This window comes from Nocardia sp. NPDC058633 (assembly GCF_042717045.1).
Lineage (GTDB): Bacteria > Actinomycetota > Actinomycetes > Mycobacteriales > Mycobacteriaceae > Nocardia.
In genome coordinates, this window is the sequence record NZ_JBHXRA010000001.1 from 57,672 (window position 1) to 170,293 (window position 112,622).

At 68.1% G+C, this 112,622-nt stretch carries 109 protein-coding genes, 2 tRNA genes and 1 other RNA gene (2 of these 112 cut by a window edge); 52 read left to right on the forward strand and 60 right to left on the reverse strand.

All coding sequences use genetic code 11. The features are described 5' to 3' along the window. Positions 1-1,153: the 5' portion of an S-methyl-5-thioribose-1-phosphate isomerase gene (gene mtnA, locus ACFWUR_RS00230; protein ID WP_378899456.1), read on the reverse strand. 857 nt of this gene lie to the left of the window's left edge; the window shows 1,153 of its 2,010 coding nt (coding positions 1-1,153); the start codon lies at positions 1,151-1,153; its stop codon lies beyond the left edge, outside the window. 169 nt (positions 1,154-1,322) lie between these two features. On the opposite strand from mtnA, the gene ACFWUR_RS00235 reads away from it, so the two are divergent. Continuing rightward, positions 1,323-1,526, forward strand: coding sequence for a hypothetical protein (locus ACFWUR_RS00235; protein ID WP_378899459.1), 204 nt, complete (start codon positions 1,323-1,325; stop codon positions 1,524-1,526). Between the two features lie 48 nt (positions 1,527-1,574). Here ACFWUR_RS00235 and ACFWUR_RS00240 read toward each other — a convergent pair whose 3' ends face one another. The 4 genes from ACFWUR_RS00240 to ACFWUR_RS00255 form a co-directional block, all read right to left on the reverse strand. Further along, a complete protein-coding gene (locus tag ACFWUR_RS00240; RefSeq protein ID WP_378899462.1) occupies positions 1,575-1,730 on the reverse strand; it encodes a hypothetical protein in 156 nt (51 codons plus the stop codon). Between the two features lie 359 nt (positions 1,731-2,089). Next, positions 2,090-3,832 (reverse strand): NTP transferase domain-containing protein, encoded by a 1,743-nt coding sequence (locus tag ACFWUR_RS00245; protein WP_378899465.1) that lies wholly within the window; start codon positions 3,830-3,832, stop codon positions 2,090-2,092. Positions 3,833-4,137: 305 nt separating this feature from the next. Beyond that, a complete protein-coding gene (locus tag ACFWUR_RS00250) occupies positions 4,138-4,428 on the reverse strand; it encodes an MGMT family protein (protein WP_378899468.1) in 291 nt (96 codons plus the stop codon). Between the two features lie 4 nt (positions 4,429-4,432). Further along, the gene (locus ACFWUR_RS00255) at positions 4,433-5,221 is read right to left on the reverse strand and encodes an alpha/beta fold hydrolase (RefSeq protein WP_378899471.1); all 789 of its coding nucleotides are present in this window, start codon (positions 5,219-5,221) and stop codon (positions 4,433-4,435) included. Positions 5,222-5,309: 88 nt separating this feature from the next. Between ACFWUR_RS00255 and ACFWUR_RS00260 the strand changes: the two genes are divergently transcribed. The 4 genes from ACFWUR_RS00260 to nudC all read left to right on the forward strand — a co-directional run bounded on the left by ACFWUR_RS00260 (position 5,310) and on the right by nudC (position 14,879). Beyond that, entirely contained in the window at positions 5,310-9,080 is a 3,771-nt protein-coding gene (locus ACFWUR_RS00260) for an ATP-dependent helicase (RefSeq protein WP_378900532.1), read from the forward strand. After that, the gene (locus tag ACFWUR_RS00265; RefSeq protein WP_378899474.1) at positions 9,011-12,733 is read left to right on the forward strand and encodes an ATP-dependent helicase; all 3,723 of its coding nucleotides are present in this window, start codon (positions 9,011-9,013) and stop codon (positions 12,731-12,733) included. Before ACFWUR_RS00260 ends, ACFWUR_RS00265 begins: the two co-directional genes overlap by 70 nt. Before the next feature lie 117 nt (positions 12,734-12,850). Further along, entirely contained in the window at positions 12,851-13,906 is a 1,056-nt protein-coding gene (locus ACFWUR_RS00270; protein ID WP_378899477.1) for a potassium channel family protein, read from the forward strand. A gap of 70 nt (positions 13,907-13,976) precedes the next feature. Further along, on the forward strand, positions 13,977-14,879 hold the full coding sequence (nudC, locus tag ACFWUR_RS00275) for an NAD(+) diphosphatase (RefSeq protein ID WP_378899480.1): 903 nt from the start codon (positions 13,977-13,979) through the stop codon (positions 14,877-14,879). A gap of 6 nt (positions 14,880-14,885) precedes the next feature. Here nudC and ACFWUR_RS00280 read toward each other — a convergent pair whose 3' ends face one another. Further along, complete coding sequence (locus ACFWUR_RS00280) at positions 14,886-15,119, reverse strand: mycoredoxin (protein ID WP_056812750.1); 234 nt, start codon at positions 15,117-15,119, stop codon at positions 14,886-14,888. Between the two features lie 263 nt (positions 15,120-15,382). On the opposite strand from ACFWUR_RS00280, the gene ACFWUR_RS00285 reads away from it, so the two are divergent. The 3 genes from ACFWUR_RS00285 (at position 15,383) to ACFWUR_RS00295 (ending at position 18,443) form a co-directional block, all read left to right on the forward strand. Continuing rightward, positions 15,383-17,539 (forward strand): ATP-dependent DNA helicase UvrD2, encoded by a 2,157-nt coding sequence (locus ACFWUR_RS00285; protein WP_378899483.1) that lies wholly within the window; start codon positions 15,383-15,385, stop codon positions 17,537-17,539. A 110-nt stretch (positions 17,540-17,649) separates the two neighbouring features. Then, positions 17,650-17,982, forward strand: a complete 333-nt coding sequence (locus ACFWUR_RS00290; protein WP_378899486.1) for a hypothetical protein — start codon at positions 17,650-17,652, stop codon at positions 17,980-17,982. Between the two features lie 137 nt (positions 17,983-18,119). Further along, entirely contained in the window at positions 18,120-18,443 is a 324-nt protein-coding gene (locus ACFWUR_RS00295) for a WhiB family transcriptional regulator (RefSeq protein WP_378899489.1), read from the forward strand. Positions 18,444-18,539: 96 nt separating this feature from the next. On the opposite strand, the gene ACFWUR_RS00300 is transcribed toward ACFWUR_RS00295, so the two are convergent. From ACFWUR_RS00300 to ACFWUR_RS00310, 3 genes are all read right to left on the reverse strand, one after another. After that, a complete protein-coding gene (locus ACFWUR_RS00300; protein WP_378899492.1) occupies positions 18,540-19,889 on the reverse strand; it encodes an ABC1 kinase family protein in 1,350 nt (449 codons plus the stop codon). Between the two features lie 61 nt (positions 19,890-19,950). Beyond that, complete coding sequence (locus ACFWUR_RS00305; RefSeq protein ID WP_378899495.1) at positions 19,951-20,826, reverse strand: TOMM precursor leader peptide-binding protein; 876 nt, start codon at positions 20,824-20,826, stop codon at positions 19,951-19,953. A gap of 211 nt (positions 20,827-21,037) precedes the next feature. After that, a complete protein-coding gene (locus ACFWUR_RS00310) occupies positions 21,038-22,501 on the reverse strand; it encodes a zinc-dependent metalloprotease (protein ID WP_378899498.1) in 1,464 nt (487 codons plus the stop codon). A 193-nt stretch (positions 22,502-22,694) separates the two neighbouring features. Here ACFWUR_RS00310 and ACFWUR_RS00315 point away from each other — a divergent pair, with 193 nt between their 5' ends. Further along, on the forward strand, positions 22,695-23,720 hold the full coding sequence (locus tag ACFWUR_RS00315) for a PDZ domain-containing protein (protein WP_378899501.1): 1,026 nt from the start codon (positions 22,695-22,697) through the stop codon (positions 23,718-23,720). Position 23,721: 1 nt separating this feature from the next. Here the strand turns inward: ACFWUR_RS00315 and ACFWUR_RS00320 are convergent, their stop codons facing one another. Further along, positions 23,722-24,300 carry a PPA1309 family protein gene (locus ACFWUR_RS00320; RefSeq protein ID WP_378899504.1) on the reverse strand — a complete coding sequence of 193 codons (579 nt, stop codon included), beginning with the start codon at positions 24,298-24,300 and terminating at the stop codon, positions 23,722-23,724. 158 nt (positions 24,301-24,458) lie between these two features. On the opposite strand from ACFWUR_RS00320, the gene ACFWUR_RS00325 reads away from it, so the two are divergent. Then, positions 24,459-27,443, forward strand: coding sequence for a UPF0182 family protein (locus ACFWUR_RS00325; RefSeq protein ID WP_378900535.1), 2,985 nt, complete (start codon positions 24,459-24,461; stop codon positions 27,441-27,443). A gap of 67 nt (positions 27,444-27,510) precedes the next feature. Here the strand turns inward: ACFWUR_RS00325 and ACFWUR_RS00330 are convergent, their stop codons facing one another. Next, positions 27,511-28,053, reverse strand: coding sequence for a transglycosylase family protein (locus tag ACFWUR_RS00330; RefSeq protein ID WP_378899506.1), 543 nt, complete (start codon positions 28,051-28,053; stop codon positions 27,511-27,513). Between the two features lie 356 nt (positions 28,054-28,409). On the opposite strand from ACFWUR_RS00330, the gene ACFWUR_RS00335 reads away from it, so the two are divergent. Continuing rightward, positions 28,410-28,483 (forward strand) — tRNA-Met (locus ACFWUR_RS00335). 68 nt (positions 28,484-28,551) lie between these two features. Here ACFWUR_RS00335 and ACFWUR_RS00340 read toward each other — a convergent pair. The 5 genes from ACFWUR_RS00340 to ACFWUR_RS00360 all read right to left on the reverse strand — a co-directional run bounded on the left by ACFWUR_RS00340 (position 28,552) and on the right by ACFWUR_RS00360 (position 33,686). Then, positions 28,552-28,809, reverse strand: a complete 258-nt coding sequence (locus ACFWUR_RS00340; RefSeq protein WP_378899508.1) for an HPr family phosphocarrier protein — start codon at positions 28,807-28,809, stop codon at positions 28,552-28,554. 26 nt (positions 28,810-28,835) lie between these two features. After that, on the reverse strand, positions 28,836-31,037 hold the full coding sequence (locus ACFWUR_RS00345) for a fructose-specific PTS transporter subunit EIIC (protein WP_378899511.1): 2,202 nt from the start codon (positions 31,035-31,037) through the stop codon (positions 28,836-28,838). 154 nt (positions 31,038-31,191) lie between these two features. Then, on the reverse strand, positions 31,192-32,184 hold the full coding sequence (locus tag ACFWUR_RS00350; protein WP_378899514.1) for a 1-phosphofructokinase family hexose kinase: 993 nt from the start codon (positions 32,182-32,184) through the stop codon (positions 31,192-31,194). After that, positions 32,181-32,948 carry a DeoR/GlpR family DNA-binding transcription regulator gene (locus ACFWUR_RS00355; RefSeq protein WP_378899517.1) on the reverse strand — a complete coding sequence of 256 codons (768 nt, stop codon included), beginning with the start codon at positions 32,946-32,948 and terminating at the stop codon, positions 32,181-32,183. Before ACFWUR_RS00355 ends, ACFWUR_RS00350 begins: the two co-directional genes overlap by 4 nt. A 513-nt stretch (positions 32,949-33,461) precedes the next feature. Next, positions 33,462-33,686 (reverse strand): hypothetical protein, encoded by a 225-nt coding sequence (locus ACFWUR_RS00360; protein ID WP_378899520.1) that lies wholly within the window; start codon positions 33,684-33,686, stop codon positions 33,462-33,464. 80 nt (positions 33,687-33,766) lie between these two features. Between ACFWUR_RS00360 and ACFWUR_RS00365 the strand changes: the two genes are divergently transcribed. Both ACFWUR_RS00365 and ACFWUR_RS00370 read left to right on the forward strand, forming a co-directional pair. Beyond that, positions 33,767-34,942, forward strand: a complete 1,176-nt coding sequence (locus ACFWUR_RS00365; protein WP_378899523.1) for an alpha-hydroxy-acid oxidizing protein — start codon at positions 33,767-33,769, stop codon at positions 34,940-34,942. A gap of 148 nt (positions 34,943-35,090) precedes the next feature. Beyond that, on the forward strand, positions 35,091-35,846 hold the full coding sequence (locus ACFWUR_RS00370) for a DUF6319 family protein (RefSeq protein ID WP_378899526.1): 756 nt from the start codon (positions 35,091-35,093) through the stop codon (positions 35,844-35,846). 45 nt (positions 35,847-35,891) lie between these two features. Here ACFWUR_RS00370 and ACFWUR_RS00375 read toward each other — a convergent pair whose 3' ends face one another. After that, entirely contained in the window at positions 35,892-37,397 is a 1,506-nt protein-coding gene (locus ACFWUR_RS00375; protein WP_378899529.1) for a diguanylate cyclase domain-containing protein, read from the reverse strand. Between the two features lie 256 nt (positions 37,398-37,653). Between ACFWUR_RS00375 and galK the strand changes: the two genes are divergently transcribed. Further along, positions 37,654-38,796 (forward strand): galactokinase, encoded by a 1,143-nt coding sequence (galK, locus tag ACFWUR_RS00380; protein ID WP_378899532.1) that lies wholly within the window; start codon positions 37,654-37,656, stop codon positions 38,794-38,796. Between the two features lie 243 nt (positions 38,797-39,039). On the opposite strand, the gene ACFWUR_RS00385 is transcribed toward galK, so the two are convergent. The 10 genes from ACFWUR_RS00385 to ACFWUR_RS00430 form a co-directional block, all read right to left on the reverse strand. Beyond that, positions 39,040-40,620, reverse strand: a complete 1,581-nt coding sequence (locus ACFWUR_RS00385; protein WP_378899535.1) for an alkaline phosphatase D family protein — start codon at positions 40,618-40,620, stop codon at positions 39,040-39,042. 37 nt (positions 40,621-40,657) lie between these two features. Next, positions 40,658-40,990: a hypothetical protein gene (locus ACFWUR_RS00390; RefSeq protein ID WP_378899538.1), complete on the reverse strand. Its 333-nt coding sequence runs from the start codon at positions 40,988-40,990 to the stop codon at positions 40,658-40,660. Positions 40,991-41,055: 65 nt separating this feature from the next. Continuing rightward, positions 41,056-42,519, reverse strand: coding sequence for a PepSY-associated TM helix domain-containing protein (locus ACFWUR_RS00395; RefSeq protein WP_378899541.1), 1,464 nt, complete (start codon positions 42,517-42,519; stop codon positions 41,056-41,058). 224 nt (positions 42,520-42,743) lie between these two features. Next, a complete protein-coding gene (locus tag ACFWUR_RS00400; protein ID WP_378899544.1) occupies positions 42,744-43,304 on the reverse strand; it encodes a hypothetical protein in 561 nt (186 codons plus the stop codon). Between the two features lie 108 nt (positions 43,305-43,412). Further along, a complete protein-coding gene (locus tag ACFWUR_RS00405) occupies positions 43,413-45,071 on the reverse strand; it encodes an acyl-CoA synthetase (protein ID WP_378899547.1) in 1,659 nt (552 codons plus the stop codon). Between the two features lie 129 nt (positions 45,072-45,200). Continuing rightward, entirely contained in the window at positions 45,201-46,826 is a 1,626-nt protein-coding gene (locus ACFWUR_RS00410; protein WP_378899549.1) for an acyl-CoA synthetase, read from the reverse strand. Between the two features lie 113 nt (positions 46,827-46,939). Next, on the reverse strand, positions 46,940-47,434 hold the full coding sequence (locus ACFWUR_RS00415; RefSeq protein ID WP_378899552.1) for a helix-turn-helix domain-containing protein: 495 nt from the start codon (positions 47,432-47,434) through the stop codon (positions 46,940-46,942). Positions 47,435-47,534: 100 nt separating this feature from the next. Continuing rightward, the gene (locus ACFWUR_RS00420) at positions 47,535-48,167 is read right to left on the reverse strand and encodes a hypothetical protein (protein WP_378899555.1); all 633 of its coding nucleotides are present in this window, start codon (positions 48,165-48,167) and stop codon (positions 47,535-47,537) included. Positions 48,168-48,336: 169 nt separating this feature from the next. Continuing rightward, the gene (locus ACFWUR_RS00425; RefSeq protein WP_378899558.1) at positions 48,337-48,714 is read right to left on the reverse strand and encodes a hypothetical protein; all 378 of its coding nucleotides are present in this window, start codon (positions 48,712-48,714) and stop codon (positions 48,337-48,339) included. Next, the gene (locus tag ACFWUR_RS00430; RefSeq protein ID WP_378899561.1) at positions 48,711-49,013 is read right to left on the reverse strand and encodes a type II toxin-antitoxin system Phd/YefM family antitoxin; all 303 of its coding nucleotides are present in this window, start codon (positions 49,011-49,013) and stop codon (positions 48,711-48,713) included. Before ACFWUR_RS00430 ends, ACFWUR_RS00425 begins: the two co-directional genes overlap by 4 nt. A gap of 191 nt (positions 49,014-49,204) precedes the next feature. On the opposite strand from ACFWUR_RS00430, the gene ACFWUR_RS00435 reads away from it, so the two are divergent. Beyond that, positions 49,205-50,083 (forward strand): tyrosine-protein phosphatase, encoded by an 879-nt coding sequence (locus tag ACFWUR_RS00435; protein ID WP_378899564.1) that lies wholly within the window; start codon positions 49,205-49,207, stop codon positions 50,081-50,083. 54 nt (positions 50,084-50,137) lie between these two features. Here ACFWUR_RS00435 and ACFWUR_RS00440 read toward each other — a convergent pair whose 3' ends face one another. Continuing rightward, positions 50,138-51,121 (reverse strand): diiron oxygenase, encoded by a 984-nt coding sequence (locus ACFWUR_RS00440; protein WP_378899567.1) that lies wholly within the window; start codon positions 51,119-51,121, stop codon positions 50,138-50,140. A gap of 158 nt (positions 51,122-51,279) precedes the next feature. Here ACFWUR_RS00440 and ACFWUR_RS00445 point away from each other — a divergent pair, with 158 nt between their 5' ends. Beyond that, on the forward strand, positions 51,280-52,242 hold the full coding sequence (locus ACFWUR_RS00445; protein WP_378899570.1) for a DUF5996 family protein: 963 nt from the start codon (positions 51,280-51,282) through the stop codon (positions 52,240-52,242). Between the two features lie 25 nt (positions 52,243-52,267). Here ACFWUR_RS00445 and ACFWUR_RS00450 read toward each other — a convergent pair whose 3' ends face one another. The 5 genes from ACFWUR_RS00450 to ACFWUR_RS00470 all read right to left on the reverse strand — a co-directional run bounded on the left by ACFWUR_RS00450 (position 52,268) and on the right by ACFWUR_RS00470 (position 58,279). After that, entirely contained in the window at positions 52,268-53,281 is a 1,014-nt protein-coding gene (locus ACFWUR_RS00450) for a TIGR03617 family F420-dependent LLM class oxidoreductase (RefSeq protein WP_378899573.1), read from the reverse strand. Between the two features lie 149 nt (positions 53,282-53,430). Next, a complete protein-coding gene (locus ACFWUR_RS00455) occupies positions 53,431-54,207 on the reverse strand; it encodes a DUF1206 domain-containing protein (protein ID WP_378899575.1) in 777 nt (258 codons plus the stop codon). 327 nt (positions 54,208-54,534) lie between these two features. Beyond that, the gene (locus ACFWUR_RS00460) at positions 54,535-55,749 is read right to left on the reverse strand and encodes an acyl-CoA dehydrogenase family protein (RefSeq protein ID WP_378899578.1); all 1,215 of its coding nucleotides are present in this window, start codon (positions 55,747-55,749) and stop codon (positions 54,535-54,537) included. Positions 55,750-55,778: 29 nt separating this feature from the next. Then, the gene (locus ACFWUR_RS00465) at positions 55,779-57,176 is read right to left on the reverse strand and encodes an acyl-CoA dehydrogenase family protein (RefSeq protein WP_378899581.1); all 1,398 of its coding nucleotides are present in this window, start codon (positions 57,174-57,176) and stop codon (positions 55,779-55,781) included. A gap of 341 nt (positions 57,177-57,517) precedes the next feature. Beyond that, the gene (locus tag ACFWUR_RS00470; RefSeq protein ID WP_378899584.1) at positions 57,518-58,279 is read right to left on the reverse strand and encodes an alpha/beta fold hydrolase; all 762 of its coding nucleotides are present in this window, start codon (positions 58,277-58,279) and stop codon (positions 57,518-57,520) included. A gap of 59 nt (positions 58,280-58,338) precedes the next feature. Between ACFWUR_RS00470 and ACFWUR_RS00475 the strand changes: the two genes are divergently transcribed. Continuing rightward, the gene (locus ACFWUR_RS00475) at positions 58,339-58,722 is read left to right on the forward strand and encodes a MerR family transcriptional regulator (protein ID WP_378899587.1); all 384 of its coding nucleotides are present in this window, start codon (positions 58,339-58,341) and stop codon (positions 58,720-58,722) included. A gap of 61 nt (positions 58,723-58,783) precedes the next feature. Here the strand turns inward: ACFWUR_RS00475 and ftsX are convergent, their stop codons facing one another. From ftsX to ACFWUR_RS00505, 6 genes are all read right to left on the reverse strand, one after another. After that, positions 58,784-59,686 carry a permease-like cell division protein FtsX gene (gene ftsX, locus ACFWUR_RS00480; protein ID WP_378899590.1) on the reverse strand — a complete coding sequence of 301 codons (903 nt, stop codon included), beginning with the start codon at positions 59,684-59,686 and terminating at the stop codon, positions 58,784-58,786. After that, complete coding sequence (gene ftsE, locus ACFWUR_RS00485) at positions 59,686-60,375, reverse strand: cell division ATP-binding protein FtsE (RefSeq protein ID WP_101466171.1); 690 nt, start codon at positions 60,373-60,375, stop codon at positions 59,686-59,688. The genes ftsX and ftsE overlap by 1 nt, the downstream gene beginning before the upstream one ends. 54 nt (positions 60,376-60,429) lie before the next feature. Beyond that, entirely contained in the window at positions 60,430-60,585 is a 156-nt protein-coding gene (locus ACFWUR_RS00490) for a hypothetical protein (protein ID WP_378899593.1), read from the reverse strand. Continuing rightward, positions 60,572-61,429, reverse strand: coding sequence for a mechanosensitive ion channel family protein (locus ACFWUR_RS00495; RefSeq protein ID WP_378899596.1), 858 nt, complete (start codon positions 61,427-61,429; stop codon positions 60,572-60,574). The genes ACFWUR_RS00490 and ACFWUR_RS00495 overlap by 14 nt, the downstream gene beginning before the upstream one ends. 128 nt (positions 61,430-61,557) lie before the next feature. Further along, positions 61,558-62,676: a peptide chain release factor 2 gene (gene prfB / locus ACFWUR_RS00500; RefSeq protein ID WP_301902662.1), complete on the reverse strand. Its 1,119-nt coding sequence runs from the start codon at positions 62,674-62,676 to the stop codon at positions 61,558-61,560. 45 nt (positions 62,677-62,721) lie between these two features. Continuing rightward, the gene (locus ACFWUR_RS00505; RefSeq protein ID WP_378899599.1) at positions 62,722-63,579 is read right to left on the reverse strand and encodes a helix-turn-helix transcriptional regulator; all 858 of its coding nucleotides are present in this window, start codon (positions 63,577-63,579) and stop codon (positions 62,722-62,724) included. A gap of 140 nt (positions 63,580-63,719) precedes the next feature. Here ACFWUR_RS00505 and ACFWUR_RS00510 point away from each other — a divergent pair, with 140 nt between their 5' ends. The 8 genes from ACFWUR_RS00510 to ACFWUR_RS00545 all read left to right on the forward strand — a co-directional run bounded on the left by ACFWUR_RS00510 (position 63,720) and on the right by ACFWUR_RS00545 (position 70,936). After that, positions 63,720-64,304 (forward strand): NADPH-dependent FMN reductase, encoded by a 585-nt coding sequence (locus ACFWUR_RS00510; protein ID WP_378899602.1) that lies wholly within the window; start codon positions 63,720-63,722, stop codon positions 64,302-64,304. 75 nt (positions 64,305-64,379) lie between these two features. Continuing rightward, on the forward strand, positions 64,380-65,165 hold the full coding sequence (gene hisN, locus ACFWUR_RS00515; RefSeq protein WP_378899604.1) for a histidinol-phosphatase: 786 nt from the start codon (positions 64,380-64,382) through the stop codon (positions 65,163-65,165). A 94-nt stretch (positions 65,166-65,259) separates the two neighbouring features. Next, complete coding sequence (recQ, locus tag ACFWUR_RS00520) at positions 65,260-67,251, forward strand: DNA helicase RecQ (protein WP_378899606.1); 1,992 nt, start codon at positions 65,260-65,262, stop codon at positions 67,249-67,251. A 96-nt stretch (positions 67,252-67,347) separates the two neighbouring features. Then, positions 67,348-67,581 (forward strand): hypothetical protein, encoded by a 234-nt coding sequence (locus tag ACFWUR_RS00525; RefSeq protein ID WP_378899609.1) that lies wholly within the window; start codon positions 67,348-67,350, stop codon positions 67,579-67,581. Positions 67,582-67,836: 255 nt separating this feature from the next. Continuing rightward, positions 67,837-68,451 (forward strand): YdcF family protein, encoded by a 615-nt coding sequence (locus ACFWUR_RS00530; protein WP_378899611.1) that lies wholly within the window; start codon positions 67,837-67,839, stop codon positions 68,449-68,451. A 161-nt stretch (positions 68,452-68,612) separates the two neighbouring features. Continuing rightward, a complete protein-coding gene (locus tag ACFWUR_RS00535) occupies positions 68,613-69,551 on the forward strand; it encodes an acyl-ACP desaturase (protein WP_378899614.1) in 939 nt (312 codons plus the stop codon). Positions 69,552-69,599: 48 nt separating this feature from the next. Next, entirely contained in the window at positions 69,600-70,073 is a 474-nt protein-coding gene (gene smpB, locus ACFWUR_RS00540) for an SsrA-binding protein SmpB (RefSeq protein WP_056812582.1), read from the forward strand. Further along, positions 70,073-70,936: an EamA family transporter gene (locus ACFWUR_RS00545; protein ID WP_378899617.1), complete on the forward strand. Its 864-nt coding sequence runs from the start codon at positions 70,073-70,075 to the stop codon at positions 70,934-70,936. The genes smpB and ACFWUR_RS00545 overlap by 1 nt, the downstream gene beginning before the upstream one ends. A gap of 3 nt (positions 70,937-70,939) precedes the next feature. On the opposite strand, the gene ACFWUR_RS00550 is transcribed toward ACFWUR_RS00545, so the two are convergent. Then, positions 70,940-72,238, reverse strand: coding sequence for an ABC transporter substrate-binding protein (locus ACFWUR_RS00550; RefSeq protein ID WP_378899620.1), 1,299 nt, complete (start codon positions 72,236-72,238; stop codon positions 70,940-70,942). A 226-nt stretch (positions 72,239-72,464) separates the two neighbouring features. On the opposite strand from ACFWUR_RS00550, the gene ssrA reads away from it, so the two are divergent. The 4 genes from ssrA (at position 72,465) to ACFWUR_RS00570 (ending at position 75,177) form a co-directional block, all read left to right on the forward strand. After that, positions 72,465-72,837: a transfer-messenger RNA gene (gene ssrA / locus ACFWUR_RS00555) on the forward strand. 105 nt (positions 72,838-72,942) lie between these two features. Further along, a complete protein-coding gene (locus ACFWUR_RS00560) occupies positions 72,943-73,272 on the forward strand; it encodes an ArsR/SmtB family transcription factor (protein WP_378899623.1) in 330 nt (109 codons plus the stop codon). Next, complete coding sequence (locus ACFWUR_RS00565) at positions 73,272-73,964, forward strand: cation transporter (protein WP_378899626.1); 693 nt, start codon at positions 73,272-73,274, stop codon at positions 73,962-73,964. The genes ACFWUR_RS00560 and ACFWUR_RS00565 overlap by 1 nt, the downstream gene beginning before the upstream one ends. Before the next feature lie 154 nt (positions 73,965-74,118). Then, positions 74,119-75,177, forward strand: coding sequence for a hypothetical protein (locus tag ACFWUR_RS00570; RefSeq protein WP_378899629.1), 1,059 nt, complete (start codon positions 74,119-74,121; stop codon positions 75,175-75,177). Between the two features lie 90 nt (positions 75,178-75,267). Here ACFWUR_RS00570 and ACFWUR_RS00575 read toward each other — a convergent pair whose 3' ends face one another. Further along, complete coding sequence (locus ACFWUR_RS00575; RefSeq protein WP_378899631.1) at positions 75,268-75,477, reverse strand: DUF5302 domain-containing protein; 210 nt, start codon at positions 75,475-75,477, stop codon at positions 75,268-75,270. A gap of 123 nt (positions 75,478-75,600) precedes the next feature. Here ACFWUR_RS00575 and ACFWUR_RS00580 point away from each other — a divergent pair, with 123 nt between their 5' ends. Beyond that, positions 75,601-76,482, forward strand: coding sequence for a hypothetical protein (locus tag ACFWUR_RS00580; RefSeq protein WP_378899634.1), 882 nt, complete (start codon positions 75,601-75,603; stop codon positions 76,480-76,482). Here ACFWUR_RS00580 and ACFWUR_RS00585 read toward each other — a convergent pair. Further along, a complete protein-coding gene (locus tag ACFWUR_RS00585) occupies positions 76,460-77,284 on the reverse strand; it encodes a DUF1266 domain-containing protein (RefSeq protein ID WP_378899637.1) in 825 nt (274 codons plus the stop codon). The two genes, ACFWUR_RS00580 and ACFWUR_RS00585, sit on opposite strands and share 23 nt — an antisense overlap. A 195-nt stretch (positions 77,285-77,479) precedes the next feature. Between ACFWUR_RS00585 and ACFWUR_RS00590 the strand changes: the two genes are divergently transcribed. Beyond that, on the forward strand, positions 77,480-78,175 hold the full coding sequence (locus ACFWUR_RS00590; RefSeq protein WP_378899640.1) for a helix-turn-helix domain-containing protein: 696 nt from the start codon (positions 77,480-77,482) through the stop codon (positions 78,173-78,175). Positions 78,176-78,294: 119 nt separating this feature from the next. Next, entirely contained in the window at positions 78,295-78,783 is a 489-nt protein-coding gene (locus ACFWUR_RS00595) for an NUDIX hydrolase (protein WP_378899643.1), read from the forward strand. Here ACFWUR_RS00595 and ACFWUR_RS00600 read toward each other — a convergent pair. From ACFWUR_RS00600 to ACFWUR_RS00615, 4 genes are all read right to left on the reverse strand, one after another. Beyond that, the gene (locus ACFWUR_RS00600) at positions 78,759-79,157 is read right to left on the reverse strand and encodes a VOC family protein (protein ID WP_378899646.1); all 399 of its coding nucleotides are present in this window, start codon (positions 79,155-79,157) and stop codon (positions 78,759-78,761) included. The genes ACFWUR_RS00595 and ACFWUR_RS00600 overlap by 25 nt on opposite strands. Positions 79,158-79,207: 50 nt before the next feature. Next, positions 79,208-79,621 (reverse strand): arsenate reductase ArsC, encoded by a 414-nt coding sequence (locus tag ACFWUR_RS00605; RefSeq protein ID WP_378899649.1) that lies wholly within the window; start codon positions 79,619-79,621, stop codon positions 79,208-79,210. 141 nt (positions 79,622-79,762) lie between these two features. Beyond that, positions 79,763-81,064 carry a D-arabinono-1,4-lactone oxidase gene (locus ACFWUR_RS00610; RefSeq protein WP_378899652.1) on the reverse strand — a complete coding sequence of 434 codons (1,302 nt, stop codon included), beginning with the start codon at positions 81,062-81,064 and terminating at the stop codon, positions 79,763-79,765. Between the two features lie 57 nt (positions 81,065-81,121). After that, positions 81,122-81,799 (reverse strand): TetR/AcrR family transcriptional regulator, encoded by a 678-nt coding sequence (locus tag ACFWUR_RS00615; protein ID WP_378899655.1) that lies wholly within the window; start codon positions 81,797-81,799, stop codon positions 81,122-81,124. Positions 81,800-81,929: 130 nt separating this feature from the next. On the opposite strand from ACFWUR_RS00615, the gene ACFWUR_RS00620 reads away from it, so the two are divergent. From ACFWUR_RS00620 to ACFWUR_RS00650, 7 genes are all read left to right on the forward strand, one after another. Then, complete coding sequence (locus tag ACFWUR_RS00620; protein WP_378899658.1) at positions 81,930-83,423, forward strand: MFS transporter; 1,494 nt, start codon at positions 81,930-81,932, stop codon at positions 83,421-83,423. A gap of 173 nt (positions 83,424-83,596) precedes the next feature. Beyond that, positions 83,597-84,013, forward strand: coding sequence for a fluoride efflux transporter CrcB (gene crcB, locus ACFWUR_RS00625; protein ID WP_378899661.1), 417 nt, complete (start codon positions 83,597-83,599; stop codon positions 84,011-84,013). Between the two features lie 64 nt (positions 84,014-84,077). Beyond that, positions 84,078-84,440, forward strand: a complete 363-nt coding sequence (crcB, locus tag ACFWUR_RS00630) for a fluoride efflux transporter CrcB (protein ID WP_378899664.1) — start codon at positions 84,078-84,080, stop codon at positions 84,438-84,440. 47 nt (positions 84,441-84,487) lie between these two features. Continuing rightward, a complete protein-coding gene (pgm, locus tag ACFWUR_RS00635; protein WP_378899668.1) occupies positions 84,488-86,125 on the forward strand; it encodes a phosphoglucomutase (alpha-D-glucose-1,6-bisphosphate-dependent) in 1,638 nt (545 codons plus the stop codon). Next, positions 86,122-87,453 carry an MFS transporter gene (locus ACFWUR_RS00640; protein ID WP_378899671.1) on the forward strand — a complete coding sequence of 444 codons (1,332 nt, stop codon included), beginning with the start codon at positions 86,122-86,124 and terminating at the stop codon, positions 87,451-87,453. Before pgm ends, ACFWUR_RS00640 begins: the two co-directional genes overlap by 4 nt. Positions 87,454-87,518: 65 nt before the next feature. Beyond that, positions 87,519-88,259, forward strand: a complete 741-nt coding sequence (locus tag ACFWUR_RS00645; RefSeq protein WP_378899673.1) for a DsbA family protein — start codon at positions 87,519-87,521, stop codon at positions 88,257-88,259. Positions 88,260-88,438: 179 nt separating this feature from the next. Beyond that, a tRNA-Ala gene (locus ACFWUR_RS00650) sits at positions 88,439-88,511 on the forward strand. A 471-nt stretch (positions 88,512-88,982) separates the two neighbouring features. Here ACFWUR_RS00650 and ACFWUR_RS00655 read toward each other — a convergent pair. Next, positions 88,983-89,204: a hypothetical protein gene (locus tag ACFWUR_RS00655; RefSeq protein ID WP_378899676.1), complete on the reverse strand. Its 222-nt coding sequence runs from the start codon at positions 89,202-89,204 to the stop codon at positions 88,983-88,985. A gap of 337 nt (positions 89,205-89,541) precedes the next feature. Here ACFWUR_RS00655 and ACFWUR_RS00660 point away from each other — a divergent pair, with 337 nt between their 5' ends. Genes ACFWUR_RS00660 through ACFWUR_RS00670 form a run of 3 tightly spaced genes read left to right on the forward strand, consistent with a single transcriptional unit; the run spans position 89,542 to position 91,194 of the window. Beyond that, positions 89,542-89,880 (forward strand): hypothetical protein, encoded by a 339-nt coding sequence (locus tag ACFWUR_RS00660; RefSeq protein ID WP_378899679.1) that lies wholly within the window; start codon positions 89,542-89,544, stop codon positions 89,878-89,880. After that, a complete protein-coding gene (locus ACFWUR_RS00665; protein WP_378899681.1) occupies positions 89,852-90,367 on the forward strand; it encodes a DUF6879 family protein in 516 nt (171 codons plus the stop codon). The genes ACFWUR_RS00660 and ACFWUR_RS00665 overlap by 29 nt, the downstream gene beginning before the upstream one ends. Beyond that, on the forward strand, positions 90,364-91,194 hold the full coding sequence (locus ACFWUR_RS00670) for a helix-turn-helix domain-containing protein (protein WP_378899684.1): 831 nt from the start codon (positions 90,364-90,366) through the stop codon (positions 91,192-91,194). Before ACFWUR_RS00665 ends, ACFWUR_RS00670 begins: the two co-directional genes overlap by 4 nt. Positions 91,195-91,437: 243 nt before the next feature. On the opposite strand, the gene ACFWUR_RS00675 is transcribed toward ACFWUR_RS00670, so the two are convergent. The 5 genes from ACFWUR_RS00675 to ACFWUR_RS00695 all read right to left on the reverse strand — a co-directional run bounded on the left by ACFWUR_RS00675 (position 91,438) and on the right by ACFWUR_RS00695 (position 97,847). Further along, complete coding sequence (locus tag ACFWUR_RS00675; protein ID WP_378899687.1) at positions 91,438-92,298, reverse strand: TIGR03619 family F420-dependent LLM class oxidoreductase; 861 nt, start codon at positions 92,296-92,298, stop codon at positions 91,438-91,440. A 2-nt stretch (positions 92,299-92,300) separates the two neighbouring features. Continuing rightward, entirely contained in the window at positions 92,301-93,269 is a 969-nt protein-coding gene (locus ACFWUR_RS00680; RefSeq protein WP_378899690.1) for an oxidoreductase, read from the reverse strand. Between the two features lie 38 nt (positions 93,270-93,307). Next, positions 93,308-93,877 (reverse strand): nuclear transport factor 2 family protein, encoded by a 570-nt coding sequence (locus ACFWUR_RS00685; protein WP_378899693.1) that lies wholly within the window; start codon positions 93,875-93,877, stop codon positions 93,308-93,310. A gap of 78 nt (positions 93,878-93,955) precedes the next feature. Beyond that, complete coding sequence (locus ACFWUR_RS00690; protein ID WP_378899695.1) at positions 93,956-94,471, reverse strand: TetR/AcrR family transcriptional regulator; 516 nt, start codon at positions 94,469-94,471, stop codon at positions 93,956-93,958. A gap of 214 nt (positions 94,472-94,685) precedes the next feature. Continuing rightward, positions 94,686-97,847, reverse strand: a complete 3,162-nt coding sequence (locus tag ACFWUR_RS00695) for a BTAD domain-containing putative transcriptional regulator (protein WP_378899697.1) — start codon at positions 97,845-97,847, stop codon at positions 94,686-94,688. Between the two features lie 113 nt (positions 97,848-97,960). Here ACFWUR_RS00695 and ACFWUR_RS00700 point away from each other — a divergent pair, with 113 nt between their 5' ends. The 5 genes from ACFWUR_RS00700 to ACFWUR_RS00720 are packed head-to-tail and all read left to right on the forward strand — an operon-like array spanning position 97,961 to position 102,085. Beyond that, positions 97,961-98,533 carry an NADPH-dependent FMN reductase gene (locus ACFWUR_RS00700; RefSeq protein WP_378899699.1) on the forward strand — a complete coding sequence of 191 codons (573 nt, stop codon included), beginning with the start codon at positions 97,961-97,963 and terminating at the stop codon, positions 98,531-98,533. 14 nt (positions 98,534-98,547) lie between these two features. Further along, complete coding sequence (locus ACFWUR_RS00705) at positions 98,548-99,966, forward strand: MFS transporter (protein ID WP_378899701.1); 1,419 nt, start codon at positions 98,548-98,550, stop codon at positions 99,964-99,966. A 39-nt stretch (positions 99,967-100,005) separates the two neighbouring features. Beyond that, entirely contained in the window at positions 100,006-100,878 is an 873-nt protein-coding gene (locus ACFWUR_RS00710) for an NAD(P)-dependent oxidoreductase (RefSeq protein ID WP_378899703.1), read from the forward strand. After that, positions 100,875-101,726: an arylamine N-acetyltransferase gene (locus tag ACFWUR_RS00715; RefSeq protein ID WP_378899705.1), complete on the forward strand. Its 852-nt coding sequence runs from the start codon at positions 100,875-100,877 to the stop codon at positions 101,724-101,726. The genes ACFWUR_RS00710 and ACFWUR_RS00715 overlap by 4 nt, the downstream gene beginning before the upstream one ends. Beyond that, on the forward strand, positions 101,723-102,085 hold the full coding sequence (locus ACFWUR_RS00720; protein ID WP_378899707.1) for a hypothetical protein: 363 nt from the start codon (positions 101,723-101,725) through the stop codon (positions 102,083-102,085). Before ACFWUR_RS00715 ends, ACFWUR_RS00720 begins: the two co-directional genes overlap by 4 nt. A 788-nt stretch (positions 102,086-102,873) precedes the next feature. On the opposite strand, the gene ACFWUR_RS00725 is transcribed toward ACFWUR_RS00720, so the two are convergent. After that, complete coding sequence (locus tag ACFWUR_RS00725) at positions 102,874-103,032, reverse strand: hypothetical protein (protein ID WP_378899709.1); 159 nt, start codon at positions 103,030-103,032, stop codon at positions 102,874-102,876. After that, positions 103,032-103,262, reverse strand: coding sequence for a hypothetical protein (locus tag ACFWUR_RS00730; RefSeq protein WP_378899711.1), 231 nt, complete (start codon positions 103,260-103,262; stop codon positions 103,032-103,034). Before ACFWUR_RS00730 ends, ACFWUR_RS00725 begins: the two co-directional genes overlap by 1 nt. A gap of 165 nt (positions 103,263-103,427) precedes the next feature. On the opposite strand from ACFWUR_RS00730, the gene ACFWUR_RS00735 reads away from it, so the two are divergent. Further along, on the forward strand, positions 103,428-104,633 hold the full coding sequence (locus ACFWUR_RS00735; protein ID WP_378899712.1) for a helix-turn-helix domain-containing protein: 1,206 nt from the start codon (positions 103,428-103,430) through the stop codon (positions 104,631-104,633). A 180-nt stretch (positions 104,634-104,813) separates the two neighbouring features. Here ACFWUR_RS00735 and ACFWUR_RS00740 read toward each other — a convergent pair whose 3' ends face one another. Genes ACFWUR_RS00740 through ACFWUR_RS00755 form a run of 4 tightly spaced genes read right to left on the reverse strand, consistent with a single transcriptional unit; the run spans position 104,814 to position 109,110 of the window. Then, on the reverse strand, positions 104,814-105,593 hold the full coding sequence (locus ACFWUR_RS00740) for an acetoacetate decarboxylase family protein (protein ID WP_378899715.1): 780 nt from the start codon (positions 105,591-105,593) through the stop codon (positions 104,814-104,816). A gap of 1 nt (position 105,594) precedes the next feature. Beyond that, positions 105,595-106,395: an SDR family NAD(P)-dependent oxidoreductase gene (locus ACFWUR_RS00745; protein WP_378899718.1), complete on the reverse strand. Its 801-nt coding sequence runs from the start codon at positions 106,393-106,395 to the stop codon at positions 105,595-105,597. A 17-nt stretch (positions 106,396-106,412) separates the two neighbouring features. Then, positions 106,413-107,657 carry an NADH:flavin oxidoreductase/NADH oxidase family protein gene (locus ACFWUR_RS00750; RefSeq protein ID WP_378899721.1) on the reverse strand — a complete coding sequence of 415 codons (1,245 nt, stop codon included), beginning with the start codon at positions 107,655-107,657 and terminating at the stop codon, positions 106,413-106,415. Between the two features lie 34 nt (positions 107,658-107,691). After that, positions 107,692-109,110, reverse strand: a complete 1,419-nt coding sequence (locus ACFWUR_RS00755) for a flavin-containing monooxygenase (RefSeq protein ID WP_378899724.1) — start codon at positions 109,108-109,110, stop codon at positions 107,692-107,694. Between the two features lie 109 nt (positions 109,111-109,219). Here ACFWUR_RS00755 and ACFWUR_RS00760 point away from each other — a divergent pair, with 109 nt between their 5' ends. Further along, entirely contained in the window at positions 109,220-109,567 is a 348-nt protein-coding gene (locus tag ACFWUR_RS00760; RefSeq protein ID WP_378899727.1) for a TetR/AcrR family transcriptional regulator, read from the forward strand. Here ACFWUR_RS00760 and ACFWUR_RS00765 read toward each other — a convergent pair. Further along, positions 109,540-110,007: a nuclear transport factor 2 family protein gene (locus tag ACFWUR_RS00765; protein ID WP_378899730.1), complete on the reverse strand. Its 468-nt coding sequence runs from the start codon at positions 110,005-110,007 to the stop codon at positions 109,540-109,542. The two genes, ACFWUR_RS00760 and ACFWUR_RS00765, sit on opposite strands and share 28 nt — an antisense overlap. A gap of 236 nt (positions 110,008-110,243) precedes the next feature. On the opposite strand from ACFWUR_RS00765, the gene ACFWUR_RS00770 reads away from it, so the two are divergent. From ACFWUR_RS00770 to ACFWUR_RS00780, 3 genes are all read left to right on the forward strand, one after another. Continuing rightward, the gene (locus ACFWUR_RS00770; protein WP_378899733.1) at positions 110,244-110,693 is read left to right on the forward strand and encodes a PaaI family thioesterase; all 450 of its coding nucleotides are present in this window, start codon (positions 110,244-110,246) and stop codon (positions 110,691-110,693) included. A gap of 20 nt (positions 110,694-110,713) precedes the next feature. Next, entirely contained in the window at positions 110,714-111,310 is a 597-nt protein-coding gene (locus ACFWUR_RS00775; protein WP_378899736.1) for a TetR/AcrR family transcriptional regulator, read from the forward strand. Positions 111,311-111,411: 101 nt separating this feature from the next. Continuing rightward, the gene (locus ACFWUR_RS00780) at positions 111,412-112,428 is read left to right on the forward strand and encodes a fatty acid desaturase family protein (protein ID WP_378899739.1); all 1,017 of its coding nucleotides are present in this window, start codon (positions 111,412-111,414) and stop codon (positions 112,426-112,428) included. A 3-nt stretch (positions 112,429-112,431) separates the two neighbouring features. On the opposite strand, the gene ACFWUR_RS00785 is transcribed toward ACFWUR_RS00780, so the two are convergent. Then, positions 112,432-112,622, reverse strand: partial view of a winged helix-turn-helix transcriptional regulator gene (locus ACFWUR_RS00785; protein WP_378899742.1) — the 3' portion only. The gene runs 328 nt beyond the window's last position; only the last 191 of its 519 coding nucleotides appear in the window; its start codon lies off the right edge, out of view; the stop codon is at positions 112,432-112,434.

Consider the following 112,622-nt stretch of genomic DNA (forward strand, 5'->3'; position numbering starts at 1 on the left):
CCCCGCCGAATCCGGTGACCTCGGCGGCGGCCCGCTGCTCCACCACGATCTGCGCGCCGGTCGCCATCGCGGTGTCGCGGGTGGATTCCGGGGCCACCACGATGAACGGAATGCCGTGATGGCGGGCGGCCAGCGCCAGGGCGAAGGTGCCGATCTTGTTCGCGACATCGCCGTTGGCGGTGATCCGGTCCGCGCCCACGAGCACGGCGTCGACCTGGCCGGTCGCCATCGCCCAAGCGGCAGCGGAATCGATGGTCAGCCGGTGCGGGATGCCCGCCTCGGCCAGTTCCCACGCGGTGAGTCGGGCGCCCTGCAACAACGGGCGGGTCTCGTCGACGATCACGTCCGCCACGGCGCCGCGCTCGTGCAGCACCCGCAACGCGCCGATCGCGGTGCCCACCGCGCTGGTGGCCAGGCGGCCGGTATTGCAGTGGGTGAGCAGTCGTAGCGGCTGCCGACCGCACAGCTGTTGCACCAGGTCGGCGGCATGGGTGGCGGCGGCGAGGTTGACTCGCCCGTCCTCGGCGAGCATGTCCAGGGTTTCGGCCAGCACCGCGTCGGCGCCGTCGGCGATCCGGCCACGCACCCGATCGACCGCCCATGCCAGATTGACGGCCGTCGGTCGCGCCGCGGCGATACGGTCTGCCTCGGCCTGCGCAGCGGCCACGTCGACCACGGCGGCAGCACGGGCGTGTGCCGCACTGTCGCCGACGACGCTTGTCGCACCGGGTGTGCTGTGGGCCGGGGTTCTTGTCACGTTAGGCGCGCTGTGGGCCAGGGTGCTTGTCGTGCCGGGTGCGCTGTGGGTCGGACTGCTCGGCGCACCGGGTGTGGTGTGGGCTGGCGTTGTTGTGTCGGGCGAGCTGTGGGCTGGGCCGCTTGGTGCCCCGGGTGCGCTGCTCGGCGCGCCGAGCGTGGTATCGGCCGGGGCGCCCGGCTCTGCGGGAGCGCGCGTGTGTGCCCTGGTGGCGATGACCACGCCGAACGCCCCCGCGATCCCGATCGCCGGAGCGCCGCGGATGGCGAGAGTGGTGATCGCTTCGATGATCTCGTCGACGGTGCGCAGGCGCAGTTCGCGTACCTCGTGCGGCAGTCCGCGCTGGTCGATGGTGACGAGCGCACCGTCGTCCCAGATCAGGGAACTGTCGTCCATGGGTCTGTCCTCGCTGCGCGGTAGATCTGGCTACGCAACGGTATCCGACCTGGACCGGAGCCGGAATGCTGGGCCCCGCGCCGGGCGCACACTATTCGCCCGAACGGTCGAGAATGCGACGGTGAGTCCGACTTGTGAACGCTCAGCGCGGTTCAGTCACGATCCGGTCGTGGCATACCTGGCCGTCGACCGGGCTCGGGCGCCGTATCCGGGCCGGATCGGCGAAACCGGCGCGGAGCGCGCGGCATTCGCCGCACCGGCTCCGGAGTGCAACCGCCGCCAGTTCGACGCGGTGCCCGTTCCCGATCCGTCGACGGTTCGGCGTGGGCGGGGCGAATCCGCGGGAGGCGCGCTACCGAGAGTGGGGGCATGACGTGGACGAGCCGCCGGTAGCGATACCGGCGGCTCGTCGACACATCTATCAGTGATGGCCGGGGCGGCGCTGCTCACGCCGATCGTCCTGGCCTGCTCGCGGCATCCCTTGCGAGTCCTGCCCCTGCTCCTGCCGCTGCTCCTGCTGCTGGCGCGGCATCTGCTTGGGCATCTTCTTCGGCGCTTTCCTAGACTTGTCAGCCATCTCCACACGGTCCTTTCCGAGGGATAAAGGATAAAGCCTTCAACGCACTGTCCGACGCAATCCACCTCGCGTGCGGGGCGTCCCACGCCTGACCCGACCAACAATAAGCACCATTACGGCGTGGCGGTAGACCTGCGGCGAAAATAGGTTTCCTACCGGCGCAAATGCGGCGTGTCAGTCCCGTGAACGGCGGCTGCCGATCGGAAAATGCCTGGTCGGAGAGCTTTCGGCGGAACAATCGGTGGATTTCGCCGTCGACTGCGCATCGCCGCCCGTATTCCAGATTTCGCCATTCTGTGCCGACGCGTGAATTGCGGCGGGATCTCGACCGTTTTCGAAAGTCTCGGAATGGCCTTCGGTCAGCAAGGGAGCGGGAGGAATTCGACGGTTGAACCGTCGGTGGCTCCGGGCGGGACTATGACCAAGCCGTCGCGGTCTATCAGGCCGGCCAGGTGAGCGGTGCGGACTGTGGGATCGCCCAGCCAGCCGCCGTCGGGGGCGTAGCGGGCGGGGGTGATGCGTTGCACCGGTGCGGTGATCTCGGCGGCGTTGTGGAGGGGGCCGAGGATCTTTCTGGGCAGGGCGGCGCCGGTGCGGGCGGCGACGATCGCCGGCGTCAGGGCGAGGAGAACGGCGATGGCCGCGAACGGGTTGCCGGGCAGGCCGAGGACGGTCGGTCCGGTGGGTAGTTCGGCGACGACAGTGGAACCGCCTGGGCGCAGGGCGAGTCGGGGGACCAGGATGCGCGCTCCGGCGCGGGCGATGGCGGTGCGAAGCTGGTCGGCCGCGCCGCCGCCGGTGGCACCGACAACGACGAGCAGGTCGAAATCGGAGGTATCGGTGAGCATCTCGTCGAAGCTGTGCGCGGTGTCGCGCAGGTGGACACGGTCGACGACGCGAACACCGCAGCCGGCGAGCAGATCTGGCAGGACGGGGCCGATCGAGTCGCGGGTCTGGCCGGTCTGGAGGGGGCCGGTGCTGCGAATTTCGTCGCCGGTCATGACAATTCGTGCGCGGACCGGTCCGCGCACCGTGCCTGTGGTGACCTCGACCGAGGCGGCGGCCGAGCGTAGGGCGGCGGTGACCCGAGTGCCCGCGGGGGCGACGAGGTCGCCGATCTTTCTGTCCTCGCCGCTGTTTCGGACATCGCCGCGGACCGGGGTGTCGGGCAGGCGGGTCAGCTCGTCGGCGGTGACAGCGGCGAATTCGTCGCGCAGCACCGACGTGGTGCCGTCGGGGACGTGGGCGCCGGTGGCGATGCGGACCGCTTCGCCGGGCCGCAGGCCCTGCGGCCGAGCACCGCCCGCGAAGCCGACGTCGCGGCGTAACTGCCACGGACCGTCGCCGCAGACGGCGTAACCATCCATGGCGGAGACGTCGAAGCGGGGCAGTGGGCCCGCGGCGGTGATCGGCGCGGCCAGCGCGGCACCGGGGACTTCGCTCAGTGCGGCCTCATAGGCGACCAGGGGAGTCAGGCCGGCGCCGAGACGTTCGCGCGCTTCGGTGAGGTCGAGACGAGCCGACGCCCGGTCGGTGGCCACGGCTTCGCGGGCGCGGCGCACCTCGTCCTCGGTGTCGCAGTCGGCGATATCGGGCAGTTCCACCAGGATGGTCTCGGCGGGCACGATGGCCTTCATCGGCTGGTTGACCAGCGAATCCAACCCGGCCAGCGCTTCCGCGAGCGCACTGCGCCGCCAAACGCCGACGAGATATTGCGGTCGGCCGGACGCGTCGATGGCGAACACCGCATCAGCGGTGGATTCGGTTGCGCTGCGGAGCAATTGGTGGACGGTCTCGTCGGTGAGGAAGGGCATGTCGGCCGCGAGCACCACGACCAGGGGCGCGGCGGAGTCGAGCGCGGTGAGGCCGGTGCCGATCGCGGCGACCGGTCCGGAACCCGGCGGCACCTCACGAACCTGCCCGAATCGGTCATCGAGTTCGCGACGATGCGGTCCGACCACGACGACCTCGGCGCAGTCGCGCACCGCGTCCAACGCCGCGTCGAGCATCGAGCGGCCACCGATCACGATCGCCGGTTTGTCGACCCCGCCCATCCGGCTGGCTCGCCCACCCGCGAGCACAATGGCGTCGGCGGCGGTCATCGGCTGATCCTGGATCGGGTAATCGGCACGAAAGTCATGCTAGTAGGCGTGATGCCGGGGCTAGAGCCGCCCGCGCAGCCGAGCGCGGCGGTGGATCAGCGGTGACGACCTTCGTCGGCTCGGCGCGGACGGAACCTGTCCTCTCGCGATGCTCGGACGCCCGCCGCGGACCCGCACCACCGACGTAGGGGTTCATCGACCTCGACACCTTCGGAACCCTCGTTGAAGACCGAAGCATGCGAACCCGTTCAGTTGGGCCGGCGATCCGGCGGGAGCCGGTATATGCGCGGTCGCGAGCTCGCCGTTCAGAGTCGCGCCGTGCGCAGGACGACCCGGCCGTCGACGATCGCAACGCCCTCCTCGGTGAGCAGTCGCAGCTGGCGGGTGGCGAGGTGCGCGGCGGGGCGTCCGCTGGAGCCGATGACACGATGCCAGGGGAGATCGGCGGAGTCGGTGCGCATGATCCAGCCGACCGTGCGCGCCGAGGACAGCCCGGCCGCGGCGGCGATATCGCCGTAGGTGGCGACGCGGCCCGGCGGGATCGCGGCGACGAGTTCGCGGACCCTCTCGACCTGTTCCTCCGTGGTGACGGCCATCGGGCTACAGGACCGCGGCGATCAGCGCGGCCGTGTCGGCGGGGCGGGCCTGGGCGACCATGTGGTCGCAGTCCCAGACCTCGGCGGTGAAGCTGGTGAGGTGGGCGGTGAGGGCGGCCAGGAACTGCGCGCCGACATACGGCGGTTGCACCTTGGCGGCGCGGACCAGCACCGTCGGCACATCGGCGGGCGGCAGCACGAACGGACGCGCCAGCTGACTCCAGTACGAGGTGATCGCGGGCTGGAAGACGCGCCAGCCGACCCGGCCTGCCTCGGTCGGCACGAGGTGTTCGGCCAACTCCCGTTCGAGCACCTCGGGGTCTACTTCGTCGGGTCCCCACGCGCTGACCTGCTTGTCGGAACGGGCTTCGGCGAGGTCGGTGTAATCGGGCGAGGCGAGGTTGGCCAGAGCGACCTGTTCGATCAGCTTCGCGTCGATGCCGATCGCGGGATCGAGCAGGACGAGGGCGCGCACCAGATCGGGGTGCTGCCGGGCCAGGTGAATGCCCGCGGCGCCGCCGAAGGAGTGGCCGACCACGACGACCGGGCCGTCGGTCTCGGCGCGCAGCAATTGCGCGAGATCGGCGACGATCGTTTCGAGATCCCACGGCGGCAGCGAGGTGGAACGGCCGTGTCCGCGCAGGTCGGGGGCGATGATCCGGGCTTGTGGCAGGTGCTCGGTGGCGAGGGTTTCCCACCGGTTGCCATGGCCGGTGAGACCGTGCAGGGCGAGGACGACGGGACCGTCGGCGGGGCCGAATCGGTACACATGAAGCGACGACACAGCTGCCATTCTGGCCGGTCGCGCGCGGTCTCGCAGGAGGTCCCCCCGGGACGGGTGCGCCGGTGTGTCGGACTGGTCTGTTGCAATAGCCGATGTGGTGCGATCGGATAGCTCGGTGCGACTCGTGCGCCGGACAACGCGGGCGCCCCGGCCGCGGGCCTGGGGCGCGTCCGTTCGCGCGCTGTTCGCCGAGCAGGCACAGCCGGCGCCGCCGCGGCCGGGATGGCGGCCGTGGCAGGTGATGGGTGGGCCGGGCACGGGCAAGACCGCGCTGCTGGTGGACCTGGTGACCGCGCGGATCGTCGACGGCGCCGACCCGGCCTCGGTGCTGGTGCTCACCCACACCAAGCACGCGGCGGCCGCGTTGCGCGATGCGATCACCCACCAGTTGGGGCCAGGCGCGGGGGGTATTCCGGGCGCGAGCCGGGAACCGATGGTGCGGACGCTGCACTCCTACGCGTTCTCGGTGCTGCGTCGGCATGCGGAGCTACACGGCAATCCGCCGCCGCGACTGCTCACCGGCGCGGAACAGGACGCGGTACTGCGGGAGATGCTGCGCGGAGATCTCGCCGATATCGAAGACGGGGCGGGTGGATTGTGGCCGCCGCGGTTGCAGCCCGCACTGGCACTGGGCGGGTTCGCCGAGCAACTGCGCGACCTGATGCTGCGCGCGACCGAGCGCGGACTCGGGCCGGAGGACCTGATGGCACTCGGTCGCGAACACGACAACGACGCGTGGGTGGCGGCCGGGCGGTTCTTCCAGCGCTACGAGCAGGCGTCGATGCTGCGCTGGTCGGTCGGTGTCGCCGCACCGGAAGCCACCGCGCCCGCCCTCGATGCCGCCGAACTGGTCGGCGCCGCGCTGGACGCGCTGGCCGGTGATCGGAATCTGCTTGCCGGCGAACGAGATCGGATCCGATACCTGTTCGTCGACGACGCACAGCATCTCGACCCGCAGGCCGCGACACTCGTGCGGGCCATCGGCAGCGGGAGCGCGAGCACCGTCGTCACCGGCGACCCGGACCAGGCGGTCTTCACCTTCCGCGGCGCGGATTCGCACTTCCTCACCAACCTCGACACCGTCGCGCAGCGGCGCATCGTGCTGCGCCACAACCATCGCAGTGGTGCGCCGATTCGATTGGCGAACGCGCGCATCGCGGCGAGGCTGCCGGGGAGTGCGCGACACCGTGTCCTGCCCGGGCAGGAGAACGAACCACCCGAGAAGCCGGTAGTGGCTTCGGCCCTCGATGTGGACAGCGAACTGTTCGCCCACCTCGACCCGCGCGCCGAATCCGGCGCGACGCAGACCGCCGTACCTGGCGCCGAATCAGACGGATGGCCGGAACCTGCGCCACCCGAGGAGCAACCGCCACCCGAGGACCTACCTCCCGTCGACGAGTCGAGTGTGCGAGTGCGGGTGTTGTCGACTCCCGCCAAGGAGGCGGCGCTGATCGCCGACCATCTGCGTCGTGCGCATCTCACCGACGGTGTTGCGTGGTCGGCGATGGCGGTGATCGTGCGATCGGTGCCGTTGTCGCTGGCGCCGTTGCGGCGGGCACTGCTGGCCGCGGGCGTGCCGGTGCGCAGGCCCGCGGTGGCCGAGCCGTTGGCGCGTCGGCGCGGGGCGGCGTGGATGGTGCTCGCGCTGCGGGTGTTGCTGGCGGGGGATTCGTCGCGGCCGGGTTCACGGCGGGCGATCGACGCGATGTTCACCCCGGACGACGCGATGGATCTGCTGTCCGGGCCGCTCGGCGGTGCCGACCAGATCGCGCTGCGCCGGTTGCGTCGTGGTGTGCGGCGCAGCGTGCTCGACCTCGAACGCACAGGTGCCCTCGCCACACCCAGTGTGGACGGCGCCGACCAGTTCCTGCTCTGGGACGAGGCCGTACTCGCCCCGAGAATGCTTGAAACCGAACCGGATCCGGTCGACGACGAGTGGTCGCCGCCACCGGACCCGCTGCGCCCGGAACCCGAACCGGACTGGGATGTCGCCGAGCGGCTGCCCGACGACATCGATCTGCTCGATGTGGAGAACCCGCCTGCCGCGAACACTGTGGTGGAAGCCGTGCGTCCACCACCACCGGCGGTCCCGCTGATCGATCAGTCCTCGGCCGAGGTGTTGCGCGACCTGATCGTCGGCGTCGGCGAGCAACGACTGCTCGACGGGCTCACCGAAGTCGAAGCGGCACCGCTGCGTCGGGTGTTGCGCGCGGTGGCGAAGGCGAAGGAAACCCAGGCCAGGGGGCAGGGTCTCGAAGACGTCCTGTGGACGCTGTGGACGAATTCGAAGCTGGAACGCCGGTGGTTCCGGCAGTCGCGGCGCGGCGGAGCCTCGGGCATGCAAGCCGATCGCGACCTCGACGCGGCCGTCGAATTGTTCGATGCCGCCGCCGCCTACGTCGACCGGCTGCCGAAGGCCGGCATCGACGGGTTCGTCGAATACCTGCTGCACCAGCAACTCCCGCAGCAGGGTCGGCCGCTGACCGCCGAAGGTGACGCCGTGACCCTGCTCAGCGCGCACGCCGCGGTGGGCCGGGAATGGGACGTGGTGGCGGTGGCGGCCGTGCAGGAGGGCATCTGGCCCAACCCGCGGTCGAGGGGCACGCTGTTGCACACCGAAGACCTCATCGACCTGGTCGGCGGCGTGGATCCGAGCGCGACGGTGAGCAGGGCAGCGCCGATCCTGGCCGAAGAACGCAGGCTGCTGCTCGTGGCGTGCAGCCGCGCGCGGCGGTCGCTGCTGGTCACCGCGGTCGAATCCGCGGCGGGAGACCAGGATCTGGTGCCGTCACGGTTTCTCGCCGAACTCGTCGGCGACGACGACAACGGCGAACCGGGCGCGCTACCGGTCGCCGATCCGGGGCGCGCGCTGGTGATGCACGCGCTGGTCGCCGAATTGCGCGGAGTGGTGTGTGATCCCGGGGCCGACGCCGAGCGACGCGACCGGGCCGCCCGCCAACTGGCGCGGCTGGCCGACGCCGGCGTGCCGGGCACCGACCCCGACGACTGGTACGGCACCGCCGAACTGAGCTCACAGCGCGAACTCTGGGACGACGACGATTCGCCGATCGGGTTGTCGCCCTCGACCGTGGAACTGCTGCGCACCTGTCCGCTGCGGTGGGCGTTGGAACGACACGGCGGCACCGACGGCGACAACCCGCACGCGGTGAAGGGCAATCTCGTGCACACCCTCGTGCAGGCGCTGGCCGGCGATGTCCCCGAGGCGCAGGTGCGCGCGGCGTTGGACCAGGCGTGGCGAACGATCGACCCCGCCGACGGCTGGCATTCGCGTCAGGAACTGCGCCGCACCGAGACGATGCTGGAGACCTTCCTCGCCTGGGTGCGCACCACGCGCGGCGAGCTCACCCAGGCCGGGATCGAGGTGCCGGTGGACTGCGTGTTGCCCCCGCGTGCGGAAGGCGCACGGGCCGTGCGGATTCGGGGACGAATCGATCGGCTCGAACGGGATGGGCAAGGGCGTTTCGTCATCGTCGACGTGAAGACGGGCAAGACGCCGGTCAGTGAGAAAGCGGTGGCCGATCACGCGCAGCTGGCGACCTATCAGGTGGCGGCCGCGCACGGCGCACTGGACGAGGAGGACTCCGACGAGCCCGCGCCCGCGGTCGACCCGGGTGGCGCGCGGCTGGTCTACGTCGCCAAGCCGAACCGCAAGACCGGCGCGGCCGAGCGGACGCAGAGCGCGCTCGACAGCGAGGGACTCGACCAGTGGCGCACCACCATTCACGATGCGGCCGATGCGACGCGCGGGCCCGGCTATCTGGCGGTGCGTAACGACGGATGTCGGCACTGCCCCGTCGCGGGCAGTTGCCCGGTGCAGGACACCGGACGGCAGGTGACCGACGAGTGAGCGGCGTGCGCGTCACCCCGCGGCAGCTGGCCGACGCGCTCGGCCTGCCACCCCCGACCGAGGAGCAGTCGGCGGTCATCGCCGCGCCACCCGGACCCACGTTGGTCGTCGCGGGCGCGGGCGCGGGTAAGACCGAGACGATGGCCGCGCGCGTGGTGTGGATGGTGGCCAATCAACTGGTCGCGCCCGACGAGGTACTCGGGCTCACATTCACCCGAAAAGCCGCCCAGCAGTTGACGTCTCGTATCCGTACGCGGCTGGCGCGGTTGGCCGGCGCGCCGCTGCTGCGCGAGATCGACCCCAGCGGCGCGTTGCGCGCGATCGTCGCCGGGGCCGAGCCGGAGATCAGCACCTACCACTCCTACGCGGGCAGGCTGCTCACCGCGCACGGGTTGTTGCTGCCGGTGGAGCCCTCGGCGGCGTTGCTCACCCAGACCCAGCTGTGGCAGCTCGCGCACGAGGTGGTGCGGTCCTGGGACGGTGACCTCGACACCGACCGCACGCCGGTCTCGGTGACCGAGGCGGTGCTGGCGCTGTCCGGGCAGCTGGCCGAACACCTGGTGGAACCGGAGCAGTTGGCCGCGGCGCACGCGGAGCTGGAGAAGCTCGTGTACACGTTGCCCGCCGGTCCACGTCAACGCGGGGGACCGAGTCAGGCGCTGCTCGGCGTGGTGTCCGCGCAGCGTGAACGGGTAGCCCTGCTGCCCCTGGTTCGCCAGCTGGCCGAGGCCTTGAACCGCCGTGGCGCCCTGGATTTCGGATCGCAGATGTCGCTGGCCGCGCGGCTCGCCGTGGACCACCCGGAAGTCGCCGCCGCCGAACGCGGTCGATTCAAGCTGGTCCTGCTCGACGAGTACCAGGACACCGGCCACGCCCAACGGGTACTGCTGTCGGCACTGTTCGGCAATGCCGAAGCGGTGCAACAGGATCGGCCGAGAACGCCGGTGCGGATCCGTGGCGACGCGCGGCTGCCGCGTCCCGACGACGACGCCCTGTTCGCGATGGGTGAGCAGGATCCGGACCGGCTGGATCACGATGCTGCCACCGACAGCGCGGGGGGTGGTCGGGCGTCGGCCGGTCATCCTGGGAACGGCGCAGTGCGCGACCACGGTGATGACCGGGTAATGCGCAGTGCTGCAGAGAAATCCATGGCGCCTGTGCGGGCACTGGCCGTCACGGCGGTGGGTGACCCGATGCAATCCATCTATGGGTGGCGGGGCGCATCGGCGGCCAACCTGCCGAGGTTCGCCACCGACTTCCCCGCTGCGCCGGGGGTTCCCGCGCCGGTGCTGCCGCTGCTGACCAGTTGGCGGAATCCGCCCGAAGCGCTGGCCTTGGCGAATCTCGTGGCCGATCCGTTGCGGATGGTGGCGCGAGCCGCCGGTGGAGCGACGGTGGACGCGTTGCGGGCCAAACCGGCGGCGCAGGCAGGGGTGGTGGAGTTCGCGCTCACCGAAACCATCGCCCAGGAGCGCGAGTGGATCGCCGAGCGGATCGCGCGGGAATGGGGGACCGCGCGGGAGAACGAAGAGCCGCCGCCTACCTCGGCGGTGTTGATACGACGCAATGCCGATGCGGCGCCACTGGCCGAGGCGCTGCGTGAGCAGGGCCTGCCGGTCGAGATCGTCGGGCTCGGTGGGTTGTTGGCGACACCGGAGGTCGCCGATATCGTCGCCACACTGCGGTTGATCGCCGAGCCGGGGACCGGGAGTGCGGCGATTCGGATTCTCACCGGCGCGCGGTGGCGGATCGGGGTGGCCGATCTGGCCGCGCTGGCCCGGCGCGCGCGCATGCTGTCCATCGGCAGTCTGTCCGGCGACACCGCGAACGCGATCACCGATGCCGCCGGGCTGGCGACAGCGCTGCGCGAGGTGGCGCCCGAACCGACCGAACAGGCCGGACTGGCCGATGCCATCGCCGACCCCGGGGCGGCGGACCAGTATTCCGAGGCCGGATTCGCGCGGATCGCCGCGTTGAGCGAGGAGCTGGCCGCACTCCGGGAGCGCAGTGGGCAACCGCTGGTCGAGCTGGTGGCCGATGTCGAACGCACCATCGGGGTCGGCGTCGAGACGCAGACCAGGCGCGCTATCGCGGGTGGGGGCGCGGGCCGCGAACATCTCGACGCCTTCGCCGAGGTGGTCGCCGGGTACGCCGCCGACTCCCGAGCATCGCTGAGCGGCCTGCTGGCCTTCTTCACCGCGGCCGAATCGGTCGAAAACGGTTTGGAGCCGGGCGAAGTGGAGGTCGCTCGCGACCGCGTGCAGGTTCTCACCGTGCACGCCGCCAAGGGACTCGAGTGGGAAGTCGTCGCGGTGCCGCACGTGAGCGCCACCGTGTTCCCGTCGACCACGGCGCTGAGCACCTGGCTCGGGGCGCTCACCGAACTCCCCACCACCTTGCGCGGTGACCGCGCCCAGCCGGACGCCTCCGACGGTGTCCCCGTGCTCGACCTCGGCGCGGTAGGGGACCGCTCCGAACTCGAGCACGCGATCGCCGACCACAAGAACGCGCTCAAGAGCCGACGGCTCGACGAAGAACGCCGCCTGTTCTACGTCGCTCTCACCAGAACCGAACGGGTGCTGCTGGTTTCGTCCTACTACTGGCCGGAGACGGGCAGCTCGCAGAAGGGCCCGTCGGAGTTCTTGCTCGAACTCAAAGAAGCGAACGACAACCCGGACAGCGCGGCATACGGCGTCGCCACCATCGCCCGCTGGGACGACAAGCCGGCGCCGGACGCGGTGAACCCCTTCGCCGACAACCCGCCGACCGCACCGTGGCCCCGTGACCCACTCGGCAACCGCCGTGACCCCATCGAACAAGGCGCCGCGCTGGTCCGCGACGCTCTCGACGTACTGCGCAGCGGCACAACGGTGTCCGAGGACGGGCTCGACTCGGCGGACATCGTCGACGACGACCCCGAGGGCTGGATCAACGACGTCGACGCCCTCCTCGCCGAGTTCACCGCCGCCGAACTCGCCGAACAACGCGTGGAACTGCCCGGCCAACTCCCCGCCACCGCCCTGGTCGAACTACGCGCCGACCCCACCCGCCTGGCCGCCCGGCTGCGCCGCCCGCTCCCGTACCCCCCGAACCCGATGGCGCGGCGCGGCACCGCTTTTCACGCCTGGGTGCAGTCCTGGTTCGGCACCGAACAGTTGCTCGGCCTCGACGAATTGCCCGGCGCCGCCGACAGCGCAGGCGAAATGGGCCGCGCCGACCAGGAACTCGCCGCCATGCAGTCGGCCTTCCGGCGCTCACCGTGGGCGCACCGCAACCCCGTCGACGTGGAAGTGCCGTTCGAAACCAGTATCGCCGGCACGGTGATCCGCGGCCGCATGGACGCCGTGTTCGCCGAACCCGGTGGCCGGTGGATCGTGGTCGACTGGAAGACCGGCGCCGAACCCGGCCCCGCCGACGAGCCCACCGTCGCGATGCAGCTGGCCGTGTACCGACTCGCCTGGGCCCGGCTGATGGCCGCCCGCACCGGCGAGACCGAGGACCGGATGCTCCAACGCGTCGGCGCCGCATTCCATTACATCCGCTCCGGCCGCACCATCGCCCCCGAGCGGCTGGCGGGCCCCGCCGAACTGGAGCGCCTCATCCGCGACGCCGCACCGGCAAACATCGACGCCGATCCACACCAGGCCCACTGAGCCGATAGTGTTGCGGTCGCCGAGGAAAGCTCGAGGCGAACAAGGCCGGTCACCCGGCGGCGCAAGCCGCCAGGCCGAAAACACGCGGCGCCAGCCGCCGGAAATACAGGAGCAGGCATGTTCGGTGACCCGCGCAACCCGATCGGGTTGAGCAGTAGTCCCGACTACGCCCTGGTCGGCCTGTTGCGGATCCCGGCGGCGCAGTCCAGCCCGTGGGTTTCGCTCAGCCGTCGCGTGTTGTTCGCGATCGGACTGCTGTTCACCGCCGCGACCGTGGTCTACATCGGTCGCCACGGCTATCGCGACAGCACCGGTGACGAACTGTCGTTCCTGGACGCGATGTACTACGCGACGGTGTCGCTGTCGACCACCGGTTATGGCGATATCGCGCCGGTGACCGCCTCGGCACGGCTGATGAACATCATCGTCATCACCCCACTGCGCGTGCTGTTCCTGATCGTGTTGGTCGGTACCACTCTCGGCGTGCTGACCGAACGGTCGAGGCAGGCATTCAAGATTCAGCGATGGAGGCACACCGTGCGTAATCACACCGTCGTCGTCGGTTACGGCACCAAGGGCCGGACCGCGATCGATGCGATGGTCGGTGACGGGGTGCAGGTGTCCGACATCGTGGTGGTCGACACCGACGCCGTCGCACTGGAGGCCGCCGCCGCGGCAGGTCTGGTCACCGTGCACGGTTCGGCGACCAAATCCGACGTGCTGCGACTGACCGGCGTGCAGCGTGCCGCCGCGGTCGTTGTCGCGACCAATCGCGACGACACCGCCGTGCTGGTGACGTTGACCGCGCGCGAATTGAACAAGACGGCCAAGATCTCCGTGGCCATCCGCGAAGCGGAGAACACCCACCTGGTGCGCCAATCCGGTGCGGACTCGGTGGTGGTGTCCTCGGAGACCGCGGGTCGGTTGCTCGGTATCGCCACCACCACCCCGACGGTCGTGGAGATGATGGAGGACCTGCTCACGCCCGAGCAGGGCTTCGCCGTCGCCGAACGTGAGGTGGAGCCGAGCGAAGTGGGCGGATCACCGCGCCATCTCAGCGACATCGTGCTCGGCGTGGTGCGCAACGGCGCGCTGATCCGGGTCGGTGAACCCGAGGTCGACGCGCTCGACGCGGGCGACAAACTGCTCTACATCCGCCGCGTCGCGAAGTAGTCGACCGACCGAGGCGGGCGTCGCTGCGCCTTCGCTGCGGTGCGAGGAACGCCGCGCGTCGGCGCCCGTTATGCTCGGCAGCGTGTCGTTCCGGCTGAAAGACGTTCCGCTGCTGTCACGTTCCACCATCGACCGGGCCGAGCAGGCCCGGCTCGATCCCGGCGCCCTGCGCGAAGGGTGGGGCAAAGCGAAGGTTCTGCGAATCGACCCGCGCGGCAAAGTACGGGTGGAGGGCGACAAGATCGTCCTCGACGCGGCCGTATCGGTGGCCGACGCACCCGAGGAGGGCGCGGTCTTCCTCGGTGCCGTCGACGGCGCCCACCTCTGGGCGGTGCGTGCGCACGACCTCGACGGCACGCTGAAGGACCTGCGAACCCTCGGTGCCGTCGACGACTTCACCGCCGAGGTGCTGTCCACCGCCTACGCGCTGCTCAACTGGCACGACCGGTCCGCGTTTCACGGTGGCGACGGCACGGCGACCACGGCGGCGCGTGGCGGTTGGTCGCGGCTGACCGCCTCGGGGGAAGAGGAATTCCCGCGCATCGACCCCGCCGTGATCTGCCTGGTCCACGACGGTGCCGACCGCGTGCTGCTCGCCCGTCAGCAGAGCTGGCCGGAGACGATGTTCTCGCTGCTGGCCGGCTTCGTCGAAGTGGGCGAATCGCTGGAGCACTGCGTGGAACGCGAGGTCCGCGAGGAGGTCGGCGTCGACTTGCGTGACATCTACTACCTGGGCAGCCAGCCGTGGCCGTTCCCGCGCTCGCTGATGGTCGGCTTCGCCGCGGTCGGCGACCCCGCCCAGGAGTTGGTGTTCTCCGACGGCGAGATCGCCGAAGCGCACTGGTTCACCCGCGACGAGGTCCGCGCCGCCCTGCAGGCCGGCGACTGGTCGGCCAGGGAACCCGGCGTACGACTGCTCGTTCCCGGATCCATCTCGATCGCGCGATCGATCATCGAGGCTTGGGCGGACTGACCGCGATCACGCCTGCTGGGCGGCCAATGCCTGCTTGACCGCGGCCAGCGACGGGTTGGTCGCGGTGGAGCCGTCGCGGTACTTGATCGTGGGCACGACGTGGTTGCCGTTGTTGACGCTGCCGACGAACTCGGCCGAAGCGGGATCGTCTTCGATATCGATCACCGTGTAGGTGATGCCTGCCTCGTCGAGCTGGGTCCGCAGGCGTCGGCAATAGCCGCACCATGTGGTCGAGTACATCGTCAGATCTGGGTTTGCTTCAGTCACGCGATGTGCAACGTCGAAAAGCGCCGCCGTGTTCCTTGCCGCGCGGGCACCGGCGATGTGGAGCGGTGGTGAATCGGTGCGAACCGGCCGTGGGGACTGTGACCGGCGGTTCTTCGGGCCGCTCGGACCGGCGGCACGCGGCTGCGGGACAGAGCAGCGCTCGTTCGAGCACGGATGCGCCGGATCGTCGCCGCGGGATCGGCGGGCGTCGCGGTTTGTTGTCGGGGGGCGCTGTCATGATGGTGCGCGTGCCAGCACTCGATCTCACCGCCCTCGACCCGGAACAGGCCGCCGCGGTGCGGGCGCCGCGAGGCCCGGTTTGCGTACTCGCCGGTGCGGGCACCGGTAAGACCAGGACGATCACGCATCGGATCGCGCACCTGATCTCGGGTGGACATGTGAAAGCCGACCAGGTGCTGGCGGTGACCTTCACGGCGCGGGCGGCCGGGGAGATGCGCAATCGGTTGCGCACGATGGGGCTCGGGGGCGATGCCGGGCAGGTGCAGGCGCGCACCTTCCACGCCGCGGCGCTGCGTCAGTTGCGGTACTTCTGGCCGCAAGTGGTGGGCGATGTGCCGTGGCGGCTGCTCGACAGCAAGTTTCCGGTGGTCTCCCAGGCGGCGCAACGGGCGGGGCTGCGAGCCTCCACCGAAATGGTGCGCGATCTGCTCAGCGAGATCGAATGGGCCAAGGCCTCGCTGATCGCGCCGGAGGACTACCCGGCCGCTGCCGCCAGGCACCATCGTGACGCGCCGGTCGATGTCGCCAAGGTCGCCGAGGTCTACACGGGCTACGAATCCGCGAAAGCCTCCGCCGACGGCCTGCTGCTCGACTTCGACGACCTACTCCTGCACACCGCGGCCGCGCTCGAGGACTACCCGGCCGTGGCCGACGAGTTCCGCGGTCGCTACCGCAGTTTCGTCGTCGACGAATACCAGGACGTCACGCCCTTGCAGCAGCGGGTGCTCGACGCGTGGCTCGGCGAACGCGACGACCTCACCGTCGTCGGCGACGCGAACCAGACCATCTACTCGTTCACCGGCGCCACCCCGTCCTACCTGCTCGATTTCTCCCGGCGCTTCCCCGACGCCACCGTGGTCCGGCTCGAACGCGACTACCGGTCCACACCCCAGGTGGTGTCGCTGGCCAATCGGGTCATCGGTGCCGCGCGCGGGCGCATCGCGGGTACCCGCCTGGCGCTGATCGGCCAGCGCCCGGACGGCCCCGAACCGGAATTCGCCGAGTACGCCGACGCGCAGGCCGAGGCCGTCGCCGTCGCCGGGCAGATCCAGAAACTGATCGCCGCCGGGACCCCCGCCTCCGAGATCGCGGTGCTGTACCGGACCAACGCCCTGTCGGAACCGTTCGAGCAGGTGCTGGGTGCGCGGGCCATCCCGTTCCAGGTGCGTGGAGGCGAGGGGTTCTTCCAGCGTCAGGAGGTGCGCCAAGCCGTGTCGGCGTTGCGTCAGGTCGACGCGCGCGACGACCTGCCCGACGAGGCACGCAGCGGATCGTCGCTGATCACGCTGGTGCGCGCCGCGCTGGCACCGGTCGGGCTCACCGCGGAGGAACCGGCGGGCGCGCAGGCGAAGGAACGATGGTCCTCGCTGCTGGCGCTGGTGCAGCTCACCGAGGAACTGGTGAGCCACGACGACGAGATGGACCTGACGGCGCTGCTGCGCGAACTCGCGACCCGCGCCGAGGCCAAACACCCACCGACCGTCGACGGCGTCACGCTGGCCTCGCTGCACGCGGCCAAGGGGCTGGAATGGGACGCGGTGTTCCTGGCCGGACTCACCGACGGCTCGCTGCCGATCTTCCATGTGCTCGGCAGGAAGAACGCGCCCATCGACGAAGCGGGCTTGGAGGAGGAGCGGCGTCTGCTCTACGTCGGCGTCACGCGGGCGCGCGAACATCTGAGCCTGTCGTGGACACAGCGGCGGCTGCAGGCAGGCGGCGACTACCGGCCGGTGACCAGGTCGCGGTTCCTCAACGGACTGATCCCGGACAGCTCCGCCGCCTCGCGGATCGCCGTCGAGGTCCCGGCCAAGGCCGAGGCACCCCGGCCGCTGTGTCGGGTGTGCCTCAAGCCGTTGATCGGCACCTATGCCACCATGCTCGGTCGCTGCAGGCGCTGCCCGGGCGAAGTCGACCCGCAACTGCTCGAGGCGCTGAAGGAATGGCGGGCCGAGAAGGCCGAGGCCCTGCAGCGGCGCGACTTCGTGGTCTTCACCGACACCACTCTCACCGCCATCGCCGAACAGTTGCCCGCCGACGACGCCGCGCTGGCGGCGATCGCGGGCATCGGCGCGAAGAAGATCGAACAGTACGGTGCCGACGTGCTCGCCATCGTCGCGTCACGTTTGCGAGCGACGGCACAAAACCCCAGGTAGAAAATAAGTTGTTCGGTTCTCGATCATTGCCTATGGTGGAGAACACGCACCGAGAGTGATCTCGGTGCGCGGTAATTGTTCACACACGAGTTCAGGAGGGAGGCAGACACATGAACACAAACACGAACACCACGTTCGATGCGGTGAGTAATCGCGTCCTGGTGAACGCATTTGTCATGTCCGCCTCCCGGGGGGTCCTCGCTTTGCAGGGGACCGGCCTGTCCGGCGGCGATGTCAAAGCTGTGCCGATGACTGTCATCCATCAGCACACTCCGATTCGTCTCCAGGACAAGCCCAGCGTGGGTTGGCAGCCGGCCGCCGTCTCGGCACCGGCAGCACCCGCCGATGAAGCCGGTTACGCACCGGAGTTCATCGGCGCAATCCGCCTCCGCGTCCACCCAGCGACCGTGATCAGGTCTCGACAGAAATGTCGAACTAGGTAGGGAACACCTCCCAGACCTCCTGGCCACGGATCGCGAGAAGCGAAATCCGTGGCCATATTTTTTCGGCTCCTCAGCCGTTGGCACCGGGTTCGCACACCGAACATTCGACCGCTGCAAACGAGCTGAAGGAGAACGACGTGTTCACCGCCCAGGACTGGCCGACGGCCACTGCTGACGTGACATGCCGAACCGTGGCGCAGAGCCCTCGCGTCCGTGAGGTCACCAAGACTCTGCCCTGTAGGGGCGGAAACCCTGATCTGTGGTTCGCCGAGAGCCCCACCGATCTCGAGCAGGCCAAGGAACTGTGTGCGGCCTGCCCGATCCGCAAGGGCTGCCTGACCGCGGCCATCGATCGTGCCGAGCCGTGGGGTGTGTGGGGCGGTGAGATCTTCGACCAGGGTGTCGTGATCGCCCGCAAGCGCCCCCGTGGTCGTCCGCGCAAGGTCGCGATCATGGCATGAACCTGGGAAAAGGGTTGTACCGCAAGCGAACCGCTCACCTGGTCATGGTGAGCGGTTCGTTTTGCGTTGTGGGTCGACCGGCGCGGCGAGCGTCGGCTAGGAAGCTTGTTCGGCGCGGAAACCCGGCACCCAGGTGCGCACCAGGCTCATGAAGCCGAGCTCGGCATCGAGTTGGGCCAGGATGCCGACGGAGCCACCGAGGACCCGGAAGACGGTCAAGTATTCGGCCGGAAGTTGCAGGGCGCGCGCGGTTTTCATCTCCGGGCTGGAGAACTCCGAGGCCTTGCCCGCCACTTGCTGCATCCACGCGCGGGTGAAGTGGAAGGTATCGGTGCGGATGGGGTCGCTGAACGGGCGCAGGTACGCCTCGATCTCCTCGTGGGTCACCACGCGGCCCGGAATGACCCAGCCGTGCTCGTACAGCAGTTCGGTGAGCTCGGCGTGGCGGTCCTCGACGGCCAGTGCGAGCATCCGGCCGAGGATCTCCGGGAAGCCGTCGGGCATCGGCGCGCAGGCACCGAAGTCGAGCACGGCCAGGGTGCCGTCGGGGCGGATCAAGAAATTGCCGGGGTGCGGGTCGCCGTGCAGCAGGCCGACCAATTCGGGCGAGCTGAAGTGGAACGAGCCCATCAGTTCGGCGATGCGATTGCGCTGGGCCAGGGTGCCCTCGGGATCCTCGGCGCCCGCCTTGATCAACGCCGACACCGGGGTGCCGTCGAGCCATTCGGTGACGATCACCTTCGGCGCGCCCGCCACCACTTTGGGGACCGTGATCGTCGGGTGCCCGTCGAAGGCGGCGGCGAAGCGGCGCTGGTTGGCGGCCTCGATCCGGTAGTCGAGTTCTTCCTCGGTGCGTTCGGTGATCTCGGCGAGCAACGGCTTCACATCGGCGCCGGGGATCACCGACGAGAGCAGGCCGGTCATCCGGGACAGCGTTTTGAGGTCGGCGCGCAGCGCGTCGTCGGCACCGGGGTACTGCACCTTCACCGCCACCGGGCGCCCGTCCGACCACACCGCGCGGTGTACCTGGCCGATGCTGGCCGAGGCCGCCGGGGTGTCGTCGAAGGACTCGAAGCGCTCCCGCCATTTGGTGCCAAGCTGTTGATCGAGCACGCGATGCACCGTCTCGGCGGGCATCGGCGGTGCGGCGGCCTGCAGCTTGGTGAGCGCTTCGCGATAGTGCTCGCCGAATTCCTCCGGAACGGCGGCCTCCATCACGCTCAGCGCCTGCCCGAACTTCATCGCGCCGCCCTTGAGCTCACCGAGCACGGTGAACAGCTGCTCGGCGGCTTTCTGGTTCAGGTTCGCGTTGATTTGCTGCTTGTCACCGCCGACGAGCTTTTTGCCGAACCCGACAGCGGCTCGTCCGGCGATGCCGAGCGGAATCTTGGCCAACTTGGCATTGCGGCTGGAACTGCGGCGCACGATCTCGGACACGGTACCCATCATGGCTGAACCCGAGGGGTATGTGCCATGGGAATGCTCACACCGGCCGGTGCGGCGCTCGTCACCGCGACGTTTCCCGCGCGCGAGCCGCCATGTTCCGACAGCCGCAGTCCTGGTGCGGCAGCCATGGTCGACGCTGGATCTCGTGGGTATCGAGGTCGAGTTCCACGGTGGCGTCGAGCGTGCGCGGTTCCCGCCGCGGTGAGCAGGCGACGATCGCCTCGAGTTCGCCGAGCGCCAGCGCGGTCGTCGCCGCGAGGCCCGCGGGGGAAGCGTGCCCGGTGCGGCCGAGCAGCTGGGCGGCCAGATGCGGCCAGTCGGTATCGAAGCCTGCCCGGGTCAGATCCGCACAGCGCAGACAGCTGGTCTCGCCGGGCAGCACGAGCGGGCCGACCACGCCGACCCCGTCGCGGACTCGCACCTGCAGGTGCGGCACTCGGCGCAACACCAGATCCACCGACAGCGCCGGGTCGATCATCAACGCGTCGGTGAGCACCACCAGATCGCCCGCGGCGGCGCCGAGCGGCACGCCCGGTCGGTAGGTGCGCGAGCGGGTCGGGCGAAAACCCATGCGCCGCAATCCGATCGTCACAGCATCCGAGAGCGGGCCGAGGCCGTGCACCGTGACACCGCGGATCCTGGCGAGTTTGGTTTCGGGTTCCAGCAGCAGGCCGGCCCGCTCGATCGCGGTGAGCATGCCCAGGGTCCGATCCGGGCTGATACCGAATTCGCCCGCCCGCCAGATGATCTGGGGACGCGATTGCAAGCCGTCGAGCAGGCGCAGGAAGGCCAGCACGGTTGCGGTGTCGTGATCGGTGGTTTCGAGCAGCAGCGCGCGTTCGGGATCCCAGCCGAGCTGGACCGTGCCGGACGGGCGAACCAGGGTGGTCACTCGCGGGTGGAGCATCGGGCCGCGCAGTGGGGAGGTGGTGGTCATGGCTGAAGTATCGGCACCGAGCCGGGACGCACCGTGTGCCGAAAGCCAGGTTATCCACAGGCTATCGGCGTGTCGGCTTGAGGATTTCGAACTGTGAACAGCCTGTGTACGGCCGGTCGTCGCCGCATTTTCCGGCGAACGCCTGCCACGCAACCGTGTCGCGCCACCGAGATCGGAAGTTTTCTCACCGACCTCGGTGGCGCGGTACGGATCAGGACTTGCCGGTGCCGGAATCCGGGTCGGCGTCGTTCTCGTCACGCGGGGTTTCGTCGGAATCGGCCGCATCGGTCTCGGCTTTGCGGAGACCGGCCGCGTCGCGTTCGCGCGCCTCGGTCTCGGCGAGCTGGGCCAGCGGATCGTCGAAAGCGCCTGTGCCGCCGCCGATGACGGAGTCGATGAAACCGGCGGGCGAGTCGAGATCGGTGGAGTCGGGCAGCAGATCGGGGTGCTCCCACACCTTGTCGCGACGCTCCATCCCCGCATCGGTGGTCAGCCGTCGCCACAGCGCCGACGCCTCACGGACCTTGCGCGGCCGCAACTCCAGCCCGACCAGGGTGGCGAAGGTCTGCTCGGCGGGTCCGCCCGTGGCCCGGCGGCGACGCAGCGTCTCCGACAACGCGCTCGCGCCCGGCAGGCGCTCACCCACCGCGTCGCCGACCACGACGTCGACCCAACCCTCGATCAGCGCCAGCAGCGTCTCCAGACGCTCGAGCGCCTGCTTCTGCTCGGGTGTGGTCTGTGGCTCGAAGGTGCCCTGGGAGAGCAGTTCCTCCAGCTTGGCGGGGTCGCTCAGCGACATCGGGTCGATGCCCTGCGCGGCTTCCTCGATCGCGGAGAAGTCCATCTTGATGCCCCGCGCGTAGTCCTCGACAGCGCCGAGCACCTGCTGCCGCAACCATGGCACATGCGCGAAAAGTCGCTGGTGGGCGGCCTCGCGGGCCGCCAGGAACACCATGATCTCGCTCTCGGGCTGTTCGAGGCCCTCGCTGAACGCCGAGATCGCGGTGGGCAGCAGCGCCGCGGTACCGGCCGGGCCGAGCGGCAGGCCGATATCGGTGGAGGTCAGCACCTCCTTGGCCAGCTGGCCCAGTGCCTGTCCGAGCTGCGAACCGAACGCCAGCCCGCCCATCTGGCCGAGCATGCCGACCATCGGTCCGGCGAACTGCTTGGCCTCCTCGGGCAACTGCGCGGTCCACATGCCCGAGATCTGCTCGGCCACCGGATCGCACAGGCGCTTCCAGGTGGGCACCGTCTCCTCGATCCAGTCGTTCGGAGTCCACGCGACCGTCTTGGTGGCGCCCGCGGGCAGCACGGTGGCGCCGTCGAGCCACAGCTCGGCCAGGTGCGCCGCGTCGGTCACCGCGGTGGTCGTGCCCGCGGCGATCGGGGCGATCGTGGCGCCGAGTTGCTGGCGGGCCAGTCGCTTGGCGACGTCGTAGTTGACCGGGCCGGACTGCGAGCCGCCGGGACCCATGCCCTGGCCCATGCCGCTGATCATCTGCCCGAGCTGGCTCAGCATCTGGCCCAGCTGCGACGGATCGAACCCGCCCGCACCGCCGACGCCACCCGCTCCGAATCCGAACGGATCGTTTCCGCCGGGTCCGTTGCCCTCGTCGCGACGTTTGCCGGAATCGTCGTCGTCGCCGGTCGAGAAGCCGAAGGGGAGATCACTCATACCCTTTACGTTACGCGGGACCCCTGGCCCTTCGGTGTTCGCGCATCGCGAAATCGCGGCGACATCGCCTGGTGGGCACAGTCGCGACAGCGTTCCTCTGCCGCGCGTGGTCGACGCGAGGGCGCAGGTGTGCCCGCGCGTCACAGCGTGCCACTGCCGTACGTCACGGTCGCCGATCACTACTGTGGTCCGAGTGAATCGTCGGATCCTCACCCTGATCGTCGCCCTCGTCCCCGTCCTCGTGCTCGGCGTGGCCGGCAGTGTGGTCACCGTGCCCTTCGTCGCACTCGGTCCCGGCCCCACCTTCGACACCCTCGGCCAGGTCGAGGGCAAGCCGGTGGTCGATGTCACCGGCGCCCCACTGGATCCCACGAGCGGGCACCTCAATATGACCACCGTTTCCGTGCGCGACGGGTTGAACCTGTTCGAGGCGTTCGGGTTCTGGGTCAGCGGTGAGCACGGCCTCGTGCCACGTGCCGAGGTGTATCCGCCCGGTGTGTCGCGCGAGGAGGTCGACAAGTCCAATCAGCAGGACTTCAAGGATTCCGAGAGCGATGCCGAGGTCGCCGCCCTGCACTACCTGAAGATGCCGACCGTCGTGCTGGTCCGCGGCCTCGGTGACGAAGGCCCGGCCAAGGGCGTGCTCGAACCCGGCGACGAGCTGATCACCATCGACGGCACCCCGATCGCCACCCCGAAAGATGTGATCGACCTCGTCGGCACCAAGGCTCCCGGCGACACCATCACCGTCGTCTACCGCCGCAGCGACGCGGAGCGGACCAGCCAGATCACCCTCGCGCCACGCCCCGGCGACGAGGCCAAGGGATACCTCGGCATCACCCCGGGTGAAGGTGGACGTCCGCCGCTGCAGGTCGAGTTCAACCTCGCCGATATCGGCGGTCCGTCGGCCGGGCTGATGTTCAGCCTCGCGCTGATCGACAAGCTCTCGCCGGGCGAACTCAACGGCGGCACGTTCGTCGCGGGCACCGGCACCATCGACCAGGACGGCAAGGTCGGCCCGATCGGTGGCATCCAGTACAAGATGATCGCCGCCCGTGAGGCGGGCGCGCAGACATTCCTCGTACCCGCCGACAACTGCAACGAGGCCGTTCAGCGGGCGCCCGAAGGCCTTCGCCTGGTGAAGGTCGACACCCTCGACAGCGCGATCGCCGGCTTGGCCGACATCAACGCCGGCAGCGAGGCGATCAGCTGCGGGTAGGTCACTCCAGCGTGTGGTGCAGGGCCTCGACCAGGCCCGGAGCCAGATCGGGGTAGGTGCGCAGATCGAGATCGCCGAAGCCGTCGTCGTCTTCGGGACGGATCTGCAGCAGGCACAGCGTGGCGCCCTGGCGCAACACGCCCGCGATGAGGCGGGCATCGCGACGACCCGGATGCGCGAGGGCGGCGGCGCGCCCGGCCGCGTCGGCGGCCTCGTCGTCGGCGAGTAGCGGAATCAGCGCCTCGTCGAGATCGCTCTCGGCGTCGGGTGGCAGGACCACGATCTCCTGCACCAGCACGCAGCCTTCGACCGCGGGCGGCCAGGTGGTGGTGGCCAGGAACTCGTCCAGTGCCATCGACCCGCCGGTGATGTCGTCGGGGAAGGCTTCCTGGGCGACGGGGGTCAGCTCGCTGCCGTCGTCGAGCTGGTCCTGCAGATCGGGTTCGGCCGCGGCCAGGTCGGCGGTCGGCACCAACGCGAACATCTGCGGCGGGTTTCCCCAGCCCTCGGCGTCGGCGAACTCGACGACCTCGCGCACACAGCGGGCGAGGAGAACTTCGGCGTGCTCGTCTTCGGTCACCCGCACATCCAATCATTTTCGGCCCAGACGCTTGCACGGTGTCCGATTTCCGTAGAGTGGGCGCCAACGGTCCGGCAACGGATCACCCCCGCAACATTCGGATTGCGGTGACTGCGCCGATCACGGTGTGGAGCCGCCGGAGCATGGAGAGTGGCACCGTGGGCATGCGGCCCCCCACCGGCTTACCTTCGTTGTCCCGACGCAGCCGTGTGCTGCTGGTGACGGCAGTCGTCCTCGCGGCGCTGCTGCTGCTCGGGCCCCGCCTCACCGACGCCTATACCAATTGGTTGTGGTTCGGCGAGGTCGGTTATCGCAGTGTGTATCTCGGCGTGTTGCGTACGCGCCTGATCCTGTTCGTCGTCGTCTCGCTGTTGGTCGGCCTCGTGGTCTGGGCGGCGCTGCTGCTCGCCTATCGGTCGCGCCCGGTCTTCGTGCCGGTCGCCGGGCCCAACGATCCGATCGCGCGCTACCGCACGACCGTGATGAGCAAGTTGCGGCTGTTCGGCGTCGGCATCCCGGTGCTGCTCGGCGTGCTGTCGGGACTGGTCGCGCAATCGAACTGGGCGACCGTGCAGCTGTTCCTGCACGGTGGCGAGTTCGGTCAGCAGGACCCGCAGTTCGGACTCGACATCGGTTTCTACACCTTCGACCTGCCGTTCTACCGGATGGTGCTGAACTGGCTGTTCGTCGCGGTGGTGATCGCGTTCTTCGCGAATCTGGTGACCCACTACGTGTTCGGTGGCCTTCGGCTGGCCGGGCGCGAGGGCACTCTCACCAGGGCCGCGCGCGTACAGCTCGCGGTGATCGCGGGAATCTTCGTGCTGCTCAAGGCGGTGGCGTACTGGTTCGACCGGTACGACCTGTTGTCGAGTACCCGCAAAGAGCCGACGTTCGGCGGTCCGTCGTTCACCGACATCAACGCGGTGCTGCCTGCCAAGCTGATCCTGCTGTCGATCGCGGTGATCTGCGCGTTGGCGTTCTTCGCGGGAATCGTGCTGCGCGATCTGCGGGTTCCCGCGATGGCGGCGGCGCTGCTGGTGCTGTCGTCGATCCTGGTCGGTGCGGTGTGGCCGATGGTGGTCGAGCAGTTCTCGGTGCGTCCCAACGCCGCCGAGAAGGAGAGTCCGTACATCGAGCGCAACATCATGGCGACTCGAGAGGCGTACGGGATCACCGACGACAAGGTCGAGTATCAGAACTACCGAGGTAGTTCCACGAAGAGCCCGCTCGAGGTGCCCGCCGACGCGGCGACCATCGGCAACGCCCGCCTGCTCGACCCGAACATCCTCTCGGCCACCTTCACGCAGCTGCAGCAGCGCAAGAACTTCTACGGCTTCCCCGAGTCGCTCGACATCGACCGCTACAACCTCAACGGCGATCTGCAGGATTACATCGTCGCCGCCCGTGAGCTGCATCCCCAAGCACTGTCGGGCAACCAGAAGGACTGGATCAACCAGCACACCGTCTACACCCACGGCAACGGTTTCGTCGCCGCGCCCGCCAACCGGGTGAACAAGCCGCAGTCCGACGCGCAGAGCGCCGCGGGCGGCAGCGATTCGGGTTATCCGCTGTTCATGGTGAGCGACCTGTTCACCAAGGTCGAGGATCAGCAGATCAAGGTCGACCAGCCGCGCATCTACTACGGCGAGCTGATCGCCCAGACCGACCCCGACTACGCCATCGTCGGTACCGCCGAGGGTCAGGCTCCGCGCGAATACGACTCCGACGAGGCGCAGTTCACCTACGACGGCAGCGGTGGCGTCGCGATCGGTAACTGGTTCAACCGGCTCGCCTTCGCGGCCAAGTACGCCGAGCGCAATATCTTGTTCTCCTCCGCGATCAGCGAGGACTCCAAGATCTTGTTCAATCGTGGTCCGCGCGACCGGGTGCAGAAGGTCGCCCCGTGGTTGACCACCGACGGCAATGCCTACCCGGCGGTGATCGATGGCCGCGTCAAGTGGATCGTCGATGCCTACACCACGCTCGACAAGTACCCCTACGCCCAGCCGACCTCGCTCGACGGCGCGGTCGAGGACAGCATCGACAAGAAGACCGGGCGCGTGATCCCGCGCAAGGAGGTCAGCTACATCCGTAACTCGGTGAAGGCCACCGTCGACGCCTACGACGGCACCGTCACCCTGTACGAAACCGATACCGCCGACCCGGTGCTCAAGGCGTGGCAGGGCGTGTTCCCGGACGCGGTGAAGCCGGAGAGCGAGATCTCGCCCGAGCTGCGCGCGCACTTCCGTTACCCGGAGGACCTGTTCAAGGTCCAGCGCGACATGCTCACGAAGTACCACGTGGACAACCCGCGCGAGTTCTTCACCAACAACGCGTTCTGGTCGGTGCCCAGTGATCCGACGATCGAGGGCGGCACGTTCAACCAGCCGCCGTACTACGTGCTGCTGGGTGATCCGAAGACCACCAAACCGGTGTTCAACCTGACCTCGGCGATGGTCGGCTACAACCGGCAGTTCCTCTCGGCCTACATCTCGGTGCGGTCGGATCCCGACAACTACGGCAAGTTCACCGTGCTGCAGCTGCCGACCGACAGCCAGACCCAGGGTCCGCAGCAGACACAGAACTCGATGACCACCGCCGACGCGGTGTCACGAGAGAAAACGCTGCTGTCGAACTCGAACAAGATTCGCTACGGCAACCTGCTCACTCTGCCGGTGGCCGATGGCGGCATTCTCTACGTCGAACCGTTCTACAACGAACGCAACACCGGTTCGTCCACCTTCCCGCAGCTGCTGCGCGTGCTGGTGAGTTATCGCGACGCGGCGGGCAGCGTGAAGGTCGGCTACGCGCCGACGCTGGCCGAGGCGCTGAACCAGGTGATGCCGGGTGCGGGCTCGCTGGCGACACCGTTCGGCGGTGATCCGTCGGTGAAGCCGAAACCGGGGGCGACCCCACCGGTCGACCAGGGCACGGTCACTCCGCCAGGCGACGGCACGACGCCGCAGCCGGGGACGACGCCGCCCGCGGGTTCGTCGACTCAGGAGGCCGCGGCCGCCGAGCTCAACCGCAAGATCGAGGCGGTGCGCACGGCGATGCGGTCCGGCGACTTCTCCGATTACGGTAAGGCGCTGGAGGAACTGGACGTCGCGATGAAGGCGTACCAGGACGCTGCAGGCCGGTAACCACCACCGGCACCGAGAAAGGCCCCGTCGCGAGACGGGGCCTTTCTCGTGCAGGGGGAACGGTGGATCAGCCGCCGATCGAGGCGATCAGCGGAGCGTTGGCGGTGAGCAGGTCCTGGTACCGGCCCGCGACACCGTACTGGTCGGCCAGCGCCTGACCTGCGGCCTTGGCCTGGTCGACGGCGACCTGGACATCGGTCTTCGCCTGGGCGGGCAGCTCGACCGGCAGTTCGACGGCGGGCTCCTCGACCACCTCGGGCTCGGACGCGCCCGACTGGAGGAACTGGCCGCAGTGCGGCCACGCGCCGACGCCCTGGCTGGCGAGCACGTTCTCCGCGACGCGGATCTGCTCTTCCTTGCTGGCGTTGTGCGCCGAACCCTGGCCGCCGTTGGCCGCCCAGGTGCTCTGCGAGAACTGCAGGCCGCCGTAGTAGCCGTTGCCGGTGTTGATACCCCAGTTGCCGCCGCTCTCGCACTGCGCGACGCCGTCCCAGTTGTAGGCGGCGGCGGAGGCGGTGCCGGTGGCGACACCGAACGGAACGGCAACAAGGGCGCCGGCGATGGCGGCGACGCCAAGGGCGCGGGTGCTGAATTTCCGGGTCTCGGTCATGGAAGAGACGCTAACCAATGAATCGATGCCGATCACATCTTGATAACGGGCCGTTTCTATGATTGGAACAGGCGTCTTTTCAAGGTTTACACTGCATAACCAGTGGGAATACCTGGATTCTGATCGGTCTGTTATTGGACCGTTATGTGTTCGGGATCACGGGGTGATAGTGATGCCGCTCACCGAAATGCGACCCCCGTGCTTGCCATTCACGGAAAGTGTGATGACTGCCACACTGAATGGCGCCGGTGTGCGGTAGTGGCCGGTATAGGTCGTGGCGATCAGGCAGAAAACCGGGCCTGACCTCACGATTTGGCACCTGAGCGCACCTGTGTGTAATGTTGTGTTCACACCGACGCGGGGTGGAGCAGCTCGGTAGCTCGCTGGGCTCATAACCCAGAGGTCGCAGGTTCAAATCCTGTCCCCGCTACAAAACGAAGGCCCGGAACCACTGGTTCCGGGCCTTTCGCGTTGTGCGAGGTAAAGACGTTCTTCGAGCTAAGCGTCGAGGTCGCTGGCGACGAGTTCGGCGATCTTGGCCAGGGTCGGCTGATCGTCGCTGGTGATCACCACTTCGGCGCCCTGGCCCGCGCCGAGGGTCATGATCATCAGCGCGGAACCGGCGTCTACCGGTTCGCCGCCCGTCACCGCGATGGTGACAGGAACGCCGGCCGCGCCGACAGCCTCGGCGATCAGGGCCGCGGGGCGGGCGTGCAGGCCGACGGAGGAGCCGACGGTGACGGTGGTGCTTGCCATGGGATTTCTCCTTGTGTGCGAACGGATTACGCGGTGGTGAGGACAGGGGCGACGGGCTGCTTGCGGGTGAGTTCCTTGGCGAGGGTGACACAGGCCGCGGCGACGACGGTGCCCACGACCAGCGCTACCAGGAACCACATCAGTTGCCCGATCGCGAAGAACACGAAGATGCCGCCGTGCGGTGCGCTCAGGGTGACGTCGGTGGCCATGATCAGCCCTCCGGTCACCGCGCCGCCGATCATCATCGACGGCAGCACCCGCAGCGGGTCGGCGGCGGCGAACGGAATAGCACCCTCGGAGATGAACGAGGCGCCCAGCAGCCAGGCGGCCTTACCGTTCTCGCGTTCGGCCTCGGTGTAGAGGCGTGGGCGCAGCAGGGTCGACAGTGCCATCGCCAGCGGCGGCACCATGCCCGCGGCCATCACCGCGGCCATGATCCGCAGGGTCGCGGTGTCGGTGACCGACAGGCCGGCGGCGGCGAACGAATACGCCGCCTTGTTGACCGGACCGCCGAGGTCGAAGCACATCATCACGCCCAGGATGACACCCAGTGCGATGGCGGAGGTGCCGGACAGGCCGTTGAGCCAGTCGGTGAGTCCGTTGGTCACGGCGGCCAACGGCTTGCCGAGCAGCACGAACATCAAGAGGCCGACGATCGCCGAGGCGAGCAGGGGGATGACCACCACCGGCATCAGCCCGCGGGCCCACGTCGGCACCGGCAGTCTGCTCACCCACAGTGCCGCGAATCCGGCCACCAGGCCGCCGACCAGGCCGCCGAGGAATCCCGCGCCGACGAACACCGCGATCGCGCCCGCGGTGAAGCCCGGCGCCAGCCCGGGACGATCGGCGATCGCGAAGGCGATGTATCCGGCCAGGGCCGGGACCAGGAAGCTGAAGGCGAGGGAGCCGATCTGGAAGAGCACCGCACCGAAGTAGGTGGCCAGGCCGCCGTCGGGCAGGTCGGTGATCGAGTTGTCGAGCACGATCGTTTTCGCGCTGTCGGAGATCTCGTATCCGCCGAGCAGGAAGCTCAGCGCGATCAGCAGACCACCCGCGGCCACGAACGGAATCATGTAGCTCACGCCGGTGAGCAGGATCTGGCGCAGGCGGGTGCCCCAGCCGATGCCCTTGGTCGCCGTCTGCGCGGGCGTGGGCGCGGCGCCGCCGACTGTGGCAGCGCCCGCGGTGGTGCTCGCCGCGACGGCCTCCGCGATCATCGTGTCGGGCTCGTTGATGGCGCGCTTGACGCCGGATTCGATCACGGGCTTTCCCGCGAACCTGCCGCGGTCCTTCACCCCGACATCGGTGGCGAAGATGACGGCGTCGGCGTCGGCGATCGTGGACGGATCGAGGGTGTCGCCACCGCTCGAGCCCTGGGTTTCCACCGCGACGTCGACTCCGGCGCGTTCGGCCGCGGCGACCAGGGAGTCGGCGGCCATGTAGGTGTGGGCGATACCGGTGGGGCAGGCGGTCACGGCGACGATCTTCGTTCGCGCTCCGGACGTCGACGCGGTGACGGTCGGCGAACCGCCGGCGGTGGCACTGCCGGTCGACGCCGGACTGCCCTTTGCGTCCGTGCCGGAAACAGCGACGCCCGTCGCGGTACCGGCGAGGGCACCCGCACCGCCGCCGCCATGGTCGGCGGACGACTCGGCGACGCGGGCCGCATCGGGCTCGCCTGCGTCTGCGGGCGAACGCGCCCCGCCTGCGTCCGCGGGCGAACCAGGCACCGCCGCCGATCCGGTCGCGGCGGGAGAGCCGGTCGCAACCGGTGGAGGAGCGATGACGCCGTCGACGAGGGCGACCACGTCGGCGGGTGTCGCGGCGGCGCGCAGGTCGGCGACGAAGGCGGGTCGGACCAGCGCACGAGCCAGGGCGGACAGCAGTTTCATGTGCTCGGCCCCCGCGCCCTCCGGTGCGGCGATCAGGAAGACCAGGTCGGCAGGCCCGTCGGGGGCGCCGAAGTCGACGGCCGGGGCGAGACGGGCAAAGGCCAGCGACGCCGTCGTCACCGCCGACGCACGGCAGTGGGGGATCGCGATGCCACCGGGCAGGCCGGTCGCCGATTGCGACTCCCTGGTGAGGGCGGCCTCGGCAACTCCGGCCGCGTCAGCCGCCCGGCCGGCGGCGGCGAGCGTGCGCGCGAGTGCGGTGATCACCGCACTCTTGTCGGCGCCGAGGTCGGCGTCCAGTGCGATCAGGTCTGGGGTGATGATCGAAGCGGCCATCGTCGTGTCTTTCCGGAGTGGGGGTGGAGCAGGGCGAACGAGTGCGAAAGCGCCGGTCGGGACGCGTTTCGGCGGCATCGAAAGGCGAGCTCGGCAGCGGGGGAAGTGGGTCGAGTTCGGCGGGGCGTACCCCGGGCGGGATCGGGTGCGGCGCTCATGCGGGAGCCGGTGGTCGGTCGACGATCACGAGGCGATGGGCGGTGACGGCGTCGAGCGAGATGTCGGCGGGACCCGGAAGTTCGGTTCCGGGGAGCGCGGTGGCGGCGCTGCCATAGGCGACCGCGGTGCGGAGGCGGTCGGCGGGCGCGGCTCCCGCGAGATCGGCGAGGAGGTACCCGGCCAGGGCCGAGTCGCCCGCGCCGACGGTGCTGCGGGCTCGGATCGGTGGAGCCGCGGCGAACCATGCGCCGTCGGCGGTGACCAGTACCGCGCCCGCCGCACCGAGGGTGGCCAGGACCGCGCCGACACCGCGGTCGATCAGGGTGGCGGCGGCTTCGGCGGCAGCCGCGGGATCTTCGAGGGCGACGGCGTCGAGGCCGGTGATCTGGCCCAGTTCCGCGGAGTTCGGTTTTATGAGATCCGGTGCGGCACCTGAGTGTTCGGCGAAGAGGGCGTGCAGTGGGGCGTCCGAGGTGTCGACGGCGACGCGGAGTCGGTGGGTTCCGTTCGGCGACGAGCGCGGTGTGGACAAGGTCGCGACGAGCCGGCAGTACCAGTCGACGGGCACGCCCGGCGGCAGCGACCCGGACAGCACGATCCACTCGGCCCCGGCGGCCAGCTCGACGAGCAGCGCCGTGAGCTCGGCCAGATCACCCGCCCGCAACGGATGACCGGGTTCGTTGATCTTGGTCGTGGTGCCGTCGGTTTCGGCGATGGTCAGGTTCACCCTTGGCCCGCCCACTACCGGGACTGTGCGGAATTCGATTCCGGCCGTGCGCAATCCGTGCACCACGGGATCGTCCTCGGTCGCCGGTAGAACGGCCAGGACTCGTGCCCCGCTGCCGGACACCACCCGCGCGACGTTGACCCCCTTGCCGCCGGGGTGCGAGGTGACGCTCGCGGCCCGATGCACCTGTCCGCGCCGCAACGGCTCGGTGAGGGTGACCGTGCGGTCGACACTCGGATTGGCGGTCAGTGTGACGATCATGCGAGTACCACCTCGATACCTTCGGTGACCAGTTCCGTGTGCGCGGTGGCCGCGATATCGGTATCGGTCACCAGAACGTCGAGATCGGCGGCGCTGCCGAAGCGCACGAAGTCCTCGCGCCCGATCTTGCTCGCGTCGGCGACCACGACGACTCGATCGGCGGCGGCGATCATCGCGCGCTTCACAGCGGCTTCCTCCAGGTCGGGGGTGGACAGCCCGTGGCGCACGGTCAGCGCGTTGGTGCCGAGGAACGCGACATCGACGCGCAACTCGCCGAGTAGTCGCAAGGTCTCGGCGCCGACGGCGGCCTGGGTGATGCCGCGGACCCGCCCGCCGAGCAGGTGCAGCCGCACGCCGACGAACCCGGTGAGGCGCGCGGCCACCGGCAGCGAGTTGGTGACGGCGACCAGATCCACGTCGATCGGCATGGCCGCGGCTACCCGTGCGGTCGTCGTGCCCGCGTCGAACAGCACGCTGCCGCCGGGGCTCGGCAGATACCGCTGCGCGAGTTCGGCGATCCGGTCCTTCTCCGCGGCGCGGGTGCTGTCGCGCTCGGCGGTGCCCGGTTCGAAAGTGGTGAGCGCGCCGGAACCGACCGCGCCGCCGTGTACTCGCCGGATCACTCCGAGTCGATCCAACACCGCGAGGTCGCGGCGCACGGTTTCGGTGGTGACCCCGTATCGGTCGGCGAGCTCGGCGACGGAGACGCGCCCGCGATTCCCGATGAGGGTCGCGATGGCCTGTTGCCGTTCCTCGGCGTACATGGTTCCTCCGGTCGCAGCGAATCTTTACTCATGTTGTTTTATGCCCATTTGTGTGGGGTTGTCAATGGGTTTTAGTGAGACGAGTCACAAACGTTGCCTTCGCCTATCGCACCGGAGATGCCCGAAGTCGGACGCGAAGGGCAGGAGTTCTGGGCTGACTCAGGCGGAAGTGATTGCAGTGCAGATGCTTTCGGATCGCCTCTTCGGCGATGGACACGAAGGCCGCTGATCGGCGGGCGGCGATGTCGTGGATGCGACCCGCGTTGCTCGGGTGCGCGGCCGGCGGACCGCGGTGGTGCGCAGGCCCGACGCCTGGCTACGCAGCCGGCAGCTGCCTCGGCGTGCGCATCAACGCACATCAGTGGTGCGTGGACTACGAAGGCCTGCTGGAAACGGCGCGCGACGACCCATCGACAGGAGTCGGGCCCCGGAACAACCGGCTATGCCCGCGCGTTTCCCCCGCGCGCACGACTCGCCGATTCGCCAGCACTCACCGTGCGGCGGCGGCGCGGTTCAGTCGAAGCCGAGATCGCTGGTGAGTGGATCGCGCAGGGCGCCCTCGGCGGCCCGCAGCCGATCGGTGACCGAGGTCAGTAGATCCATCGAGTCCTGGGAGAGCCCGAGCGCGAGGCGGGTCAGGTGACGGGTGGCATCGCAATGGAAGCGGTCGGCGAGTAAGGCGTCCGGATCGGCGGGCGCAGCCGAGTGTTCGACGACGGTCACGGCAGGGGCACTCACAATCTCGTATTTTCGAGTATGACGCACCTTACATCCCCCCTGCGCTCCGTGAACCCCGGTCGGCATGCGAAAGTGCAGCAATGAGTCAGTTCGCCGACTATCAGAACGAGATCTACCTGGCCGCACTCGGTGGGATCCAGCCCGAATTTCCCATGGATTACGCGACACTCGAGCGCAAAGCCACTGCAGCACTGCCGGATTCGTTGCTGAACTACATCGCTGGTGGGGCGGGCGACGAGCTCACCCAGCGTCGCAACGCCGAAGCCTTCGCGGACTGGGGTCTGGTGCCGCGGATGTTGGTCGGTGCCACCGAGCGCGACCTGGCGGTCACCGCGTTCGGCCATACCTTCGCCAGTCCGCTGTTCCTCGCGCCGGTCGGGGTGATCGGTCTGGTCGGCGAGAAGGGGCACGGGGATATCGCGGTGGCCGAGGCGTCGGCGCAGACCGGCGTCCCAGCGATGTACTCGACGCTGATGGAGGATCCGCTCGAGGATGTGCGCCCGCACGCGGGCGACACGCCCTCGTTCTTCCAGCTCTACACGCCGAAGAACCGTGAGCTCGCCGAGAGCCTGGTGCACCGCGCCGAAGCCGCGGGCTACGCGGGCATCACGGTCACTCTCGACACCTGGGTGCCGGGCTGGCGGCCGCGCGACCTGGCCACCGGCAACTTCCCGCAGTTGCGTGGGCATGTGCTGAAGAACTACACCAGCGACCCGGTCTTCCAGAAGATGGTCGGCTCCGACGACCCCAAAATGATTGTCCTGCACTGGATCGCGACCTTCGGCAACTCGCTGACCTGGGACGACCTCGGCTGGCTGCGTTCGATCACCGATCTGCCGCTGATCCTCAAGGGCATCTCCCACCCCGAGGACGCGCGCAAGGCGATCGACTTCGGTGCCGACGGCATCTACTGCTCCAATCACGGTGGGCGTCAGGCCAACGGCGGTCTCAGTGCGCTGGAAACGCTGCCCGCCGTGGTGGCCGCCTGTGATGACCGGGTGCCGGTGCTGTTCGACTCCGGGGTGCGCTCGGGCGCCGACGTGGTCAAGGCGCTCGGACTCGGCGCGACGATGGTCGGGCTCGGTCGGCCGTATGTGTACGCGCTCGCGCTCGGCGGAGTGCGTGGGCTGGTGCACCTGCTGCGCAGCTACGCGGCCGAAGCGGACCTGTTGATGGCGGTCAACGGCTATCGCGATGTGGCCGCGGTGCGCGAGAACATTCGGCCGACGACGCGCGGTAACGTCACTCGCGGCTGAGCGAGCGGGGCCCGGAATCACCGGGCAAGAGCGGTTTTCGGGCCGTGTGGGCGGCTCGGGGGAGAACTTGTCGGTGCCGTGGGGCATCATCGGTGCCAAGCACGAAGCGCCACAGACCACGCTGTAGCACCAACCCCCGGAGTCCACGATGTCCTCGCCGAGCACCAAGTCCGCATCCCGCCGATCAGCACCGCCGGTTCTGTCCGACGCCGAGCTCGCGCGTATCGCGGACGAGCTCGCCGAGGGCAAACCGCCGATGGTGTGGTTCACCGCCGCCGCGGTGGGCATCGCCGAGGGGAAGTCGGGCAAGGTTGTCGCGCTCGACGACCCGTCCGCCGGCGACTTCCTGCAGGTACGGCCGACCGGTTCCAAAGATGTGCTCTCGTTCGGCCCGAGCGAGGTGACTCTGACCAAGCCGGCCCGCGGGACTACCGTTGCGCCGGGCGGATCCGCACGGACCCGCCCGGACAGTGCCCCCGCGCCGAGCAACCGAAAGGACAACACTGTGACCCAGCCGTCGACTCTGCCGAGCGCTGCTACGCCCGCGCCGAGGTCGCTCGCCCCGGTATCCGAGGACGCCCCCAAGCCCGCTCCCGTGCCGCCGCGACCGGCGAAAGCCCCTGCGGTGCGCAAGGCGAAGACCGCCGAGGTGACTGTCACGCTCACCGGTACCGCCGATGGGGAGTGGACCGTCGATGTGGTCAACGGCAAGAAACGCAGTGTGAAGGGCATGGCCGTGAGCAGCGCGGCCGTGGCACAGGCCGCGAAGATCTTGCATCCCGAGGTCGAGGAAGTGGTGGCGGGGATCTTGGAGGCCGCACGGGGCGCTCAGCAGGCGAAGGTCGCGCAGTTGCAGGCCGAGTTGGAGGCTGCTCGGAAGCTGTTGGAGGAGTTGGGGGATTGAGGGGTTCGGGGCAGGGGTGAGCTGGGCCGGTAGTTCTGGGTAGAGCTACCGGGCGACTCGCTGAACCAGTGGGGTGGCCGAACTCAGGCGATGGAGTGTGGGCTTTCGCAGTTCGTCGTGGAAGCTGAGGCCGAGGCGGTACTCCTTGGCGTGGTACATCGCGGCGTCGGCGGTGCGGATCAGGTCGTAGATCGTTGTCTCGGTGGGGTCAGTGGTGAGGCAGGCGACGCCGATGCTGGCGGTGATCGGAATTTCGCCGCAGCTCAGTTCGAAGGGGCGGAGGAAGGCTCCCAGGATGTGCTCGGCCAGGACGGCGGCTTCGGAGCGGGTGCGGGGGGCCAGGACCACGAATTCGTCGCCGCCGTAGCGGGCGGTGAGGTCGGCGCTGGTGGTGATGCGGCGGATGCGGGCGGCGGCGTTGGCGATGAGTTCGTCGCCGACGGCGTGGCCGTAGCTGTCGTTGACCATTTTGAAGCCGTCGAGGTCGATGAACAGCAGGCACAGTGGTTTTCCGGCCCACCGGGCGTGGTAGCGCAGCGGTGCGCGGAGCAGGGCCGCCCGGTTGAACAGGCCGGTGAGCAGGTCGTGGTCGGCCTGATACTGGGCTCGGCGTTCGCTGCGCGTGCTGCGGGCGATGGCGCGTTCGCTGCGCACGAGTACCCCGACCAGCAGCAAGGTGAGCAGCGAACAGATCACCGCGCGGTCGACGACACCGAGGTCGGCACCGACCACGCTGACCAGCGAGGCCGCCACCAGGGCCACCGCGATCATCCCTGCTCGCTGCCGGGAGCGATGCGGTCCCACCTCCTCGGCTTCGCGCAGCGCGCCCATCGTCGGCTGCACCGCGGCCAGTCCGGCCAGCAGGTAGGCCCACTGCTGCGGAACCAGCACCAGCTCGGCGTCAACGGCGATTGTTCCTGCGGCAGTGAGGCTTTCGACCAAACCACCGATCAGCACGGTGATCAGTGCCGCCTGCAACAACCGTAGCGACGTCTCCGAGCGAACCACCGTCGCCAGCGAGTGCGCGAGCACGGTGGCCAGCAAGGCGTGGATCACCGGATAGCTCGCGATCAGCGCGGTGTCGACGAACCCGGTGCCGTGCCGCACAATCGGCGAGATCAGGAATGTCCACGAGGCCAACAGCGCGCTGAGCCCGATGAGCGTGGAATCCAACCACAGGTCACGGCCGTGGCGGAGTCGGCGCGGCTGTAGCCAGCCGACGGCGGCGAGGCCCAGGCACAGATAGGCCGCCAACGTGCACAGATCGTCGATCGGGTGCCAGCTCGAGTGCATTCCGAGCGCGCGTATCGCGGTGCCGGCGGCGAACAGCGGAACCGAGGCGGCCAGCAGGTACCAGGGCAACCGGTGCGCGGGTCGGTGCAGGTACACGCCGTACCCGATCATCGCCAGCGATCCCGCGACGATCGCGACGAGCAGCAGAAACGGCAGCGCCCGGCCACCCGCCAGCGGCGCGATCAGCACGGCCCCCGCCGCGCAGAGCAGGACCGCACACCATCGCATGCCCCCGTGCTGTGTCTCGCTGACGGTCATCAGCCCCCCTCGATCTTGCTGCGCACGCGACGAGCGCCGATCGAAGGTGAGGCCGGTGAATCACTCGAAGTATCGGCCGAGAGCACCGAGTGTTGTTGTCCGAGCACTATCCCCAGCCGGCAGCGCCGACGCTCAAAACCTTGACAACTCAGTCGATGATGACACGTCCACGGGCCCGCTGTCGATGCGTTGACAGCATTGCCGGATATCGATCCGGCACCCGGTGTCCCACGGTTGCCCGACGCGGTGTTCGGTGGTGACATCGTCGCACGCAGCGGAAAGGGAACTACGGGTGGAGAAGTGGATCGCGCCGGGCCGAGTCAACATCATCGGCGAGCACACCGACTACAACGAAGGGTTCGTGCTGCCCATCGCGCTGTCGCTCGGCGTCGTCTGCGCGGCCGGACCGCGTGGTGACGGGCTGGTGCGGCTCACCTCGGCGCAGCGGCCCGGCGAGGTCGTCGAGGCGAAGGTGAAAGACCTTGTGGCGCAGCGCGAACGGCTTCCGGGCTGGGCGCGTTATCCGCTCGGTGTCGTCGACGAGTTCGTGCGCGGCGGTCATGGAATCGTGGGGGTGGATCTCGAACTCGACGGTGCGGTACCGATCGGTGCGGGACTGTCCTCGTCGGCCGCCCTGTGCTGCGCGGTGACGATCGCGCTGCGTGATCTGTTCGCGCCCGAGCTCACCGACCGGGACATGGTCGAGATCGCCAGGGCGGCGGAGAACGGTTTCGCCGGGGTGCCGACCGGCATCCTCGACCAGTCCGCCTCGATCCTGTGTACCGAGGGCCACGCGCTGTTCCTCGATATCCGCGCGTTCACCGACAGGGAATCCGGTGCTGCCGAACAGATTCCGTTCGATCTGCATGCTGCCGGGCTGGCGCTGATCGTCGCCGACACCGGCTCACCGCACGACCTGGCCGATGGCGGATACGCCGAGCGCAGATCGCAATGCGACGCCGCCGCCGTCGCGCTGGAGCTGCCCGCTCTCCGCGATGCCGTCTCCGAAGACCTTGTACGCCTGCGGGATCCACTGTTGCGGTGTCGCGCGAAGCACGTGATCACCGAGAACGCGCGAGTACTCGCGGTCGTCGACCAGTTGCGCGCCGGTGCGGTCCCCCAGGGGATCGGCGCGCTGCTCACGGCCTCGCATCGATCGCTGCGAGACGACTTCGAGGTCTCCGCGCCCGCTCTGGATCTGGCTGTCGAGGCGGCGCTCGACGCGGGCGCCCACGGCGCGCGAATGGTCGGTGGCGGCTTCGGCGGCAGCGTCATCGCCCTGGTCGACCGTGCCGACCTCGTCGCCGACAACATCGTGAACCGTTTCGCCACCGCGGGTTTCACCGCGCCACGGGTCTTCACTGTCGAGCCGGCAGCAGGCGCGCGCAGACTGGATTGAAAAGTCGTCCCTATTTGTTCAGCACGATGTCGCTGTGGGCTCTGGCTCCGATGCGCACAGTGAAAGCACCCGAACCAGTTCGACGGACGACGCGTTGCGCGCCGTGTGAACGACGCTCGCGTGTGGTCCGGCTCCAGGGCGCGAGGGATACGCTGTGCTGCTTGCTCTTTCGTCTGTCACGCGGCAAGCCTCATCTGGTACCGAGACTCGATCCCGCCCGTCGACGGATCCGTGGGCGGTGACTCACGCTCGGCTCGCGCCGGGAACTCGGTCCTCGACAACGAAACTCGCGCGCGTGCTGATCGGAGCGCCGGGTCGGCTCACATAGGGGACCACGCGGAAGTCGTTGCGCCACTGGCGATGATCGAGGTCGACGCGGACGTAGCCGCGTTGGCGGTTGTAGAACTTCATGTCCGGGTTGGCGGCCAGCAGGGCGCGGCCGGTGTCGGTGAGGTCGGCGCCGTCGCTGCCGGTGCTGATCGAGGTTCCGGTGAATTCGGTGGCGACGACAGGGGATTCGGGATCGGCGTAGTCGCCGCGGAGGTCGGCCACGTAGTTCTCGTGGCGGTCGCCGGTGATCACCACCAGGTTGTCGACGGCATGGTCGGCGGCCGCGGCCAACACCGTATTGCGGTCGGCGACATAGCCGTCCCACGCGTCGGTGCCGACCAGCAGGCCGGGGCCAGGGTCGTAGTTGGACTGGGCCATGGCGACCTGGTTGCCGAGTACCTGCCAGCGCGCGCTCGAGGAGGCGAAACCGTCGATGAGCCAGTCACGTTGGGCCGCACCGAGAATGGTGCGGCCAGTGGCGAAACGGTCGGCGCATCCGACCACCGCGGAGCCGTCGCCGCAGGCCTGGGCGGTGCGGTACTGCCTGGTGTCGATCATGGTGAACTCGGCCAGATCGCCGAAGCGGTAGCGGCGGTGCAGGTGCATCGACGGGCCGGCGGGGAGCTGGGTCAGCCGCATCGGCTGGTGTTCGTACATGGCCTGGAAGGCAGCGGCTTTGCGGCGTCGGAACAGCGGCGGGATGCGATACACGTCGATTCCGAGTCCGGGGTTCTCACCGGCCCAGTTGTTGTCGAGTTCGTGGTCGTCGAGGGTGACCAGCCAGGGGAAGGCCGCGTGGGCGGCCTGCAGCGGCGGTTCGGCTTTGGCCTGGGCGTAGCGCAACCGGTAGTCGGCCAGATTCACTGCCTCGTCGACGAATTGCGGCGCCATGTGCGCGCCGCGGCGGGCGAGGACCCAGAACGATTCGTAGATGTAGTCGCCGAGGTGGACGACGAGGTCGAGATCTTCGGCGCTGAGATGTTCGTAGGCGGTGTAGTAGCCCGAACTCCACGATTGGCACGACGCGAAGGCGAACCGTAGCCGCTCGGTCGGGCTGTTCGGCGGTGGCGCCGTGCGGGTGCGGCCGACCGGTGAGATCGACGAGCCGGCCCGGAATCGGTAGTAGTACCAGCGATCCGGTGCCAGCCCGTTGACCTCGGGGTGCACGCTGTGGCCGAGTGCGCGGGTGGCCACGGCCGAACCCCTCGCCACGACTTTGCTGAACCGTTCGTCCTCGGCGACCTCGTAGTCGACGGTCACCGCGTCGATCGTCATCCCGCCGTACCCGTCGGGTGCGAACGGATCCGGGGCCAGGCGCGTCCACAACACGACCCCGTCCGAGGTCGGTTCGCCGGAAGCGACACCGAGCGAGAACGGTTCGCCGAGTCGGCGGGGCGCGGCGAACTTTGCACTGCTCACCGCCGACACTCCTACCAACGCCGCGACCGAACCGGTCATGCCGGTGCGCAGGAGTTGTCGACGGGACAGCGACATCATCGGATCCTAAGCTGCCCTTCCGCGTAGCGCGGTGTCAGAGCCGGAAGATTCGTGAACCCACGGCCCAGCCGGCGCTGGACCAGTTCGGTCCGAAGCAGGACACCGTGCCCGCCTGCCCGACAGGCAGGTCCTGACGGATCGTGAACGGTCCCACGGCGAAGGGCGCGACGTTGTATCCGATGCAGTCGACTTCGAGCCGGTAGGTGCCCTCGCCGCCATAACATCCACCGTTGAACGCCCACGGGCCGTTCATCGATCCCTGGCAGCCGGGATCAGCGGCGGCTGTACCCGCGCCGACACCGGTCAGGGCGATCGCCATCACCGGTGCGGCCAGGCACATCGCAACTGCGCGAGCTGAGGTTCTCATCGAGAGGCTCCGATCATCGAGTGTCATAGGTTACATGGGATGTTTCCTCGATAGTTAGCCATGCGTTACACCCCATCGGTGCGCGCGGCGAGTCCCAGCGCGACGTCGACGATCAGGAAGACGAGCAAACTCACCCCGATCAGCGGGATGAACCAGCCGAAGGTGAGCGCCGCGGCGATCAGCGCGACGGTGATCCACGGCGACGTGCGGCGCAGTACGCCCCGTCGTGGCGGGACGGGCAGGGCCGCGCGCCGGGTGGGTCGACGTTGCCACCACATGCGGTAACCGAGCACGATCACGGTGAGGAGGCCCCCCATGATCGCGAGCAACAGCAGCTGGTTGGCCGGTCCGAACAGCAGGCCCATATGGAAGGCGATGCCCCAGTTGGTGAGCTTGGCCATCAGCGGCCAATCGGCGTACGCCAGCTGGTCGGTGACCGCGCCGGTCGACCCGTCGACGGCGACCGAATCGACGGTGTAGGTGCCGGGCAGGCGCAGTTCCTTGACGCCGAACGCCTTCTCCGGCGTTGCGGGAACGGCGATTTCGGCGCCCTGGGTGATGCCGTTGGCGCGCGCCACCTCGTAGACGCGGTCGAGTCGGGCGATCTGGGCCGCGGGGTCGACCGGTGTGGGCGCGGTGGCGCCCGCGCTGTGGTGATCGCTCGGCGCGGATGCCTCACCCGCGGACCCGGCACCCGGCAGGGCGACGCTCACCGCCGGAGTGGTCCAGCCGAGTTCCTCGCGCAGCGTCGTGACGTTCTCGCCCGCGTAGGTCGACCAGGTCAGGCCGGTGGCCGACAGCAGCAGCACCACAGGCAGGATCCAGATGCCGATCGCACCGTGCCAGTTCATCTTTCGGCGCCTGGCCTGGGACAGGTCCGGCTGGATCAGCCACCGCGCGGACCGGCGGTCTCGGCGTTGACGTACCCGATGCACCCACAGCACCAGCCCGAACAGGGCGATCACCCACAGCCAGGACGCGGCGAGTTCGCTGTAGAGCCTGCCGAGGTCGCCCAGGTGCAGGCTGCGATGGAACTCGCTGAGCCAGGTGCGCAGCGGCAGCGCGCCACCACTTCCGTAGACCACCGACTCGCCGACCGGCTGGGCGGTGTGCGGGTCGACGAACACCGACAGCCGCTCGGAATCGCCGAGTGTCGGATCGTTGAACAGGACGCGGGTGGTGTCGCCGTCGTTCGGCGCGGGAGCGACGGCGACCAGCGTCAGGTCGGGACGGGCGGCGGTGGCCGCGCCCACCTGGGCCGACAGGGGCTGATCGGGGCCGGTGGTGTCGACCTGGAGCAGGTCGCGGGAGACGAACCCCTCGATCGTCGGCGCGATCGCGTACAGCGCGCCGGTGAGCGCGGCGATCAGGATGAAGGGAGCGACGAAGATCCCGGCGTAGAAGTGCAGGCGCAGGGCCAGCGGATAGAAGTGTCCACTTCGGCGGCGGGAACCGGAGCGCTTGTCCTCGGTGGGCGGTGGTGCCGAAGCCGGGCTGTCCTCGGCCGGACGGGTATCCGTGATGCTCATGATGATTCGTTTCTGGAGTGCTGGAACCCGGTGGACAGACGGATCGGCGTGCGGGCGGCCGAACGCAGGCGCATCGTGGATCGGCTGTGCGCTGTGTCGATCGAGACCGAACGCGCGCGAAAGACCGACGTCGCGCCACGGCGAGCCACGGCACAGGCGACAGGGTCACCTGTGTGGGCACGTCGACAGCGCACGACGAGTCCGTGCACCGGGTGAAGGAGAGTTCAGAAAGGAATCGCGAGCGGGGGAGCGCGGGTTCGCAGCGACCGGGCGGCGAAGACGCGCAGGATGACGCGGTCGCGGTGGACCAGGCGCAACGGCGCCGGTTCGGGGATACGAGGTGGCCGGTAGCGCAGCGGAAGGATTCGCGCGAGGGCGCCGCTGCCCCTGCGGTACGCGGCTTCGGCGCCGACGATCACCACGGCCGCGAGCAGCGCCGCGATGGTGTGCGCGGTCAGCATGCCGAGTCCGAGGGAATCCCCGGCACCGTGTGCGTGCCCGGACCAGCTCATCGCGGTGTGGCCGAGCAGCTGACCACCCAGCAGCACCGCCGCCAGACCGGACGCACCGTCGCGCAGCGGGCCGACACCGGCGACGATCGCGCCGACCATCGCCGAAGCGCCCGCCAGCAGCACGATCGCGGTGCTACCCGGCAGCGCGCCACCGGCGGCCAGTCCGTGCGCGGCCAACGACAGCGCGCCCGACATCGAGCTCGCGCAGGCGCCACGCAGCCGCGCGCCGACAGCACGCGACGGCGCGGACGCCTGCTCGAACCCGATGATCACGGCCTGATGATAGACGACGGGCATCGACCGCCCTGGTCAGACGGTCGAATGAGCTCGCTCCGCATCGACCGTCGGGTATCGGCGATACGAAAAGTCGGCCGGTCGAACTCAGTCCGCGTCGATCGCCATCTCGATCAGCGGCTTGCGCAACAGCTTGCCCGTCGCGTTGCGGGGCAGTTCGTCGACGAAGATCACTTCGCGCGGCACCTTGTAGCGGGCCAGGTTCTCGCGCACGAATTCCTTGATCTCCTTGGCGTCGCGCTTGGAATCCGGGCCGGGGACGACGATCGCGCGCAGCCGCTTGCCGTAGTCGTGGTCGTCGACACCGACCACCGCCGCTTCGAACACGTCGGCACGGCCCGCGATCAGGTTCTCCACCTCGAGGGGGAAGACGTTCTCGCCGCCGGAGACGATCATGTCGTCGTCGCGGCCGTCGATGTAGAGCAGGCCGTCGGCATCGAAATGGCCGACGTCGCCGCTGGACATCATCCCGTCGACCATCTCCTTGGTGCGCCCGTCGGTGTAGCCGGTGAACGCGAAACCGTTGTCCACGAAGATCGTGCCGGTGACATTCGGCTCGGTGATCGGCTTGCGGTTCTCGTCGAGCAGCACGATCCGGATACCGACCGGCGCCTTGCCCGCGGTCGTCGGTGCCTTGCGCAGATCCTCCGGCGTGGCCACGGTCATCACCGCGCATTCGGTGGAGCCGTAGAGGTTGTAGAGCGAATCACCGAAGTAGTCGAGGGTGCGGGTCACCACATCGGGGGCGATCGCCGAGCCCGCCGCGAAGATGACCTTCATCGTCGACGGGTCGTACTTCGCCAGCACCTGCTCGTCCAGATCGAGGATGCGCTGCAACATCGTCGGCACCACGACCAGCGAATCCGCTTGGTACTTCACCACATTGGCCAGGGTCTGCTCCGGATCGAACCGGCGCTGCTGGAAGATGACCCGGTTGCCGAGTGCGAGCCCGAGGGTGAACTGCGACAGGCCGGTGCCGTGGAAGATCGGCGCCGCCATGATCATGGTGCCGTTGTTGGGCAGCGGCACCCGGTCCACGAACTGCGCCGAGGCGAACGGGCTCACCTTGTCGCGCGGCGCGCCCTTGGGGGTGCCGGTGGTGCCGCTGGTCAGGATCACCATGCCGCCGGGCTTACTCGGTGCGGTGACCGGCGTGGTCGCACGGTCCGCCGACAGCGACGCCACGGTCGGGATCGACGGATCCACCCCGTGCGCTTCGTCGACCCAGGTGAGCACCCGCGGGATCTCGGCGGGAATGGCGCTCATCAGGTCCATGAACTCGCTGTCGTGCAGCACCGCCTTGACCTTCTCGCGGGCGGCCACATCGGCGAACTGCGGCTTGGCGAAGCCGGTGTTCATCAGCACCGCACGCACGCCGAGTTTGCCCGCGGCGAGCAGGCTCAGCACCATGCCGCGGTGGTCACGGGCCAGTACCGCGATGACGTCGCCCTCGTTGATCCCGCTGGCCCGCAGGCCGCGGGCGAAGGCGCTGGACTGCGCGTCGAGTTCGCCGAAGGTGATCTCACCCAGTTCGTCGACGATCGCGCCCGCCTGCGGCCTGCTCTGCGCGGCATGCATGACAACGCCGGCGAACGGGCCGAACTTGGAGACATTGCGGAACGAGCGGGCAGCGTGGTCGAGGCGCAGCGGGTTGAACAGCTTGCGATCGACCATGACCTTGACGCCGAGCGCGAAGTCGCCGGCACGTCGGGCGGAGGAACCTAGCGCGGGCAGAGACAGAGACATCGAACAGCCTTCCGGCAGACCGTGCCTACGCGGAACCGCAGGCCGGACCGCGTCTTCGAGATCCAGTGCAGGTGCTAACACTAGCAAGCGATCCGGCCGAGCTGTGTATTCCGTCTCAGTGCGGACCGATCACTGTGAGACCTCATAGTCGATCAGTGTGCGGCGCACGATCTTGCCGGTGGCATTGCGGGGCAGCTCGTCGAGGAACACCACCTCGCGCGGCACCTTGAACCTGGCCAGGTTCGCCTTCACGTGGGCTTGCAGTTCGGCGGCCTCGACGGTCTGACCTTCCTCGAGAACGACGAAGGCGCGCAGGCGTTTGCCGAATTCGGGATCGTCGACGCCGATCACCGCCACGTCGAAGACCTCGGGGCGCTCGACCAGCAGGTTCTCGACTTCCTGCGGATACACGTTCTCGCCGCCGGAGATGATCATGTCGTCGTCGCGTCCGTCGACCATGAGCAGCCCGGTGTCGGTGAAATGGCCCATGTCGCCGCTGGACATGAAACCGTCGATGATCTGCTTGTGCCTGCCGTCGGTGTAGCCCTCGAACGGCGCGCCACTGCGCACGAAGATCCGGCCCCTGGCGCCCGGCGTCTGGACCCGCTGGTCCTGCTCGTCGTAGAGGCGGACCTCGCAGGTGATCGGCGACCGGCCGACCGTTCCCGGCGCTTCCGCCAGCTCGGCGGGGTTCGCGATGGTCGCGATGGCCACCTCGGTCGACCCGTAGAGGTTGTAGAGCACCGGTCCGAAGGCCTCGGTGGCGCGGATGCACAGCTCGGGGGTGAGCGCGGAACCGGCGAACAGGATGACCTTCAGCGAGGACAGGTCGTACTTCGCGCGGACCTCCGCGGGCAGCTCGGTCATCCGGTGCAGCATCGTCGGCACGCACACGAGCATCTCGACCTTGTGCTCGGCGATCGCGGCGAGGGTGGCCTCGGCGTCGAATCGACGCCGCATGACGATCTTGTTCGACAAGATCGTGTTGACCAGCCAGGTGCCCAGACCCGTGCTGTGGAAGATCGGCGACACGATCATCGCCGTGCCCCGCCTCGGGAACGGCACCCGGTCGACGAACTGCGCGGTGGCCATCGGCGTCACCTTGGTGCGCGGTGCGCCCTTCGGCAGGCCGGTGGTGCCGCTGGTGAGGATGATGAAGCCGCCCGGCTTGCTGGGCGCGGGCAGGTCCTCGGTGGGGTTGTTCGCGATGAGGTCGTCGAATGTCGTTGCGCCGGAAGGAAGCTCGGTGCCCTCGTCGACCCAGGTGAGGTAGCGCGGCAGGTCGGCGGGCAGCGCGTCGAGCAGGCCGAGGAATTCGCTGTCGTGCAGGACCGCGCGCACGTTCTCGCGCTGGCAGACCTCGGCGAACTGCGGCTTGGCGAAGCCGGTGTTCATCAGCGCGATCCGCGCGCCCAGTTTACCCGCCGCGATCATCGACATGATCAGGCCGCGGTGATCGCGGGCCAGCACAGCGATGACGGTGCCCTCGCCGATGCCCGCTTCGCCCAGGCCGCGGGCGATCGCGGTGGACTGCTCGTCGAGCTCGCGGTAGGTCAGCTCACCGCGCTCGTCCACGAGAGCCACCTGATCGGGGGCGACACGGGCCGAATGGCGCACGAGGGTGGCCTGCGGGCCGTAGATCTTGGATTCCTTCATCGTCCGCAGGGTTTCGAGCGGCGTTTTGGGGTCGGAGACCCCGCGCGCTCGCAGCACGCCGATCGCCTTCACGCTTTCCAGCAGATGTGACAGGTTCACTCGACTACCTCCGCAGCATTGATCACTCGACGCTCACCGTAGCAGTCGATGTGCCTTGCATCACAGTAGCCTATGCGGACAATTAGGACATCTTATGACGAACGCCGCCCAGGTCAGCGTTGTGCGGCGGCCAAAACAGCGAGCAGCGGGACGAGCCTGCCCTCCGGTACCTCGAATCGACCAAGGCCCGCGGTCTGCAACCAGCCCACCGCGGCGAGCTGGCGCAGATGCTGGTAGATGTCGGCCGAGGTGCCGAGCTCCTCGATGGCGGCGAGGTCGGCGGCGGTCCTTCGTCCGTAGACGATCTCCTGCAACAAACGCAGACGCACCGGATTCGCCAGTGCGGCGAGGCAATTAGCGGCCTCGATGGTCCAGACGTCACCCACGATGGCATCGGTGGCGTACTGGGCCTGCCAATCGAATCGCTCCCCGGTGGGCAGTTGCAGTGCGCCGGCGAGCAGCACGCCGCCGGTGCGTTGCCCGGCATCGGCGAACTCCTGGCGCAACCGCGCCACCGCCCACGGCAACTGCGTGTCCTCGGGTTGCGCGCTCTCCAGGGCGGCAACACGGCGTTCCAGTTCTTCGAGTCGGTCGACCAGATCCTCCACGCCGGTCAACCTACGCCACACCGAAGCTGTTGCGCTGCAGCATCGAAACGACAACGCACCCCGGGACCGTGTGGACCCGGGGCGCGCGGTGGGTGAGAACTCAGCGGGTGACAGCGCCGAACGAGGGCTGCGCGATCGTGCCGAGCTGGTAGGCGAACCCGTCCGGGTGCGCCTCGTCGACCGGGACGGACCAACGGTGCCACAGGCTGCCGTAGACCGCGGCCACGATCAGCCCGCCGCCGGTGTTCAGCGGTGCGGTGCGGATGGTGGTGTCGACCGGCACGTCCTGGTGTTCGGAGAGGATCGCGGTGCCGCTCTGCCCGTTGGACAGATTCAGCCACATGACCTCGAGCTTGGCGCCGCCCTGATTGGGCGAGATGGTGCCCGGCCCGCCGAAGAAGCCGAAGCGGAAGCCGTCGATATCGAGGGCGATGCCCGAGCCGTACACCCCGGGTCCGCCGCCGTTCTGGCCGATATCGGAGGTCGCGGGGATCTGGAACGGCTGCGCGGGCAGCGCGACGTCGACCGTGCCGTCGGCGGCGAGCCGGTCGAGGGCGGCGAGTGCGCCCGGGTTGTCGGCCACCGAGGTGCGCAGCTGCGAGACAGCCGAGGCCACATCGACAGTCTGTGGCGTCGGATCCGCGACCGCGGGACCCGCGAAGACGATGGCGACGGCGGCCGAGGTGACGGCAACCGCGGTGGTGAAGCGACGCATGAAACTCAGATGATGCATAACCAGCTCTCCTCGAGTGTTTCCTGGTACTGCTTTCCCTGGTGATTCGTCCGCTGTGCTTGTCGGTCGGGAACGGGTTGACTGCCGACCGCCTGTGCACCGTACCTACACCGGATGTGGGATCGATCACTACCCCGGGGGAAGCTGGGATCAGGACCTCGAGGGTCGGCTACGGCATGTTCGCGATCTCTACCTTGTAGCCGCGATAGAGCTCGGGTTTGGCGGTGAGGACCGGCATGTCCAGATTCTGGGCGGTGAACACTACGGGCGCGATCAGCGGCCAGTCGAGGTGGTCGTCGACGATCGGCACCGTGGTGCCGATGCGGATGGCGGTGGGCGCGTCGAGTCCGGCCCAGCGCACGGCGACACGATTGTCGAGCAGACGCCCGAGTTCGTCGACGTTGTCGACGGCGCGCATCGCGGCCATCAGGCTCACGGTGGGCACCACCAGGATTCGGCGCTGCTGGGTGAACTGGCGCATGATCACCTGCCCGAACAGCGGCGACAATGCCAGTGAGGTGAGCGCGGTGTGGTCGGCGACGCTCACTGGCGACTGTCCAGCGCGCCCATCAGCTTGCTCAGTTTGGCTTCGGCCTCGGCGATGTCTTCGGCGCAATGTTGGGTGATCCTGGCGTCGAGCCTGCCCAGGATCTGTTCACGGAGATCGTCGTTGAAGTACGCGGGGGGCAACGCCCCGTGCCGCAACACCTCAGCGGGTACCACCGCGACCAATTCTTTCCCCTCCCGCGTCACGATCACCGGCCGTCCGCTCGCGGACACCCCGTCCAGAACGCTACCCAGCTGACCACGTAACTCGGTCAGCGGCACACTGTCGTAATCGGCCATAGTCAACTGTACATCGTTGTGTACAGTCCTGCCTTCCGATGAGCGGGAGAAACTTCTTCGGAGTTCTGCCGCAGGTCAGCGCATAAAAACCTGGCTTCGATGCTACACGTCGATTCGGTCGCCGAATCGGTGTCCGGGGTGCTGCACTGGGCGCGTCAAACAAGCATTCGCTTGGTAGCGAAGGAGTATCGATGTCCCTGTCCACTCGCCGTGCCGCGGCCGTCCTCGCGCTGGGTGGTGGTCTGCTGATCAGCCCGCTGTCCGGTGCCGCCGTGGCCGCACCCGGCCCCGTACTCGCCGGCCCCGCCCGGATCGCCGACGCCCCACGCCTGGCCTCCGCCGACAATTTTCGCGATATCGCCGGGACCGGCGCCGGATATCCAGCGCAGGGGAGCCATCGCCTGAACAAAGGCGTGATCTACCGGTCCAACGCCCTGACGCTCAGCGACGCCGATCTGGCCACGCTCGACGGCTTACGGCCGGCCGAGGTGATCGACATGCGCAACGACGACGAGATCGCCGCCGCGCCGGACCGGGTCCCGGCCGGCGCCTCCTACGTCAACATCCAGATCCTGGCCGGCGATCTCGCCGAGCAGGCGGGCAAGCTCCGCAGCCCGGAGGAGGCGAGGCAATTGCTGTGTTCGTTCAACCGCGAGTTCGTGACCTCCCCCGACGCTCGCGACGGGATGGCGCGGACGCTCACCCGGATCGCCGACCAGCCTGGCCCGGTGGTGTTCCATTGCACCGCGGGCAAGGATCGCACCGGCTGGGCGACCTACTTGCTGCAGAGCATCGTCGGCGTCGACTCCGACACGATCATGCGCGACTACCTGCTCACCAACGAGTATTCGGCGGCCTCGATCGAGGCGACGGTCGCCCACATCGCCGCGACCAGAGGACCTGAGGCGGCTGTGGTCATCCGCCCGCTGCTCGGGGTGGACCGCAGCTACCTCGAGGCCGGGATCACCCAGCTGACCTCGGACTACGGCACGGTCGACAAGTACCTGCGCGACGGTCTCGGCCTGCGCCCGCAGGTCGTCAGCGCGCTGCGGGCCAAGCTCATCAAGTAGAACGTCGACGGCCCGCCGGAGCAGTCCGGCGGGCCGTCGCGCTCATTCGTTCGCTCAGGCGACCTTGCGAGCCGGTTCGCTGCGGTAGCGGGTGACCGGGCCGTCGATGCCGAGCAGGCGCCAGGTGAGCTTGGCGACCGGGTTCATCAGGCCGCTGTTGGTGGCGAGCGCGCGCACGTCACCGAAGATGTTGCGCATGGTGGTCTGCGATTCCTCGCTGCCCCAGTAGGCCTCACGCATGACCTCGGCCGGAATGTCGAACTTCTCGACGAATTCCTTCGGCGGCGTCATGATCATGTCGAGCATCACTCGCATCGCGATCGGGAAGGCCACGGACAGAACCGATTTCGTGATCGGGTTCATGCCGGGCACGTTCCGTCGCAGGTATTCGTGGGCGAACGAGATGTGCCGGGCTTCCTCGGCCACGTGGATCTGCATGACCCGCTGCACCATCGGATGGAGATCGACACCGGCGCGCAGCAGCGACTTCTGCAGGTGATCGATCGGCTCCTCGCCGCCGAGGATCATCGTGAAGAACAGCTCGGGGAAGTACTTCACCGAGGGCCAGATGGCCATCGTGAGCTTGCGATCGATGGTGCCCATGCCGATCACGTCGCGGTAGCCGATGCGGTTGATCATTTCCTGGAACATCATCGTGTGGTTGCACTCTTCGGCAGCCTCGTGGGTGATGTAGCGGAATTCCGGGTCACCGTTGGGCACCGACACCAGGTACTGCATCAGCCCACGGATCAGCAGCTGCTCGAAATCCAGGCCCACCTTGGCGATGCCGGCCTGGCGCCACATGCCGATGGCGATCTGCTTCTCGATCGGCTGGGCCTTGTACCAGGGGTGACGACCGAGCGGGTCCTCCTCGGGCATGATCCAGCGCGGGTCGTCGCTGTGTACGGCGAATTCCGGGGATTCCCAGTCGATGTCCACGTAGGGGTCGAAGTGTCGGTTGACCGAACCTTCGGACAGGTTGCGCAGGATCTCGTGGTACTCGGGATCGGTGGCGGTGTTCTTGGTTGTCGACAGCATCGGTGATGTCTCCTTCGTAGGACGCGGACTCCACTTTATATGAGACTCGAAGTCCCACACAACCCTGCCCGGGGGCCTCCTCGGGATTGCGGCGTGATCTACCTGCGCCGACGTACGATGAGGCGTCTCATCCAGCAGCTCTGGGAGCGAGGAAACCGATGCCACCTCTGACACCGGCCGGGGCCGTCTGGCCCAGCTTGCGAGTCGATTCCTGGTCCGACACCCGCGACACCGTGCACATGTGGTCCCAAGTCGTCGGGAAGCTGAAGATGGCGGGTACACCGCTGGTCAACCACTGGTGGAATGTCTCGTTCGCGATCAGCGCGCGCGGGCTGGCCACCGGCGCCATCCCTGTCCACGGCGGCATCCTCGATGCCGAGTTCGATTTCGTCGACCACGAATTGGTCCTGCGCACCAGCGGGGGCCGCCGGGCCACCGTGGCCCTGCGCCCGCGCTCGGTCGCCGATTTCTACGCCGAGTTGAACTCTGTGCTCGACAGCCTCGACATCGTGGTCGATATCGAGGCCTCACCCAACGAGGTCGACCCGGCCATCCCCTTCGCCGAGGACACCACCCACCATTCCTACGACGCCGACGCCGTCCATCGGTTCTGGCTCCAGCTCGTGCAGATCGACCGGGTGTTCCAGCTCTGGCGGGCCGGTTTCGCCGGAAAATCCAGTCCGGTGCACTTCTTCTGGGGGTCGTTCGACCTGGCCTGTACCCGTTTCTCGGGCCGCCCCGCACCCGTACACCCCGGCGGCGCCCCGAACTGCGCCGACTGGGTGATGGAAGAGGGCTACTCCCGGGAATGCGCCAGTGCCGGCTTCTGGCCCGGCGGCGCCGAGGGCATGTTCTACGCCTACGCCTATCCCACTCCCGACGGCTACTCCGCCCGTCCCGCGGGCCCCGAGGGCGCCTACTGGGACTCCGCTCTCGGCGAATTCGTCCTGCCCTACGAAACGGTTCGCAATGCCGAGGACCCCGACAGCACACTGCTGCACTTCCTCGACACCACCTACGCCGCCGCCGCGGATCTGGCCCAATGGGACCGTCGGCTACTGGAAGTCGACCCGCACCGCCTCGACCGCCGACTCCGCCTCGACAACACGACCGAGCTCTGACACTTTCCGGCCCCGTCGGCGCGAATCACAACTCCCGCAACAATTCGGTCAGCAGGGTGGGGTCCGCCCGATAGGGCGTGTTGAAGCCGAGCCGCCCGACGATTCCGTCGTAGCGCCCGTGCAATTGCGCCGCCGCGCGGGCGGGGTCGGTGGCCGTGATCGCGACGGCGTCGAGGAAATCGTCGTCGATCAGGTCGGCCATCCGATCCCATTGCCCGCTCTTGGACATCTCGGTGAGCCGGGGTCCGAGTTCGGCCCGATCGTGGAGCTCGAGAATCGGCCAGTAGGCCGGTGTCGATCCGTAGAAGGCCAGCTGCTTGCGGATGGCCTGTCTCGCCGCGGCCAGTTCGCTCGCCGATCCTCCCACCGCGACCATCGCCGAATGGTGGATCACGATGTCGTCCACGGGTTTTTGCGCGCGCGCCGCGCCCTGTGCCAGGGCAGGCAGGGTCACCTCGCGCAGAAATCGCGGAGTGCAGAACGGGTGCGACATGAATCCGTCGGCGACCTCTCCCGCGACGGCGGTCATCCCCGGCCCCACACCCGCGAGATGGATCGGCGGGGGCCCGAACTCGGCCACCTCGGCGGCCGCGGGGCGAAACAGCGGCGGCATCAGGGTGTGCTGATAGAACTCACCCTGATAGTCGAGCCGCCCGCCCTGCTCCCAGCTCGCCCAGATAGCGCGCACCGCCAGCACCATGTCGCGCATCCGGTCGGCCGGTCGGCTCCACGGCATCGAGTAGCGCCGGGTGATGTGCGCGCGGATCTGACTACCCAAACCGAGCACGAACCGGCCGCGCGAGTAGGCCTGCAGATCCCAGGCGATGGTGGCCAGCGACAGGGGATTTCGGGCGAACGCCACCGCGATCGAGGTACCCAGCTCGACCCGCTCGGTGTGCTCTGCGGCGAGCAGTAGCGGCAGGAACGGGTCGTGCGCCCCTTCGAACGTCCAGATGCCCGCGTACCCCGCGGCCTCCGCGGCGGCGGCGTCCTTGCCCATCGTGGCGAGCCCGCCGGTCAGCGTCGTGTCGATCTTCAAAACGCACGAATCCCATCACCGTCGTCTGCCGTTCGTCCAGCGGTGTCGGTGACAGCGCGGAACAATTCGACCGTTACCGTATCGCCGCACGGAGCGGATCCGGGGTGATCCGGGCAAAGTCGATGACACCGACTCGACCGGTTCGCTGATCAGACCGGGACGCCGCCGTAGGTCCTGCGGTGCTTGGCCTCCAGGAAGGACAGCGCACCGAATGCCATCAGGCCGACCGCGATCAGCATGAGCAGCCAAGGGCCGAAAGGTTTTCCGGCGAAATCGTGCAGCACCGCATCGACACCCTTGGCGGCCGCGGCGTCATAGTTCACCGCTGCCACCACCGCGGCGATACCGATACCGATCACGACCGCGCCCCGGGCGAGATAGCCGGCCCGGCCCAGCCAGATCGCGGCCTGCCGCATACCGTGCGTCATCCAGCCCATCCGCAGGTCTTCGGCGAAGTCCAGGCGCAGACCGCGCACCGTCTGCCAGACGCCGAAGGCCAGGATGGCGATCCCGATCAGCCCCACGACCACCTGCCCGCCCTCCCAGCTCAGGATGCGACCGGTCAGATCGCGCGCGACCGCGTCGCTGGGCGCAGGCGTGCGCCCGTGCATCACGAACCGCAGGGTGCTCCAAAAGGCAAGGGCGTACACGATTCCCGAGATCACGGCGTAGGCGCGATGTCCGCCCGAATAGGTCCGCCGCGCACCGGCCACCTGCACCACGCGCCACACGACCAGCGCGGCGAAGCCGAACACGAGGATCCACAGCAACAGATAGCCCAGCGGCTTCGCGGCGATCGCGGCCAGCGCTCCGCCGCCGTCCGGTGCGTGCTCGGCCGTACCGATCGCCAGCAGGAAAGCGAGAATGCCGATCACGATGTAGGCGATGCCACGCGCCACGAAACCGAAACGAGCGACCGCCTCCACTCCACCGGAACCGGCCGACCTACGCGGCGCCCGTTCATAGGACCGGCGCCCCCAGCCCCCGTTTCGGCCGGACCGCCACTGCCTGCGCCGTGGGGTGCGGACTCGATCCCGTCGCCGATATCGGTTCGCACTGCGAAATATGCTCATGGTGTTCCCTATCTCTTCCCCGCGGGAATGCCCGCCCCCCGGGGTTCAAACACCATGAAGAGAATTTCGAGGCGACGAGATCTGCTGCCGGGCAAGCGAATGCACGGGCAGGCGTCGAAAACAAGAAATCCGGTGCGAGTCAGCAGTCGACTCGCACCGGATTTTCTGTTGTCTACCAGCTCACTTCAGCTCGGCGCTGGTCTTTCCGAGCACGCGGCGAGCCACGATCAGCTGCTGGATCTGCTGGGTGCCCTCGAAGATGTCGAGAATCTTCGAGTCGCGGGCCCACTTTTCGAGCAGGGTGCGCTGGGAGAAGCCGATGGTGCCGGCGAGCTCCACCGCCTTGAGGGTGACGTCGGTGCCGGTGCGACCCGCCTTGGCCTTGGACATCGAAGCCTCGAGGGAGTTCGGCTTCTTGTTGTCGGCCATCCAGGCGGCGCGCAGCGAGAGCAGGTAGGCCGATTCGTAATCGGCTTCCATGCGCAGGAATTCGGCGGCCGCGGCGGACTGGTTCATCGCGGGGGTGTCGTAGGAGATCTCGACGCCCGCCTCGGTGAGCACGGTACGCAGTTCCTCGAGCGCGGCACGAGTGACACCGACGGCCATGGCCGCCACCAGCGGACGGGTGTTGTCGAAGGTCTGCATGACCCCGGCAAAACCCTTCTCCACGTTGACTTCCGGCGAGCCGAGGATGTTGTCGGCGGGGATACGGCAGTCCTGCAGCAGCAGCACCGCGGTGTCGGAGGCCTTGATGCCGAGCTTGTGCTCGAGCCGTGCCACCGACAGGCCCGGAGCGTCACGCGGGACGACGAAGGACTTGATCGCGGCACGACCCAGGCTCTTGTCGACCGAGGCCCACACCACGATGTGGGTGGCGCGCTCACCGCAGGTGACGAAGATCTTCTCGCCGTTGAGCACCCACTCGTCGCCGTCGAGGGTGGCCGTGGTGGTGACGGCGGCGGAGTCGGAACCGAAGGACGGCTCGGTGATCGCCATCGCGGCCCACACCTTGCCGAACCGCGACAGCTGCTCGTCGGTGGCGACCGCGGCGATCGCGGCATTGCCCAGTCCCTGGTAGGGGATGGTGAGCATCAGGCCGACATCGCCCCACGAGGTCTCGAGGGCGTTGAGCAGCGCGGACATGTTGCCGCCGTTGGCATTCGCGGTCAGGTCGACGGCGGCCTCGTCGTTACGGCCGCCCGCGGCGCCGCCGATCTTCTGGGTGCCGGAGTCGGCGAGCCCTTCGATCATGGCGGCCATCGTGTCGAGCTCGACCGGGTAGTCGTGCTCGGCGAGGTCGTACTTACGGGAAATGGGGCGGAAGATCTGCGAGGCGACCTGGTGGGCCTGGTTGGCGCTCGCCTTCAGCTTCTTGGGGAGTTCGAGATTGATCATGAGGGGGCTCCTGGAAGTGAGAAACGGGCCTAGACCAGCACGATGCCTTCGGCGACACCGACGGAACGAAGGTCGCGGTACCACCGCTCGACCGGGTGTTCCTTGGTGAAGCCGTGACCGCCGAGCAGCTGCACGCCGTCCAGGCCGATCTGCATGCCCTTGTCGGTGGCCAGCTTGCGGGCCAGCGCCGCCTCACGGGCGAACGACAGACCCTGCTCCGCGCGCGAGGCACCACGCAGGGTGACCAGGCGCAGACCGTCGAGTTCGATCGCCATGTTGGCGACCATGAACGCCACCGCCTGACGATGCGAAATCGGCTCGCCGAACGCTTCGCGCTCGTTCACATACGGAATCACGTAGTCGAGCACGGCCTGGCCGGTGCCGATGGCCAGCGAGGCCCAACCCAGCCGGGCGAGCTGCACCGCGTCGCCGTACTCGGCGGCGCGGGTCTTGGCGTCGGTGTCGCCGAGGATGGCGTCGGCGCCGACTGCCACGTTGTCCAGGATCAGTCGACCCAGGCCCGCGGCGCGCAGACCCATGCTCGGATCGGCTTCCACGGACAGCCCGGCGGTGTCGGACTCGACGATGAACAGCGCGGGGCGCCCGTCGAGTTCGGCTGCCACGATGAACAGTTCGGCATCGGCGGCGGCCGGGACCAGGCTCTTCACGCCGGTGAGCTTGTAGCCGCTGGGGGAGCGAACGGCCTTGGTCTGCAGGGCGAAGGGGTCGAACAGGGCACGCGGCTCGTTGATCACCACGGACGCCTGCGGCACCGCGTCGCCGGTGAAGGCGGGCAGGTAGGTCTGCTGCTGCGCGTCGGTGCCCCACTGCGACAGCGCGACGGTGACACCGCTCGGTGCCAGAATCGGCAACGCCAGTCCCATGTCGCCGTGCGCCAGCGCCTCGGCCACCAGGGCATTGGTGACAGCGCCGCGCTCGGAAGCCGCGCCTTCCAGCTCCTCGGGCACGTTGATCAGGGTGATGCCGAGTTCGGCGGCGCGCTCGAGCAGATCGCGCGGGGCCTTGGCGGCATTGTCGGCGTCGTAGGCCGCGGGACGCAGGATCTCGCCCGCGAAATCGCGCACCGTCTCCACGATCATCTGCTGCTCGTCGGAGGGTGTGAGGTCGAAGTAGTCCTTGGTCTTGGACTCGTTGTCGACCAGACGCTTGGGCTCACCGCCGCCCGCGACCTTCGCGAAGGTACGAGTGGCCGCGCCCAGGGTGCGGAACCCGGTCTTGGTTCCCTCGTAGGTGACTCGCTCGATCGGCTTGCGGAGGTTGTACTTGCCCGCGAGCTCCGACCCGGTAATGGTCGTCAAAGCACGCATCGCGGCGCCCATCCAGTCCCGTTTGGGCTGGCTCAGACCGACCGCGGACGTGTCGTTCGGACGTCGCTTCGTCGCGCTGTCTCGAGTGCTCATCATCACCTGATTTCCTCGGCTGTCGGGGTACCTTCGACCCCATATATCTTACTCTTCGGTAAGACTATCTTACTCTGGAGTAAGAAGTGTGCCGACCCCGTGGGGAAATCACCGGTTTCCGTCACCCTGGCCGGGTGCCCGGCATCGTCGGTTCCGCGCTCGTCCTGCCGGCGACCTCGGGCAGGCACGGCCGCCACCGCGACGAGCTGCACTTCTTGCCTCCCGTCGGCGGCTGGACTGGTCTTACCCCGATCGACCGCCGTTGTCGCCGTTATTGGCCGGATTCATGGCTGCGGTCGATCCCGATTCGTTATGTGTCATGAAACAGGGCTCGGCCGCAACCGGGGTCAGAGTCCGTGGCGGTCGAGGAAGTCGGTCAGCAGCTTCTGCCACTCGTCGGGCCGCTCGACCATGACCACATGGCCTGCTTCGATCTCGGTGTATTCGGCGCCGGGTATCGCCGCGGCCAGCGCCCGCGAGTTGGCCGGATCGACCAGCAGGTCGGCGGTGGTGGCCACGACGAGCGTCGGTACCGCGATGTCGGCCAGGTCGGCCGTGGTGTCGACCGATTCGACCAGCGCCGCCTGTTGACGAGTGCCGCCCGGAATCGAGGCGGCGGTCTGCCCGACGAGATCGTCGAGGGTGGCCACGGGCAGATCGTTGACGAAGCCGGTGGAGAAGCCGGTGAGCAGCACGAGACGGGCGAACGATTCGTGGTCGCCTCGATCGAGAAGGTCCTGCCACGCCCGCACGACCAGCCGCACGCGAATGTCCGGGGTCGCCATGCCCGCGGTGAGCAGCAGACCGGTGACGCGGTCGGGGTGGCGGGCGGCGGCGCGCACGGCCACCGCGGTGCCGAGCGAGAAAGCGACGATGGTGAAGGTCTCGACGCCGGCGTCGACGGCTGCCGCGACCAGGGCATCGGCGAGGCCGTCGAGGTCCAACGGGGTGTCGTCGCCCGGGTAGTCCGAGGCGACCACGGTATGACCGTCGGCGAGCGAGGGAATCACGGTGCCGAAATTGCTCTCGATCCCGCCGCCCGCGCCGTGCGCGAGGACGATCCCGGGGCCGGAGCCATGGACGGTGGTGCGCAGGGGAATCGTGTTCACGGCGTCGACGTTAGGGATTGACATGGGTGTGAAGGTCAAGTCGACAGGGCAGGGGTCGCATGCTGATCGGTGAATTGGCGCGTCGCACCGGGGTTGCCACCCGGCTGCTGCGCTACTACGAGGAGCAGGGCCTGCTGCATCCGCACCGCGACCCCAACGGGTATCGCAGCTATCCCGAATCCGCGCCCGCCACGGTCGCCCGGATCAGGGATCTGCTCGCCGCGGGCCTGAACACCGACGACATCGCGCAGCTCATGCCGTGTGCGGAAGGCGACGGACCGGTCCAGGCCTGCCAGATGTCGGTGCGGATCATGGCCGACCGAACCGTCGAACTGGACCGCCGCATCGCCGATCTCGATCGCCAGCGGTCCCACCTCGCCGCGCAGCTCGACGCGAGCCTCGCCAACCCAGCGGCGGCGACCACGCCGGATCGGGGCGTCTAGCGGATCAGCTCGGGCACCCGGCGGGTACCCGAGCCGGGCCGGGCTCCGTTCGTGCCCATTCCTATTCGCGCACGTAATAACGCAAGGTGAGGTAGGCGGTGACGGCCGCGAAGACGATGCCGACGGGGGCGATCGTCAGGGCCACCACCGCGATGTCGTCACCGGTGATACGCGGGAAGACATTGCTGTCGAACAGGGGGCCCAGTGCCCGGTCGATCACCAGCGGACGGGCGATCACCAGCCCCAGGACCGCCAGTACCGAACCGACGAAGGCGGCCGCGACCGCTTCCAGGAGGAACGGTAGTTGGGTATACCAGCGGGTCGCGCCGACCAGTCGCATGATGCCGACTTCCGTGCGCCGCGTGAACGCGGCGATCTGCACCATGTTCAACACCAGCAGCATCGCGGCCAGCGCCATCACCAGCGCCAAACCGAACGCGGCATTGCGTAGCCCGTCGAACAGGCTGGTCAGCCGGTCGACGAACTCCTTGTCGTTGGCCACGATCCGCACCCCGGGCCGCGTAGCGAAGCTGTCGTAGATGTGCTGATACTGGTCGGCGTCGGTCATCTTCACCCGCAGCGAGGCAGGCAGGGGGGAGTCGGCGATGTACTGCACCATCTCCGGCTGATCGGCGAACAGTTCCTTGGCCTCTTCCAGCGCGTCGGCGCGGTTGAGGAACTGCACGCTCTCCACGCCCGAGGTCTGCTTGAGGTCGGCGAGCAGTGACTTGCACGGGTCGGCGGCGCAGTCGGGATCGGTGTCGGAGACCGCGTCGTCGAGGTAGAAACGCACCTCGAGGCGGCCGATGAAGAAGTTCTCGGTCTTGTCGGCCATCCGCACCGACAGCATGCCGCCGCCGAGCATCATCAGCGACACCGCCGTGGTCAGGATCATCGCGATGGTCATCGTGAGATTGCGGCGCAGGCCGTCGACGACCTCGGTGAACAGGAAACTCAGTCGCATTATCGACCCACCCCGTAGACGCCGGTCGCTTCGTCGCGCACGAGTCTGCCGTGGTCGAGTTCGACCACCCGCCTTCGCATGGCGTCGACGATGTGGTTGTCGTGCGTGGCCATCAGCACCGTGGTGCCGACGCGGTTGATTCGTTCCAGCAGAGCCATGATGTCGGCGCTGGTATCAGGGTCGAGGTTGCCCGTCGGTTCGTCGGCGAGCAGGACCAGCGGCCGGTTCACGAACGCGCGCGCGATCGCGACCCGCTGCTGTTCACCACCGGACAACTCCGAGGGCAACCGCTGTCCCTTACCGCCGAGCCCGACCATGTCGAGCACCTCGGGCACCGTCCGTTCGATGAACTGGCGCCGCTTGCCGATCACCTCGAGCGCGAACGCGACGTTCTGTTCCACGGTCTTCTGCTGCAACAGCCGGAAGTCCTGGAACACGCAGCCGATCCGCTGCCGCAACTTGGGCACCTTCCGGCCCGGCAACCGGTCGACGCGGAAATCCGCGACCCGGATCTCGCCCGACGTCGGCGCCTCTTCCTTGAGCAGAAGTCGCATGAACGTCGACTTGCCCGAACCGGACGGGCCGATGATGAAGACGAACTCGCCTTTTTCCACATCGACGGAAACGTTGTCCAGCGCCGGTCGCGTCGAGGTCTCGTACGACTTGGTCACGTTGCGCATGGTGATCACGGGGAGCCAGTGTAGCCAGCGAACCGACCGTCTCAGCGGGACGTGGCGCGCCGATCAGCGGTCGGGTTTGTCACTCACCCAGGTCGGGACGGCATTGAGGAACGTCGACGGGCCCTCGGCCGCGGTATCGACGGGTTTGACGAACAGGTACACGACAAACGTCGACAGCCACGCCGCCATCAGGATCGCTGTGGACTTACGTGGTTTCACTGATTCCCTCTCTACGCAGGGCCGCGGCGACCCGCACCCGCAGTTCGCGACCCACTTCGAATTGTTTGCCTGGCAATGTGCGGGCGACCATCCGGATGTTCATCACGTCGAGCGAGAGACCTTCGACACCCATCACCGACGGCTCGTCGAGCAGCAGTGGTTTGAGGCGGTGATCCTCGTAGGCCCTGGTGCACACTGCGTGCAGGATCTCGTTGATCTTGGTGATGTCGGCCTGAGCGGAAACCGGTACGTCGATCGCGGCGCGCGCCCAGTCCTTGGACAAGTTGGTGACCTTCACGATCTGCCCGTTGGGGACGATGATCACCTCGCCGTCGGAGTTGCGCAGCGTGGTGATGCGCAGGGTCACGTCCTCGACGGTGCCCTCGGCCGGATCGGCGGAGCCGGTGACCGCGATCTGTACCACGTCACCGAAGCCGTACTGGCGCTCGGTGATCAGGAAGAACCCGGCCAGAATGTCCTGGACGATGCGCTGCGCGCCGAAACCGAGTGCCGCGCCGAGCACGGCCGCCGGCGCGACCAGTCCCGTCACCGCGAAGCCGAGCCGACGCAGCACCTCCATGCCGACCAGCACGTACACGATGGTCAACACCACCCACGTCACCACTTGCGCCAGCGCGTGGCGGTGCTTGGCCGCTTCGGTGCGAACCAGGGCATCGCTCGTCTGAAAGCCCGAGTCGATCTTGGTGGTCACGCGATCGCGGAGGAACGAGGCGAAGCGGCCGAACAACATCGCGCCAACGATCAGCAGGACGATTTCGAGCCCGCTGGAACGCATCCAGGCGGTGATCTCGGATCCGCTGTTGGCCGCGAGGACGTCGGTCATCGCGTCTCCTTCATGGGCCCGCACAGGCACAGTTTCGGTTCGGTCGAACGCACACCAGAAAGGTTACAGGTCGGTCACGGCGTCCAGTCAAACGTGCGCAAGCACACGATTTGCGAGCGAACAGCTGGCTACGCGTCGTCCTGATCGCGCATCCGCCAACGGATTCCGGATTCGATGAACCCGTCGATGTCACCGTCGAGCACCGCGGTCGGATTGTTGACCTCGTGGTTGGTGCGTAGGTCCTTGACCATCTGGTACGGGTGCAGCACGTAGGAGCGCATCTGGTTGCCCCACGAGGCGCCCTCGTTGGTCTTGAGCGCGTCCATCGTGGCGCGCTCCTCCTGGCGCTTGCGCTCGAGCAGCTTGGCCTGGAGCACGCGCATGGCCGAGATCTTGTTCTGCAGCTGCGACTTCTCGTTCTGGCAGGTCACGACGATGCCGGTGGGGATGTGGGTCAGGCGCACCGCCGAGTCGGTGGTGTTCACCGACTGGCCACCGGGGCCCGACGAGCGGTACACGTCGACCCGGATCTCGCCCTCGGGGATCTCGATGTGGTCGGTCGTCTCCACCACGGGCAACACCTCGACCTCGGCGAACGAGGTCTGGCGGCGGCCCTGGTTGTCGAACGGGCTGATCCGGACCAGGCGATGGGTGCCCATCTCCACCGACAGCGTGCCGTAGGCGTAGGGCGCCTTCACCGCGAAGGTGGCGCTCTTGAGGCCCGCTTCCTCGGCGTAGGAGGTGTCGTAGACCTCGACGGGGAACTTGTGCCGCTCGGCCCAGCGGATGTACATGCGCATCAGCATCATCGCCCAGTCGGCGGCGTCGACCCCACCGGCGCCGGAGCGGATGTTGACCAGCGCGTCACGCTTGTCGTACTCGCCGGAGAGCAGGGTGCGCACCTCCATCGCCTCGACGTCGACGCGCAGTGCGGCGCGCTCGGCATCGGCGTCGGCGGTGGCTTCGGCGGCGGCCGCGTCTTCTTCGGCTTCGGCCAGTTCGTAGAGCACAGGCAGGTCCTCGAGCCGCTGGCGCAGCTCCTCGACCCGGCGCAGTTCGCTCTGCGCGTGCGAGAGCTCGCTGGTCACCTGCTGGGCGTGCTCCTGGTTGTTCCACAGCTCGGGATCGGCGGCCTGGTGCTCGAGTTCGTCGATGCGGCGGCGTAGCTCCTCGACATCGAGGACCGACTCGACCGTCTTGAGCGTGGTGTCGAGTTCGGCGAGGTCGGCGATAACGTCAGGATGCACGATTTCCTAGGCTACCGGTCCCCACCGACACCGCGCGTATTCGCCTCAGCTTGCGATCGCGCGCAGCCCGCCCGGGCGGCGTCCGACCAGTCGGTCGAGGGCGGTCGCGCTGGACTCGTCGGCGGGGAGCAGGACGTAGAGCGACTGGTCGTCGTCGATGGACAGATCCAGTGATTCGTAAGCCAGCCGCAGCGTGCCCGCCTCGGGGTGACCGATGCGGTTGATCCCGCCCGAAGGAGGCAGGCCGGGCAGGGTGGCGAGGCGATCGGTGAAGGAACCGCCCGCGGTGACGGTGAGCTCGTCGACCAGGGCAGCGACCATCGGATCGGCGCGGAACGGTCCCTGTTTGACCGAAGCGACCACGGTGTCGGCGGCGGCGTCCCACTCCGGATACAGCGCGCGGGCGCCAGGATGGGTGAAGACGAACCGGGCGAGGTTGGCGGGTTCGCCCTGATCGAACAGCCCGCTCGGTGCCATCAGCTTTCGATATCCCTCGGTGCAGGCCAGTATCTCCGTGCAGCGATTGGTGATCGCGGCGGGCGCGGGCTCGAGCTGGGCGAGCACGGCCAGGATGGTCGGACGCACCGTGCGGTTGAGCCCGTTCTCGGCTGCCCCGCAACTGAAACCGGACACGCCTTTGCTGAGCTGGTGCAGGTGGACACGTTCACGAGGACTCAACCGCAACGTCTCGGCCAGCGCGGACAACACCTGAGCCGAGGGATGGCTGTCGCGACCCTGCTCGAGCCGGATCAGGTATTCGACGCTGACGCCGGCCAACATCGCGACCTCGGCGCGGCGCAGGCCCGGCGTGCGCCTGCGTTGTCCGGCGGGCAGGCCGACCTCGGCGGGGGATACCGCTTCGCGGCGGGTCCGCAGAAACAGCCCGAGTTCGTTGTCGCTCACCTCATCGACGGTACCCAGCTCGGCCCGGTCGAGAGTGGCCGTGCCACTACCACTCTCAGCGTGGTCTCCCTGCGAAGCGCGCGATCCGCGACATTTGGTCGCACCGGCTGATCGGTCGGCGCTACGAACAGGAGAACATCGTGTCCACACTGAAGCTCGCGATCATCATCGGCAGCGTCCGCGAAGGCCGATTCGGCCCCGTGGTCGCGAACTGGTTCGCCCAGCAGGTCGACGACCGCTTCGAGGTCGACATCATCGACCTCGCCGAGGCCGAAGTACCCGCCGCTCTGCCCGCGGTGCCGCCCCTGCTCGACCCCGACCCCGTGCGTCCCGCCGGCATGCACGACCTCACCGACCGTCTGGCCGCCGCCGACGCCTACGTCATCGTCACCCCCGACTACAACCGCAGCTACCCCGCCGCCCTCAAAGCCGCCATCGACTGGCACTTCACCCAGTGGGACGCCAAGGCGATCGGCTTCGTCGGCTACAGCGGCGGCTCCGGCGGCCTGATGGCCATCGAACACCTGCGCCAGGTCTTCAACGAACTCAACGCCCACACCGTCCGCAACTACGTCTCGTTCCCGCGCTACTACCTGCTCTTCGACGACAACGGCCAGCCGCACAACCCCGAGCAGCCCGAAGCGGACGCCACCGCCTTGCTCGACCAGTTGCATTGGTGGACAAGCGCTCTGGTCGCAGCGAAGTCAGCCCAGCTCACAGCCTGACCCACCCACACCGCACACCCCGACTCCCGCCCCCCGCGAATCCGAGCGCTCGGCTTCCCCGAATACACTCCCGACGTGGCCACCTACTCCGCTGACCTGGACCTCGCCCGCCGACTGGCCGACGAGGCCGATGCGATCTCGAGCGTGCGCTTCGGCGCCGTAGACCTCGAAGTCGACGCGAAGCCCGACCTCACCCCGGTCTCGGACGCCGACCTCGCGGTCGAGCAGATGATCCGCCGGATACTCGCGCAGGAACGCCCCGGCGACGCCGTGCTGGGCGAGGAATTCGGTGGCGACGCCGAGTTCACCGGCAGGCAGTGGGTCGTCGACCCGATCGACGGCACCAAGAACTTCGTCCGCGGGGTGCCCGTGTGGGCCAGCCTGATCTCCCTGCTCGAAGACGGAGTTCCGGTGGTCGGCGTGGTGAGCGCGCCCGCACTGGGCAGGCGCTGGTGGGCCGCCGAGGGTTCGGGTGCGTGGGTGCAGGTCCACCCCGGTGCGCCCAAGCCGATCTCGGTGTCCGCGGTCGCCGACCTCGACGACGCGAGCCTGGCCTTCTCCAGCCTGTCGGGCTGGCGGGAGCGCGGGCTGCGCGAGAAGCTCATCGACCTCACCGATGCGGTGTGGCGGGTCCGCGGCTACGGTGATTTCTTCAACTATTGCCTGGTCGCGGAGGGTGCGGTGGACATCGCCGCTGAGCCGGAGGTCTCGCTGTGGGACCTGGCCGCCCTCGACATCCTGGTTCGCGAAGCGGGCGGCGCGTTCACCTCCCTGGACGGACGCTCCGGCCCGCACGGCGGCGACGCCGTGGCGACGAATGGGCTGCTCCACGACGAGGTCCTGGCCCGTTTGCGCGGGTGAATCGAGTTATCCACAGGTGTGCAACTTCGGCATCCGCCGCCGTCGGCTTCGGTCGACGGGCTGCGGGCCCGGCGCTCGCTCGTAGGATGGCCCGGTGAGCAATTCCGGCGCCACGGCCCCCGATGTCGAAGACTTCCCACCCGAGGACTTCCCACCCGACGACGCGTACCCGTCCGACGGCGGTTACGTCTCCGAGCACGACTTCGCAGACACCGGCGACTTCCACTTCGACGATCTGGTCCCGGCCACCCCGGGCCGGGTCGCCGCTCCCGATCGCGCCGAGACGGCCGACGAAGTCCTCCGTCGCGTCTTCGGTTACGACAGCTTCCGCGGCGACCAGGCGGCCATCGTCGAGCAGGTCGTCGGTGGTGGCGACGCGCTGGTGCTGATGCCGACCGGTGGCGGTAAATCCCTCTGCTACCAGGTCCCTTCGCTGGTCCGCGATGGTGTCGGCGTGGTCGTCTCGCCGCTGATCGCGCTCATGCAGGACCAGGTCGACGCGCTGAGCGCTCTCGGCGTGCGGGCCGGGTTCCTCAACTCCACCCAGTCGCCGGATCAGCGGCGCACGGTCGAGGCACAGTTCGTCTCAGGCGATCTCGACCTGCTGTACCTGGCGCCGGAACGCCTACGGCTGGAAGCCACGCTGCGGCTGCTCGACCGCGGCAAGATCGCCCTGTTCGCGATCGACGAGGCGCACTGCGTATCCCAGTGGGGCCACGACTTCCGGCCCGACTATCTCGCGCTGTCGCTGGTGCACGAGCGCTGGCCCGATGTCCCGCGCATCGCCCTCACCGCGACCGCCACCGAGAAGACCGCCGCCGAGATCGTCGAGCGGCTCGACCTCGGCGCCGCGAAGCAGTTCATCTCCAGCTTCGACCGACCCAACATCCAATACCGGATCGAGTCGAAGAATCGCGCCGACCGCCAGCTGCTCGACTTCATCCGCGCCGAGCACCCCGGCGACGCGGGCATCGTCTACTGCCTCTCGCGTAATTCGGTGGAGAAGACAGCGGCGATGCTCAACGAGAACGGCATCCGCGCGGTGCCCTATCACGCCGGGTTGGATTTCCGGACCCGCGCCGAGAACCAGTCCAGGTTCCTGCGCGAGGACGGCCTGATCGTGGTCGCCACCATCGCCTTCGGCATGGGTATCGACAAGCCCGACGTGCGGTTCGTCGCCCACCTGGACCTGCCCAAATCGGTCGAGGGCTATTACCAGGAGACCGGCCGCGCGGGCCGCGACGGGCTGCCGTCGACGGCCTGGATGGTCTACGGCCTCAATGATGTTGTGCAGCAGCGCAAGATGATCGATTCCAGTGAGGGTGACGCCGCGCATCGCAGGCAACTGCAACTGCATCTCGACGCCATGCTCGCGCTGTGCGAGACGGTCGGTTGCCGTCGCGCGCGACTGCTCAACTACTTCGGTCAGACCGGTGGCACCTGCGGCAACTGCGATGTGTGCCTGAACCCACCCGAAACCTGGGACGGCACGGTGGCCGCCCAGAAGTTGCTGTCCACGGTGCTGCGGCTCAAACGCGAACGCGGACAGTCCTTCGGCGCCGGCCACCTCGTCGACATCCTGCTCGGCAAGACCAACCAGAAGATCACCCAGCATCGCCACAACGAGCTCTCGGTGTTCGGCATCGGCACCGATCTGCGCGATACCGAATGGCGCGGTGTGGTCCGGCAGTTGCTCGCGGGTGGCCTGCTCGCGGTGCAGGGCGAATACGGTGTCCTCGCCCTGACCGACGAGAGCAACGAGGTGCTGTTCGAGGGCAGGAAGGTGCCGATGCGGCGTGAGCCCGAACGCCCGGCCCGCCCCGCGCGCTCCTCGAAATCGACCAAGGCGGCCGTCGACCTGCCCGCGGGCGACGTCGGATTGTTCGAGCGCCTGCGGGCCTGGCGGGCGGCCACTGCCAAGGAACAGGGCGTGCCCGCCTACGTGGTGTTCCACGACGCCACCTTGCGTGAGATCGCCGCGCGCAAGCCCGCCGACCTCGCCGCACTCGGCACCGTCGCCGGAGTCGGCGAGAACAAGCTGGCCCGCTACGGCGAGGGGGTGCTCACCACTCTGGGCGAGGAATAGGCGCACCATCGCCTACGCATCCGCGCCCAGCCGGGTGTACACGCGCGGCGGAAAGGAACCCGCACCGAATCGCACGGGTCGAGTTACTGTCGAGTCATGGCGAATGGTGATGGCTCGGAGGGCGAGACGTCGGGCAGCAGCCCGACCGCGGGAGCCGATGCCCCGACACCCCCGATGCCGCACCGCCACATCGACCCCGTCGTCGCGCCTACCCTGCTCGGCACACACCACACGGTGATTCACCGTGGTAGGCCACGCTGGTCGACCATCGCGCTGATCGCCGTCTTCGCCGCCGCCCTGGTTCTCTACCTCGTTCTGAGTCCGGGCTGAGGTCGCGCTCCGCGTCCGTCAGCTGATCGTCGACGCTGGCATACCCGCCCGCGCACCAGTTCTCACCGAGGGTCGTGCGCGACCCGATGTCCGATTCCGGAAATTTTGCGATGCCCCGCACCAGCGTCGGCGGACATACGCATGTGAATTGTCGTAGCCGCAGGTCAATGGGACACCGGCCGTCGTCGACCGGGCGCACGGTTGCCGAGCGGGACCGATCACGGAGATCGGCCCGGGCTCGAGGAGGCGGCGGCAATGGTGCGGTGGACTTGGAGTACGCGAGTGATGTGCGCCGCGATAGCGGTGACCGGATTGGCTTGCGTGCCGGCACCGGCCGCTGCCGATCTCTCCGCCCCGCCCGGTCTCGACTTCGCGCGGGCGCTCGGCACGCCCGCGCTCCCGGGGATCTACGGCCCCGAGACCGCGGTGGTGGTCCTCGGTTACGGCCTGACCCCGGAGGGCACGATGCGCGAAGAACTGGTACGAAGGCTGCGCGCGGGCCTGGCCCAAGCGGTCTTCGCGCCGTGGTCGCCGATCATCGTCACCGGCGGCAACCCTCGAGCCGGGCTGTCCGAAGCCGATGTGATGGCCGACTGGCTGGTGGCCGCGGGCGTCGACGAGAGCCGGGTCCTGCGGGAATCCGAGGCCGACTCGACGGTGGCCAACGCCCGCAATACCGCGACGATGCTGGCCGAACGGGACCTCAGCTCGGTCGTCCTTGTCACCTCGGAGGACCACATCGCCCGAGCCAGAGGCGCCTTCGCCGACGCGGGCGTGCTCGTGGTCGGCGACCTCACCCCCGACCGCGCCCAGTGGGACGGGGTGCCGCTGCACATCGGCGACTTCGGGCCTGCCGCTTCGGCCGGATGAGGCGCACCGTCGACCGAGCGCGAAGGTCCGCGCAACGCCACGCCTGTCCCGACGCTGGGGGCTGTGACCGATCATCGCCGCTGGTCCACCCCGTGATGAGTAGTCGCGGAAATCTCGGCAATCACGCGGAGAACTCACCCCCGCACTCGTAACGTCGACGCATGACGCTCCACCTGTCCGACAGCGACATCCTCGCCGAGCTCGAGCCCACTGCCGAGGCGAACCTCAACGACCACCTGTCCAAGGCCAAATCCTGGCATCCCCACGACTACGTGCCGTGGGACGAAGGCCGCAACTTCGCGGCCATGGGCGGCATCGACTGGGACCCCGAGCAGTCGCAGCTGAGTGAGGTCGCCAAGGCGGCGATGATCACCAACCTGCTCACCGAGGACAACTTGCCCTCGTATCACCGCGAACTCGCCGACACCTTCGGCTTCGACAACGCCTGGGGCACCTGGGTCGGTCGATGGACCGCGGAGGAGAACCGCCACGGCATCGTGCTGCGCGACTACCTGGTCGTGACCCGCGCCGTCGACCCGGTCGCGCTCGAAGAGGCCAGGATGGCGCACATGACCGCGGGCATCGCCAAGCCCGAGAAGGGTTCGCAGTTCCTCAAGGGCGTCGCCTACGTCACCTTGCAGGAACTCGCGACAAGGATCAGCCACCGCAACACCGGCGCCCTGTGCAACGACGCGGTCGCCGACCGCATGCTGGCCCGCATCGCCGCCGACGAGAACCTGCACATGATCTTCTACCGCAAACTCTGCGCCGCCGCCCTCGACCTCACCCCCGACGCGGCCATGCAGGCCATCACCGACGTGATCCTGCGCTTCCAGATGCCCGGCCTCAACCAGCCCAACTTCCGCCGCAACGCGGTCCTGCTCGCCAAGCACGGCGTCTACGACCTGCGCCAGCACCTCGATGTCGTCCTGCGCCCGACCCTGCGCACCTGGCAGATCTTCGAGCGCACCGATTTCGGTCCCGAGGGCGAAATCGCCCGCGACGAACTGCACACCTACCTGCTCGATCTGGAGGTCAAGGCGGCTCGTTTCGAGGAGCAGCGAGACCGCGCACTGGCCAGGGCGGCCGCCCGGGTCTGAGTCGGCCATGGAATAAAGCGCTGGCGTCGTCACTTACAGTTGACCGTTATGAGGGAAAAGGGGCGCAAGGTCATCGCGACCAACCGCCGGGCGCGGCACAACTACACGATCCTCGACGTCTATGAGGCGGGGATCGCGCTGGTCGGCACCGAAGTGAAGAGCCTGCGCGAAGGCAAGGCCTCCCTGGTCGACGCCTTCGCGACCGTCGACCACGGTGAGGTGTGGCTGCGAGGCCTGCACATTCCGGAGTTCAGCCACGGCACCTGGACCAACCATTCGCCGCGCCGCACCCGCAAGCTGCTGCTGCACAAGCGCGAGATCGAGCACCTGGTCGGCAAGTCGCGCGAGGGCAACCAGACATTGGTGCCGCTGTCGATGTATTTCTCCGACGGCAAGGTGAAGGTGGAGCTCGCGCTCGCCAAGGGCAAGCAGGACTACGACAAACGTCAGGACCTGGCTCGCAAGCAGGCCGAGCGCGAGGTCACCCGTGAGGTAGGTCGGCGGGTCAAGGGCATGCGTTAGTGCTCTCCGTCGCGCTCGCCCTCGTCGCGGCGGCGGGCTACGGAGTCAGTGACTTCTTCGGCGGGATCGCGGCACGCAGGGTCACCGCGCTGCGCGTGGTCGTGGTGTCGTACCCGTTCTCGGTACTGCTGGTCTTGTTGATCGCGCCGCTGGTCGGGGGGCACGCCGACACCGCGTCGATGATGTGGGGCCTGGCCGCCGGTGTGGCCAGCGGCTTGGCGGTGTGGTGGTTCTACGCCGCACTCGCCGACGGACCCATGTCGGTGGTGTCGCCGCTGACCGCGGTGCTGGTCGCGGGCATCCCGGTGATCGCCGGGTTCTTCCTCGGCGAACGACCGGGCGCGATCGCGATCGCGGGCATCGCCGTCGCCCTGGTCGCGGTGATACTCGTCAGCCGGGAGGCCCCCGACGAGACCACCGAGGAGATCATCGGCGGCAGGCCACTGCGCTTCACCCGCCGGGTCGCGTTGCTCACCATCGGCTCGGGTGCGGCCTTCGGTTTCGCGTTCTACTTCCTGCACGAAACCAGCGCGAGCGCGGGCCTGTGGCCCCTGCTCGCTCAGCGCGTCGCGGCCACAGCGGTCGTGTGGACCTCGGCGTTGGCGGCGGGAGAATTCCGCGGCCTGCACGGCGAGCCGTTGCGCCTGGCCCTGGCAGTCGGGGTGCTCGACGTGATCGCCAATGCCGCGCTGCTGTACGCCTTCCACGGCGGCATGCTGTCGGTGGTCAGCGTGATCGGCTCGCTGTATCCGGCGGCGACCGTGCTGCTGGCGATGGTCCTGCTCGGCGAACGCGTCAGCGCCACCCAGAAGGTGGGCATGGCGCTGGCGCTCGCGGCGGTCGCCATGATCGCCGCGAACTGATTCCTACAGCCGGGTGCAGGGCTCGTGCAGGTCCAGGCGACCCAGCGTCGTGCCCTGATAGCCGATGCGCACCGCCCTGGCGCCCATGGGTGCCTCGTCGTCCGGTTCGAACACCGCCGACCATTCCGCGTCCAGATCCGGTTCGGCCGCACCCGCCGGATGGATCACCACCATGCCCTCGCCGTCGGGTTTCATCGAACCGACGCTGCGTCGCAAACCCGCGCGAGTGAGGTCGCCGTTCGCCGCCGCTGTCGTGAGCAGGGCTTTGAGTGGATAGGTGATCGCCCAGCCCAGCGAATAGCCGAAGTTGGCCGGCTCGCCGGTGATGGCGTCGCGGGCGTGCTTGGCGCCCACGCTGTCACCGGCCCAGCTGTCGACCGGGGTCGTGTAGTTGTAGAGCGCGGTCAGCGCGGGGGCGGCGGCCGATTGCAGCAATGCCGCGTTCCAAGTGGGCAACGAGCCGAGGAACCGGCCGGTGAAGCCCGATTTCACGAGCTTGCCCACGATCTCCGCGGTTTCGGCGGGCCCGGTGGCCAGCATCACCAGATCGGGTTCGGCCGCCAGGATCTCCGAGACCGGGCCGTCCTGGTTGCCGACCTCGGCGTTGGGCCCGGTGTCGATGCGATCGGCGATGGTCGCGTTGTTGGCCAGCGCCCACTTCAGCGCGCCGCTGGCGTAGTCGCCGCCGTAGTTCCCGCGATAGGCGACGACGGCGATATTGCGTGGTGCGTAGTGGGTTTCGGCGAACCAGTCGAGGCCAGTCACCGCTTCGGTGCAGTAGGAGTAGCCGGCACTGAGCACCAGATTGCGATCGGCGCTGCGATAGTTCCAGCCCGACCACTGGGTGGCCGCGGTGCTCACCATGTCGTCGGCGTCCATCTGATTCAGCATCGCGACGGTCTGCGCGGTCCCGAAACTCATCGACAGCGCGAGCACATGCGGCTCGATCTCCTGGTAGGCGGTGCGGTGGGTGCGCGGGTCGTAGGAGGTGTTGCGGGTGTAGGTGCTGATGTCGATGTCGTAACCGCCGATGCCGCCCGCCGCGTTCACCTGCTTCCAGAACGCCGCCTGACCGTCGTTCATCGAGGCGCCGAGCGGGGTGAACGGCCCGTTCGCCAGATCGGCGAGTACCCCGAGGTAGATGCAGCCGCGATCGGTGTTCGCCGAGCCGGGACAGGGCGTGCTGGTGACGCCGGGCGCGGCGGTGGGCTCGCCCGACGAGCAGGCCGCGGCCAACACGAGACTCGCGACAGCAGGAATCGCCGCGAGCCGGCGCAGTCCACGCTGACCGGTGAATGCCATGGGATAACTCCTCGCTCCAGTCGCCCAGTACATTCCACAGTTCCGGCGCGGCCGAACGAGAACGATACCCGCCACTACCGGCGGCGCCACCCCGATTCGTCGACACGGTCCGACACGGTTCGCCACAAGATCACGGCGGCGCCACCGCGAGCTGGCAGAAAATAATGGGATGATCTGGTGCCGCTCCGGTGTTAATATGACTAGCCCGCACGGTGCGGGCACGTACGGGGCTGAACGGTTTCGACTGCGTACGTTGATTCAGGGGAAGCGTGTCGGTGCAGGCAAGAGACCACCGTAAGCGTCGCTGCAACCAATTAAGCGCCGATTCCAATCAGCGCGAGTACGCCCTCGCTGCCTAAGTAGCCAGGTCGTCTCTGTCAGTCCGGGTTCGTCCCTCGACCCGGGTACTGGCATCAGCTAGAGGGAATTACCGTTCGGCTCGGTCGCGGAGTCGGAGGGGACATCTAACAGCGACTGGGATCGTCATCCAGGCTTGTTCGCGAGACTTGGAGATCCAAGCAGAGACACAGCGAACTGCACACGGAGAAGCCCTGAAGACGCGGCGGAGGACCCGGGTTCGATTCCCGGCAGCTCCACTCGAGGCCCCCCACCTGTACACGCAGGTGGGGGGCTTTTTCGTGTTCCCGCATCCAACTACCAAGTACATCATTTTCTGAATACAGATTTAGTTGTACTATTCGAAGATGCAATCCACGGTGCAGACAGACGCACTCTCCCGATTCGGCTACGCCCTCTCCGACTCGACGCGCACCAAGATCCTGCTGAGCCTGCGCAAGGAACCTGGGTATCCGTCGGAGTTGGCGGCGGCGATCGGCGTCTCGCGCCAGATCCTGTCCAACCACCTGGCCTGTCTGCGTGGATGCGGGTTGGTCGTCGCGGTCCCGGAGGGCAGGCGCAGCCGTTATGAGCTGGCCGATGCGCGGATCGGCCAGGCCTTGGACGATCTGGTCGGGCTGGTCCTGGCTGTCGACCCGGCCTGCTGCCCGGCCGCGGAATCGGACGGCTGCTGCTGATGGACGCACTGGGGATGCCATCGCCGCTCGCGCCGACTTCGGCACGCAAGGCGGTGCTCGCTACGCGGATCCGCTGGTTCGTCGCGGCGACGATCAGCTACAACGTGATCGAGGCCGCCATCGCGCTGACCGAAGGCGCGCGGGTGTCCTCCTCCGCGCTGATCGGGTTCGGGCTCGACTCGGTCATCGAGGTCTCCTCGGCGGCCGCGGTGGCGTGGCAGTTCGCCGGTCGCGACCCGCAGGCGCGGGAGAAGGTGGCGTTGCGGGTCATCGCCTTCTCGTTCTTCGCGCTGGCCGCCTATGTCGGCGTCGACGCCGTCCGCTCGTTGCTCGGCGACGGGCAACCCCGGCATTCGGCCGTCGGGATCGGACTGGCCGCCGCGAGCCTGGTGATCATGCCCGTGCTGTCCGTCGCCCAGCGGCGGGCCGGACGCGAACTGGGCTCGGCGTCCGCGGTCGCCGACTCGAAACAGACCTTGCTGTGCACCTACCTCTCGGCGGTGCTGCTGGTCGGTCTGCTGCTCAACAGCCTGTTCGGCTGGTCGTGGGCCGACCCGCTCGCGGCGCTGGTGATCGCGGTGATCGCGGTCAAAGAGGGGCTCGACGCCTGGAAGGGCGAAACCTGCTGCGCGACACCACCGACGGTCACCACGTCGGACGACTGCTGCGCTGGTGGAGATCGGTGCTCGTGACGGCGATCCGGGCACGTCGCCCTCGGCTCGACCTGCCCAGCGGGATCGCCGACACCGCCCGGAGATAGCTCCTACACCGCGTCGATCGGACTCCGGCCGGACAGGCGAGACCCTGGTGCGGCCCGGTGCGGACCGGCCACGTAAAACTGACCGAATGACGCGGTATGCATACGACTCGGGTGCGGGAACGCTGGTCGCCACCTGGGGGACCGGTCGGGGTGACGTCGCCGAGACGATCGCCGAACTGCCGGGCCCGGAGCACGGGGTGGAACTGGCCGCGGCGTTGGCGAGTCTGGCTCGGTTCCAGTGGCGGACCTACACCCACCCGGCGACCGCGGCCGGGGACCCCGATGTCGAGAACGGGGAGGCGTGGCGGCGGGCGGAGGAGCGTGGGCGGTTCGCGAAGGTGGAGGCCGCGTTGCGCACGCCCAACCTGCCCGACGACGAGGGGTGCATGCTGGTCTTCTACAGCCCCATCGAGGAATCGGCGCATCACTTGGGCCGCGTGCTCCATACGGTCGGTGACGCGGGCCTGATCGACCGTGTGGTGAACGAGGTACTGACCGAGCAGGCGGCGATCACGGCCGCGGAGCTGGGCGATCTGGGAGGCCGGGCGCGACAAGCTGTCGAACTGACCCGCCCGGAGATCTCCCCGGTCCAGGTCCATGCCGCCGACACGCTGCTGCGCGGCAATCCCCTGGGCACGATCGACCTGTTCACCGAACTGGACCCCGCTGCCGCATCGGTCGCGGCCGCGCATTGGCTGCGGGCCGCGGCAACCGTGGCCGGTGAGATCACGGGCCTCGAGCCGGTCGATGTCGTCGCCGAGGCGGACGACATCGAAGCACTCCAGGTCGAGACGCCGACGGTGGTCTTGGAACGGCTCGGTGCGGGGGAGACGCCCACCCAGGTGGTCGTCGACCTCATCGCCGATGCCATCGCCGTGTCCGAAGGCAAAGTGCGCGACCTGGACGCAATCATCGAGGCCGCGCAGGAAGTCGAGGAGCGCGACGAGGACGACGATCCCGACGCGTGGTCCGACGGCTACCGCATCTGCCGCCTAGACCCCACCCGCCCCGCGATCGACCTGCTCGAGGACCTGCTCGGCGCCATTCGGGGATGCTGGCTGGTTTTCAGCGAAGCGGACAGCGGCACCACGTTCGAGAACGCCGTTCGCACCGAAGCGGACGCCGATACCTCCCGGCTGCAATAACTGCCTGCCCCACCGAACAGCCCTGCGCCGCACGGCGATTACCGGCGGTGGCAGGGCTGCTCACGGAACTGCGAGGCTGCGGGCGCCTACCTAGCCGCCCGCGCGACGGCGAAAGGTGCGCTTCCCGCCGGCCTGAGCGTGGGTGCCACGCACTTTCGCCGAATTCTGGGCCGCGCCACCGGCTGAGGAGTGGCCGTTCTTCCGCTCGAGCGCCTCGCGGAACTTTCGCTTGGTCGCCTCTTCCGGGGTTTCGTTCGCGTCACCGGTCAGTTCGGCGGAGACTTCCTGTTCATCGGGCATGCGTACAGCCTGCCACCTCGGCACGCATTCGAACCAACTCACCTTCGACAGGACCATCGCCTGCCCCTCGGCGCCCCCTCGGTAGGATCCACCGATGCGAGGCAGGCCAGGAGGGATGTGGCTGTGATCGAAGTATGGGGCGAGCGAGTCGCGGTCCGCTATGCGGACGGACGGCTGGTGACGACGCCGCTGCGCGCAGACCACGAAATCGCGCTGGACGTCGGTGTCGCCGAGTTGGGCAGGATCGCGCTCGCCACCACCGAGGACGGGCAGATGGCGTTGCTGCTGTTCTTCCGGTCGGCACAGTTCGTGGTCAACGGCGCGCCGACCGACCGGCATCCGGTGCCGGTGTTCCTCGAGACCGGCTTACGCGAGCAGGCGCAGGCGCTGATCAGGGCCGTGGAACGCGACCTCGTCAGCTTGCGCAGGGTGTTCCCGCCGAGGCCGAATCTGGTTCCGCCGCAACCCGTTCAGGGTTCGAACGGTCGACAGCGCCCCGACGTCACGGCCGCAGCGCGGCGAATGCGGCACGCGGGCAACTCCTTACGCGAGATCGACATCCTGCACGGCTGTGCCCGCGCCGACGAGTACGTCCTCGAACTGGCCCAGGCGGGCCACGAAGGCGCTCCGGGCCTGGTCGCGATCACCACGCTGCGCCTGCTGTTCGTCTCCGCGTGGGCGGTCTACGAATTCCCGGTCTCGGTGCTCACCGATGCCGAAGTCCGCACGCCGCCCGGGCAGCTCGCGACCCTGCGGATTTCGGGTGCGGGCACCGACCTCGACTTCGTCGACTGGGAGCCCGCCGACTTCATCCGCGTCACCGAGGCCGTGCGTCTCGCCTGCGAGATCGAGCACGTCGACGGATCCATCACCCAGTCCACGCCCAACTCCGCCGACCTCTTCGGCGAATGGCAACTGCTGGTGGAACGTCGCAAACTCGGAATGGTCGACGACGAACCGTTCCGCCGTCAAGCCGTCGGCATCATGCTGACGATGCCGGGCTGAACACCGGCGCACCCGGATGCAGGGCCACCCGCCGCCACGGGCTCGACGGCCGAAGGTGCAGCCCCGCGATCATCCGCCTGCGTTCGGCCACTTGGCTTTTCGCGGCCGACAGGTCCTGGGTGGCCGCCCAGAAGATCGCCCCCGTGAGGAACCCGTCGCCGAACTGCCGCCAGTTGCGATAGTGCTGACGCGCCCGGTCCAGCCCGGTCAGCATGTGGTCCCATGCCTCGTCCTCGGTCAGATAGCCCGCCGTGCACGCGGCGCGAGCGATGAACACCAACCGCGCCAGATCCCATGCCGTGGCATCGATCTGCAACGGCGTCGGCAGGCTGTCGGTGATGCCGAGCTTGATGGCTTGCAGCCACGCGTCGTAGTCGCGATCGATCCCGGCGGGCCCGCGGTAGCCGCGGAAACCCGAGAGCGTGTGCAGGAATTCGCGATGCTCATCGGCCAACCCGGACCGGTCGACCCGCCCGGTATCGGTCGCGGCCATGACGGCGAGCGGATGGACGAGTTCGAACAGCGGCGCGTGCATCCCGGCCAGCAGTCGTCGCACGGTGTCGTGCGCGTCCTCGGCATTGTCGACACCCCACGACTCGTGCAGTCCCTCGATCGCGGTCTCGCGCCGCGTCGACGAGCTGTCGGGCTCCTCCGGCACAAACGCGACCCCATCGCACTGCGCACCCCAACTGCGCCCGTAATACGCGCCGACGGCCAGCGCCCGGATCCGGTCGTCGTCGACGGCCGCGCCCGACCAGACGTCGGGCTCGATATCGATGTCCGCGCCGGGAAACCCCGCCACCCGCGGCCGCCCATCCCGCACTGATGCTGTCGATTGCATATGGCACCCCTCCGCCGAGCGAACGTCGTGCCGCCAGATCTTACGGTGGGTCGGTATTCGGATCCGTTCGCGGTGGGTGGGGTGGACGGGTCGGCTCGGACCGCCGGGTCCAGCCCATCAGGGTCGTCTGTCGGTGGGCAGGGCTACCGTCGAAGTGTGGCGGAATATCGGGAGCGCGAATCGCAGCTGGGCCGAGCGGTGGTCTGGGCGCGGACCATGCCCGCTCGATCGGGGCCCGTCACGGTGTTTCCCGACGGCTGCATGGACCTGATCTGGACCGAGGGCGCCCTGATGGTGGCGGGCCCGGACAATCGCGCGTTCTCGGCTGCGGCGGCGCGTGCGCGCGAATACGTCGGCATCAGGTTCGCGCCCGGAACCGCGCCGACCTTGCTCGGGATTCCGGCGGTCGAGTTGCTGAACCAGCGCGTCGATTTGGCCGAGATAGCACCGTCGCGCACCGCCCGCGAACTCGTCGACCGCATCGACAACGCGCCCGACCGCGTGGCGGCCTTGGAAGCGGTCGCATTACGATTCGCCGCCGACAGCGGCCCCGCCGATCCGGCGCTCACCGCGGTCGTCGACTCCCTGGCTGCGGGCGCCACGATCGCCCGAACCGCCGCCCAGACGGGCATGTCGGCTCGGATGCTGCACCGACGCTCCCTGTTCGCCTTCGGCTACGGACCCAAGATGTTGGCCCGTATTCTGCGTTTTCAACGTGCGTTGGCGGCGCTTCGCACGGGAATTCCCGCCGCGCAGATCGCTGCGGTGACCGGTTACGCCGACCAGGCGCACCTGTCGCGGGAGGTTCGTGACCTGGCCGGATGTTCGGTACGCACCCTGCAGAAACCCTGATCGGGCGGCTGCCCGCCCGGAAAGTCTCATTCGGCACAGCGGGACGGAAGGTTTAGGCTCACTAGTGCACGCCCCGTCGCAAGTGCTCGATCCGAACACCGACGAGAGGATGTGACCCGATGATCGACGAAACCGTGTACTCCACGCTCCGTATCGAGGCAGAACGAGACGAAATCCGCCGGCTTGTCGTCGGCGCGGTCATCGTCAGCCATCATCGAGTGCTCATCCTGCGCCGTCGACGATCGGACTTCCTCGGCGGCCGGTGGGAGTTGCCCAGCGGCGTCGTCGAGCCGGGTGAGGCACTCGACGAAGCGCTGGCCCGTGAAGTCGCGGAGGAAACCGGACTGCAGGTCACCGGAATCAGCGACTACCTCGGCGATTTCGACTACCTCACCGGCGAAGGCGCCCGCACCAGGCAGTTCACCTTCGTCGCCGATGTGGACGCGACAGGACCGGTGACGCTCACCGACCACGACGCGCACCTGTGGACCAGGCTCAGCGGAGAACCCCCGGTCAGCGACGAGGTCCGCGAGTTGCTCGGTCGCTACGAGCAGCGACAGCGCAACCCGCACGACTGGTCGGCCTACTCGGGCGACAACGGCGCGTAGAGGTCGATCCCGTGCCCGTCGGGGTCGGCGAGCGAGGCGTAACGCTGACCCCAGAAGGCATCCCACGGCGGGAGTTCGCCGTGATGGCCGGCGTCGACGAGTTCGGCGTAGAGCTTGTCGACCTCGGCCGGATCGGCACAGCGGAACGCGAGACTGCTGCGCCCGGGTCCGCTCGGCGGCTGCCAGTCGGTGGTGAAGGAGGCGATCGTCGCCTCGGTGTCCAGCGCCAGCCGCATGCCACCGCCGATCACGGCCTCGGCGTGGCCCTCGGATTCGGAGCCGTCCGGGAAGACCAGGCCCAACCTGCGGTAGAAGGCCAACGAAGCGGCCATATCGGAAACAACAACGGACACGACATCGAGCTGTGGAGTCATATTCGCAGCGTAAACACCCCGGCGCTGTGCGTCTTGAACGAATCGGACGTTCAGCGCGCGGGCACCGGCACCAGTTCCGCGATCAGATTGCCGATCAGGATCTGCAGGTGGTCGCGAATACTGCGGACCACCTCGATCGGCTGCCCGGCCGGATCCGAGAGCACCCAGTCGCGGTAGCTGATCCCGGGGAAGTACGGACACGCCTCGCCGCACCCCATCGTGACCACCACATCGGAGAGCCCGACCACATCATCGGTGAGCGACTTGGGCCGCTCGCCGGAAATATCTATCCCGATCTCGGCCATGGCCAGCACGGCGGTGGGGTTCAACGCTGCCGCGGGTTCGCTGCCCGCGGTGCGTACCTCGATCCGGTCACCGGCCATGGCACGCAGGAATCCCGCCGCCATCTGTGATCGGCCCGCATTGTGGACGCAGACGAACAGCACGGTGGGTGTGTGGGCCATGGTCGCCCTTTCGGCGCAGGGGCGAAGTGCTTGTGGCGCTTCGGATATCACCCGCCATCATTCCATCAGGGCGCGGTGTCGGGGGCGGTGCGGGTGAACCGGCGACTTTGTTGTCCGAGCAGTGTCCGCCCCGCCGCGGCTTCAGTCGAGTGCGCCGAGCACCCGGTGCACGTAGTCGTTGGCGAACACACCGGTGGGGTCGAAGCGTCGTCGGACCGCGGTGAAGCGGTCCCATTCGGGGTAGCGCGAACGCAGTGTCTCGGCGGTCTGGAAGTGGCGTTTGCCCCAGTGTGGCCTGCCGTCGTAGGCGTCGAACACCGCTTCGCACGCGCGGAAGTACGCCTCCCAGGCCATGCCCTGATACTGGTGCACCGCGATGTAGCAGGTGTCGCGACCGCTCGCGGGGGACAGGAAGGCGTCATCGGCGGCGACCCAGCGCACCTCGATCGGCATCGGCGTACCGAATCGTTGTCCCAGTGCCAGGATCGCGCGAATCGCCTCGGCCGCGTGCGCGCGCGGGATCGCGTATTCCATCTCGTTGAACTTCACCAGCCGGGGGGTGGCGAACACGCGGTAGGAACGGTCGACCTGCCGGTTGTAGCTGCCGGCCAGGGTGGCGGCGCGGTGAATCATGGGGATGGCGGCCGGAATTCGGCGGCCCAGCCTGCACATGCCGTCGTAGACGTGGTTGGCGATCAGGATGTCGTTGAGCCACTCGCTCGCCTTGCCACGCGGTTGTTCCGGCGCCTCGGTGCGATTGATGGCCTTGGTCATCGCCGTGTTGCTGTGCGGGAAGGCGAAGAACTCGAAATGATCACTGCCGTCGGCGAATTCGTCGATGTCGGCAAGCACCTCGTCCAGTGTCATCGGGCGCTCGACGCACTCGAGCACGAACGACGGCTCGAGCTGCAGGGTGGCCGCGGTGACGATGCCGAGCGCGCCGATGCTGACCCGGGCCGCCTTCCAGCCGTCGGGATCGGTCTGCTCGTCGAGCTCCACCAGGCTGCCGTCGGCGCGGAGTACCTCCACCGCGTGCAATGCCGCGGAGATATTGCGCAGCCGGGCACCGGTTCCGTGGGTGGCGGTGGCGGTCGCGCCCGCGAGGGATTGCGTATCGATGTCACCGAGATTGGGAAAGGCCAGTCCGTGCGCGTGCAGTAGCGGGCTCGCCGCGTGCAGCGAGATCCCGGCTTCCACCCGCACGCGCCCGGTGTCGGTATCGACGTCGAGAACCTTGTCCAGGCCACTGAGATCGACCAGCGTGCCGTCGGTGAGCACGGCGTCGGTGAACGAGTGCCCCGCCCCGGCGACACGCACGGTCCGTCCCGCGGCGGCGGCATCGGCCACGATCGTGGCCAGTTCCTCGACGTCACGCGGCGCGGCGACGATGGCGGGTGTGCAGCGCTGCTCGCCTGCCCAGTTCACCCAGGTGCTCTTGGTCATGTGTCCAACTGTAGAGGATGCGCTGTGACGCGCGCTACTTCTCGGACAGGTTTCGGCTCAGCGACGACGGCCGAGGCAGCCTGCGGCCTTGGCCTGCTCGACCTGCTCGTCCGACATCGGCGCGACCAGCAGCGGCCTGCGCGGCACCGCGTCGGTGCGGACCCCGTTGAGCGCGATGGCCATATAACGCTGCCACACTTCGGAATTCACGGGTGCGGCGAACTCGGCGATGGAATTGACCATGTGGATCAGCGCGAAGAAGTCGGAGGTGGCGACATCGGGGTCCACCGCGCCCGCCTCGCGCGCGCGATCGATGATCCCCGTGACCGACGGGTGGATCCGATCGCGCAGCTCGGCGAAACGGGCCGGATCTTCCTCCAGCTCGAGCATCACCTCGCCGAACCCGCGGTTGGTCGCCAGGTGTTTGCACGCGCTCTCGAAGAATTCGACGAGCCCGAGCCAGGCGTCCGGATTGCCCATTGCCTCCTCGGCGGCGTCGGCGAAGTCCTTCACGTGCTGATCGAAGACCTCGGCGATGAGTTCCTTCTTGTTCGCGAAGCGTCGGTACACGGTGCCGACGCCGACACCGGCGCGCTCGGCGACATCGTCGAGGGTGATCTCGAGGCCGTGATCGGCGAACAGTTCACGGGCGGCCGCGACGATGCGTTGCTGATTGCGCGCGGCGTCGGCGCGCAGTCTGCGAGGGGGTGTGGCAGTCGTCGTGGCGTGATTCACAGGGGCATCCTAACAATCCGGGGATTAAGTGGAGGTCGTTTCTCCGTTAATCTGGTAGCTTCGAATGAAGTGGAGGCGGTATCTCCGATTATGCCACCCAGAAACCACACGCAGCCTTTCAAGGGGAGTTATGACCACCACACTCGACACCGGGCCGAAGAGCTCGGCGGATAGCGGGCGTCGCGGCTCGCACGCGCTGCGCTGGTGGGTGCTCGCCGTGCTCGGCATCGCCCAGCTGATGGTCGTGCTCGATGCGACGATCGTGAACATCGCCCTGCCCGCCGCGCAGGCCGACCTCGGGTTCGGTGACGGTGACCGGCAGTGGGTCATCACCGGTTACGCCCTCGCCTTCGGCAGCCTCCTGCTGCTCGGCGGCAGGCTCAGCGACCTGTTCGGTCGGCGCAACACCTTCATCGTCGGCCTGGTCGGCTTCGCGGTGGCCTCGGCCGTCGGCGGCGCGGCCACCAGCTTCGAGATGCTGGTCGCGGCCCGCGTCGGCCAGGGCGTGTTCGGTGCGCTGCTCGCGCCCGCCGCGCTCTCGCTGCTCACGGTCACCTTCACCGAACCCAAGGAACGGGCGAAGGCATTCGGCATCTTCGGTGCCGTGGCCGGTACCGGTGGCGCGATCGGCCTGCTCCTCGGCGGCGTGCTCACCGAATGGGCGTCGTGGCGCTGGGCGATGTATGTGAACCTGATCTTCGCCGCCGTCGCGCTCGTCGGTGCCGTGTTGCTGCTCGCCAAGCATGTCGCGACCTCGCGGCCCAAGCTCGATTGGACCGGCACCGTCGCCGTCACCGTCGCGCTGTTCGGCATCGTCTACGGCTTCTCCCACGCCGAGTCCAACGGCTGGAGCGACCCGACCACACTGGCCTTCCTGATCGGTGGCACCGTGCTGCTCGCGGCCTTCGTGTGGATCGAGACCAAGGTCGCCCACCCGCTGCTTCCGTTGCGCATCGTCGCCGACCGCACCCGTGGCGCGTCGTACCTGACCGTGTTCATCATGGGTATCGGCATGTTCGCGATCTTCCTGTTCCTCACCTACTACATGCAGCTGACCCTGGCGTACACGCCGATCGTGACCGGCCTGGCGTTCCTGCCGATGGTGGCGGGCATGGTGGCCTCCTCGACCACCGCGCCGTCGTTGCTGCTGCCGAAGGTCGGCGCCAAGGTCATCATCAGTGGCGGTTTCCTGGTCGCCGCGGCGGGCATGCTGTGGCTCACGCAGATCGGGCTGGACTCGGGGTACGTCACCCACATCCTGCCCGCGCTGGTATTGCTCGGTCTCGGCCTCGGTGGTGCGATGTCCGTCGCGTTCCAGGGTTCGACAGCGGGCGTGCAGCACGAGGACGCCGGCGTCGCCTCGGCGATGGTCAACACCAGCCAGCAGGTCGGTGGTTCCATCGGCACCGCGCTGCTCAGCACCATCGCGGCCTCGGCGATGACCGACTACGTGTCGTCGCATCAGCCGGGTCCGCTCACCGTGGCGCAGGGCGCGATCGAGAGCTACACCACCAGTTTCTGGTGGGCGACGGCCACTTTCGTACTCGGTGCGATCGTGATCGGCGTGCTCATGCCGAACACCGTGCCCGCTCCGGCCGAAGGCGAGCCGGTGCTGGCGCACTGATCCGCGACACCCGCGAGACGATGGCCCGAACCGACAATCGGTTCGGGCCATCGTCGTTCGATCGCGCGGTCTGCTGAAAGTTTGCTACGGCCGCACCGCTCGCCCGGGTGTCGGTGGGTCTCGATACGATGAGCAACGACCACCACACGGATCGGCCAACGGGAGGCGAACGCATGACAGCGCGGCCCCCGGCACTCGATCCGGCCGTCCTCGCGGCGATCTCGGTGGGCGGCGGGCTCGGCGCCACCGCCCGTTTCGGCGTCGGACACTGGTGGCCGGTACCCGCGGGCCGATTCCCCTGGTCGACGTTGACGGTGAATGTGCTCGGGTGCTTCGCGATCGGGGTGTTGATGGTCGTGGTCACCGAACTGTGGGCCGCACCGAAACTGGTCCGGCCGTTCCTGGGAATCGGTGTGCTGGGCGGCTTCACGACCTTCTCCACCTATAGCCTCGAGATTCGTGGACTCCTCGACACCGGTGCGACGGGCACGGCGGTGGCCTATCTCGCCGTGTCGGTGCTCGCGGCGCTCGGCGCCGTGGCGGTGGCCATGAGCGCCGCGCGGTGGGTGGCGCGGCGGGGGTGCGCGTGAATTCGACGACGGAAGGGTGCCATCCGATGGTCGAGATGTGGGCTCCCACACCGGGAGGAGTGGCATGACGGTGGTGCTGGTGATGGCCGGTGGCATGCTCGGCGCACCCGCCCGGTACCTGATCGACCGGCAGATGGCGGCGCGGTTCCCGACTGGGCTGCCATGGGGGACGCTAACCGTTAACATTGTCGGTTCGGCGTTGCTCGGGGGTCTGATCGGCGCGAGTGCGGGCAGTGCGCTGCTGGCATTCGCGGCAACCGGCTTCTGTGGTGCGCTGACCACGTTCAGCACGTTCGGTTACGAGACGATCCGTCTGGTAACCGAGGGCGCCTACGTGTATGCCGTGGGCAATGCCGTGATCAGCGTCGCGGCGAGCCTGGCCGCGGTGTATGCCGCCGCGTCCCTGACCCAGTGGTTGTGCGCATGATCCTCATGACCAGCCGCGCGCAGCCGACACGGAAGGGAACACCCACCATGGCCCACGATCGCGCCGGACGGCCTGCCCGCCCGACCGACCTGGTGGACATCGCCCACCTGGTCACCGCGTACTACAGCCTCGTCCCCGACCCGGACGAGCCGAGCCAGCAGGTGGTGTTCGGCACCTCGGGTCACCGTGGGTCCAGCGAGGACAGCGCGTTCAACGAGGCCCACATCATGGCGATGACCCAGGCGATCGTCGAATACCGCGCCACCCGCGACATCACCGGCCCGGTCTACCTCGCGCGCGACACCCATGCCTTGTCCGAACCCGCCTGGACCACCGCGCTCGAGGTCCTGGCAGGCAACGACGTCACGGCCGTGATCGACGCCCGCGGTCGCTACACCCCCACGCCCGCGCTGAGTCACGCTGTGCTGCGCCACAATCGAGGCGGCACGAAACATCAGGCCGACGGCATCGTGGTCACCCCGTCGCACAACCCTCCGCGCGACGGCGGCTTCAAATACAACCCACCCCACGGCGGCCCCGCCGACACCAAGGCCACCGACGCCATCGCCGCCCGTGCCAACGAACTGCTGCGCGGAGGTCTCGCCGAGGTCAAGCGCGTGTCGCTCGACCAGGCGATGAAGGCCCACGTGCAGCGCTACGACTACCTCGACCAGTACGTGTCCGACCTGCCGAACGCGTTGAACCTGGACGCGATTCGCGGCGCCGGCATTCGGATGGGCGCCGACCCGATGGGTGGCGCGAGCGTGGACTACTGGGAGGAGATCGGGCAGCGTTTCGATCTCGAGCTCGAGGTGGTCAACCCGTTCGTCGACCCCACCTGGCGTTTCATGACCCTCGACAGCGACGGCCAGATCCGGATGGATCCGTCCTCGCGCCACGCCATGGCGGCCCTGGTCGGCATCAAGGACGACTACGACATCTCCACCGGTAACGACGCCGACGCCGATCGGCACGGCATCGTCACCCCCGACGGTGGGCTGATGAACCCCAATCACTTCCTGGCCGTCGCGATCGAATACCTCGTCGCGAACCGGATGTGGTGGGACGCGCTCACCAAGATCGGCAAGACCGTCGTCACCTCCTCGATGGTCGACCGCGTGGTCGGCGTGCTCGGGCGCGACGTGTACGAGGTGCCGGTCGGGTTCAAGTGGTTCGTGCCCGGATTGTTCAGTGGCAGCTTGGCGTTCGGTGGTGAGGAGAGCGCGGGCGCGTCGTTCCTGCGAATGGACGGCACCGTGTGGACCACCGACAAGGACGGCATCCTGCTGTCGCTGCTCGCCGCCGAGATCGCCGCCGTCACCGGCCAGACCCCGTCGGCCAGGTACGGCGAACTCGAACGCCAGTACGGTAGCCCCGCCTATGCGCGAGTCGATGCCGCCGCTTCCAGCGAACAGAAAGCCAAGCTCGCCCGCCTGACTCCCGACGCTGTCACCGGCACCGAGATCGCCGGTGAGGAGATCACCGGCATCCTCACCACCGCGCGTGGCAACGGAGCGCCGCTGGGCGGGCTGAAGGTGACCACCGAGAACGCCTGGTTCGCCGCCCGCCCCTCGGGCACCGAGGACAAGTACAAGATCTACGCCGAATCGTTCCTCGGTCCTGAACATCTCACCCAGGTGCAGGCCGCGGCCGAGGAGATGGTGAACCAGGCGCTGGGCGAGTGAGCGCTCCGACCAAAGTTCGGCTACCCGTCGAGATCTGGGTTCTGATCGCGGCGGCGTTCGTGATCGCGTTGGGCTTCGGCCTCGTCGCGCCCGTGCTGCCGCAGTATGCCCGCGAATTCGGCGTCGGTATCGCCGCGGCCTCGGCGATCGTGAGCGCGTTCGCGTTGATGCGATTGTTGTTCGCGCCCGCCAGCGGTCGGCTCGTGCAGAAGCTGGGCGAGCGGCGGGTGTACCTGGCGGGCATCGTGATCGTCGCGGTGTCGACCGGGGCGTGTGCGCTGGCGCAGACGTATTGGCAACTGCTGGTGCTGCGTTCGCTCGGCGGCATCGGATCCACGATGTTCACGGTGTCGTCGATGGCGCTGATCATCCGGGTGTCACCGCCCGCCGCGCGCGGACGGGTTTCGGGGGTCTACTCGACCAGCTTCCTGATCGGCTCACTGGTCGGGCCGCTGGTCGGCAGCAGCTTGGCGAGTTTCGGGCTGCGTGCGCCGTTCCTCATCTACATGGCCGCGCTGCTCGTCGTGTGCGTGATCGTGTTCGCCGGGCTGCGTGAATCGCCGGTGCTCGCTCCCGAGAACGGGACGAAGTCCATCGAATTCACCTTCCGGCAAGGCTGGGCCGAGCCCGCGTATCGGGCGGTGCTGCTGTCGAGTTTCGCCGGCGGCATCGCGGTGTTCGGTGTGCGCATGGCGTTCGTGCCGTTGCTGGTGGTGGAGACCCTGCACCAGGAAGTCGGCATGGCGGGCGTCGCGCTGACGGTGTTCGCCGCGGGCAATGCGGCGGTGCTGTTCCTGTCGGGTCGGCTCTCGGACAAGTTCGGGCGCAAACCCTTCCTGATCACCGGGTCCGTCATCTGTGCGCTCGGCACCGGTGCGCTCGGGTTCGCGCCCGACATCGCGTGGTTTCTGGTGGCGTCGTTCATCGCGGGGCTGGGGTCGGGGATGTTCAGCCCCGTGCAGCAGGCGGCGCTGGCCGATGTGATCGGTTCGCGGGCTCGCGGCGGTCCGGTGCTGGCCGCGTTCCAGATGTCGGCCGATCTCGGCACCGTCCTCGGACCGATCGTCATCGGTTGGCTGGCCGAGCGCACCTCCTTCGGCGTGGGCATGGCGGTCACCGGTTCGATCCTGGCGGTGTCGGCCGCGGTCTGGCTGGTGACTCCCGAGCCCTCGCGGATCGTCCACCCCGAAGATCCCGAGCACCCCGATCACGCGGGCGACGGCATCGACCCGCAATGCAGCTGCGACGGCAGCCCCGACGGCGTGCCGGTGGTGCGTGACGGCATGGTTCCCACCGGTCGGCGCAGCGATTACGGGAAGCCGCAATAGCAGGTCAGCGCCATTTCGACATGCCCGGGCGGCGAGCCGCCGACGACTCGAGGCAGAGTGGACGGGTGAGCACAGCCGGTTCTTCGCACAATCCGCGCCCCGTTTCCAGCAACACCACCTACGCGCTGGCCGCGGTGGCGGTCGTCCTCATCGGACTGATCGTGTTCGCTGTCTACAAGTGGAGCGCGGAACCGCCGCCCGCCGTCCGCAACGAGGGCTACGGCCCCGTGCGTGAGGCCGCCGTGCAGGTCAGCACCACTCCCGAGGGCGTCATCCGCCTCGGCCGCCCCGACGCCCCGAAAACCGTCGACATCTTCGAAGATCCCATCTGCCCCGCCTGCGGCGCGATGGAAACCGCTTTCGGCCAGGAACTCGCCCAGAAGATCGACGAAGGCAAGCTCGCGGTGAACTACCACTTCGTCACCTTCCTCGACCCCCAGTCCAAGAGCAAGGACTACTCCACCCGGGCGACGGCGGCGAATCTCTGTGTCGCCCAAGCGGGTTCGGGACCCACCTACAGCAAGTTCCACGACGCTCTGTTCACCGAGAAGCAGCCCGAAGAAGGCGGCTCCGACCTGAGCAACCCCGCCCTGGCCAACCTCGCCACCGAATCCGGTGCCCCCGAATCGGTCGCCGCCTGCATCAACAACAGCACCCAGTCCGAGGCCGCCAAGACCGCCGCCGCGAAGAACCTCGCCGACCTCGACGCCCGCACCGGCAACAAGGCCGCCACCCCTTCGATCTACGACGGCACCACCAAGATCAACTGGCAGGACGAGAACTGGGTAGTGAACCTGGCCCCGTGAGCCCCGCGTGAGGTTCGGCACATCCTACCCCTGACCAGGCGATCCTTCCCGTCGCACAATGCGCGAGCACCCGTCCAGAGCCCCACATTTTCGCCGTCTACCAGCCGATTTGTTGTCTCTCAGACACATGGTGTAACTTCATTCAGGCAGCAGCGAGAGCCGCTGGAACAACTGAACACGGGGCTATGGCGCAGCTGGTAGCGCACCACACTGGCAGTGTGGGGGTCAGGGGTTCGAGTCCCCTTAGCTCCACCCAATAACCGCAGATGAGACCTGGTTTTCGAACCGGGTCTCTTTTGCGTTCTGGGCCGATGCGCCATCGGCCGGGAGAACAGTCGGTAAGACGGCCTTGCCGGTGCCGCCGAACATCACCGACTCCGCAGCGGTCAGCCCTCGTCGTAGACACGGTTGTAGGCCGAGGTCGTCATCCGCGGATCGTGTCCGTGCCACGCTGCGATCCCGGACGCCGGGATGCCCGCGTGCGGCATCAGGTATGCCGCGTGCAGTGGGTGCTTCGATGCCTGTCCAGCGAACTTTTGCGCCTGTTCTTGGGTCTACCGAGTTCGTCGGACACCTGGTCCGGCGGCCTTTTTGGTGCTTGCGCTCGGATTCGATGCGCTTGGATCGCCTCTACCTTCCGGTCCTCTGGGATCGGCTCAGGCCAGAACACCGTACCGACCAACACCGCGAGCGGGATCGCAACCGCGAGCAACAGGCCGCCGGTCACATGTCCGCCTGACATCCAGCCGGGAAGTACCGCCGGGGGCGGCGAGCGTAGGTTTCTGCCGCGCTCAGCCATGCGCCGATCGCATCGAGGTCGCCGAGGACAACCACGCGCCAGGGGCTCGCAAGTTGCCAGCCTTCCTGGTCGGGGGTGATAGTCATCGACCGGCGTGCAGCGCGTTCGGTCAGGTCGGCCAGCTGCGCTTTCATCGCGCTGGTCATGACGGCTGCTTGTTGGTCGGCCACGCGTCGAGCGCTTCCAAGATCTTTCGGATGACGCTCGGTGGTGCGACTTCGATCGGGTGCGGGCGCTTGTTTCTGGGTGTCCGCTGCGGGAGCATCGCGGCCTCCTGGGTGCTCTCTGGGTCCACTCCCGGCGAGGACACCTGGTTCACCCGCCTGGAGCATTTGGAGGTGACGGTATGGGGTTGCACAACCGCCCGAACAGGAACTTTCTCGAACTTGCTCCAACTGGTCTGGACAGGTGACAACCTGTGTGACACGGGGGGCGATGTGACAGTGCGGGAAAGCTCGCGCAAGTTCTCACCAGGGGGTAGCGATGCGCCTTACGTTCCTTGGCAACGGCGGCAGTGACTCGGGCGGATGCCCGACATTGTTCGCCACCGATGCCGACACCTACGCGGTGCAGGGATGGCAGACGGACTCACCGGAAACCATTGAAATCCCGCACCTGCTCCTAGGTTTCGCCCAACCAGATACCTACGTCGGGGTACCGATGACCGACACCGGCCGAGGGACGTTCACCCTGACCGGCCGACCGATCACCGACCCGGAAACGCTCGCACAGATGAACCTCGCCGCCGACGAGTCGGCTATCGAGGTCCCCAAGCTCGAAAGGACCTTCTACGGTGCGCTATCGGCCCAACGACGAGCCTGACCTCTGGCCCGGACTGTTCCGGGAAACCCAGCGGTCAGCGTTCCATTTCGAGTGCCGAGACGCCTATTTCGTCGCCGACGAGGACGAACGCCTGCGGGCGTTCCTCGCTGGTGAGCCAGCGCCCTACACCGCGACGCCGTGGCAGGCGCTCATGCGGGAAACCACCGAACGCGGTGTGAGCGTGAGTCGTGTTCGGATTGTCACGGTCCCACTGAGCGATTATCAGCGATGGTTGCTGTCGGTCACCGGCCACAACGTCGAAGCGGGTGAAGACATCCGGTACGTGCCACGTCACGCCGCCGGCGAGATCCCACCGGATGATGCGTGGCTGTTCGACGACGAGCGGATCGTCTACAACCTGACCGACGAAGGCGGAGCCCCGGCAGGCTTGGCGGTCACCACCGACCCGGCCGTGGTCGATCATTTCGTGACGACCCGTGACCGGCTGTGGAAGATGGCTGTTCCGTTCGGGGAGTTCGCCGGGTGACCAATCCGGCAGACGCGCGGGAAGCTCTCGGGGCCAGGCTCCGGGAGCTTCGCCGTACCGCAGGCATTACCGGCCGCGCCCTGGCCGACCTCGCTGGTTGGGGTGAGTCGAAGGTCTCGAAGATCGAGAACGGCCGACAGGCACCGTCATCCGACGACCTCCGCGCCTACTGCGTTCATACCGGTACCCCGGACCAGCTCGCCGACCTTCTCGCGACCCTGCACAACATCGAGACCGCGTATACCGAGTGGCGCAAGGTCCTGGGCACCGGCACACGCCGGCCGCAGAAGGCGAACATCCGCCTAGCCGAGTCGGCCGAGATGATCCGGATCTACCAACCGCAGATCGTCCCCGGTATTTTGCAAACAGCGGACTACGCGACTGCCGTTCTTCGCCGCTATGTCGAGTTCTATCGGACCCCCGACGACGTAGACCAGGGCGTCGCCGCCCGCATCGAACGCCAACAGCTCTTGTACTCGGGTCGACGGAAGTTTCACATCCTCATCGCCGAACAGGCACTACACACCACGGTCGGTGATGACGCGGTCATGGTCGGCCAACTGGACCGCCTGCTTGCCGTGGCGGGCTTGTCCAGGGTGCTGCTGGGCATCATCCCCGCGAGAGCCGAGATGCCGATACAGGCAACGAACTTCGTCCTGTTCGATCAGCGGCTCGTCACGGTCGAAGCGATCACCGCGGAACTGCGGGTGACCCAACCCCGCGAGATCCTGATCTACCTCCGCGCGTTCGACGCGCTCGCCCGCCAGGCCGCCACCGGGGAACTTGCCCGGGTGCTCATCCGCCGGGCGATGGAAACGCGGCTGTAGGTCGCGCCGCAGCCTCCTCGTGACCGACCAGACGACGACAGCCCGGAACCTTCACGATTCCGGAGATGTTCCGTGTTCGCGCACGGTAGCGCGCTGTCGGACTCCGCCCCTGTACCCCGCTCGATCCCTAGACCGTGACGCCGGTCTGTTCAGTGAGCCGAACCGGCCACGGCAGAGGAGCGTTCGTTTTGTGCAGTTGATATCGCCGCGCGGAGCGCTGGCGGGGGGCAACGACCGCACGTATCAGGCAGCGGGAAGGAATTGTCCGTGGAATTTCTCGAGCCCGGCGATCTTCTCGGCGATGCCGGCATCGGGTCCGCTGTAGTACATCCACGGCATGGTCAGGGTGTGGGTGACACCGGCGTCGGCCGCGCGCTGGAACTGATCGGGTGTGAACGCATCGGTCAGTGGCGCGATCACGGTGAAATCGGTGGTGTCGCGGCCTTGTTCGTGTCTGAGGCGGTGAAGTCGGGTGGCGGTGTCGATGGCTTCAGCGGTGGTCATCAGGTCCCCGATCCAGCCGTCGTTGCGGGCAGCCCGGGCCAGAGCCGCATCGCTGAGGCCGCCGACGAGGATGGGTATGGGTGGGGGCGTTGGACTCATCTCCAAGCGCGGAAACTGGTAATACGTACCTTCGAATTCGGTCCATCCTGGTTGCCACAGCCTGCGCAATACCGTGATCATTTCATCCGTCCGGCGGCCCCGTCCGGTGAATTGTGCTCCGAAAACGTCGAATTCGTCCTTGCACCACCCCACGCCGAGTCCGAGTTCGACACGCCCGCCGCTGATCAGCGCGGCGGTACCGACGACCTTGGCGACGGTGAACGGATCCCGCAGGGGTGCGACGTAGACGGTGGTGACGAAGCGCAGGTTCTGTGTCACGGTCGCCAATGCCCCGGCCAGCACCCACGGGTCCGGCCACGGGGTGTGCGGGGGCCACCGGCGTTGCCCGTCGGAGGTGTACGGATACGGGGTGGAGATCTCGGCGAGGTTGATCAGATGGTCGGGGATCGCCATTCCGTGGTAGCCGAGCGCATCGGCGGCTTGCGCGATGGGGATGATCTCCTCGACGGGTAGGTAGGCAGTACTGATGTAGAACTTCACCGCTACAGTCCCTTTCGGTCAGGTTCCGCAGGTGTGACGGGGTCCGTGATCGGGGGCTGTTGGAGGAATCGGACGCCGGTGAGTTCTTCGGCCGCCGCCCAGAGCCGGGTGGCGAGGGCGGGGTCCTGTGCGCGGCGCGAGATCGCCACTGGGACCGGTCTTCCGATCAATTCCCAGCGGCCGCCGGGACCGAAGAAGTCGGCTCCGCGGGCGTCGGTGTCGAGGGCGGCGCGCAGGATCGGTTGTGCTCCGGCTGCGGGACTCTGGGTGAACCATCCGGTCAAACCCGTCAGGCGGGGGTGATACACGAGCTGTATCAGCCGATTCTGTTGTTGCAGAATGCTGGTCCGAACTCCGCCCGGGTGCGCGGCCAGCGACAGCGTCGATGCGCCGACCGCGCTGAGCCGTCGTTGCAGTTCGATCATGAAGGTCATCGACGCCATCTTCGACCGCGCGTACGCCACCGCCGGGTCGAAGCCACGATCGAGGGTCAGATCGTCGAAGTCCAAGCCGGCGTTGCGGCGGCGGTGGGTGATGCTGCTGACAGTGATGATCCGCCCGGCGGGCGCCGCGGTCAGTGCATCGATCAGCCCGCCGGTCAACGCGAAGTGGCCCAGGAAATTCGTGCTGAAATCGGTTTCGAACCCGTCGACGGTGTAGGCGTGCTCGCGGGCCATCACCCCGGCGTTGTTGATCAGCAGATCGATCACCGGCCATCGTTGCCGCATCAACTGCGCGCACGCGGCGACAGATGCCAGGCTGCTCGTATCGAGTTGCACGACAGCAACATCTGATCCCGGTGCGGAGGCGAGAATATCTTCGCGTGCCGCGTTCGCGCGGTCCAGGTTCCGGCAGGCCAGCACTACCGTGGTGTGCCGAGCGGCCAGCGCACGCGCGATCTCGAGCCCTATGCCCGTGTTGGATCCGGTCACCACGGCCACTCGGCCGGCCTGGTCCTGCGCCTGGGCCATAGTCCACTGAGGCTGATCTGCGGTGCTCAACCCCGGCCTCACAGCTCGACTGCCGGGACCGGCCACAACGGGCTGCTCATCTGCGTCAGCCCCGGGTAGTGCCCTGGCAGCGGTCCACTGGCGGCGGCATTGACCCGCGCGGTCAATTCGGGAGTGTTGGTGTGGTCCTTGAACATTCGCGTGACAGTGCTCGCGGCGATACCGGCATCGAAGACGTCACGCTGCCACGCCCAGGTACGGCGTCCGCTGTACTGGAACCAACTACAGCCCAGACTCGGGATTTCGTAGGGTTGGCCTTCCGGGTCGGCGAAAGTGCTGCGCTGACGCCAGAATCCGACGACCTGGCCGTTCGTCTCATCGATGACTGCCGTCTGATACGGATAGATCCATCCTTGGAATCCCAGCATCTCGGTACCCAGGGCCAGGTCACGAATTTCCTCACGTCCCGTTGCCATGAACTGGTCCGACGCCGAATACGACCACCCATAAGTCGCGTCGGGTTCGTAGTGATCGGCCATGACCGTCCAATCACCCAAATCCTGGGCGCGCCGGTTGACCTCTAGCCAGCTCTGCCAGAACGATTTTATCTCGCCACGATCGAAACTCATGCCTGCATTCCTCATTCATCTCTCGAACCACGTCGACGACGCGGAAAACGTTCGATACCGTGCCCTGTCCGGGCACGCTCAGCGTTCTGATGCGTTGGCGGCCAACAGCAGTCGCGCGACTCGGGTCAGCCGCAGCGACATGCCCTCGTAGGTGGAGTAACCCATACCCGCCTGCACCATCGCGCCGCTGACAGCGATATCGAGCGCGTCGAGCACGTCCTCGGAACAGCCAGGCCCGGCCGCGAGTCGCACGCGAGCACTCATCGCCGCCCCGATACGGTTGCGCACCTGAGCGACATCCGGGTCGCGGCTGAGTACTGCCGCGGACGCGGCCACGCTCAGCTCCGGTTCGGCTGCGGCCAATTCGCCCAACTCGGCGAACACGGCCGCCAGGCGTTCCTGCGGGGTGCCCGAGACCACCGGAGTCTCGCACCACTGCTGTACGCGTCGCCAATAGATCTCGGCGACCAGATGCTGTTTGGCCGAGAAATACCCGTACGCAGTGGCGTGGGTCAGCCCGGCGCGTCGGCACACCTCACGCATCGAGAGCTGTTCGTACCCCTGCTCACACAGCACCTCGAGACCTGCGTCCAAGAGTCGATCCACCGTCTCGGACGACCTGCCTTTCAGCGCCCGCTTTCCCATGCTTACCATGGTTTCTTACAGTAGGATAGCCACCTGTAAAGTTCAATAACTAAAGTTCGGCCGCGATGCGAATGGGGTGAAACCACCCGGCGTAGTCGCGGGGGGAGTACCGGCCCACCCTCGACCGCCGTGGTCTCTCCGCTCCGCCGCTTACAGCGCCTCGCTAGAGATCCGGAACACCGTCCGCGAACTCGCCTGAGACTCCGGATCGTTCGCCCGCGCGGATCGCTGCCGCGATGCGGTCCACATCGGCGCGTTCCTGTTCCGGCAGTGGCGCTCCCGCGGTGTGGCGTGCCGCGGTGGCGTCCGCGAGCAGTGCCGTCGCCTGTTCGAAATCCCCTGCGAGGGCGGCGGCTCCGGCGAGTCCTTCCAATGCGAGGGCGATCGCGCGGGGGTCGCCGGTGCGGCGGGCCACCGCGATTCCCTCTTCGTGTAGCGCGCGTGCCTGTTCGGGATCGCCGCGCAATTCGGCGATGAAGCCGAGTTCGGCGAGGCTGTGCGCGACGCCTGGTGCGTAGTCGACATCCCGATTCCAGTCCAGGGACGCGCGGGTGTGGCGTTCGGCATCGTCGAGGCGGCCCGCACGTCGGGCGCCGATGCCGAGACCGACCTCGGCGAAGACGCGGCCGAGTTCGTGGCCCTGGCTCACCGACAGCTCGAGCGCGCGTTCGTGGAGGCGGCGCGCTTGGTCCAGATCGCTCGCGAGCAGGGCGAGTCGGCCCAGACCGGACAGCATGTCGGCGACCTGCGGCCATACCCCGAGCTCTTCGGCCTGGCACAGACCGTCGCGGTACAGGCGAGCGGCTTCGGGGTAGTCGCCGATGATCTCGGCGCGGCGGGCGAGCAGTTCGGTGGCGCGCAGCTGTCCCCACCGATCGCCGAGGTTCGCGAACAGGCGCGCGCTCTCGGTGGCGTCGCGGGCCATGGCGGGGAGATCTCCGCGCAGCATGGCGTGGTGGGCGGCGGTGCTCAGGGCCGCGGCGATGCCCCAGTGATCCTCGGCCGCAAGGAATCCGGCGAGGGCGCGCTGTGCCAGCGTGTCGCTGACCGCCTGGTCGCCGCCGCCGAGCAGCGCCTCGGCGAGCAGCCATTCGGTGAACGCGCGGCCCGCCGGATCGTCCACCTCGTCGAACCCGGCCAGCCCTGCCGGCACCAATCCTGAACGGTCCGCGTCGCCGGCGCCGAGCAGCATCAGCGCCGACCGCCAGCCGTTGGCCCTGGCCCACAGCGTGGGCGCGGTCTCGCGGGCGGTGGCCAACGCGGTGTCGAGCAGCCGCACACCCTCCCCGATGCGGCCACGCAGGAACCAATACCAGGCCATCGCTTCCACCAGCCGAAGCGCGAAGACACTACTACCGCGACGCGACGAAGCCTCAACGGCGGCACGCAGATTCGCGTACTCGACGTCCATGACTGTGAGCCATCGCCGCTGGTCGGCGCCGCGTAGCCGGTCGCGTGCCCGCTCGGCCAACGTCGCGTAGTAATCGTTGCGCAGCTCGTGCACCAGGTCGGCCTCACCGGCCTCACTCAGCCGCTCCGAGCAGTACAGCGCGACCGTTTCCAGCAGCCGGTATCGCGGGCCGTCGTCGGTGTCGGTCGTCGTGACGAGCGACCGGTCCACCAGCCGGGCGAGCAGCTCGAGGACCCGGCGGCGAGGGAGTTCCCCGATCGCGCAGATGCACTCCGCCGCCGCCAGCCCGAAACCGTCGGCATGCACCGAAAGTCGGCGCAGCACAGCCTGTTCCGGTTCGGAGAGCTGTTCCCAGCTCCAGTCGATCATCGCGCGCAGGGTCTGCTGGCGATTCGGCCCGCCGCGGTGTCCGGCGACCAGCAGGTCGAACCGATCGTCCATCCGGGCGGCCAGTTCCCGCACACCGAGCGCCCGCACTCGCGCGGCGGCCAGCTCGAGCGCCAGCGGGATTCCGTCGAGTCGGCGACAGATAGTGGTGACGGCCGCCGCGTTTCCCGCGTCGAGGGTGAAGCCGGGCGCCGCGGCCGTCGCGCGTGCGGTGAACAGGCGGATCGCGCTGAACCTCGGTAGCGAGTCGGGGCCGATATCCGCTGGGGAGTAGGGCAATTCGAGCGCGGCCACCGGGTAGACGGCCTCGCCTGCCACGCCGAGTGGTTCGCGGCTGGTGGCCAGCACGCGCAGTTCGGTTGCCGAGCGCAACAGCCGCTCGGTGAGCTCGGCGACCACGGCCACCAGGTGCTCGCAGTTGTCGAGGACCAGCAGCACCCGCTTGCCGCGCAACGCGCTGATCAGCTGGTCGAGCGGACCGGCAGGGGAGCGGGCGTCGTCACGGATGCAGAGCACCGCGTGCACGGTGTCGATGATGCTCGCGCGCGCGGCGGCGGTCTCCTCGATCCCGGCCAGCTCGACGAACCACGCGCCGTCGGGCCGGTCGGTGAGCAGGGTGCGCGCCACCTCGATTGCCAAGCGGGTCTTGCCGACACCGCCGGGCCCGACCAGGGTCACCAAGCGATGCGCGCCGACCAGCGTCCGCACGTCGCGTGCTGCCTCGGCCCGGCCGATCAGCTCGGTGAGCTGGCCGGGCAGGTTCGTCGCGGCGCCCGAGCGAGGCGTGAGCAGCGGGTCATGGGCCAGGATCGCCCGGTGCACGGCGACGATCTCAGGACTCGGATCCACGCCGAGTTCGGTGCGCAGTCGCGTGCGCAGCTCGGTGAACTCGGCCAGCGCGTCACTCTGCCGTCCGGCCCGGTACAGCGCCCACAGGTGCGCCGCGCGCAAGCGTTCGCGCAGTGGATGTTCGGCGACCAGCGGCGCCAATTCGCCGACCAGCGCGACGTGTTCGCCGAGTTCGAGCAGCGCCTCGGCCCGCGATTCCACCGCGGACAGCCGCAGCTCGTCCAGCCGGGCGATCTCGACCTCCGCGAACTCCGCGTCGGCCACCTCCGCGAACGCGGGGCCACGCCACAGCTCGAGCGCGGCGGTCAGGGCGTCGGCCCGCTGCCGGGGGTCCGGGTCGGCGTGGGCGAGCAGGTCCTCGAAGCGGCCCGCGTCCACCGCATCGGCTGTCACGTCGAGGCTGTATCCCGCGGGCCCCGACACCACGAGGGCCCGCGCGTCCGGCTCGGCGGCGGCCAGCGCGCTGCGCAGTTGCGAGACTTTGACCTGCAGCGCCGCCGCCGCATCCCGCGCAACGCGGCGCGGCCACAGCACCTCGACGAGCCGATCGGTCGACACCGAACGTCCACGATGCACCAGGAGCACGGCCAGCACCGTGCGCACCTGCCCGGCCGGAATCGTGACCGGCTCGCCCTCGTCGGTCCACACCGTCAACGAACCGAGCACACCGAACCGCATGGCCGTGACGATACGGACCGACTTTTCCGGGCCGTGTAGGGCGGCTGTAGGAGCGGCGTAGGCCGCACCGGCGAAGGTCGTGACGACAACAACCCGACCGGAAGGCGGACCCGATGCCCGCAACTGATCTCTTGCGCGTGGCGATCATCATCGGCAGCACCCGAACCCAACGATTCGGGCCGACGGTCGCCCGCTGGTTCCATGGTCACGCCGTCGAGCACGGCGGGCTCGACCTCGACCTGATCGACCTCGCCGAGACCCCGCTCCCCGCCGACCTCGACCAGCCCGACGATGTTGTCGCGGCGCTGTCGAAACGTTTGGCGGGGGCCGACGCCTTCGTCATCGTCTCGCCCGAATACAACCGCGGCTATCCCGCCGCGCTCAAGGCCGCCATCGACTCCTACGTCGACGAGTGGAAGGCCAAGCCGGTCGCGTTCGTCTGCTACGGCGGTGTTTCCGGCGGACTGCGCGCCGCCGAACAGCTGCGCCAGGTCTTCGGCGAACTGCACGCCATCGCGATCCGCGACACCGTCAGCTTCCACTCGTGCTGGAACAAGTTCGACGACGCCGGTGAGCCGCTCGACAGTGCCGGAGCGGGCGCCGCCGCCACCGCGCTGCTCAACCAGCTCACCTGGTGGGCCCGCGCGCTGCACGAGGCCCGCGAAGCCCGGCCCTACCCGCAGTAGAGAAGGACACCGTCATGAGACGTCCCGCCACCACCCTCGCCCTGCTCGCCTTCTCCAGCTTGATCACCTCGCTGGACTTCACGATCATCTACGTCGCCCTGCCCGATATCGCCCGCGACGTCGGATTCTCCGGTCACTCCATGCAGTGGGTGGTCAGCGCCTACGCCATCTTCTTCGGCGGCCTGCTGCTGCTGGGCGGACGCTGCGCGGACCTGCTCGGCAGGCGGCGGATGTTCGTGCTCGGCATGGTGGCGTTCGGTATCGCGTCGCTGCTGGGGGGCTTGGCCACCACCACGATCGCGCTGATCGCCGCCCGCGCGATCCAGGGCATCGGTGCGGCCCTGTTGTTCCCCGCGACGCTCTCACTGGTCAACACCATGTTCGAGGAGGGCAGGCAGCGAATTCGGGCCCTCGCGGTGTGGGCGATGGCCGGTGCGGGCGGGCTCAGCCTCGGTGCCCTGCTCGGCGGGGTGCTGACCAGTGCGTTCGGCTGGCAGGCAGTGTTCTTGATCAATGTGCCGCTGGTCGTGGTCGGCGCGGTGGCGGCGTTCCCGCTGTTGCGCGCCGACGGTCCGCGCGACGGAGGCCGGTTCGATGTGCCCGGCGCGCTCACGGGGACCGTCGGCGTGACGCTGCTGGTGTTCACCGTGGCGCAGGGACCGGAATCCGGCTGGACCTCGGCGCCGGTCCTCGGCGGTGGCGCGCTCGCGGTGGCGCTGCTGGTCGCGTTCGGAGTCATCGAGTCGCGCAGTGACAACCCGCTCATGCCGTTGCGGCTGGCCCGCGCGTTGGGGCCGGTGCTGGCCGTCATCTTCGTCTTCGGCGCGACCATGCAGAACATCGTCTACTTCCTCACGCTGTTCCTGCAGAACGTGTGGCGCTACAGCGCGCTGGTCACCGGGCTGGTGTTCCTGAGCCTGTCGTTGGTCATCGCGGTCGCGAACTTCGTCGCCGAGCGGCTGATCGGGCGGTTCGGCATCCGCGCCACGCTGATCGTCGGGCTGCTGCTCGGCGCGGTGGGTGGCGCTCTGCTCGCCGCGGGGATGATCGTCGACGGTTCCTACCGCACGATCGTGGTCGCAATCCTGGTCTACGGCGCCGGGATGGGCACCGTCTACCCGACCATGTACGCCGCCGCGGGCACCGGTGTCGCCGAACAGGAGCAGGGCACCGCGGGCGGGATGGCCAACACCGCGATGCAAGTCGGCATCGGCGCCGGACTCGCGGTGCTCGTCGGAATCGCGAACGCGGGCGTGACCGACCTCGACGGTGACGTGCTGCGCACGGCCACCGCCGACGGTTTGCGCAGCACGGTCGTCGTCGCCTCCGCCCTCACCCTGCTCGGCCTGCTCGCGGCCTGGTCGCTGCCCGATCGGCGCGCGGTGCCGGTCGAGGGTCCGACGCCTCACGCTCTTGACCTCAATAAAGGTTGAGATTTTATCGTCGTTCGTCAACAACGAGATCGGAGAATCATGACAATCGCGCTCTTGGGTTTGGGTGAAATGGGTTCCGCGCTGGCCGCCGCCCTGCTGGCGGCCGGACACCCGCTCACCGTCTGGAACAGGTCGCCCGAGAAGGCCGAGCCGCTGGTGGCCGCGGGCGCCCGGTCGGCGACGTCACCGGAAGCGGCGGCGCGTGCGGCCGAGTTGGTGATCGTCAACGTCCAAGACGGCGCGGTGGCCGGGAAGCTGCTGCAAGCGGCGGGCACCGCCCTGGCCGGGCGCACCGTGGTGAACCTGACCGACGGCCCGTCCGAACAGGCCGGGGCCGCAGCGGATCTGGTGACCGACCTGGGCGCGGACTACCTGCACGGCCAGATCATGACCATCGCCCCCGCGATCGGCTCACCGGAGGCGGTGATCTTCTTCGGCGGCCCCCGCCCGGTCTTCGACCGGCACGAACCGGTCCTGCGGGCACTCGGCGGACGCGCGACCCACGTGTCCACCGACCCCGGCGTGCCACTGCTGTACGGGATGGCATTCCACGACATCATGTGGGGCCTGCTGAACGGATTCCTGCACGCCGCGGCGCTGCTGCGTGACGCCGGCATCCCGATCGGCCGCTACACCGAACAGGCGCAGCCGTCCCTGGCGGCGCTGCCGTCGCTGTTCGGGCTGTTCGCCGGGGAGATCGACCGCGCCGAATTCGCCACCCCGTTCGGCGCCCTCAAACACCACCTGCCCTCCATCGACGACCTGATCGCCGAAAGCGATTCCCGCGGAATCGATGTCGTGCTGCCGACCTACACCAGGCGACTCGTCGCCGACGCCCTGGTCGCCGGCCACGGCGACGACAGCTACTCCCGACTGGTCGAACACTTCGGCCGCCGACCGGACCGCGCGTGAGCGTCTGGGGTGGTGCGGACCTGGACATGGACGCGTATCTGGCCCGCATCGGCTTCACCGGTGCGCGCGCTGCGACCCTGGCGACATTGCGCGAGCTGGTCTATCGGCACACCACGACCTTCCCTTTCGAGAACCTCGAGATCATCCTGGGTCGGCCGGTCCGGCTGGACGTGAAATCCATGCAGGACAAGATGGTTCGACACCGCCGAGGCGGTTACTGCTTCGAGAACTGCGCGTTGTTCGCCGCGGTGCTGGAACGGCTCGGCTTCGGCGTCACCGGCCTGGCCGGACGGATCTTCCTCGGCGCGGATACCCGCCTGCTCCCTGCCACCCACGCCCTGCTGCGCGTCACGACGGCCGACGACGAACGAGCCTGGTTGTGCGACGTCGGTTTCGGCTCCGGACCACTGGAACCGATCGAACTGACTCCCGTTGACGGCGAATTCAGCGCTGGTGCATGGCGATTCATGCTCGAACGCGACTCCGATGTGCTGGGCGGCGGCCTGTGGACCCTGCACCACTTCTCCCGCAACGGCTGGCTCACCCGCCGCACCTTCACGATGAACCCGCAGTACCCGATCGACCAGGTCGTCGGCAACTACTACGTCTCGACGTCCCCGCATTCGCCGTTCACCACCCGTCCCATCGCGCAGCGCCTGCACCCGCAGGTCCACCACATGCTCGACGGACTCACCGTGCACACCAACTACCCTGACGGGACCGGCGAGACCCGGGCGGTACGACCCTCCGATGTTCCGAGGATCCTCACCGAGATCTTCGACATCGAACTCGACGCCACGGACGTGGCGACGCTCATCGACCACCTCGACACAGGAGAACTTTCATGAAGAACAACATCGTCGCGGCAGTGCGAATCGCGGCCGCCGCAATCTCGGGCCTTGCCTTCGTCGCGATCATCGGTTCCGGCACCGCCCAGGCAGCGCCCCAGGACTGCGTCGTCGAACGTGACCTCTTCGGCGCCTCGGCGACCTGCCAACCCGACGGCGGCAGCAACTACGTCCTGCGCGTCGAATGCGTCGGCCTCTACGCCAACGGCCCGTTCCCGCTCTACTCCATCGGCCAGTACCACACCCTCAGCTACCCCTTCACCCCCACCGGCGAGCGCATCACCACCGGCTGCACCGGGACAGGCCCCGGCGTCGTCGCGGTGACCACCAACGCCTACGTCGAGGTCTACCAGCGCTAGCGCACCCCGGCCCGACCCGAGCCCTGCTGCCCGCGCCAGTGGGTCCGAGTACCACCTGCGCGCGGCGGCGAGCTCGGCGTCGAGGCAATGTCATCCACCGCGCGAGCCGGTCCGGGTCGTCGGAACCCAGCTCGACATGGCACGTGGACTTGTCGACCACCTCGATATCGACCGGGACGGGGGTACCGCCTCTTGACCTGGGCAGGTCGGACGGGAGCACCCATTTTCTGGAAGCCCTTGCGACACTGTCAGTGTGGGGGTCAGGGGTTCGAGTCCCCTTAGCTCCACAGAAATAGCAGGTCAGGCCCCCGTTTACCCCCGTTTTGGTCCGGCTTTCCGTCGATACGGCTTGGGCCGTCGGCGGGGTGGGTTCTACGATGCGGGCATACCAGCGCATTGTGCGCTCGGTCGGGGTTGCCCGTGATTCCACTCTTCTCCAACCGTGGGCCAGAAGTGGATTAACAGCCGGTGCGGTCCGATAGGGAAAAGTAGCAGCGCCGTGGTCATCAAGCTGAGCCGCTTCTTGCGAGTCCAGTCGGGATATCCGAGATGAAGGACTGGCTCGTCGCAAGTGATGAGCGGTGTGGCGCTCGAAGCCAGCCAGAACGTCCGGGCAGAAAAGTGCGGAACCTCCATGGCCCGCCAGGTATGGATGGCCATGTCGATCGCTGCGGTCTGCGGGTCCTTGCGTCGGGTTCCATGATTCGATGGCGTTGTTGACTGAGCGTACGCGTGGTGTTCGCTGACTCTGTAAGCCGACGAATACCGCGAGGTTGTGGGTGATGGCCTTATCGGTGATCGCGCCGTCGGCCTTCACGCTCGGACTCGATGCGTGCCCGGATGGCGTCTACGGGCCGTTCGGGCGGAGTCGGTTCGGGCCACACGATCGCGCCGAACAGCACGAGTAGCGGCAGGCCGATCGCGATGGCGAAACCGAGCGCGGTCATCACCCGTCCGCCCTGACCCCGGTGCGGTCCGACGGCAGGGCCTGCCCGTCGCGCTGCTCCGCTGCGGTCAGCCACGCGGCCACGTTGTCCAGCGACCCGTGGCAGACGACCCGGAACGGGCTGTACAGCTCCCACCCGTATGGCGGTTCGGGTGCGCGCCGGATCGCCATGGACCGCAGCGCGGCCCGTTTGGTCAGCTCATCGAGGCGGTTCTGTATCGCCTTGCTCATCGGTCCCCCTGGTGGGTTGTGCGCCCACCGCCGGGGAACCGGTACCGGGCCGATTCACTACCCGGCGGCGGGGCTGAGACCAACCTTTCCGCCGACCGGTGCCAGGTAGAACGGTTCTTCGGCTACAGCGCGTCTACCACTCATAGCCCGGCTACCGTGTGTTGTATGGATTCCGGCCCACCCCCCGCCGTCGTCGGGGCACAGCTGCGCGCGGCCCGTGAGGCAGCGGGGTTCAGCCTGGCCGAACTGGCCGATCGAGTGGCCTACAGCCGGGCGGCGCTGGGCCACTATGAGACCGGGCGGCGCGTCCCGACCGCCGATGTCGTCAGGGAATACCGACGCGCGTGCGGACCGCTGGACGCGGTGACGACGGCTGAAGCACTGGGCCGTGCCGACCTGGACCGCCGGGGATTTCTTCGCACTGCTGCCTACAGCGCGTCACTCGCTGCCACCGCCCTGCTGCCGATGCCCGAACACGCGCGCCTGGCCGCGATCGGTGACGGCACCGGCACCGGCGCGGCTGACGTGGCAGCGGTGCGCGGGGTGACGGACGCGCTGCTGCGGTTCGATGAAGTGCGCGGCGGCGGGTCCGGGCGTCCGGCGATGACGGCGTTTCTGTCGACCGACGTTTCTGCCCTGCTCCGGTCCCGATTCACCGATGCTCACGTTCGTGCCGAAGCATTCAGCGCGGCATCGGAACTGGCCTACGCGATCGGGTTCAGCTCCCACGATGTCGGCGCGGACGGGGCGGCGCTGCGGTACTTCCTGGCCGCGCTGCGCCTGGCCGAAGAGTCCGGCGTGCCCGGACAGGATGGTTTCGTTCTGCGGATCATCGCCTTGCACGCAGGCGACGTGGGCATGCCGCAGCACAGCATCGAGCTGGCCGAGCGGGCGGTATCGCGGGCACGCGGTCACGTCGACGTGGATGCACAAGCGGTGTTCGATGTCGCGCTAGCTCGGATGTACGCCGAAGGCGGAGACCACCGGGCGGCGCGGGAGACGCTGCGCGGGATTGATCCGTGGCTGACGCCGACCACGACGACCGAACTGCCGCGCTGGTTGTCACTGTTCTGCCCGAACAAGGCATCGGTCAGCCGACAGGCGTCGAAGGCGTTCGCCGCGCTCGGTGATCTGAATGAGGCCGAACGGCAGTTGCACATGAGCGCGGCGGCCTGGAACCCGGAGACACACACCCGCATTCGGGCGCTGAGTGAAATCGAGACCGGACTACTGCGCTGGAAACTCGGACGCCATGAAGACGCAGCCCGGTTGTGGCGGGCCGCGCTGCCGGTGGTGGCCGGTGTGGATTCGGACCGCACCCGCAAGGCGGTCGCCAAGGTCGCTGCCGTCGCGCCGGAGGTGGCTGTGTGAGGCGCTGCGGTGCCGACAACGACGAACGACCCCGGGCTCATCATGAGCCCGGGGTCGTCCTGTGTCGCACACCTGTTCGTCGTGTCCTACGGGTGTCCTAGGACGCTCGACTACGGATCGACACTTCACACTGGCAATGTGGGGGTCAGGGGTTCGAGTCCCCTGGGTCCACAGAAGTCGTCACAGGACCCGGGGACGCAGGTGGGTCAAGGTGAACAGCGGAGTCAGCGGCCGTAAGGGAATCGGCGGCACCCACCCGCCGAGCAGGTCCACTCGGTGCAGCCGGGCTTCGATCACCCGGCCGATACCCATCTGGTCGATCGGATCACGTTCGGAACCATGTAGTTCCAGGGTGAAGTCCTCGATCCGTCGGACCTCGATGACGCTCTCGCGCGGAGTGAAAGCCACCAGCCAAGACGGGAACAGGCCGGTGATTCCGGCGATATTGCGGTGCGGCCGCGCGAGGATCGGCGGCGGGTCGCAGATGACCTCGCCGAGGCGTCCGCCCATGCTGAGCAGCGGGTGCCCGCGCCGCGTGGCCTCAGCGTGAATCTCGGTCTCGGTGAGCGACCAGTCGATCTCGCCGAGTTTCTTCGGATAGCCGAGCAGTTCACGGCCGATGATGAGGGCCACGTCGTCGTCGAGGATCATCCACGGACAATGAATTCCGGTGCCCTGCAGCGTTTTTATGTGCACGAACAGTCCGGCCTCGTGGTAGCCCGGTGATTCGACATTGTTGTCCGGGAACCAGGCGGTGAAGAAGTCGGCGCGGGCCGGTTCGGCCAGTCGCACCCCGGCGGGCAGCCACTGCTTCATGTGCTCGGGGTCGATTTCCACCGTGGCACTGAAGTAGTGGGCATCGCGGTAGAGGCTCTGTCGCGGGTCGGCCATGGTCCGCAGGCGGTGCAGGTCCGCGCCGAGGGAACGACCCACGGAACGAATAGCGGGTTCCCAGGCCATATCACTTCACCTTTCGATACACGGTGCGCAGGATCGGCCCGACCAGCCCGCGCGGTGTGTACTGCCCGCCGAGGGTCTGTACCTTGGCGAAGACGCCGGGGACCACGCGACGGCGACCGGCGGCCATACCCGCGATGGCTGCCGCCGCAGCCTGATCCGCGCTCACCCACAGTGGGCCGGGAACCATGCGATCCAGCTTCGGTGCCTCGGCGACCTCGGTGTATTCGGTGCGGACCGGCCCCGGGGCGAGCAGTGTGCACTGCACGCCGGTCCCGGCGAGTTCGCCGTGCAGCGACTCGGCGAGGGTATTGGCGAAGGCCTTGGATGCGGCGTAGGTCGCGTTGTGCGGTCCGGGCTGATTGCCCGCGGTGGAACCGGTGATCAGGATCGCGCCCGCGCCGCGTTCGACCATGCCGGGCAGCACCGCGAGCGTGAGATCGTGCACCGCGACAGAATTGAGCTCTACCTGTTGCCGTTCACGGGCCGTATTCGCGGTGGCCAACTCGCCATAGGTCGCAAAACCTGCGTTGTTGCACAGCACGGCGATATCGCGCCCGGCGAGTTCGTCGCACAGTTTCGCGCGCTCATCGCGTTGCGCCAGGTCGACCGCGCGGATCTCGATCTCTACGCCGTTGTCCGCAACCAGTCGATCGGCCAGTTCACGCAGGCGATCCTCGCGACGGGCGACGAGTATCAGCGAATACCCGTACTGGGCAAGGCCTTCGGCAAGCGCATAGCCGATGCCGGAAGAGGCGCCGGTGATGACGGCCCGTGAATCGCGGGTGGGGGTGGGAAGGCTCATCGGTGGCTCCTCAGCGCTCAGAACTGGGTGAGCGCGCGGGCGCTCACGGTGGTACCGGCGGCGATCAGGGTGCGGACCGCACCCGGCCCGCCGACCTGGGTTGCGCCGGCCGCGATGCGCCGGAACTCGCCTGCGTGCCAAGCGAGTTGGAGATAGGAGTTGATCGGATCGGCACCGGGCAACGGAATTCGCGGCGCGGTGGGCAGTGTCTCGGGTTCCCGGGTACCGGCGAGCAACTCGGCCGCGATACCGGGCCGTACGGCGAACGGGCGACCCAGCCCGATGACATCGACCGCACCCCGGCTCAGCACCTCATTCATGAAGTCCAGGGTGCGGATGCCACCGGTGAGCATGAGCGGCATGGTCGAACGCGCACGCAGTTGCTCGGCGTAGCGCAGGAAGTACGCCTCGCGTTCGCGGGTGTTGTCGGCCACCACCCCTGTCATGGCGGGGGCCTCGTAATTGCCACCGGAAATCTCCAGCAGGTCGATTCCGGCCTGCTCCAAGGCGAGCGCGACACCGAGCGACTCGTCTTCGTCCAGGCCCCCGGCCTGAAAGTCGGCGGAGTTGAGCTTCACCGAGAGAATCGCCTCGGGGCCGATGGCCTTGCGCACATCCGCCACCACCTCGAGCAACAGACGTCGGCGGTTCGTCGGGTTGCCGCCGTACGCATCGCCGCGCTGGTTGGCGACCGGGGAAAGGAACTGCGACAGCAGATACCCGTGTGCTGCGTGCACCTGGACGCCCGCAAAGCCCGCTGCTACAGCGAGTTCCGCGGTGCGCGCGTAGCGGCGGCGCAGATCGGCGATGTCGTCGAGCGACAATTCGCGCGGCTTACGCAGGTTGAATCCCACCGCCTGCGGGCGCAGCGCCGAGGGGCCGACCGGACGGCGATGCAGCGGGCCGACCGCGACCCGGCCCGGGTGGTTGATCTGCATGAGCATCACCGAGCCCTCGCTCGAACCGGCACGCGCCCAGTTGCTCACGGCCTCGAGATGCCGCTCGTCCGTCAAGGTCACATTGCGCGGCTCCACGTAGGCGCGCCGGTCGATCATGACATTGCCGGTGACGAGCAGGCCCGCGCCACCACGACCCCAGGCCCGGTAGAGCCGGGTCAGGGTCTGGCTGGGTGCGCCGTCGATCGCGGCGAGCTGTTCGCTCATCGCGGCCTTGGCGATGCGATTGGGCAGGGTGACCCCGCATGGCAGGGTCAGCGGACTGCCGACTGCGGTGGTGTGCGTGGTGCGCTTCTCGGCGGGCATGTGCGGGCTCCTGTGGTTGTGGAAAGAGTGCGGGTCAGGCGATGTGGCGCGCGACGGCGAGGATCGGGCGCAGGACGGCCCCGGTCAGGCCGCGCAGAGGGGGCGAGGGTTCAGGTGCGCTCGATGAGTCCTGCTGCGGTGCGGGTTCATCGAGCACCGAGGGTGTCGACTCGGCGGCGCCGAGCAGCAGCGTGCGCAGGGTCGACAACTGGGTCAAGGTGCGCACCAGCCATCGGCCGCGCAGTACGTCCCAGCGCAATTCCGGGCCGCCTGCCAGGATTTCGCTCGACGCCTCGGAGATGTGGGCGTAGAGATCACCAACCGGTGTGGACAGGCGCTGTTGCAGCAGCGAGGTCTCGGCGAGCAACCGGGCGCTGTTCGTCAACAGCATGCCCGCACCCGAGCGCGGCGCGACCAGTCCGGCGAAGTACAGGTTGGCCACCCCCGGCGCGAAGGTGTGCGAGATCAGGCGCGGCTGACTCTTTTCCCAGGTCAGCAGGCCCTCGCGCAGGAACGGGAAGGTGGTCCTGAAGCCGGTCGCCCACACGATGGTGTCGAATTCCCCGCTGGTTCCGTCGGTGAAATGCACTGTGCGCCCATCGAATCGTTCGATCTCGGGGCGCACGGCGATGCGGCCGTGCTTGAGGAAGTACGGCAGTTGCTGGTTGACCACCAGGTCCTGATCGAAGATGCGGTGCGTGGGCTCGGACAATCCGAAACTCCGAAAGCTGCCCATCCCGACTGCGACGATCGTTCGGAAAACCAACTCCTGCAACAGTTTCGGCACCGGGACCGAACCCACATCGAACTTGCTGCTCGGAATGCCCAGCACGTACTTGGGGATGAACCAGTAGCTGCGGCGCAGCGAGATCTCCGAGTTCCCGAAGGTCACAGCGGCCTCCACGGCCAGATCGCATCCGGAATTGCCCGCCCCGACCACCAACACGCTCGGTCCGTCCAGGTCGGCCGGGCGCTTGTAGTTCTTGGAGTGGATCTGCGTGCCCGTGAATTCTCCTGGATAAGAGGGGATATGGACGTCCCAGTAGTGCCCGTTGGCGACCACGACTCCGGCGTACTCTCGAACTTCCCCGCTCGCGAATTCGACCCGCCAGCCCGCCAGGCCCGTTTCGTCGAGTGGCGCGACATCGGTCACGAAGGCACCGAATTCGATCCGGCGGTCCAGCCCGAATTCCGCGGCGAACGCGCGTAGGTAGTCGCGCATCTGCGCGGCACTGGGGAAATCCGGGTAGCCGCTGGGCATCGGATAGTCCGGGTACTGGGTGACGTCTTTGGAACTGATCAGGTAGGTCGAGTCGTACACGCCGTGCGACCAGTTGCCGCCGATCGAGTCGGTGGCCTCCACGTGGTCGTAATCCAAGCCCAGATCCGCATACGCCTTGGCCACCGCCAACCCGGTGTACCCGGCTCCGATGATGCAGTATCGGCGCGACATTGCGACCTCCCATAAAAGCTACAGTCGGTGTAGCTACAGTGGGTGTAGTATTTGCTCAGGCGCGGGCGATTGTCAAGCCTGCCCGACGGAAGAGAAGGTGAAAGGCGGGATGGCCGAACGACGTGGCCGCGTGTACGCACCGCGGATGGCCCCCGAAGAGCGCCGCGAACGGCTCTTGGCCGCAGTCCTGCGCGTCATCGTCGAGCGGGGTGTGCACAAGATGTCCATCGACACCGTGGCCAAGGAAGCGGGCGTCAGCCGCCCGGTCATCTGTGAACTGTTCACCGACTCCGAGCAGTTGCTGCGCGCCTGGCTGGACCGAGAAGAAGCCGCGGCCCTGGCTCAGATGTCAGCCGCGGTGCCCTTGGCCACCGCGGGCGATCCGGTCCAGGCCGCGACCTCGTCCCCACCGCGCGTGCGGCAGCCTGGTCAAAGGTCCTTGGTGAGGGCTCGGTAGTCGTCGATTCGGTGCCCTGTCCGCCAGGGGCGCGCCGCGCCCGAGGACGCCCAGTGCCACCACAACGACGGATGTTTCGCCACGATCGGCAGTACCGGGAGTGGGTCGAAGTAGTTCATCCGCTGGATCGCTTTGCCGTCGCGCAGGATCATCCGGTCGATATTGGGCCACTCGATCCGGTGGCGCCCCACATGCGCCAGCAGCCGGAATTCGATGAAAACCACCTCGTCGTCACCGCGCCACCGGTCGACGTGGGCGCGGAGGTCGGGCAGGAATCGCCAGATCTGCGCGAACTCTCGTTGTGCCGCGGCGATGCCGTGCATCGGTGGGGACAACGGCTGAGTCAACACCACGTCGGGATGCAGGATCTCGGGAATTCGATCCACGGACGGCCGGGCCCAGAAATCGGTGAAATTCGCGACGAACTGGTCAGCGGACATGCGGCTCCTCTCGTCATCTCGACGCTAGCGGGCTCGCGGGTTCGGCGCGACCACCCTGGGGTGGATTCCTTCACTGTTGTGCGCGAGATTCGTTGTGGCGCAGCATATCTGAACGATTGCTCTGCAAGAGTCGGTCCATCGAGGTCGGCGCGGGTCTTCCCATAAATTAGAGGATGTGCTCTACTTGGTTAGTAGAGTAGATACTCTAAAACGATGCACGGGACGTCACCGGAGAAATGATGACCATCACGCTCAGCCAGGCAGCAGCAGTGCTCAGTCACCAGCCGTTCAGCACGCACATCGGGGCGCGCATGGTGGCGTTCGAACAAGGGTCCGCCACCCTCGAGGTGCCGGTACGCGACGAGCTCCGACAGCAGTTCGGGCTGGTCGCGGGCGGCGTGCTCGCGAGCTTGGCGGACAACGCGTTGACCTTCGCGGGCGGGTCCGTTCTCGGTCCGTCGGTTGTCACGAGCGGGTTCACGATCACCTATCTGCGACCGGCGACCGGCCACACTGTTCGCGCGGTCGCCTCGGTCGTCGACGCGACCCGCCGCCAAGCGGTGTGCCACTGCGAGGTGTACTCGATCACCGACGGTGCGCCCGAACAGTTGTGCGCGGTCGCCTACGGAACGGCGCGGCTGACCGAGGCCGGCTACGCGGACGACGTAGTGGAGGACCTTCTCTAGCGGCGACTATTCTCGCTTTCATGGGACGGTCGGCGATACATACCGAGGACGACTTCATCGACGCCGCGATCCAGTTGTTCGCCACACACGGCCAGCGGGCGGTGACGATGGGCGCGGTCGCGCGGGAACTCGGCGCCTCGAACGGCTCTATCTACCACCGGTTTCCGGACCGGATCACGTTGCTGTCCGCGGTCTGGTTGCGGACGTCGAAGCGCATGCAGCTTCGCTATCGCGAACTACTGGGCGAGCAGCCGACTCCGGAATCGGCGACCGAGGTCGCGGTGTGGCTCGTCGAGTGGTGTCGCGACAATCTCGCCGAAGCCCAGGTACTGCAGGCCGGTGCCCGCGCCTTCGGTCGCGACGAGTGGAGCGACAGCGCCAAGGCGGAATTCGACACGATGGAATCGGCCCGCCGGCGCCTTTTCCGCGCGCAGGTGCAGGTTCTCGCGGCGCGCACCGGGCGACCGCCCGACCAGATCGCATTCGTCCTGCTCGAGCTTCCGCTGGCCGTCGTGCGGCCGAAGCTGCTGGCCGGCCGAGCGCCGACCGAGCGGGAGGCCGAGCTCGTGCGCGGTATCGCCGATCTCGTCCTCGCGCCGGTCGACGTCGCCGGGTAGGCCGCGGCGGCGCGCGGCTGTCGTCGGGTCGCGAACATTCGGTAGTCGCTGATCTGCAACCCGTTCACCCGGCCGTGGCCTCCATGCGCCATGCTTGTGCCGTGGTTATCGCGTCTGATGTCGTCCCCGTGCGTGGCAGTGAGTACTCGGTCCTGTTGCGCCGCATCCGGGCGGCGGATCTGCTCGACCGGCGACTGCGCTATTACGGGTGGAAGAGCGCGCTCACCGCGGGGGCCTTCGTGGCTGGTTGGGCGGCGTTTTTCGCCATCGGTGACTCCTGGTGGACGCTGGCGGTCGCGGTGTTGCTTGCCGTGGTTTTCTCACAGATCGCCTTCCTCGGGCACGACGCGGGGCACAAGCAGATCTTCGCCGGACGGCGGGCCAACTACCTGTACGGACTGATCGCGGGCAACCTCGCGATCGGGCTGAGTATCGGCTGGTGGACCAGCAACCACAACCGTCACCACGCCCACCCCAATACCGAGGGCGCCGACCCCGACGCGATGGGTGTGCTCGCGTTCTCCGGCGACCGCGCGAAGGCCGGAAGAGGTTGGCGGCGTTTCATTTTCCGCTACCAGGCGTGGTTGTTCTTCCCGCTGCTGCTGCTCGAAGGCGGCAGCCTGCACTGGAAGAGCGTCGTCGCGGTGTTCCGCTGGCCGATCCCGAACCGCATCTGGGAGGGCGCGCTGCTCGCCGCCCACTTCATCGGCCTGCTCTCCGCGGCGTTCCTGGTGTTGTCGCCGGGTAAGGCGTTGGTCTTCATCGCCGTCCAGCAGGGCCTGTTCGGCCTGTACATGGGCTCCACCTTCGCGCCCAACCACAAGGGCATGGAGGTGCTGCCCGAAGGCGACAACACCGATTTCCTGCGTCGTCAGGTCCTCACCTCGCGCAATGTGCGTGGCAGCTTCCTCGTCGACACCGCCATGGGCGGGCTGAACTACCAGATCGAGCACCACCTGTTCCCGTCGATGCCCCGCGCCAACCTGCACCGCGCCCAGCCGATGGTCGCCCAGTTCTGCGCCGAGATCGGTGTCCCGTACTGCGAGACGGGCCTGTTCGAGTCGTACCGGCAGGCGATGGCCCACCTGAACGAAGTCGGCCGCCAGACAGTGCGGTAGCGCTTACCCGCCGACCGCCTCGTTGTAGGCGGCGGTGAGTTCCGCGAGCACCCCGTCGTCGGGCAGCGGCTCGCCGCGCAGATGGGTGGCGCGCAGTTCCTCCATGAATCGGTCCCACATCGGGAGTCCGCCGGCGGCGAGCAACTCGGCGCGCACGGTCAGCTCCGGCGCTGTGTGCAGCCATCGCGCACCCC

Coding starts and splice junctions, on each gene's coding strand:
- ACFWUR_RS00240 (WP_378899462.1), bottom strand. CDS start 1,730: ATGGCTGACAAGTCTAGGAAAGCGCCGAAGAAGATGCCCAAGCAGATG.
- ACFWUR_RS00245 (WP_378899465.1), bottom strand. CDS start 3,832: ATGACCGCCGCCGACGCCATTGTGCTCGCGGGTGGGCGAGCCAGCCGG.
- ACFWUR_RS00250 (WP_378899468.1), bottom strand. CDS start 4,428: ATGGCCGTCACCACGGAGGAACAGGTCGAGAGGGTCCGCGAACTCGTC.
- ACFWUR_RS00255 (WP_378899471.1), bottom strand. CDS start 5,221: ATGGCAGCTGTGTCGTCGCTTCATGTGTACCGATTCGGCCCCGCCGAC.
- ACFWUR_RS00265 (WP_378899474.1), top strand. CDS start 9,011: ATGTCGGCACTGCCCCGTCGCGGGCAGTTGCCCGGTGCAGGACACCGG.
- ACFWUR_RS00270 (WP_378899477.1), top strand. CDS start 12,851: ATGTTCGGTGACCCGCGCAACCCGATCGGGTTGAGCAGTAGTCCCGAC.
- nudC (WP_378899480.1), top strand. CDS start 13,977: ATGCTCGGCAGCGTGTCGTTCCGGCTGAAAGACGTTCCGCTGCTGTCA.
- ACFWUR_RS00280 (WP_056812750.1), bottom strand. CDS start 15,119: ATGTACTCGACCACATGGTGCGGCTATTGCCGACGCCTGCGGACCCAG.
- ACFWUR_RS00285 (WP_378899483.1), top strand. CDS start 15,383: ATGATGGTGCGCGTGCCAGCACTCGATCTCACCGCCCTCGACCCGGAA.
- ACFWUR_RS00290 (WP_378899486.1), top strand. CDS start 17,650: ATGAACACAAACACGAACACCACGTTCGATGCGGTGAGTAATCGCGTC.
- ACFWUR_RS00300 (WP_378899492.1), bottom strand. CDS start 19,889: ATGGGTACCGTGTCCGAGATCGTGCGCCGCAGTTCCAGCCGCAATGCC.
- ACFWUR_RS00305 (WP_378899495.1), bottom strand. CDS start 20,826: ATGACCACCACCTCCCCACTGCGCGGCCCGATGCTCCACCCGCGAGTG.
- ACFWUR_RS00310 (WP_378899498.1), bottom strand. CDS start 22,501: ATGAGTGATCTCCCCTTCGGCTTCTCGACCGGCGACGACGACGATTCC.
- ACFWUR_RS00330 (WP_378899506.1), bottom strand. CDS start 28,053: ATGACCGAGACCCGGAAATTCAGCACCCGCGCCCTTGGCGTCGCCGCC.
- ACFWUR_RS00340 (WP_378899508.1), bottom strand. CDS start 28,809: ATGGCAAGCACCACCGTCACCGTCGGCTCCTCCGTCGGCCTGCACGCC.
- ACFWUR_RS00345 (WP_378899511.1), bottom strand. CDS start 31,037: ATGGCCGCTTCGATCATCACCCCAGACCTGATCGCACTGGACGCCGAC.
- ACFWUR_RS00350 (WP_378899514.1), bottom strand. CDS start 32,184: ATGATCGTCACACTGACCGCCAATCCGAGTGTCGACCGCACGGTCACC.
- ACFWUR_RS00355 (WP_378899517.1), bottom strand. CDS start 32,948: ATGTACGCCGAGGAACGGCAACAGGCCATCGCGACCCTCATCGGGAAT.
- ACFWUR_RS00365 (WP_378899523.1), top strand. CDS start 33,767: ATGAGTCAGTTCGCCGACTATCAGAACGAGATCTACCTGGCCGCACTC.
- ACFWUR_RS00370 (WP_378899526.1), top strand. CDS start 35,091: ATGTCCTCGCCGAGCACCAAGTCCGCATCCCGCCGATCAGCACCGCCG.
- ACFWUR_RS00375 (WP_378899529.1), bottom strand. CDS start 37,397: ATGACCGTCAGCGAGACACAGCACGGGGGCATGCGATGGTGTGCGGTC.
- ACFWUR_RS00385 (WP_378899535.1), bottom strand. CDS start 40,620: ATGTCGCTGTCCCGTCGACAACTCCTGCGCACCGGCATGACCGGTTCG.
- ACFWUR_RS00390 (WP_378899538.1), bottom strand. CDS start 40,990: ATGAGAACCTCAGCTCGCGCAGTTGCGATGTGCCTGGCCGCACCGGTG.
- ACFWUR_RS00395 (WP_378899541.1), bottom strand. CDS start 42,519: ATGAGCATCACGGATACCCGTCCGGCCGAGGACAGCCCGGCTTCGGCA.
- ACFWUR_RS00405 (WP_378899547.1), bottom strand. CDS start 45,071: ATGTCTCTGTCTCTGCCCGCGCTAGGTTCCTCCGCCCGACGTGCCGGC.
- ACFWUR_RS00420 (WP_378899555.1), bottom strand. CDS start 48,167: ATGCATCATCTGAGTTTCATGCGTCGCTTCACCACCGCGGTTGCCGTC.
- ACFWUR_RS00430 (WP_378899561.1), bottom strand. CDS start 49,013: ATGGCCGATTACGACAGTGTGCCGCTGACCGAGTTACGTGGTCAGCTG.
- ACFWUR_RS00435 (WP_378899564.1), top strand. CDS start 49,205: ATGTCCCTGTCCACTCGCCGTGCCGCGGCCGTCCTCGCGCTGGGTGGT.
- ACFWUR_RS00440 (WP_378899567.1), bottom strand. CDS start 51,121: ATGCTGTCGACAACCAAGAACACCGCCACCGATCCCGAGTACCACGAG.
- ACFWUR_RS00445 (WP_378899570.1), top strand. CDS start 51,280: ATGCCACCTCTGACACCGGCCGGGGCCGTCTGGCCCAGCTTGCGAGTC.
- ACFWUR_RS00460 (WP_378899578.1), bottom strand. CDS start 55,749: ATGATCAATCTCGAACTCCCCAAGAAGCTGAAGGCGAGCGCCAACCAG.
- ACFWUR_RS00475 (WP_378899587.1), top strand. CDS start 58,339: ATGCTGATCGGTGAATTGGCGCGTCGCACCGGGGTTGCCACCCGGCTG.
- ftsX (WP_378899590.1), bottom strand. CDS start 59,686: ATGCGACTGAGTTTCCTGTTCACCGAGGTCGTCGACGGCCTGCGCCGC.
- ACFWUR_RS00495 (WP_378899596.1), bottom strand. CDS start 61,429: ATGACCGACGTCCTCGCGGCCAACAGCGGATCCGAGATCACCGCCTGG.
- ACFWUR_RS00525 (WP_378899609.1), top strand. CDS start 67,348: ATGGCGAATGGTGATGGCTCGGAGGGCGAGACGTCGGGCAGCAGCCCG.
- ACFWUR_RS00530 (WP_378899611.1), top strand. CDS start 67,837: ATGGTGCGGTGGACTTGGAGTACGCGAGTGATGTGCGCCGCGATAGCG.
- ACFWUR_RS00535 (WP_378899614.1), top strand. CDS start 68,613: ATGACGCTCCACCTGTCCGACAGCGACATCCTCGCCGAGCTCGAGCCC.
- smpB (WP_056812582.1), top strand. CDS start 69,600: ATGAGGGAAAAGGGGCGCAAGGTCATCGCGACCAACCGCCGGGCGCGG.
- ACFWUR_RS00550 (WP_378899620.1), bottom strand. CDS start 72,238: ATGGCATTCACCGGTCAGCGTGGACTGCGCCGGCTCGCGGCGATTCCT.
- ACFWUR_RS00560 (WP_378899623.1), top strand. CDS start 72,943: ATGCAATCCACGGTGCAGACAGACGCACTCTCCCGATTCGGCTACGCC.
- ACFWUR_RS00565 (WP_378899626.1), top strand. CDS start 73,272: ATGGACGCACTGGGGATGCCATCGCCGCTCGCGCCGACTTCGGCACGC.
- ACFWUR_RS00570 (WP_378899629.1), top strand. CDS start 74,119: ATGACGCGGTATGCATACGACTCGGGTGCGGGAACGCTGGTCGCCACC.
- ACFWUR_RS00575 (WP_378899631.1), bottom strand. CDS start 75,477: ATGCCCGATGAACAGGAAGTCTCCGCCGAACTGACCGGTGACGCGAAC.
- ACFWUR_RS00595 (WP_378899643.1), top strand. CDS start 78,295: ATGATCGACGAAACCGTGTACTCCACGCTCCGTATCGAGGCAGAACGA.
- ACFWUR_RS00600 (WP_378899646.1), bottom strand. CDS start 79,157: ATGACTCCACAGCTCGATGTCGTGTCCGTTGTTGTTTCCGATATGGCC.
- ACFWUR_RS00605 (WP_378899649.1), bottom strand. CDS start 79,621: ATGGCCCACACACCCACCGTGCTGTTCGTCTGCGTCCACAATGCGGGC.
- ACFWUR_RS00610 (WP_378899652.1), bottom strand. CDS start 81,064: ATGACCAAGAGCACCTGGGTGAACTGGGCAGGCGAGCAGCGCTGCACA.
- ACFWUR_RS00620 (WP_378899658.1), top strand. CDS start 81,930: ATGACCACCACACTCGACACCGGGCCGAAGAGCTCGGCGGATAGCGGG.
- crcB (WP_378899661.1), top strand. CDS start 83,597: ATGACAGCGCGGCCCCCGGCACTCGATCCGGCCGTCCTCGCGGCGATC.
- crcB (WP_378899664.1), top strand. CDS start 84,078: ATGACGGTGGTGCTGGTGATGGCCGGTGGCATGCTCGGCGCACCCGCC.
- pgm (WP_378899668.1), top strand. CDS start 84,488: ATGGCCCACGATCGCGCCGGACGGCCTGCCCGCCCGACCGACCTGGTG.
- ACFWUR_RS00655 (WP_378899676.1), bottom strand. CDS start 89,204: ATGACCAGCGCGATGAAAGCGCAGCTGGCCGACCTGACCGAACGCGCT.
- ACFWUR_RS00660 (WP_378899679.1), top strand. CDS start 89,542: ATGCGCCTTACGTTCCTTGGCAACGGCGGCAGTGACTCGGGCGGATGC.
- ACFWUR_RS00680 (WP_378899690.1), bottom strand. CDS start 93,269: ATGGCCCAGGCGCAGGACCAGGCCGGCCGAGTGGCCGTGGTGACCGGA.
- ACFWUR_RS00685 (WP_378899693.1), bottom strand. CDS start 93,877: ATGAGTTTCGATCGTGGCGAGATAAAATCGTTCTGGCAGAGCTGGCTA.
- ACFWUR_RS00695 (WP_378899697.1), bottom strand. CDS start 97,847: ATGCGGTTCGGTGTGCTCGGTTCGTTGACGGTGTGGACCGACGAGGGC.
- ACFWUR_RS00700 (WP_378899699.1), top strand. CDS start 97,961: ATGCCCGCAACTGATCTCTTGCGCGTGGCGATCATCATCGGCAGCACC.
- ACFWUR_RS00705 (WP_378899701.1), top strand. CDS start 98,548: ATGAGACGTCCCGCCACCACCCTCGCCCTGCTCGCCTTCTCCAGCTTG.
- ACFWUR_RS00710 (WP_378899703.1), top strand. CDS start 100,006: ATGACAATCGCGCTCTTGGGTTTGGGTGAAATGGGTTCCGCGCTGGCC.
- ACFWUR_RS00720 (WP_378899707.1), top strand. CDS start 101,723: ATGAAGAACAACATCGTCGCGGCAGTGCGAATCGCGGCCGCCGCAATC.
- ACFWUR_RS00725 (WP_378899709.1), bottom strand. CDS start 103,032: ATGACCGCGCTCGGTTTCGCCATCGCGATCGGCCTGCCGCTACTCGTG.
- ACFWUR_RS00730 (WP_378899711.1), bottom strand. CDS start 103,262: ATGAGCAAGGCGATACAGAACCGCCTCGATGAGCTGACCAAACGGGCC.
- ACFWUR_RS00735 (WP_378899712.1), top strand. CDS start 103,428: ATGGATTCCGGCCCACCCCCCGCCGTCGTCGGGGCACAGCTGCGCGCG.
- ACFWUR_RS00740 (WP_378899715.1), bottom strand. CDS start 105,593: ATGGCCTGGGAACCCGCTATTCGTTCCGTGGGTCGTTCCCTCGGCGCG.
- ACFWUR_RS00745 (WP_378899718.1), bottom strand. CDS start 106,395: ATGAGCCTTCCCACCCCCACCCGCGATTCACGGGCCGTCATCACCGGC.
- ACFWUR_RS00750 (WP_378899721.1), bottom strand. CDS start 107,657: ATGCCCGCCGAGAAGCGCACCACGCACACCACCGCAGTCGGCAGTCCG.
- ACFWUR_RS00755 (WP_378899724.1), bottom strand. CDS start 109,110: ATGTCGCGCCGATACTGCATCATCGGAGCCGGGTACACCGGGTTGGCG.
- ACFWUR_RS00760 (WP_378899727.1), top strand. CDS start 109,220: ATGGCCGAACGACGTGGCCGCGTGTACGCACCGCGGATGGCCCCCGAA.
- ACFWUR_RS00765 (WP_378899730.1), bottom strand. CDS start 110,007: ATGTCCGCTGACCAGTTCGTCGCGAATTTCACCGATTTCTGGGCCCGG.
- ACFWUR_RS00770 (WP_378899733.1), top strand. CDS start 110,244: ATGATGACCATCACGCTCAGCCAGGCAGCAGCAGTGCTCAGTCACCAG.
- ACFWUR_RS00775 (WP_378899736.1), top strand. CDS start 110,714: ATGGGACGGTCGGCGATACATACCGAGGACGACTTCATCGACGCCGCG.